This window comes from Zobellia russellii, from assembly GCF_044597075.1.
Classification (GTDB): Bacteria; Bacteroidota; Bacteroidia; order Flavobacteriales; family Flavobacteriaceae; genus Zobellia; species Zobellia russellii.
Map to the genome: position 1 here is coordinate 2,026,004 of NZ_CP139000.1, position 115,343 is coordinate 2,141,346.

99 protein-coding genes, 5 tRNA genes and 2 pseudogenes (2 of these 106 running past the window's edge) are annotated in these 115,343 nt (G+C 38.9%); 46 read left to right on the top strand and 60 right to left on the bottom strand.

The window, feature by feature from the left end; genetic code table 11:
- The 3 genes in view from SJY45_RS08160 to rpiA are tightly spaced (at most 45 nt apart) and all read right to left on the bottom strand, a layout consistent with a single transcriptional unit that may run on beyond the window.
- Positions 1-747, bottom strand: partial view of an aldo/keto reductase gene (locus tag SJY45_RS08160; RefSeq protein ID WP_400073999.1) — the 5' portion only. 219 nt of this gene lie to the left of the window's left edge; the window shows 747 of its 966 coding nt (coding positions 1-747); the start codon lies at positions 745-747; its stop codon lies beyond the left edge, outside the window.
- 10 nt (positions 748-757) lie between these two features.
- Positions 758-2,326, bottom strand: coding sequence for a YdiU family protein (locus SJY45_RS08165; RefSeq protein WP_400074001.1), 1,569 nt, complete (start codon positions 2,324-2,326; stop codon positions 758-760).
- Between the two features lie 45 nt (positions 2,327-2,371).
- Positions 2,372-3,046, bottom strand: coding sequence for a ribose-5-phosphate isomerase RpiA (gene rpiA / locus SJY45_RS08170; RefSeq protein WP_400074003.1), 675 nt, complete (start codon positions 3,044-3,046; stop codon positions 2,372-2,374).
- Between the two features lie 288 nt (positions 3,047-3,334).
- Between rpiA and SJY45_RS08175 the strand changes: the two genes are divergently transcribed.
- Entirely contained in the window at positions 3,335-4,036 is a 702-nt protein-coding gene (locus tag SJY45_RS08175; RefSeq protein WP_289040967.1) for a DUF4369 domain-containing protein, read from the top strand.
- A 43-nt stretch (positions 4,037-4,079) separates the two neighbouring features.
- Here the strand turns inward: SJY45_RS08175 and SJY45_RS08180 are convergent, their stop codons facing one another.
- From SJY45_RS08180 to SJY45_RS08210, 7 genes are all read right to left on the bottom strand, one after another.
- The gene (locus SJY45_RS08180; protein ID WP_400074005.1) at positions 4,080-4,349 is read right to left on the bottom strand and encodes a hypothetical protein; all 270 of its coding nucleotides are present in this window, start codon (positions 4,347-4,349) and stop codon (positions 4,080-4,082) included.
- 77 nt (positions 4,350-4,426) lie between these two features.
- A complete protein-coding gene (locus SJY45_RS08185) occupies positions 4,427-5,389 on the bottom strand; it encodes a type I phosphomannose isomerase catalytic subunit (RefSeq protein WP_400074007.1) in 963 nt (320 codons plus the stop codon).
- Between the two features lie 31 nt (positions 5,390-5,420).
- Positions 5,421-5,828 carry a 6-carboxytetrahydropterin synthase gene (locus SJY45_RS08190; RefSeq protein ID WP_215441056.1) on the bottom strand — a complete coding sequence of 136 codons (408 nt, stop codon included), beginning with the start codon at positions 5,826-5,828 and terminating at the stop codon, positions 5,421-5,423.
- Positions 5,812-6,357, bottom strand: a complete 546-nt coding sequence (gene idi, locus SJY45_RS08195; RefSeq protein WP_400074009.1) for an isopentenyl-diphosphate Delta-isomerase — start codon at positions 6,355-6,357, stop codon at positions 5,812-5,814. Before idi ends, SJY45_RS08190 begins: the two co-directional genes overlap by 17 nt.
- A 121-nt stretch (positions 6,358-6,478) precedes the next feature.
- The gene (locus SJY45_RS08200) at positions 6,479-7,429 is read right to left on the bottom strand and encodes a type IX secretion system membrane protein PorP/SprF (protein WP_400074317.1); all 951 of its coding nucleotides are present in this window, start codon (positions 7,427-7,429) and stop codon (positions 6,479-6,481) included.
- Positions 7,430-7,437: 8 nt separating this feature from the next.
- Positions 7,438-9,465: a gliding motility-associated C-terminal domain-containing protein gene (locus SJY45_RS08205; protein WP_400074011.1), complete on the bottom strand. Its 2,028-nt coding sequence runs from the start codon at positions 9,463-9,465 to the stop codon at positions 7,438-7,440.
- A gap of 21 nt (positions 9,466-9,486) precedes the next feature.
- Positions 9,487-17,745 (bottom strand): hypothetical protein, encoded by an 8,259-nt coding sequence (locus tag SJY45_RS08210; RefSeq protein ID WP_400074013.1) that lies wholly within the window; start codon positions 17,743-17,745, stop codon positions 9,487-9,489.
- On the opposite strand from SJY45_RS08210, the gene SJY45_RS08215 reads away from it, so the two are divergent.
- Positions 17,744-17,941 carry a hypothetical protein gene (locus SJY45_RS08215; RefSeq protein WP_400074015.1) on the top strand — a complete coding sequence of 66 codons (198 nt, stop codon included), beginning with the start codon at positions 17,744-17,746 and terminating at the stop codon, positions 17,939-17,941. The two genes, SJY45_RS08210 and SJY45_RS08215, sit on opposite strands and share 2 nt — an antisense overlap.
- A gap of 358 nt (positions 17,942-18,299) precedes the next feature.
- On the opposite strand, the gene SJY45_RS08220 is transcribed toward SJY45_RS08215, so the two are convergent.
- From SJY45_RS08220 to SJY45_RS08240, 5 genes are all read right to left on the bottom strand, one after another.
- A complete protein-coding gene (locus SJY45_RS08220) occupies positions 18,300-22,805 on the bottom strand; it encodes a Calx-beta domain-containing protein (protein ID WP_400074016.1) in 4,506 nt (1,501 codons plus the stop codon).
- Positions 22,806-23,082: 277 nt separating this feature from the next.
- Complete coding sequence (locus SJY45_RS08225; RefSeq protein ID WP_400074018.1) at positions 23,083-24,699, bottom strand: OmpA family protein; 1,617 nt, start codon at positions 24,697-24,699, stop codon at positions 23,083-23,085.
- The gene (locus SJY45_RS08230) at positions 24,647-25,021 is read right to left on the bottom strand and encodes a tol-pal system YbgF family protein (RefSeq protein WP_400074020.1); all 375 of its coding nucleotides are present in this window, start codon (positions 25,019-25,021) and stop codon (positions 24,647-24,649) included. Before SJY45_RS08230 ends, SJY45_RS08225 begins: the two co-directional genes overlap by 53 nt.
- Before the next feature lie 10 nt (positions 25,022-25,031).
- Positions 25,032-25,991, bottom strand: a complete 960-nt coding sequence (locus SJY45_RS08235) for a type IX secretion system membrane protein PorP/SprF (protein WP_400074022.1) — start codon at positions 25,989-25,991, stop codon at positions 25,032-25,034.
- Between the two features lie 14 nt (positions 25,992-26,005).
- Complete coding sequence (locus tag SJY45_RS08240) at positions 26,006-29,077, bottom strand: gliding motility-associated C-terminal domain-containing protein (RefSeq protein WP_400074023.1); 3,072 nt, start codon at positions 29,075-29,077, stop codon at positions 26,006-26,008.
- Between the two features lie 399 nt (positions 29,078-29,476).
- On the opposite strand from SJY45_RS08240, the gene SJY45_RS08245 reads away from it, so the two are divergent.
- Entirely contained in the window at positions 29,477-31,066 is a 1,590-nt protein-coding gene (locus SJY45_RS08245; RefSeq protein WP_400074025.1) for a peptide chain release factor 3, read from the top strand.
- A gap of 62 nt (positions 31,067-31,128) precedes the next feature.
- On the opposite strand, the gene SJY45_RS08250 is transcribed toward SJY45_RS08245, so the two are convergent.
- The 25 genes from SJY45_RS08250 to SJY45_RS08370 form a co-directional block, all read right to left on the bottom strand.
- Complete coding sequence (locus SJY45_RS08250) at positions 31,129-31,440, bottom strand: DUF3467 domain-containing protein (RefSeq protein WP_215441887.1); 312 nt, start codon at positions 31,438-31,440, stop codon at positions 31,129-31,131.
- A gap of 56 nt (positions 31,441-31,496) precedes the next feature.
- Positions 31,497-35,795, bottom strand: a complete 4,299-nt coding sequence (gene rpoC / locus SJY45_RS08255; protein ID WP_400074027.1) for a DNA-directed RNA polymerase subunit beta' — start codon at positions 35,793-35,795, stop codon at positions 31,497-31,499.
- A gap of 55 nt (positions 35,796-35,850) precedes the next feature.
- A complete protein-coding gene (rpoB, locus tag SJY45_RS08260; RefSeq protein WP_215441889.1) occupies positions 35,851-39,660 on the bottom strand; it encodes a DNA-directed RNA polymerase subunit beta in 3,810 nt (1,269 codons plus the stop codon).
- Positions 39,661-39,804: 144 nt separating this feature from the next.
- A complete protein-coding gene (rplL, locus tag SJY45_RS08265) occupies positions 39,805-40,182 on the bottom strand; it encodes a 50S ribosomal protein L7/L12 (RefSeq protein WP_215441890.1) in 378 nt (125 codons plus the stop codon).
- 53 nt (positions 40,183-40,235) lie between these two features.
- Positions 40,236-40,751: a 50S ribosomal protein L10 gene (gene rplJ / locus SJY45_RS08270; protein ID WP_215441891.1), complete on the bottom strand. Its 516-nt coding sequence runs from the start codon at positions 40,749-40,751 to the stop codon at positions 40,236-40,238.
- A gap of 28 nt (positions 40,752-40,779) precedes the next feature.
- Positions 40,780-41,469, bottom strand: coding sequence for a 50S ribosomal protein L1 (rplA, locus tag SJY45_RS08275; protein ID WP_215441892.1), 690 nt, complete (start codon positions 41,467-41,469; stop codon positions 40,780-40,782).
- 20 nt (positions 41,470-41,489) lie between these two features.
- A complete protein-coding gene (gene rplK, locus SJY45_RS08280; RefSeq protein WP_215441893.1) occupies positions 41,490-41,927 on the bottom strand; it encodes a 50S ribosomal protein L11 in 438 nt (145 codons plus the stop codon).
- A gap of 67 nt (positions 41,928-41,994) precedes the next feature.
- Positions 41,995-42,546, bottom strand: coding sequence for a transcription termination/antitermination protein NusG (gene nusG / locus SJY45_RS08285; protein WP_038234863.1), 552 nt, complete (start codon positions 42,544-42,546; stop codon positions 41,995-41,997).
- A 9-nt stretch (positions 42,547-42,555) separates the two neighbouring features.
- Entirely contained in the window at positions 42,556-42,744 is a 189-nt protein-coding gene (secE, locus tag SJY45_RS08290; RefSeq protein WP_194526328.1) for a preprotein translocase subunit SecE, read from the bottom strand.
- Positions 42,745-42,765: 21 nt separating this feature from the next.
- Positions 42,766-42,838 (bottom strand) — tRNA-Trp (locus SJY45_RS08295).
- A gap of 70 nt (positions 42,839-42,908) precedes the next feature.
- Complete coding sequence (gene tuf / locus SJY45_RS08300) at positions 42,909-44,096, bottom strand: elongation factor Tu (protein WP_215441894.1); 1,188 nt, start codon at positions 44,094-44,096, stop codon at positions 42,909-42,911.
- 55 nt (positions 44,097-44,151) lie between these two features.
- Positions 44,152-44,223 (bottom strand) — tRNA-Thr (locus tag SJY45_RS08305).
- 69 nt (positions 44,224-44,292) lie between these two features.
- A tRNA-Gly gene (locus SJY45_RS08310) sits at positions 44,293-44,365 on the bottom strand.
- A 53-nt stretch (positions 44,366-44,418) separates the two neighbouring features.
- Positions 44,419-44,500 (bottom strand) — tRNA-Tyr (locus SJY45_RS08315).
- A gap of 26 nt (positions 44,501-44,526) precedes the next feature.
- Positions 44,527-44,600, bottom strand: a tRNA-Thr gene (locus SJY45_RS08320).
- A gap of 101 nt (positions 44,601-44,701) precedes the next feature.
- The gene (hpf, locus tag SJY45_RS08325) at positions 44,702-45,004 is read right to left on the bottom strand and encodes a ribosome hibernation-promoting factor, HPF/YfiA family (RefSeq protein WP_215441895.1); all 303 of its coding nucleotides are present in this window, start codon (positions 45,002-45,004) and stop codon (positions 44,702-44,704) included.
- Positions 45,005-45,049: 45 nt separating this feature from the next.
- On the bottom strand, positions 45,050-45,940 hold the full coding sequence (locus SJY45_RS08330; protein ID WP_400074032.1) for a tyrosine-type recombinase/integrase: 891 nt from the start codon (positions 45,938-45,940) through the stop codon (positions 45,050-45,052).
- 136 nt (positions 45,941-46,076) lie between these two features.
- Positions 46,077-46,271 (bottom strand): 30S ribosomal protein S21, encoded by a 195-nt coding sequence (rpsU, locus tag SJY45_RS08335; protein ID WP_038234876.1) that lies wholly within the window; start codon positions 46,269-46,271, stop codon positions 46,077-46,079.
- A gap of 134 nt (positions 46,272-46,405) precedes the next feature.
- Positions 46,406-47,575 carry an acyl-CoA dehydrogenase family protein gene (locus tag SJY45_RS08340; protein ID WP_400074034.1) on the bottom strand — a complete coding sequence of 390 codons (1,170 nt, stop codon included), beginning with the start codon at positions 47,573-47,575 and terminating at the stop codon, positions 46,406-46,408.
- An 11-nt stretch (positions 47,576-47,586) separates the two neighbouring features.
- Positions 47,587-48,387 carry a ComEA family DNA-binding protein gene (locus SJY45_RS08345; protein ID WP_400074036.1) on the bottom strand — a complete coding sequence of 267 codons (801 nt, stop codon included), beginning with the start codon at positions 48,385-48,387 and terminating at the stop codon, positions 47,587-47,589.
- Between the two features lie 94 nt (positions 48,388-48,481).
- The gene (locus SJY45_RS08350) at positions 48,482-50,554 is read right to left on the bottom strand and encodes an amino acid carrier protein (RefSeq protein WP_400074037.1); all 2,073 of its coding nucleotides are present in this window, start codon (positions 50,552-50,554) and stop codon (positions 48,482-48,484) included.
- Between the two features lie 110 nt (positions 50,555-50,664).
- Positions 50,665-51,678 (bottom strand): potassium channel family protein, encoded by a 1,014-nt coding sequence (locus tag SJY45_RS08355; protein WP_400074039.1) that lies wholly within the window; start codon positions 51,676-51,678, stop codon positions 50,665-50,667.
- Positions 51,675-51,902 (bottom strand): PspC domain-containing protein, encoded by a 228-nt coding sequence (locus SJY45_RS08360; RefSeq protein WP_038234885.1) that lies wholly within the window; start codon positions 51,900-51,902, stop codon positions 51,675-51,677. Before SJY45_RS08360 ends, SJY45_RS08355 begins: the two co-directional genes overlap by 4 nt.
- A 73-nt stretch (positions 51,903-51,975) precedes the next feature.
- On the bottom strand, positions 51,976-53,250 hold the full coding sequence (locus tag SJY45_RS08365; protein ID WP_400074041.1) for a DUF2851 family protein: 1,275 nt from the start codon (positions 53,248-53,250) through the stop codon (positions 51,976-51,978).
- A gap of 146 nt (positions 53,251-53,396) precedes the next feature.
- On the bottom strand, positions 53,397-53,708 hold the full coding sequence (locus tag SJY45_RS08370) for a rhodanese-like domain-containing protein (protein WP_215441901.1): 312 nt from the start codon (positions 53,706-53,708) through the stop codon (positions 53,397-53,399).
- Positions 53,709-53,867: 159 nt separating this feature from the next.
- Here SJY45_RS08370 and SJY45_RS08375 point away from each other — a divergent pair, with 159 nt between their 5' ends.
- The 10 genes and pseudogenes from SJY45_RS08375 (at position 53,868) to SJY45_RS08420 (ending at position 62,005) form a co-directional block, all read left to right on the top strand.
- Complete coding sequence (locus tag SJY45_RS08375) at positions 53,868-54,317, top strand: MarR family winged helix-turn-helix transcriptional regulator (RefSeq protein ID WP_400074319.1); 450 nt, start codon at positions 53,868-53,870, stop codon at positions 54,315-54,317.
- Between the two features lie 34 nt (positions 54,318-54,351).
- Positions 54,352-54,928 (top strand): annotated as a pseudogene (locus tag SJY45_RS08380) (YceI family protein).
- Positions 54,929-55,169: 241 nt separating this feature from the next.
- Positions 55,170-56,567, top strand: a complete 1,398-nt coding sequence (locus SJY45_RS08385) for an anthranilate synthase component I family protein (protein WP_400074043.1) — start codon at positions 55,170-55,172, stop codon at positions 56,565-56,567.
- Positions 56,568-56,569: 2 nt separating this feature from the next.
- The gene (locus tag SJY45_RS08390) at positions 56,570-57,133 is read left to right on the top strand and encodes an aminodeoxychorismate/anthranilate synthase component II (RefSeq protein WP_215441904.1); all 564 of its coding nucleotides are present in this window, start codon (positions 56,570-56,572) and stop codon (positions 57,131-57,133) included.
- Between the two features lie 49 nt (positions 57,134-57,182).
- The gene (trpD, locus tag SJY45_RS08395) at positions 57,183-58,178 is read left to right on the top strand and encodes an anthranilate phosphoribosyltransferase (protein WP_289041007.1); all 996 of its coding nucleotides are present in this window, start codon (positions 57,183-57,185) and stop codon (positions 58,176-58,178) included.
- A gap of 27 nt (positions 58,179-58,205) precedes the next feature.
- On the top strand, positions 58,206-58,988 hold the full coding sequence (gene trpC / locus SJY45_RS08400; protein WP_400074045.1) for an indole-3-glycerol phosphate synthase TrpC: 783 nt from the start codon (positions 58,206-58,208) through the stop codon (positions 58,986-58,988).
- Positions 58,989-59,013: 25 nt separating this feature from the next.
- Complete coding sequence (locus SJY45_RS08405; RefSeq protein ID WP_400074321.1) at positions 59,014-59,697, top strand: phosphoribosylanthranilate isomerase; 684 nt, start codon at positions 59,014-59,016, stop codon at positions 59,695-59,697.
- Between the two features lie 37 nt (positions 59,698-59,734).
- Entirely contained in the window at positions 59,735-60,919 is a 1,185-nt protein-coding gene (trpB, locus tag SJY45_RS08410) for a tryptophan synthase subunit beta (protein ID WP_400074047.1), read from the top strand.
- A gap of 77 nt (positions 60,920-60,996) precedes the next feature.
- On the top strand, positions 60,997-61,761 hold the full coding sequence (gene trpA, locus SJY45_RS08415) for a tryptophan synthase subunit alpha (protein ID WP_400074049.1): 765 nt from the start codon (positions 60,997-60,999) through the stop codon (positions 61,759-61,761).
- 100 nt (positions 61,762-61,861) lie between these two features.
- Complete coding sequence (locus tag SJY45_RS08420) at positions 61,862-62,005, top strand: hypothetical protein (protein ID WP_215441909.1); 144 nt, start codon at positions 61,862-61,864, stop codon at positions 62,003-62,005.
- Positions 62,006-62,060: 55 nt separating this feature from the next.
- Here SJY45_RS08420 and SJY45_RS08425 read toward each other — a convergent pair whose 3' ends face one another.
- From SJY45_RS08425 to SJY45_RS08435, 3 genes are all read right to left on the bottom strand, one after another.
- Positions 62,061-64,607, bottom strand: a complete 2,547-nt coding sequence (locus SJY45_RS08425; RefSeq protein WP_215441910.1) for a phosphoenolpyruvate carboxylase — start codon at positions 64,605-64,607, stop codon at positions 62,061-62,063.
- A gap of 311 nt (positions 64,608-64,918) precedes the next feature.
- Positions 64,919-65,584: a uracil-DNA glycosylase family protein gene (locus tag SJY45_RS08430; RefSeq protein ID WP_400074051.1), complete on the bottom strand. Its 666-nt coding sequence runs from the start codon at positions 65,582-65,584 to the stop codon at positions 64,919-64,921.
- Between the two features lie 16 nt (positions 65,585-65,600).
- Complete coding sequence (locus tag SJY45_RS08435; protein WP_400074053.1) at positions 65,601-69,053, bottom strand: pyruvate carboxylase; 3,453 nt, start codon at positions 69,051-69,053, stop codon at positions 65,601-65,603.
- 196 nt (positions 69,054-69,249) lie between these two features.
- Between SJY45_RS08435 and SJY45_RS08440 the strand changes: the two genes are divergently transcribed.
- Positions 69,250-69,378 carry a 30S ribosomal protein THX gene (locus SJY45_RS08440; protein ID WP_215441913.1) on the top strand — a complete coding sequence of 43 codons (129 nt, stop codon included), beginning with the start codon at positions 69,250-69,252 and terminating at the stop codon, positions 69,376-69,378.
- 85 nt (positions 69,379-69,463) lie between these two features.
- Here SJY45_RS08440 and SJY45_RS08445 read toward each other — a convergent pair whose 3' ends face one another.
- The 6 genes from SJY45_RS08445 to SJY45_RS08470 all read right to left on the bottom strand — a co-directional run bounded on the left by SJY45_RS08445 (position 69,464) and on the right by SJY45_RS08470 (position 74,004).
- Positions 69,464-70,039 (bottom strand): hypothetical protein, encoded by a 576-nt coding sequence (locus tag SJY45_RS08445; protein ID WP_400074055.1) that lies wholly within the window; start codon positions 70,037-70,039, stop codon positions 69,464-69,466.
- Positions 70,023-70,820 carry an alpha/beta hydrolase gene (locus tag SJY45_RS08450; protein ID WP_400074056.1) on the bottom strand — a complete coding sequence of 266 codons (798 nt, stop codon included), beginning with the start codon at positions 70,818-70,820 and terminating at the stop codon, positions 70,023-70,025. The genes SJY45_RS08445 and SJY45_RS08450 overlap by 17 nt, the downstream gene beginning before the upstream one ends.
- Before the next feature lie 72 nt (positions 70,821-70,892).
- Positions 70,893-71,501, bottom strand: a complete 609-nt coding sequence (locus SJY45_RS08455; RefSeq protein ID WP_400074058.1) for a Crp/Fnr family transcriptional regulator — start codon at positions 71,499-71,501, stop codon at positions 70,893-70,895.
- Positions 71,502-71,517: 16 nt separating this feature from the next.
- Positions 71,518-72,279 carry a peroxide stress protein YaaA gene (gene yaaA / locus SJY45_RS08460; protein WP_400074060.1) on the bottom strand — a complete coding sequence of 254 codons (762 nt, stop codon included), beginning with the start codon at positions 72,277-72,279 and terminating at the stop codon, positions 71,518-71,520.
- Between the two features lie 107 nt (positions 72,280-72,386).
- Positions 72,387-73,412, bottom strand: coding sequence for an RluA family pseudouridine synthase (locus SJY45_RS08465; RefSeq protein ID WP_400074062.1), 1,026 nt, complete (start codon positions 73,410-73,412; stop codon positions 72,387-72,389).
- Between the two features lie 4 nt (positions 73,413-73,416).
- Positions 73,417-74,004, bottom strand: coding sequence for a PASTA domain-containing protein (locus SJY45_RS08470; RefSeq protein WP_215441919.1), 588 nt, complete (start codon positions 74,002-74,004; stop codon positions 73,417-73,419).
- Between the two features lie 94 nt (positions 74,005-74,098).
- Here SJY45_RS08470 and SJY45_RS08475 point away from each other — a divergent pair, with 94 nt between their 5' ends.
- From SJY45_RS08475 to SJY45_RS08495, 5 genes are all read left to right on the top strand, one after another.
- Complete coding sequence (locus SJY45_RS08475) at positions 74,099-75,082, top strand: D-alanine--D-alanine ligase (protein ID WP_400074064.1); 984 nt, start codon at positions 74,099-74,101, stop codon at positions 75,080-75,082.
- 37 nt (positions 75,083-75,119) lie between these two features.
- Complete coding sequence (gene coaD, locus SJY45_RS08480; RefSeq protein ID WP_215912537.1) at positions 75,120-75,575, top strand: pantetheine-phosphate adenylyltransferase; 456 nt, start codon at positions 75,120-75,122, stop codon at positions 75,573-75,575.
- A 202-nt stretch (positions 75,576-75,777) separates the two neighbouring features.
- Complete coding sequence (locus SJY45_RS08485; RefSeq protein ID WP_400074066.1) at positions 75,778-77,631, top strand: PAS domain S-box protein; 1,854 nt, start codon at positions 75,778-75,780, stop codon at positions 77,629-77,631.
- Entirely contained in the window at positions 77,618-78,022 is a 405-nt protein-coding gene (locus SJY45_RS08490; RefSeq protein ID WP_215441923.1) for a two-component system response regulator, read from the top strand. Before SJY45_RS08485 ends, SJY45_RS08490 begins: the two co-directional genes overlap by 14 nt.
- A 34-nt stretch (positions 78,023-78,056) precedes the next feature.
- On the top strand, positions 78,057-79,832 hold the full coding sequence (locus SJY45_RS08495; RefSeq protein WP_400074068.1) for a M14 family metallopeptidase: 1,776 nt from the start codon (positions 78,057-78,059) through the stop codon (positions 79,830-79,832).
- Position 79,833: 1 nt separating this feature from the next.
- On the opposite strand, the gene SJY45_RS08500 is transcribed toward SJY45_RS08495, so the two are convergent.
- A complete protein-coding gene (locus SJY45_RS08500) occupies positions 79,834-80,421 on the bottom strand; it encodes an NUDIX hydrolase (protein WP_400074070.1) in 588 nt (195 codons plus the stop codon).
- A 7-nt stretch (positions 80,422-80,428) separates the two neighbouring features.
- On the opposite strand from SJY45_RS08500, the gene pyrE reads away from it, so the two are divergent.
- Positions 80,429-81,070 (top strand): orotate phosphoribosyltransferase, encoded by a 642-nt coding sequence (gene pyrE / locus SJY45_RS08505; RefSeq protein ID WP_289041041.1) that lies wholly within the window; start codon positions 80,429-80,431, stop codon positions 81,068-81,070.
- Positions 81,071-81,077: 7 nt separating this feature from the next.
- Positions 81,078-81,470 carry an SRPBCC family protein gene (locus tag SJY45_RS08510; protein ID WP_400074072.1) on the top strand — a complete coding sequence of 131 codons (393 nt, stop codon included), beginning with the start codon at positions 81,078-81,080 and terminating at the stop codon, positions 81,468-81,470.
- Here the strand turns inward: SJY45_RS08510 and SJY45_RS08515 are convergent, their stop codons facing one another.
- Positions 81,471-82,202, bottom strand: a complete 732-nt coding sequence (locus tag SJY45_RS08515) for a biotin--[acetyl-CoA-carboxylase] ligase (RefSeq protein ID WP_400074074.1) — start codon at positions 82,200-82,202, stop codon at positions 81,471-81,473.
- 93 nt (positions 82,203-82,295) lie between these two features.
- Here SJY45_RS08515 and rsfS point away from each other — a divergent pair, with 93 nt between their 5' ends.
- Genes rsfS through SJY45_RS08545 form a run of 6 tightly spaced genes read left to right on the top strand, consistent with a single transcriptional unit; the run spans position 82,296 to position 87,085 of the window.
- Positions 82,296-82,679 (top strand): ribosome silencing factor, encoded by a 384-nt coding sequence (gene rsfS / locus SJY45_RS08520; RefSeq protein WP_215441929.1) that lies wholly within the window; start codon positions 82,296-82,298, stop codon positions 82,677-82,679.
- A gap of 9 nt (positions 82,680-82,688) precedes the next feature.
- The gene (gene ftsH / locus SJY45_RS08525; RefSeq protein WP_215441930.1) at positions 82,689-84,692 is read left to right on the top strand and encodes an ATP-dependent zinc metalloprotease FtsH; all 2,004 of its coding nucleotides are present in this window, start codon (positions 82,689-82,691) and stop codon (positions 84,690-84,692) included.
- Positions 84,693-84,749: 57 nt separating this feature from the next.
- A complete protein-coding gene (locus SJY45_RS08530) occupies positions 84,750-85,364 on the top strand; it encodes an LUD domain-containing protein (RefSeq protein ID WP_400074076.1) in 615 nt (204 codons plus the stop codon).
- A 3-nt stretch (positions 85,365-85,367) separates the two neighbouring features.
- Entirely contained in the window at positions 85,368-86,171 is an 804-nt protein-coding gene (locus tag SJY45_RS08535; RefSeq protein ID WP_400074078.1) for a phosphatidate cytidylyltransferase, read from the top strand.
- On the top strand, positions 86,161-86,844 hold the full coding sequence (locus tag SJY45_RS08540; RefSeq protein WP_215441933.1) for a phosphatidylserine decarboxylase family protein: 684 nt from the start codon (positions 86,161-86,163) through the stop codon (positions 86,842-86,844). Before SJY45_RS08535 ends, SJY45_RS08540 begins: the two co-directional genes overlap by 11 nt.
- Positions 86,819-87,085 carry an acyl-CoA-binding protein gene (locus SJY45_RS08545; protein WP_215441934.1) on the top strand — a complete coding sequence of 89 codons (267 nt, stop codon included), beginning with the start codon at positions 86,819-86,821 and terminating at the stop codon, positions 87,083-87,085. The genes SJY45_RS08540 and SJY45_RS08545 overlap by 26 nt, the downstream gene beginning before the upstream one ends.
- 37 nt (positions 87,086-87,122) lie before the next feature.
- On the opposite strand, the gene SJY45_RS08550 is transcribed toward SJY45_RS08545, so the two are convergent.
- The 4 genes from SJY45_RS08550 to SJY45_RS08565 all read right to left on the bottom strand — a co-directional run bounded on the left by SJY45_RS08550 (position 87,123) and on the right by SJY45_RS08565 (position 90,765).
- Entirely contained in the window at positions 87,123-87,884 is a 762-nt protein-coding gene (locus SJY45_RS08550; RefSeq protein WP_215441935.1) for a creatininase family protein, read from the bottom strand.
- Positions 87,885-87,963: 79 nt separating this feature from the next.
- On the bottom strand, positions 87,964-89,232 hold the full coding sequence (locus SJY45_RS08555) for a sterol desaturase family protein (RefSeq protein WP_400074080.1): 1,269 nt from the start codon (positions 89,230-89,232) through the stop codon (positions 87,964-87,966).
- A gap of 76 nt (positions 89,233-89,308) precedes the next feature.
- Positions 89,309-89,902: a hypothetical protein gene (locus tag SJY45_RS08560; protein WP_400074082.1), complete on the bottom strand. Its 594-nt coding sequence runs from the start codon at positions 89,900-89,902 to the stop codon at positions 89,309-89,311.
- A gap of 293 nt (positions 89,903-90,195) precedes the next feature.
- Positions 90,196-90,765 (bottom strand): TetR/AcrR family transcriptional regulator, encoded by a 570-nt coding sequence (locus SJY45_RS08565; RefSeq protein WP_400074084.1) that lies wholly within the window; start codon positions 90,763-90,765, stop codon positions 90,196-90,198.
- Positions 90,766-90,946: 181 nt separating this feature from the next.
- Here SJY45_RS08565 and SJY45_RS08570 point away from each other — a divergent pair, with 181 nt between their 5' ends.
- Complete coding sequence (locus tag SJY45_RS08570) at positions 90,947-91,786, top strand: hypothetical protein (protein WP_400074085.1); 840 nt, start codon at positions 90,947-90,949, stop codon at positions 91,784-91,786.
- A 27-nt stretch (positions 91,787-91,813) separates the two neighbouring features.
- Here the strand turns inward: SJY45_RS08570 and SJY45_RS08575 are convergent, their stop codons facing one another.
- Positions 91,814-94,444 (bottom strand): valine--tRNA ligase, encoded by a 2,631-nt coding sequence (locus tag SJY45_RS08575; RefSeq protein ID WP_215441940.1) that lies wholly within the window; start codon positions 94,442-94,444, stop codon positions 91,814-91,816.
- Between the two features lie 198 nt (positions 94,445-94,642).
- On the opposite strand from SJY45_RS08575, the gene SJY45_RS08580 reads away from it, so the two are divergent.
- Complete coding sequence (locus tag SJY45_RS08580; protein ID WP_215441941.1) at positions 94,643-95,029, top strand: DUF1573 domain-containing protein; 387 nt, start codon at positions 94,643-94,645, stop codon at positions 95,027-95,029.
- 46 nt (positions 95,030-95,075) lie between these two features.
- Here SJY45_RS08580 and SJY45_RS08585 read toward each other — a convergent pair whose 3' ends face one another.
- The gene (locus SJY45_RS08585; protein ID WP_400074088.1) at positions 95,076-96,404 is read right to left on the bottom strand and encodes a PDZ domain-containing protein; all 1,329 of its coding nucleotides are present in this window, start codon (positions 96,402-96,404) and stop codon (positions 95,076-95,078) included.
- Between the two features lie 140 nt (positions 96,405-96,544).
- On the opposite strand from SJY45_RS08585, the gene SJY45_RS08590 reads away from it, so the two are divergent.
- The 9 genes from SJY45_RS08590 to SJY45_RS08630 all read left to right on the top strand — a co-directional run bounded on the left by SJY45_RS08590 (position 96,545) and on the right by SJY45_RS08630 (position 105,548).
- A complete protein-coding gene (locus tag SJY45_RS08590; RefSeq protein WP_215441942.1) occupies positions 96,545-97,735 on the top strand; it encodes a pyridoxal phosphate-dependent aminotransferase in 1,191 nt (396 codons plus the stop codon).
- The gene (gene murB / locus SJY45_RS08595; protein ID WP_400074089.1) at positions 97,735-98,751 is read left to right on the top strand and encodes a UDP-N-acetylmuramate dehydrogenase; all 1,017 of its coding nucleotides are present in this window, start codon (positions 97,735-97,737) and stop codon (positions 98,749-98,751) included. The genes SJY45_RS08590 and murB overlap by 1 nt, the downstream gene beginning before the upstream one ends.
- Before the next feature lie 210 nt (positions 98,752-98,961).
- Positions 98,962-99,528, top strand: a complete 567-nt coding sequence (locus SJY45_RS08600; RefSeq protein WP_215441944.1) for an RNA polymerase sigma factor — start codon at positions 98,962-98,964, stop codon at positions 99,526-99,528.
- Positions 99,529-99,532: 4 nt separating this feature from the next.
- The gene (locus tag SJY45_RS08605; RefSeq protein WP_215912520.1) at positions 99,533-100,291 is read left to right on the top strand and encodes an anti-sigma factor; all 759 of its coding nucleotides are present in this window, start codon (positions 99,533-99,535) and stop codon (positions 100,289-100,291) included.
- An 84-nt stretch (positions 100,292-100,375) separates the two neighbouring features.
- A complete protein-coding gene (locus tag SJY45_RS08610) occupies positions 100,376-100,594 on the top strand; it encodes a membrane or secreted protein (protein WP_215441946.1) in 219 nt (72 codons plus the stop codon).
- Between the two features lie 26 nt (positions 100,595-100,620).
- On the top strand, positions 100,621-101,175 hold the full coding sequence (locus SJY45_RS08615; protein ID WP_400074092.1) for an RNA polymerase sigma factor: 555 nt from the start codon (positions 100,621-100,623) through the stop codon (positions 101,173-101,175).
- A 171-nt stretch (positions 101,176-101,346) separates the two neighbouring features.
- Positions 101,347-102,222, top strand: a complete 876-nt coding sequence (lipA, locus tag SJY45_RS08620; RefSeq protein ID WP_215912519.1) for a lipoyl synthase — start codon at positions 101,347-101,349, stop codon at positions 102,220-102,222.
- A gap of 90 nt (positions 102,223-102,312) precedes the next feature.
- Positions 102,313-103,323, top strand: coding sequence for a type I glyceraldehyde-3-phosphate dehydrogenase (gap, locus tag SJY45_RS08625; RefSeq protein WP_400074094.1), 1,011 nt, complete (start codon positions 102,313-102,315; stop codon positions 103,321-103,323).
- Entirely contained in the window at positions 103,320-105,548 is a 2,229-nt protein-coding gene (locus tag SJY45_RS08630) for an ATP-binding protein (RefSeq protein WP_400074096.1), read from the top strand. Before gap ends, SJY45_RS08630 begins: the two co-directional genes overlap by 4 nt.
- Here SJY45_RS08630 and lpxK read toward each other — a convergent pair.
- The gene (gene lpxK / locus SJY45_RS08635; protein ID WP_400074098.1) at positions 105,538-106,536 is read right to left on the bottom strand and encodes a tetraacyldisaccharide 4'-kinase; all 999 of its coding nucleotides are present in this window, start codon (positions 106,534-106,536) and stop codon (positions 105,538-105,540) included. The two genes, SJY45_RS08630 and lpxK, sit on opposite strands and share 11 nt — an antisense overlap.
- 46 nt (positions 106,537-106,582) lie before the next feature.
- On the opposite strand from lpxK, the gene SJY45_RS08640 reads away from it, so the two are divergent.
- The 3 genes and pseudogenes from SJY45_RS08640 (at position 106,583) to SJY45_RS08650 (ending at position 108,984) form a co-directional block, all read left to right on the top strand.
- Positions 106,583-107,677, top strand: a complete 1,095-nt coding sequence (locus tag SJY45_RS08640; RefSeq protein ID WP_400074100.1) for a Nif3-like dinuclear metal center hexameric protein — start codon at positions 106,583-106,585, stop codon at positions 107,675-107,677.
- Between the two features lie 5 nt (positions 107,678-107,682).
- Positions 107,683-108,463: pseudogene (locus tag SJY45_RS08645) on the top strand (zinc ribbon domain-containing protein).
- A gap of 89 nt (positions 108,464-108,552) precedes the next feature.
- Positions 108,553-108,984, top strand: coding sequence for a DUF4174 domain-containing protein (locus tag SJY45_RS08650; RefSeq protein ID WP_400074102.1), 432 nt, complete (start codon positions 108,553-108,555; stop codon positions 108,982-108,984).
- On the opposite strand, the gene SJY45_RS08655 is transcribed toward SJY45_RS08650, so the two are convergent.
- Positions 108,981-110,321 (bottom strand): FAD-dependent oxidoreductase, encoded by a 1,341-nt coding sequence (locus SJY45_RS08655; RefSeq protein WP_400074104.1) that lies wholly within the window; start codon positions 110,319-110,321, stop codon positions 108,981-108,983. The genes SJY45_RS08650 and SJY45_RS08655 overlap by 4 nt on opposite strands.
- A gap of 146 nt (positions 110,322-110,467) precedes the next feature.
- On the opposite strand from SJY45_RS08655, the gene SJY45_RS08660 reads away from it, so the two are divergent.
- The 4 genes from SJY45_RS08660 to SJY45_RS08675 are packed head-to-tail and all read left to right on the top strand — an operon-like array spanning position 110,468 to position 114,125.
- On the top strand, positions 110,468-111,112 hold the full coding sequence (locus SJY45_RS08660) for a flavin reductase family protein (RefSeq protein WP_215441956.1): 645 nt from the start codon (positions 110,468-110,470) through the stop codon (positions 111,110-111,112).
- Positions 111,102-111,239: a DUF2256 domain-containing protein gene (locus SJY45_RS08665; protein ID WP_303406488.1), complete on the top strand. Its 138-nt coding sequence runs from the start codon at positions 111,102-111,104 to the stop codon at positions 111,237-111,239. Before SJY45_RS08660 ends, SJY45_RS08665 begins: the two co-directional genes overlap by 11 nt.
- Before the next feature lie 31 nt (positions 111,240-111,270).
- Positions 111,271-112,566 (top strand): DASH family cryptochrome, encoded by a 1,296-nt coding sequence (locus tag SJY45_RS08670; RefSeq protein ID WP_400074107.1) that lies wholly within the window; start codon positions 111,271-111,273, stop codon positions 112,564-112,566.
- Positions 112,567-112,592: 26 nt separating this feature from the next.
- Positions 112,593-114,125 (top strand): cryptochrome/photolyase family protein, encoded by a 1,533-nt coding sequence (locus SJY45_RS08675; protein ID WP_400074109.1) that lies wholly within the window; start codon positions 112,593-112,595, stop codon positions 114,123-114,125.
- 154 nt (positions 114,126-114,279) lie between these two features.
- Here the strand turns inward: SJY45_RS08675 and SJY45_RS08680 are convergent, their stop codons facing one another.
- The gene (locus SJY45_RS08680) at positions 114,280-114,828 is read right to left on the bottom strand and encodes a ClpP family protease (RefSeq protein ID WP_400074111.1); all 549 of its coding nucleotides are present in this window, start codon (positions 114,826-114,828) and stop codon (positions 114,280-114,282) included.
- 391 nt (positions 114,829-115,219) lie between these two features.
- Between SJY45_RS08680 and SJY45_RS08685 the strand changes: the two genes are divergently transcribed.
- On the top strand, positions 115,220-115,343 hold the 5' portion of the coding sequence (locus SJY45_RS08685; protein ID WP_400074113.1) for a gliding motility-associated C-terminal domain-containing protein. The gene runs 2,309 nt beyond the window's last position; 124 of the gene's 2,433 nt are visible here — the first part of the coding sequence; the start codon lies at positions 115,220-115,222; the stop codon falls past the right edge of the window.

Sequence of the window (115,343 nt, forward strand, 5' to 3'; positions counted from 1 at the left end):
TTCAGCCAAAGTCTTCAATTTGGTATACAAAGATTGATACTGAGCATATTTTTCATTTTCAAATATGCGGCCATTGGCCAAGGCTTCTTTAACTATCAATTTTTTATCCTGTAATTTTATATCACGTAAAACTGGCAAAACGGCTTGTTCCAACATATTAAAAGTAACCTGAAAACTATCAAAAACCACCTCGCCATCAATTCGTATTTGGAGAGCATTTTCTATAACCTCCTTTTGATTAGGCCCACTTGTAGAAATCCCAATGGTAAGTCCGGTCGTTCTTTTTATCTCCAGCAGTTTTTCCAATACAGGTCTATTCTGTAGCACGCCGCTTTCAAATGTTGCAGAATGAATTTGGTAGTACTCCAAAAAAGGAAGAAGCCCATTAGAGAACTCCCATTGCTCCGTGAGCTTTTCAAGGGAGTGTTCTTTTACTTCATGCGGACCATCATAACCCAATTGCCAATTGGCCACATAGGTATAGCCCCATTTGGTACCCAGTACTACATCTGTATGTGCCCGATTATACTGCCAATCTTTTAGAAACTCCTCGCCTTTTCCATAAGACGGGGCGGTATCAAAATATCGCACCCCTTTCTCATAAGCGGCATCCAACACCTTAAAAGCATTGGCTCTGAAAGCAACTAAGGACTTATCCCTATTGCCTTCATCAATATTTATATATTCCGGACGACCCAGAGCGGCCATACCGAGTCCAATTTTTGTTTTAGACGGATTGTCTGTCATACATTTAGTTTTACGAACTGCAGGATAACATGGAACAACCTACTTTGTTACGTGCCCAATCCGGACGTTTGGCAAACCATTTTTCATACTCCGGTTGCTCATCGTACGGCTTCTTCAACAAAACAAACAGCTCATCAATTAAAGCATAATCTCCCTTATCCGCATCATCAATCGCCAATTGTGCCATATAATTGCGTAGCACATATTTGGGGTTTACCGCATTCATTTTTTCTTTCCTTTCGGCATCTGAAAAAGTTTCTTTTTTCAATCTATTTTGGTAAGCCGTAAACCAAAGTGTCCATTTTTCCAGAATTTCACCTTCTACCTCATCAGGCATATAAAAGGCTTCACCAATGGTTTTCAAGAAAGAATCTACATCACCCGCATCCTTTTTAATATCGGCTAAATTCCGAAAGAACAACGTCATATCGGTTTCCGTAAGCTGTAGATTTTTTTCTAAATCGTTCAGCAATTGTTGGTCCAAATCATCCTTTTCATAAAGTCCGATTTTAGACTTCATCATATCCAAATACTTCTCCTCGAACTTCGTTTTGAAACCTTCCAAAACATTCTCCAAAGGTTCCGCTTCTTCTACCAACGGAAAAATAGCATTGGCCAATTGGTATAAATTCCACAACCCAATATTAGGTTGATTCCCGTACCGGTATCTACTATGCTGGCGGTCTGTGGTATTTGGTGTCCAACCATGGTCGTAACCTTCCAACCAGCCATAAGGGCCATAATCTATGGTCAAACCAAGAATGGAAAGATTATCCGTATTCATAACGCCGTGAACAAAACCTACCCTTTGCCAATGTACCAACATATCTAAAGTAGCATCTGCCACAGCCTGAAAAAACTGTACATAAACCGCCTTGGAAGACGCTCCCAATTCCGGAAAAAAGTGTTTTATAGTATAGTCCACCAATGTTCTCATGGTAGCGATATCTTCACGTGCGGCAAAAATCTGATAGTTACCAAAACGAAGAAAAGAAGGGACAACACGGCAAACAATAGCACCTTTTTCATAGGCGGCATTACCATTGTAAAGCACATCCCGAAGCACTTGGTCTCCGGACAACGCCAAGGACAAAGCTCGTGTAGTAGGTACACCCAGATGGTACATGGCCTCACTGCACAAGTATTCACGAATGGACGAGCGCAAAACCGCCAGCCCGTCCGCCGTTCTGGAATAAGGGGTTTCACCCGCTCCTTTTAGCTGCAGTGCCCAATGCTTCCCGTTATGTTCTATTTCCGTAAGATTAATGGCCCTACCATCACCCAATTGCCCGGCCCAATTACCAAATTGGTGCCCGCCATAGCACATGGCATAGGGTGTAGTTCCTTCAAGGACTTTATTACCGGTAAAGATGTTCAAGAATTCTTCGGTTTGAGTGTCTTCTAAAGAAATACCGAGTTCGTTCGCCATTTCCGGTGAAACATGAATCAGGCTCGGGTTAGTCGTTTGCTTGGGAGTAGCATATGAAAAACAAGCTTTTTCTACCTGTCTTCTGCTATTCTCCATAATGGGATCAGCCGGTAATTCCTTATTGAACGTCTCTTGTATATTGAATTTCATCTGTTACATTTTTCCATTGCCCATAACTTCCGAGAGGGCAAAAAGCTATTTCTTTAAAGTGACCACCTTATTTCCCTGCCCCATAAGAACTATATCCGTAGAAGAAAGGAAAAGTCCCGTCTCCACTACCCCGGGAATTTGAATGAGCACATCGTTCAACGCTTTTAAATCATCCTTCTGAAAAATATCGATATCTAAAATGCAGTTATTTTCATCTGTTTTGTACACCTCATTATTTTTCATGCGTAACCGAGGGTTCAAATCCATTGTGCTCAATTCTGAAATGATAGTTTCCGTTGCAAAAGGAATGGTCTCTACGGGCAACTTAAATTTTCCTAAACGTTCAACTTGTTTGCCCGAATCCGCTATGATGATGTTGAATCTTGAATTATGGGCCAATATTTTTTCTCGGAGCAATGCACCTCCCCCACCTTTTATCAACTGAAATTTGGGATCAAACTCATCGGCACCATCTATGTTGATATCCATGGTACCCGCTTCATCCAAAGAAAGCAGTGATATGCCTGCCTGTTTGGCCAGTCTGGCCGTAGCATCGGATGACGGCACACCTTTCATAATAAGTCCGCCTGCAATCCGCTTCCCTAATTCCGCAATCATAAAAGCCGCCGTAGATCCAGACCCTAAGCCCACGATCATTCCGTTCTTTACATAATCCGCGGAAGCAATGGCCGCAATCCATTTTTCATTTTCAGCATTCATATATTCTTCCGTATTAAAAAATTAATGATTGAGAAGATATTGAATTATTTATAGAATCATGGCCCTTATTGGTCGTAATTTTAGCTATATTCTTTCTTCTAATCCAAACAAAAATACTGCACATTTATGAACTGCTCATCAAATTTAAAAATAGCTTCTTGAGTAAACCACCCAAAGGCTAAACCAGTAGACCTATTTAAAAGAACAACCCGTACCCGGAAGCATTTAAATACCGATTAATGAGTAAACCAAAAAAAATATAGATATTTGCGCCACCAAAAACTGAACATGAAAAACATATTTCTTTTAAGTGCAATTTCTTTACTGTTGCTATCATGTGGAGGCAGCACAAAAAACACCATGACCGTAACCGGGAACGTAAAGGGACTAAAAAAAGGTACGCTTTACTTACAACACGTACCGGATAGCGTTCTGACTACTATAGATTCTTTACAAATAGAAGGCGATGGTAATTTTACGTTTACAACTGAGCTAGAAAGTCCGGAGATTTTCTATCTCTATTTAAATAAAAAGGACGCCAATGAAGTAAACGACCGTATCACCTTTTTTGGAGAACCAGGTACAGTTACAATCAACACATCTTGGAACACTTTTGATACCAATGCTAAAATTACAGGTTCTGAAAGCCAGATAAAACTGGAAGAGTACAGAAAGACCATGTCTCGCTTTAACATGAAAACCTTAGAGATCATTCAATTGGCCAACGACCCTAAAAACGTTTTGGATTCATTGCAATTGGATTCCGTTCAGAAGCTTAGCGACCGTAATCTTCAGCGCGGTTATGCTTTTTCCTTAAACTACGCGCTTAACAACAAGAACTCTTACATAGCGCCTTATATAGCTTTGACCGAAGTTCCCGATGCCAACGTAAAATATCTTGATTCTATTTATAATGTACTAACGCCCGAAGTCTCGGAATCTAAATACGGTAAACAATTAAAAACGTATCTAGAAAAGATCAAAAAGTAAAAAAGCCCGCAATAGCGGGCTTTTTATTTAATTCTTGTTAGGTCTAACCTAGTTTGTTCACTTTTTCAACAAGGCCTGTTGCCTTTGTTTCCAATTCTTGGCGAACAGCATTTAGGTGCCTCTTTCTATTCTCAACACCTCTTTGGTTCACTTTCTGAATAAGGTCATCAAAAGTCTCAATAGCTTCATCAATAACCTTTGCTCCTTCTTTAGATTCTTGGTTAGCATTGGCAGCTTCTACAATGTATACCGCTTCTATGATGTCTCCCAAGACATTATTAATATCCTTCTTTAATTCTTTTACACTTGCCATTATCAATAAATTTTACGCAAAAATACGCTATTTATACTCAATTTGAACAAAATATATAGAGTGAAATATTTAAGAGGTTAAATGGTTACCTCTAAAAGTTTCGCTCCCTCTGTTGTTATTTTTATAGTGTTGGACGATGCCGGTAAAAGAGTAGTCTCTCCCTTTTGGATTTGTACACTGCCATTTTCATTGGCAATAGTAGCCGCACCTCCTACGCACATAAAAATGGTGAACGAATCACGATCAGAAACATCTTGTGTCATTCCAGCATTCAAATCCAAAAAATCCGTTTTGAAATATGGGCAATCTACCATCTCGTTTACCGTGTTCTTCTCATTTTTATAAGCTACCTTAAAATCATCTTTCTTCTTATAGTCAATGGCATCCAGCGCCTGCTCTGTGTGTAACTCCCTAAGATTTCCATTTTTATCCCTTCTATTGAAATCAAAAACACGGTATGTAACATCTGATGTTTGTTGGATTTCTGCTAAAAGAACTCCTGCGCCAATGGCATGAATCTTTCCTGTGTTAATAAAGAAAGTATCGCCTTCTTTTACCTTTTCATAGTTTAAAAGGTCTAGAAGCGTATCGTTTTTCATACTTTCTGCATACTCCTCTTTACTAACATCTTTGTTGAAACCAACAATTAAGCTAGCATCATCATCCGCATCCATAACATACCACATTTCAGTTTTCCCAAAAGAGTTGTGACGTTTCTTGGCCAACTCATCATTGGGATGCAACTGAATGGATAGATCTTGTTTGGCATCTATAAACTTGATCAATATTGGAAAATCAGTTCCAAAACGTTCATAAACACTTTTTCCCAATACACTTTCTGGATCTTTTTCTATTAGGTCTTGTAATGACGCACCCGCCAAATCTCCGTTGGAAACTACAGAAATATCTCCCGGAACCGTAGAAAGCTCCCAACTTTCGCCAGTGATATCGTTTTCAATTGGCTTGCCCAAAACGTCTTTAAGTTTAGTGCCGCCCCAAAGGCGCTCTTTTAAAATAGGATTGAATTTTAAGGGATGCATAGCGTTTTTTTTATAGTTATTAGTTTACGTTCTATCCTGAAAAGGTGACAAAATTTCGGGGGGTTTCATATAATACAACCTCAAGCTCGTGCCTTTCATTAATATGAGGTCTTAGTTTGTTCCAAATAACAATTGAAATATTTTCTGCAGTTGGATTAATGTCTTTAAATTCCGGAACTTCAACATTCAGATTTTTATGATCTAAAGCATCCTCTACTTTATCGCCAATTAAATCCTTTAAAACTTTCATATCCATGACAAAGCCCGTTTCGGGGTCTATTTCTCCCGTAACGCTAACAATCAATTCATAATTATGGCCGTGGTAATTGGGGTTGTTGCATTTGCCAAAGACCTGAGCATTCCTATCATCGCTCCAATCTTTACGATACAAACGATGGGCGGCATTAAAATGGGCCTTTCTACTAACCTTTACTTTCATCCTCAATTGAATTTTGGCTTATGTGGTCATAAAACTTCTCGAAAATAATTTTGAACCACGCCGTATACGTATCCGGATTTTGTACCATATCTTTTTTAATATCAAAAGGCTTCATCCATTTCCAATCCGCTACCTCGTCCGGGTTAATTTTTGGTTCTCCGGTATAACTACCCATCATAACATGATCAAACTCATGTTCCGTTAACCCGTTATCAAATGGCGCTTTATAGATGAAAGAAAACAGTTCTTTAAGTTCGGTAACAAAACCCATCTCTTCTTGTAATCTTCTCTTTCCCGCCTCTATATTGCTCTCGCCTTCACGTTGATGGCTACAACACGTATTGGTCCATAAATTGGGAGAGTGGTACTTGTGGGCAGCTCGTTGCTGCAACATAGTCTCACCTTTATCATTCATTACAAAAACAGAAAATGCGCGATGAAGCATAGCTTTTTCATGCGCCTCCATTTTAGGCATTGTTCCTATTTGGTTATTGTCTTGGTCTACCAAGATTACTTCTTCTTCTTTCAAATATCTCCTTTTTTATAAAGCACAAAAAAAGCGCCTCCGGACAAAAATAATACCTTTAAGTTAGTATCGTGTGAAGAGAAGATGATAAATTAAGGAAAGTGAGTCAATTTTATAAAAACTTCTAAAAGAAACGAGGTGATTTTAAGTTACCCTTTGTGCTTATGAAGTCATATCTTAAAATGGCTTCAAAAGAGCCCGAATTATAGACCGCTTTACCCAGCTCGGTAACTTCGCGATCATAAGCAAGACCAATCAAGAACTTCTTGGAAATATTGAACCCTAGCATACCACTGAATGCCGCATCCCAACGGTAGGCCGCTCCAAGGATAAATTTTTCGCTAAACATAAAGTTTGCCGAAATATCAACTTGCAATGGGGCTCCAGTAACCAGTTTGGTCAATAAAGCGGGTTTAAACTTTGTATTATCGTTTAAATCCCAAACATAGCCTGTTATAAAGTAAAAGTTCATTTGTTCTTTGGCCGTAGACGGTGCCGGACCATCTTTAAAATGAAGGGTCTGTAATATACGTGGAACAGAAAGACCTGCATAGAACCTCTCATTATGATAATAAATACCTGCACCAACATTAGGCGAAAACTTGTTGTCTATATCATTCTGTAAACTTGTATCTGTTGTAAATTGATTGAGTTCCGAAAAACGAACGTCCAGTAAATGGGCACTTCCCTTTAGCCCAAAACTTAATCTACCTTCCGAGGATGTGTATACCGTATATGAAAAGTCTATATCAATATAAGTCTCGGAAGTAGGGCCAATTTTATCATTAACTATTGAAGCACCTAGGCCCACACCTCTATACCCAATAGGGGAATGTATGTTGAAGGTCTGCGTTGTAGGAGCTCCATCCAACCCTACCCATTGGGAACGGTGCAAGAGTGCTGTACTAATATGACCTCGAGAACCCGCATAAGCAGGGTTGACGCTCACCGTATTATACATATATTGGGTATACTGAGAATCTTGTTGTGCAACGACATTCTGTATACCAACCGTAATAAGAACGGCGAGTAGCGCACCTAGTTTGTAAGCGGTTATTCTGAGATTTGGGATCATCATTACTGCTATCTGTTAATGTATATATATCCTGAAAGTGATTTTTGTTCACCTTGAGCATCTTTGTAATCTAAAATATAGAAATACGTACCAACCGGTAATTTTCTATCTGCATCAACAGTAACCCTTCCTTGAGAGGTTCCGTCAAACACGTTTCCTTCGGTGTTGTAAGCCTGTGTAGTATATACAAGAACACCCCATCTATTATAAATCCTAATTGAGTTATCCGGGTAGTTTTCCAGCCCAGTTATGGTCAGTACGTCATGGGCTCCGTCATTATTTGGCGTCACTACGTTAAATACCTCAATAGGTTCTTCCTCTGCGTTAGGCTCTAAATATTCCGGTATACCATTGCCATCCGTATCATCATTGGCATAATTCCCATCAATATTTATATCCTCGTCTTTACTCTGGATACCATCATTATCATCATCCGTATCCCTATAATCAGATTCTCCATCGCCATCCGTATTTGGTAAATCGTTATATGGATCGTTTATTTCATCATTAACATCAAGATCAATTGCCGTTTCGCCTTCGTACCCGTCATCAAGACCATCGCGATCTTTATCCGAACCAATTAAAGTAACGTCAGGAATACCGTCTCTATTATGATCATGCCCTTCTATTCTATCCGGAACATTGTCATTATCACTATCATCATCAACGTAATCCGGTAAATCGTCTCCGTCCGTATCTTCTGGGATAATTCCTAATCCACCATTATTTTCATAGGCATCATCCACTCCGTTTCCATTCAAATCCAATCCACTAGGCGGGATATAATCAATAGTGGTTTGAGCTTCTACGTTATCCGGGATACCATCATTGTCACTATCAATATCTAAATAATCCGGAATGCCATCATTGTCCGTATCCGTTGGATGTGTAGACGGATCATTATCGGCATCTAAATTCAAATCTTCAAAACTATTTAAGATTCCATCATCATCTGTATCCAAATCAATGGCATCCGTTACCAAAATAGTTACCGTAGCCGTATCACAATTACCTACCGTATCACAAAGCGTATAAGTAAATGAGTCGCTTCCATCAAAATTTTCATTAGGAGTGTATGTAACCCTATCATCGGATGGATCGTTGGGTGTACCATTGTTATCCAATACTAACGTTCCATTTGTTGGGTCCGTGGTCGTTAAAGTTCCTGTTGTTGGAATATCATTGTCATTACCAAGAATATCCAATTCTACCGGCGTATCTTCTGTAGTAGCTATGCTATCATCAAGAGTATCCAAAATGGGTAGCACATCTACTGTAACCGTAGCCGTACTACAGTCCCCAAAAATATTACAGACCGTATAATTGAACGTATCCTGACCATTGTAATCTGGATCCGGAATATAAGTCACAATATCATCTGTAGGATCGTTAGGTGTTCCGTTATTATCAATATTTACCGTTCCGTTTACCGGATTGGTTGCAGTAAGTGTACCTTGTGTAGGCAGCTCACTATCATTGTCAAAAATATCCACTACCACTGAATCATCTTCGTCTACAGTAACGAGATCATCGACCAGAATGGCCGACTCATCAATACAGACTACGGTAAAACTAGGTAGACTTTTTGCATTACCAGCCTTAGTAATAGTAGCTATATAGCGCTCCACCTTCTGTGTGGCAATAACCATAGGGGCACTCTGGTCTCCTGGCAAAGGAGGGTACCAACTCACTGTTGCTCCCGAAGAAAGGTTATCCGTATTATCACTAATATCAAGAGTGACCTCATTATATGGCGAATTACAATTGGTTACTATAAAATAACTGGTTGCATTCTTACCACATAAGGTACCATCGTACGTTGCAAAATAAATCCCTTGATCATTTACTTCCAAGAAGGAATCCGTACTTAAAACAGTACTGGTGTCCTGCGCTTCATACCAGCGAAAGTTGGTTCTGGTTTCTTCTGGGGTGTCATCTGGAGCGCGTAATAAATACTGAGCATTGGAGACGGCAAACCCCAGAATGGTAAAAACCAAACTGAGGACCAGTTTTTTATATGTAGTTATCGCTCTCAAATCGATTGGTTACCGTTTAAATTATTTTACTACAAAAACTACATTGATCAACGAGTTATAACTTGCTGGTTGTCCAATAACATCATAGGTCATTATTCCGGAAGCATTTACGGATACATTGTCAAAAACTGCCGTATCGTAAAAAGTAACATAGTAATACAACTCCGTATTGGCATATGTTGGAATAGCTGCTGGTGCCGAGGCACTAGCTACCATTGGCGAACCGAATTGTGCAACATATTGAGCGTGCAAGTCTATAGTTCTACCGGTTCCATTTGTTGAAGCGTCTACTTCTATAGAAGGTGGATAGAAAATCTTAGAAGCTTTTAAAGAGTTTACTTCAACAAGATCGCCATCTGCCTCAACACCTACTAACGTAGTAGCATTACCCGTTACGGCATTTGATCCATAATCAGAAAAACGTACTGTACCACCTTCTACATCTAATCTGGCATCTGGTGAACTGGTACCAATACCTACTTCATCGGAAGAAGCATCTGTAAATAGTAAAAATGTTTCAGTGTCTCCTTCAACTCTCATATCACTATTTGCTCCCCTTTCATTTACTACCAAACCGTCATACATTCTTACATTTCCATTAAAAAATGTTCCTAAGGCATAGTCGTTGCTCCAATTAATACGCAAATAATTATCGTCAGTTGCCCTCAAAGTATTCTTACCATTCATATATAGGTAATCGTTTATTTCAACATTACCTTCAACATCTAAAGCCCTATTAGCCGTAATAGAGGTTCTACCGATAGCAACATTTCCTTGAGTAAAAATATTATCGTTTATATTGTTCGGAGCATTTGATGTACCTACCTCGTACCAATCATGATCTGATAAACTGGATAAATCAACACTATTCCCTCCAGAGATTGCCAAATTACTTCCTGATAGGCTAAGGGTCTGATCGTCTGTGGCAGGATCACCTGCTGGGCCTTGAGGGCCGGTAGCTCCAGTTTGACCGTCTTGACCATCTTGACCTGGTTGTCCCTGAGGACCTTGAGGTCCCTGAGGTCCCTGAGGTCCCTGAGCCCCATCCTGACCGTCTTGTCCGTTTTGTCCGTTTTGACCTGGTTGCCCCTGTGGACCTTGTTGACCTTGGGCTCCTTGCGGACCGGCCGGGCCTTGAGGACCTGTTTCCCCTTGGATTCCCCGCGGACCACGAGCTCCTGTGGCTCCTGTATCTCCCTGAGGACCTTGTGGACCCGTTGCTCCTGTGGCACCGGTATCTCCTTGTGGACCCTGAGGACCAACTTCACCTTGCGGGCCTTGGGCTCCTGTAGCGCCTGTATCTCCTTGCGGACCTTGTGGGCCAACTTCACCTTGTGGACCCTGAGGACCTTGGGCTCCTGTAGCGCCTGTATCCCCTTGTGGACCCTGAGGACCAACTTCACCTTGTGGACCTTGGGCTCCTGTGGCACCGGTATCCCCTTGCGGGCCTTGTGGGCCTGTTGCTCCTGTATCTCCTTGTGGACCTTGAGGACCTGTTGCTCCCGTATCTCCTTGTGGACCCTGTGGACCGACTTCACCTTGCGGGCCTTGGGCTCCTGTAGCGCCAGTATCTCCTTGCGGACCTTGTGGGCCAACTTCACCTTGTGGACCTTGGGCTCCTGTAGCTCCTTGCGGGCCTTGAGGACCAACTTCTCCTTGTGGGCCTTGGGCTCCTGTAGCTCCCGTATCTCCTTGTGGACCTTGTGGACCTGTTGCTCCTGTGGCTCCCGTATCCCCTTGTGGACCCTGAGGACCAACTTCACCTTGTGGACCTTGGGCTCCTGTGGCTCCCGTATCTCCTTGTGGACCTTGAGGACCTGTTGCTCCCGTATCTCCTTGCGGGCCTTGTGGGCCTACTTCTCCCTGTGGACCTGTTGCTCCTGTGGCTCCCGTATCCCCTTGTGGACCCTGAGGACCAACTTCACCTTGCGGGCCTTGGGCTCCTGTAGCTCCTGTATCTCCTTGTGGACCAACTTCTCCTTGTGGACCTTGTGGACCTGTCGCTCCCGTATCTCCTTGCGGACCTTGAGGACCCGTTGCTCCTGTGGCTCCGGTATCTCCTTGTGGACCCTGAGGACCAACTTCTCCTTGTGGACCTTGTGGGCCAACTTCACCTTGCGGGCCTTGGGCTCCTGTGGCTCCCGTATCTCCTTGCGGACCTTGAGGACCCGTTGCTCCAGTGGCTCCGGTATCCCCTTGTGGACCCTGTGGACCGACTTCTCCTTGCGGGCCTTGGGCTCCTGTAGCTCCGGTATCTCCTTGTGGACCTTGAGGACCAACTTCTCCTTGCGGGCCTTGGGCTCCTGTAGCTCCTGTATCCCCTTGTGGACCTTGTGGACCAACTTCACCTTGTGGACCTGTCGCTCCTGTGGCTCCCGTATCCCCTTGTGGACCTTGAGGACCAACTTCTCCTTGCGGGCCTTGGGCTCCTGTAGCTCCTGTATCTCCTTGTGGACCCTGAGGACCAACTTCTCCTTGTGGACCTGTCGCTCCTGTGGCTCCCGTATCCCCTTGTGGACCTTGTGGGCCAACTTCACCTTGTGGACCCTGAGGACCAACTTCTCCTTGCAGGCCTTGGGCTCCTGTAGCGCCTGTATCTCCTTGTGGACCCTGAGGACCAACTTCTCCTTGAGGACCTGTTGCTCCTGTAGCTCCTTGTGGACCTTGAGGACCGACTTCACCCTGTGGGCCTTGGGCTCCTGTAGCTCCCGTATCCCCTTGTGGACCTTGAGGACCCGTTGCTCCTGTGGCACCGGTATCTCCTTGCGGACCTTGAGGACCCGTTGCTCCAGTGGCTCCGGTATCGCCTTGTGGACCTTGTGGACCGACTTCACCCTGTGGGCCTTGGGCTCCTGTAGCTCCCGTATCCCCTTGCGGACCTTGAGGACCTACTTCACCTTGCGGACCTTGTGGGCCTGTATCCGGATTAATCCATGAATAAGTTCCTGTACCGTCCGTAGAAAGTACTTGTCCATTATTCCCACCTGAAGGCAGTTCTATTTCGTTTGTTGGGTCCGAATCTTCATCCCTAATGTCTATTGTGGTATTGGTACCATCGTTAATTTGTATTTCAACGGATCGGTTTGGCACCACAACTGCACTACTAAGATTTTGATCATCTCTAAAATCTGTAAGATCAACGGTTGTATCCGGGCCTGTACCATTATCTAAAGTGATGATATTTCCTGTAAGACTTATCTGCTGATTATCAGTATTTGCTAAGCTTGATAAATCTACCGTTTCAGAACTACCATCTTCTATGCCTATTGTTAACGTATTTCCCGAAAGACCTGACCCTTGAATACTTTGATTATCCGCTAAATCGGCTAGACTCACAGTGTCAGAACTTCCTCCTTCAATTCCAACGGTTAAAGTAGTTCCCGAAAAAGTTAAATTCTGAATGTTTTGGTTGTCCGTACCCGAATCATCTAAATGTGATAAATCTACTGTTTGGCTATTCCCGTCTTCAATACCCACAGTAAGTACATTTGAACTTGTATTTATTGCTAAACTTTCGATATTTTGATTATCACTTCCAGCAGGGAAATTTACGGAAAGGTCATAATCATTACCTGTTTGATTTAAGGTTACAGAACCGTCTGTTGAGGTTAAGGTTTGTATTTCGTTTGAAGCGTCCGCATCGGCATCGTCTACATTTAAATTAATTGCATTTCCTTCGGATATACTAACATTTCCAGGATTACCATCCGTACTTAGCGTTTGGTCGTCACTGGCGTTGTTGGCCAAATCCTCTAAAGCCTCCTGGACCGTAGTTTCGTTTACCGTATCTCCATCAACATCAAAAGGAGTGTTCAAAGCTACCTCCGTAGCATCTTGAATCTCGTTTGTTGGGTCGGCATCCGCATCCTGAATATTTATCGTTGTAGAACCACCTCGCTGTAAGTCGATGTCCACGGTTTCGTTAGCGGTACCCACTGCACTTGTTATCTGTTGGTCGTCACTGGCATTGTTGGCCAAATCTTCTAAAGCCTCTTGAACCGTAGTTTCGTTTACCGTATCGCCATCAACATCAAAAGGAGTGTTCAAAGCTACCTCCGTAGCATCTTGAATCTCGTTTGTTGGGTCGGCATCCGCATCCTGAATATTTATCGTTGTAGAACCACCTCGCTCTAAATCGATGTCCACCGTTTCGTTAGCGGTACCCACTGCACTTGTTATCTGTTGGTCGTCACTGGCATTGTTGGCCAAATCTTCCAATGCTTCCTGAACCGTTGTTTCGTTTATCGTATCGCCATCCACGTCAAAAGGAGCATCCAAAGATACTTCCGAAGCATTTTGCTCGTCTAGATCTACACTACTGATTTGATATGGATTTCCTGCTGAACCATCTCCTGCTACAGAAACATTTGCATTTCCAGATTGTACGATAGTCTCCGTACCATCGGCAGCAGCTACAGAAAGATTATAATCGTTGCCTGAAGGCGTAACCGTTATAGAGCCGTCCGTAGAGGTAATGGTTTGAATCTCATTATTTGGGTCACCATCTAAATCTGGCGTAGCATTTCCACCTACAGCATTCCATGTGGTACCGTCATAAACATATAATTGTCCCGCAACCTCGTCTACATAAGTTACCCCGCTATTACTTGGTGTAACCGTTGGAGAACCATTACCCAATAACGTAAGTTCGTTTGTCGGGTCGGCATCGGCATCATCTAAAGAAGGAACATCTACCGTTAAATTAGGATATGTACCGCCTACCACAACATTTCCGCTTCCACCATCGGCAATTGTAACCGTTTGATCTGGAGCCGCATTCACGACTTCAAAATTCTGACCAGATTGGTTTACCGTAATACCGGTTCCTGCTGACACAGTTTGATTTTCATTGGTTGGATCGGCATCCGCATCCTGAATATTTATCGTTGTAGAACCACCTCGCTCTAAGTCGATATCCACGGTTTCGTTAGCCGTACCTACTGCACTTGTTATCTGTTGGTCGTCACTGGCATTGTTGGCCAAATCTTCTAAAGCTTCCTGAACCGTAGTTTCGTTTACCGTATCGCCATCAACATCAAAAGGAGTGTTCAAAGCTACCTCCGTAGCATCTTGAATCTCGTTTGTTGGGTCGGCATCCGCATCCTGAATGTTTATCGTAGTTGAACCACCTCGCTCTAAATCGATGTCCACCGTTTCGTTAGCGGTACCCACTGCACTTGTTATCTGTTGGTCGTCACTGGCATTGTTGGCCAAATCCTCTAAGGCCTCTTGAACCGTAGTTTCGTTTACCGTATCGCCATCCACGTCAAAAGGAGTGTTCAAATCTACCTCCGTAGCATCTTGAATCTCGTTTGTCGGGTCGGCATCCGCATCCTGAATGTTGATAGTAGTTGAACCACCTCGCTCTAAGTCGATGTCCACCGTTTCGTTAGCGGTACCCACTGCACTTGTTATCTGTTGGTCGTCACTGGCATTGTTGGCCAAATCCTCCAATGCTTCCTGGACCGTAGTTTCGTTTACCGTATCACCATCAACATCAAAAGGAGCATCCAACGGAACTTCCGAAGCATTTTGTTCGTCTAGATCTACACTACTGATTTGGTATGGGTTTCCTGCGGAACCATCTCCCGTTACGGTAACGTTCGCATTTCCAGATTGTACGATAGTCTCCGTACCATCGGCAGCAGCTACGGAAAGGTCATAATCATTACCTGTTTGGTTTAAAGTTACAGAACCGTCCGTAGAGGATATAGTTTGAATCTCATTGTTCGGGTCACCATCTAAATCAGGACTGGCATTGCCCCCCACTTGGTTCCAATTAGTACCGTCAAAAACATATAACTGCCCAGCAACCTCGTCTACATAAGTTACCCCAGCATTTGACGGTGTTATTGTTGGTGCCCCACTATCTATTAATGTAAGCTCATTGGTTTCGTCTTCATCTGAATCTGTTGAATTAACCGTGTAGTTTCCATTGCCGTCATCAGTTACCGAAATAGCTCCTGTACCAGCAATTACGGTTTCTACAAGAGATGATAAATCTACATTTGCAGAACTCCCTCTTTCTATATCTATTTGAAGTTGATTTGTTCCGCTTAAAGTAGCACCCGTTAAATTCTGGTTATCGCTAGCGTTGGCTGCCAAATCAATAATTGCTTCTTCAACCGTATTTTCATCCACACTGTCCCCATCAACATCTAATGGATTTGTTAAATTAACCTCCATTGCTTCTTGATCATCCGTACCATCAAAACTGGTTGAAGTATTATCTTCCGAAACATAAGTATAAGTTACATTATCTGCTGTAGACAATGTTGTAACCGTCTCGTCTATTTCCGTAATTGTTCCATCCGCTTCCGTTACCGTGGCAATCAGGTTACCCGCAATAACATTAGTAATATCGATTCCGTTCGTGTTGATATCCACATCCGTGCCATCGCCATTGGTAAAACGGTAAAGGCCGCCTCCCAAATCCGTAATGTCCGATTTGGAAACCGTTACACTTGTTCCGGCCTCATCAACCAAAGTGATGTTCCCGTCATTGTTATCCTCTATTCGTACGATGCTCTCCTGGATGGAAACCGTGGTCCCGTCCTCTTTACGGTATACACCGATTTCGTTTCCGGAGTTTGAAGTTCCGGTGATGTCCGTAACCGTCTCATCTATTTCCGTTACCGTACCGTCCGCTTCCGTTACCGTGGCAATAAGGTTACCCGCAATAACATTAGTAATATCGATTCCGTTCGTGTTGATATCCACGTCCGTTCCATCGCCATTGGTGAAACGGTAAAGACCGCCTCCCAAATCCGTAATGTCCGATTTGGAAACCGTTACACTTGTTCCGGCTTCATCAACCAAAGTGATGTTCCCGTCATTGTTATCCTCTATTCGTACGATGCTCTCCTGGATGGAAACCGTGGTCCCGTCCTCTTTACGGTATACACCGATTTCGTTTCCGGAGTTTGAAGTTCCGGTGATGTCCGTAACCGTCTCATCTATTTCCGTTACCGTACCGTCCGCTTCCGTTACCGTGGCAATAAGGTTACCCGCAATAACATTAGTAATATCGATTCCGTTCGTGTTGATATCCACGTCCGTTCCATCGCCATTGGTGAAACGGTAAAGGCCGCCACCTAAATCCGTAATATCCGATTTGGAAACCGTTACAGTATTTCCTTCTTCATCCACTAAAGTGATGTTCCCGTCATTGTTATCTTCTATACGTACGATGCTCTCCTGGATGGAAACCGTTGTCCCGTCTTCCTTTTGGTATACACCGATTTCGTTTCCGTTGGTCGAAGTTCCGGTGATGTCCGTAATTGTTTCGTTAATATCTGTTGTTGACCCATCTGCCTCGGTTACAGTTGCAATGCGATTTCCCGGAACGATATTGCCAATAGACATTCCGTTGGTGTCAATAGTAACATTTGTTCCGTCACCATTAGTGAACTCATAAAGACCGCCTCCCAAATCCGTAATGTCCGATTTGGAAACCGTTACAGTATTTCCTTCTTCATCCACTAAAGTGATGTTCCCGTCATTGTTATCCTCTATTCGTACGATGCTCTCCTGGATGGAAACCGTAGTCCCGTCTTCCTTTTGGTATACACCGATTTCGTTTCCGTTGGTCGAAGTTCCGGTGATGTCCGTAATTGTTTCGTTGATATCTGTTGTTGACCCATCTGCCTCGGTTACAGTTGCAATGCGATTTCCCGGAACGATATTGCCAATAGACATTCCGTTGGTGTCAATAGTAACATTTGTTCCGTCACCATTAGTGAACTCATAAAGACCGCCTCCTAAATCCGTGATATCCGATTTGGAAACCGTTACTTGGGCTCCTAATTCATTTGTAAATGTCACATTACCATCACCTTCATCACTTATATCCGTTATTGTTTCATTAATGGTAACTAAATCACCGTTCTCGTTTTCATAAACTCCAATAGCATTTCCTGTAGGCGCCGTTGCCGTTAAGGTAGTAATGGTCTCCACCGGTAAAATAACTGATGCTGTGCCCCCATTTTCAAGGGAAAGCGTAAGTTCTCCGCTTAAACCATCAAAAGTAAAGTTTTGAAGCTGCTGATCATCGGAAGAGGTCAACTCCCAAGAATCACCATCCCAAAAATAGATAGTCCCTGTATCCGTATTTACATAAATATCACCTATGTCAGCACCTGCAGGAGTAGTTAATCCTGGGGCTGTAACATCGGTACCGCTTAGCACCTCACAGTTACATTGGTCTTCTAAACTGACCGTAGTCTGTGCAAATGCTAATCCGGAGATTAGGAAAACTAAGATTATACTTATTTTTTTCATGACCATTACTTTACTTGAAACCGTATTGTTCAAAATCTTTATCCTTACCATGCGAACTAGCTTTAGACGCAGTGTACTTTTTATTCCAAAAAAATTATCTGAATTCCGCCCCCGGACATTGCACCTTAGAAGTGCCTTTTGGTATGGCGAAGAGGATGAAGAACACCCTAAATGCCACTTGGTTTATAAAGAATAAACCTATGTCAAACTTTGGTTAAGTTATTCAGTTTTTCGGGTTGTGTTGAACCAATCCTATTGAGAATGATCCAATTACACTTTACAAAATTAATCTTAGTACCTGCAATGGAAAATAATTGTTGTATAAGTGTGAATTCCTATTGTATACGTACTGAAAAATGAGGTCTTGGTTTATTTTTTTCCTGTGTTAATCGTCGATAAGTCCAATAATATCGCTATACTACAGAGGGTCATATGTTTACGAGAATAGTGTAATATGTAGAAAAGTAAAGGCTAAAAATGGTGTCTAAAACGAACGTAGAACTGTTTAAATTTGGACAAACTTACATTTCATATTTAACCATTAGATAACATTGTTAATTTGGCTTTACTCTGTAAGTTATTCGCCTATTCGTAATAACAGTATACGACTTAACAATACTTAAAGGAGAAAACTCAGAAGTAGAGTTTGCCAATGTAGCCGTAGTAGTTACCGTGTTACCTAAACCAATACCTGAAGGAAGTGGAATACTGAATTTAAACTTGTTGGTATTGTCCGTATTATTATCATCATCGCTATAAGCGGTAACCCTTGATTCCGAATCGGAAGCAGAACCTTCTACCATGGTGCCTAGGTACCGTTGTCCCTCTCCATAATCATAGGTCATGCCCAATCTATTATCTCCTGCAGTGGCAGTTCCTTCATTAATATCAGTTGCAAACAACTCTATAGTAGCTCCCGGTCTTGACCAACCCTCTACTACCAGATTTGACCCTGAAACATACGCCCCTGTAATTACAGGGAAGTTTAGGACACCGTTGGGACCACTATCCGAGTCTCCGGAGTCATTAATGGTTACCCCATCACCAAAACCATCAGATAAATCAATATCTATTCCTAGAGCAGGACTTGCCGTACCGTTTGCGTAAATTGAGTTCCTAGAGATTAAGTTTCCTGATGTATTCCCGCCACTTAGAACAATACCCGCCCCGCCACTGGAAGTTATAATGTTATTGGTTACAGACGAATTACTTCCATCCAAACGAATACCTACATTTGCATCATCTCCCGAACATTTACCTCCATCTTGACCCGAGTTGGAAATTGTATTCTCCGTAATGGTCAAAGAACCGCTTATTCCTTCTGCATCTACGCCTAGGGAAGCAGCTCTATCAATTAAGTTTTGCTGAATTATAATTCCAGACCCACCACTAATTTTTATATTATCAAAACAAGCGTTGTTTCCATTGTCCGTAATATGATTGTTTTGTATTAGGGTAGACGTTCCTCCGTTCACCAAAATACCTTCATCCGTATTTCTTGCTATATAATTGCTGTCTACAATAGATGTTCCTCCAATAATTTCCACGCCATAATCTATATTTCCCGATGCATTGCCACGAGCATTCACACCCAGTAAACTGTGCGACACAGATGCAGACCCACCCTGAATAATAATTCCTGCATTATTATTGGCACGAACAGCAATATTACGAGTTACCACATTTGTACCGTTTAATTGCAATACATCGCCTGAGGGACTATATAATTCAATTTCCGGTAGGTCAAAGTTTGGCAGATTCGTATTTGAAACTCCTACCCCTGTTCCTCCAGAACCAACAGTTCCTGTATTTGTGTTACCCGAATAAGCAGTTTGCGTACGCCCATCAATAACAGTATTGGAACCAGTTATTACCGGAAAATCGTTGGGATTGGACATGGCAATATTAAAGTATCCATTCGCAAAATTGGCATCGGCCGTTCGCCCTAATGGATCACTAATAGTTGGTATCATAAATATTGAAGTGTCCTCACCTGTCGCTGGATCAAATATACCGTTCGCTTCAATATCCAAACCAACTTCTCCTATTGCATTTGAATTCAATATAAACTGAGTAAGTGAACCTTGTCCGTTCTCGTTTGTATTTACTATGGTATTAAAATTAAATCCAAAATTAATACCTACAACACCGTTACCGGCCACCTCAACACTAGCTATGCTTTGAGCATTATTGAAAACACCCAATGATACATCCTGAGTTGCTGTTGGGTCAGTTCCCCCAACTTCATCTGTTACATCTACGATACTACCAGATATCATTTCGGTTTTATATGTCTGAACGGGGTAACATGCAGAACAGTTTGCTCCACTATCTCTAGTAGACCGGACCGTTGAGCTCACTACTTTTATAAAGTAGTCTCCATCTGCCATGCCTCCAAACGAATAATTTCCGTTCGCCTCTGTATTTTTTCTTTGGATAAAATTACCGGAAGAATCAAAAAGCTCTACAATTGCACCCGAAATTCCTACTCCTCCAGAGGCCAATTGATCACGGCCTGCGCCACCCGGATAATTGACATCTTCAAAAACACGACCTGCAATTAAGTTGGACGGTACTTTCAATACCACCGCTGCAGAAATCACAAAATCCTGACCTACATCAACATTTGCTGTGACCTCACTATCTGCCGGTTGAATAAATGATGAAATATCATAAGTATCTAAATCTACACCGTAAGTAGCAGCATTATTATAAACCGGAGGACCTACTGTATTGTCATAAATTGTAGAGTTATAGGAGTTATTACCTGTTTGACCTCCATCTCCCGTAAGAATAAAATTTTGATTTCTTTGATTGGTAATGGACAGTTCTTCAGGATTGGTAGAGCCAGAACTAGATCCATTCAAATCTGGATCACCTTCCCACGATAAAAATGAAGCTTTGGCGCCTGTTCCCGATATGGCATAAAAAGAATCTAGCGTAAACGAATTACCATCATTACTTAAACCATCAAAACCCTGGTATAAGTTTATATTTACTGCTGGCAAAGAACGGTCTTCATAAAAAACCATTAACGCCCAGCCACCAAGAACCGTACTTGTTGTACAATATTCTCCCGTATTATTAATGGTAAGACCACTAAAGTCAAAAACATTACTTGATAAATTGGATACGCCTTGAACTATAGTGGTTACATCACTTACATAACCAAAAAAGTTTCTATTGCCCAAAGATGTCTGATACAGAAAGTTAGCAGAAACACTTTGTCCTTCAAAAGTTACATCTGCATCACGAACCGTACTAGAATGAGACCAATACAGATAAGCCCTTTCAACAGAAGCTGTTGCCGGAACAGGAGATACCAAACTATTGGACGATGATGTAGTAACCGCACAAGGACTAGCCCCATTGGGACTTGTACGTAACGTACCTCCGGTAGTTGAGTAATCATAATACCCATCAAATTCTTGAAACAGTGTTAATGGGTCATTTGCTAAGATCTGAGAATTTATGGTACCCTTACCCGCATCGTTATAATTTACAACTGCATACTGGGCATTTGCTCCAGTAAAGACAATATCAAAATCTTCTGCAAATTCCGGAATACCATCATTGGCTATAGGTACAGAAATGGTCTGAACATTATTTAACTCTCCTGTAAAGGTTAGCGTTCCTGATGTGGCGGTATAGTCGCTTCCTGCCAAGGCCAATCCGTCTACGGTCTCAAAATCTACCGTAAATGGGGCTTCAACAAAACCAAACAAAAATATATTTCTTCCGTGCGCAGCTCTTGTAGACCTTACGGTAAACACGGCATTACCCACATCTTCATCAATTGTAATATCTTCAATTATAATAATGGGACCGTCAGGAAAACAATTAATTTCCGCCTCCCAACCAGCTCCGGTGTTACTTCCGTTAGAAACAAACCTAAACGTTAGACAGCCTGAAGCAGCCGAAGAATTTATTGAAGTGGGTACATTGGCACTATCATACTGACCTATTAAAGTAGCTCCCGTTGAATTACCATCATAAATATAGAGTATATCTCCAGAAACAATTTCGAAACTTGTAAAGTTGACATTCAAATATGTATCAGCTGTATCCGGACATATGGTATAGGTTACATCTTGATTATTAGAATAATTAGAGAGTCCGCCCGGATCAAAAAAGGTATCGCTACATGTAGTTGCACTACCGCCATTAGTCATTATTAAGGCGTCATCATCTATAATCGTTGCTGTAGCTGTATCACTAATGTCTACTTGAGGATCTGATGCTAGAGTGAATTCCAATATGAAATTTTCCGGATTCTCAATAGTACCGTCATCTAAAATGGGAACGGTAACAGTTTCCGTATCACCTGACGTACCATTGAAGTTTAAAATACCAGAAGCAGAAGTATAATCGTTACCATCAATTGCAGACCCATCTACCGTTCTGTAATTGACCGTAAAAGGAGCTGTAGCGTTCGTACCTGTATGCCGTACGGTAAAAGTAGCATTCCCCCCGTCTTCATCTACTGTTATATCATTTACCTCCAGAACAGGAATAGGTGCGGGAAAAGTTGCAGAAATCTGAAAATTATCTATAAAGGCGTAATCATTATTATTCCAGTTATTGCCCGATTTAGCTAATCTTACGGTTGTAGTTGCTGAAATAAAACCAGATATATCTTGACTAAAAATTCCTGTATTATTACCATTAATCGTACCCACTGTAGTATAAGACGCACCTCCATTATTAGAAACCTGGATACCTAACGCTCTACCGTTTGTAAGACTAATTGTTGTATAATTAAAACTTAACACAGCTGTTGCAGCCCCATTAAGATTAGTCGATCTGCGTACGGTCTCAGAATATATCCAATAAAATTCAAGTCTATTACTACTTATTCTTATATATTGACTGGCAGGACCATTATTTGTATCGCCAGTTTCTACCCAATTTGTAGAAAAGTTAGAACTGCCATTATTATTTGAGTAAGATACACTGCTAAAATTATCGCGATAGGTTTCTTGTGCGACCAACTGTAACGAACACAGCATCGCCAAAAAAACATAAAGAATTCTAGTATGGTTATACACTATTTTTAGCACTTTTTAAAGCTTTGAATAGATGCCGACCGAACGGACCGAGCACTTAACCCAGCAAATATATCCGTACTAGAACTACTTAAGAAAAATTTGTTGTGAAGACCCCAATAGTGAGCGTAACCGATAGTTTTTACAATGTTTAGGTATTCTAAAGCACGTTGAATTGCCTTTAAAATAGATACATTATCGATTAAATACTTATCTACTTTGCACAGTACCGTGAACAAAAAAAGCAGCTACTTTAAAGTAGCTGCCTTTGGTATTGTATTCCTTAGGTATACTATTCCAAAATAATAAATTCCGATCGTCTGTTCAGTTCATGGTCTTTATCCGAACATTTAACACCATTGGCACATTGGTTAATCAATTTAGTTTCACCAAAACCTTCGCTATCCAATCTTTCTTTGGCTATCCCTCTTTTTATCATATAATTCACTGTAGCTTCCGCACGTTTCTGAGAGAGCCATAAATTATAGGAATCCTTACCTCTACTATCCGTATGGGAGTTTACCTTAATCCTCAAACTTGGGTATTTTTCCATGGCAGCAATTACCTTCTCAACTTCTATTTCAGAATCTTTACGAATGTTGTATTTATTAAAATCAAAGTAAATGGTACTCAATTGTAATAGTTTGGCTAAATCATCGCCAAAGCCGGCACTAATAGAATTTCTCTCTAGATAAAAGTCTATGGTTTTAGGTTCCCCATCAGATTTTCCTAAATACTCTTCAGATGGAATATACCCCTCTGTCATAGCTCTTACAAAATTACCTTGGGTACAATCTACCAATAAGCTATACTTACCTTCAGCATCTGTAATGGCCGACATTATTTCGTCATTATTTTCATTGATGACCTTAACCGATGCCCCAATTAAAGGTTCATTGGATATTTTGTCCCGCACTACCCCGGAAATAGCCTGTTCACAGTCAATCACCAACGATTTGGTTTCCAAGAAAGCGTAAATATCATCTGCTCCCTGCCCTTCCGAGCGGTTAGAGGCAAAATACCCTTTTTTAGTTTCTTCGTTAAAGATAAACGTAAAATCATCCATTCTTCCGTTAACGGGTTCACCAACGTTCATAACGTTTCCATCCAACCTTCCATTGGCTACTTTAGTAGCAAAAATATCCAAGCCTCCAAGACCAGGATGGCCATCAGAAGAGAAATAAAGGACATCTTCGCTAGAAACAAAAGGAAAGGTTTCCCTAGCTTCCGTATTAATTACCGGACCTAGATTTTCAGGAGTACCGTAAGTTCCATCATCGTTTATTGAAACCCTAAAAATATCAGACTCCCCTAAAGAACCGGGCATATCCGATGCAAAATATAAGGTCTTTTCATCTGCACTTAATGTGGGATGGGCTACAGAGTAATCATTGCTATTAAAGGGTAGTTCCTCTATATTAGACCATACACCCTCTACCATTTTAGCCTTGAAAATTTTAAGACGTATTACTCCTTTTTCGTCTTTTACATATTTTCCGGACTTAAAATTATTTCTAGTGAAATACAAAACGTCCCCGGCCTTGTTTACTGTTGATGTTGATTCGTGTAATCTTGTATTTACATGGTCCCCAAACTTAATAACAGTACCTTGAGAAATGCTATCTGCGTTTACTTTATATAAATCCAAAAAATCCTTTGAATTCCAAGTATGACGATAGCGAGCAAAATTACCGGTGTCCCTATCCGAAGAAAAAATAAGACCCTCTTTATAGAAAGAAGGTGCAAACTCCGAGTACGGAGAATTATATTGAAAAGGCGATACGTTATATCTACCCGAATTTCTTTTAATATCGTTTAGATAGTCTTTCTCGTCTTTGTATGCAGTAGCCCTTGCATCATTCTGAAGTGGCCTCCAAAAATTTGCCCATAACTTCTTTGGAAGCATCATATTCCTCTAAAGTTTTTAAGGTCTGTGCATATCTAAAGTAATACTCCGGACCTATTTCTCCCGGATACTCGTCTACCAATCTTTTGTATGTTTTTGAAGCATCCTCGTAATCTGCATTGTAATAGTAAGAGTTTCCTAATTTTTTGAGAAGGTCTGCCGAAACGTATCCCCTATCCAGTACTTTTTTATAAATATCGATAGCCGGACTAAAAGAGTATTCGTCATATTTTTCATTGGCCTTGGTAATCAATTTTTCTTGGGCAAAACAACTCGTGCCCATCAAAAAGACCAAAACATAAAGAATGTGTATTTTTTTCATCATAAGGCAAGGTTTAGAAGAAACGCGGAGAAACCAGTTTTTCAAATGATTTCACTAATTCCCATCTTAGAAAAATTTCAAAAGATCCGCTGTTGAACTGTGTACTACCAAAGTCTGTTGTTTCTTTATCATATGCCAACCCTAACATAATTTGGTCAGATATCTGAAAACCAGCAAGAGCACTTACAGCGGCATCCCATTTGTAAGCTGCACCAAAAGAAAACTTCTCTGCAAACAGAAAATTAGCTGAGACATCTACCTGAAGCGGTGCACCACCTACGACCTTTGTCAATAGAGCAGGTTTAAATTTAAAGTTATCATTTAAATCAAAAACGTATCCTGTAATCAAGTAAAAGTTAACACGATCTTTAGCTAAAAAGTCAATTTGGTTAGCATCCGAGTTGGCCGAATCAAAATGTTCTACCTCTAACAAATTGGGAGCAGAAAGTCCCGCATAAAATTTATCGGTGTGATAGTACATTCCCAGTCCTACGTTAGGAGAGAATCGGTTTTCAATATTATCGGTACCTACAGCTTCTTCAAAACCTGGTCTCTGCCTTAATTGTTCAAAATCCAAATTGAGAATATTACCCCCCAACTTTAATCCAAAAGATAGTTTTCCTTTTAAGGAAACGTCAATTGAATATGAGATCAACCCATCTATATAAGTTTCTTGAACAGTGCCCTCTCCTATTTTGTCGTTTACTATAGACAACCCATAACCTACTTTACTGTTCCTTATGGGAGAGTGTAAATTGAGGGTAAAAGTCTCTGGAGATCCATCTAAACCTACCCATTGAGACCTGTATAGGCCCGCAATACTCAATTGCCCCCTAGAACCTGCATAGGCAGGGTTAACGCTCATTGTATTAAACATATACTGAGTGTACTGGGCATCTTGTTGGGCCGAAGCCGTTTGACAATAGACCAATACCAAGAATAGGCCTGCTAGTAGTTTATTTCTTATAATCATACCTACTTTATAGATTATTTGCTGATGTAAATATAACCACTATCAGTTATATTAGCTTTATTTACAGTGTTGTACTTAAAGATATAAAAATAAACCCCTGCCGGTAAATAATCCTGACCAGCTATTGTAGACCTTCCTTTTGATCTACCATCGAACACATTGTTCTGGTTATTATAATCATCTCCTTCGTATACAGCAACACCCCATCTATTGAAAATCTTAAGATTATTATCTAAAGCTTTATCAACATTTTCAATCCACAAGAATTCATTTTTACCATCTCCGTTCGGGGTTACCATTTGCATTACTACAATTTCAGTATCCTCTTCTGGATCTAGGTATGAAGGCGTACCATCACCATCCAAATCATCATCAGTTGGGTCTCCGTTGTTATTTCCGTCTTCGTCTGGCGTATCAATTCCATCACCATCATCATCCAAATCGCGATAGTTTACATCTTCGGTACCATCCGTGTCCGGTAAATCATTTGCCGGATCATCAATTTCATCGTTTACATCAAAACCATCATTAACATCGCTACCCTCGTAACCGTCATCAAGACCATCTCCATCCGTATCCGTGCCTGTAAAGGATTGATCAGGTGCTCCATCAAAATTAAAATCATTTCCTTCATTATGATCAAACACTAAATCATTATCACTATCCGAATCCAAGTAATCCTCTTCATCTGTACCATCTGTATTAACAGGCGTCAATCCATCAGGGTATGCGGAATTTAATCCATCATTGGCTTCATATGTTGCTTCATCGTCATCGTTTGGAGCAATATAGCCATCCGTAGTTTGTGCCTCAACATTATCCGGAATACCGTCATCATCTGAGTCAATATCTAAATGGTTAGGTATAGTATCTCCATCAGAATCCATAGGATTGGTCAATGGGTCATTATCACCATCTGTGTTAGGATCTTCAACCGTATCCAAAATACCATCGTTATCATCATCTAAATCTACTCTATCCGGAACACCGTCACCATCCGTATCCTTATCGTTAGGATTAGAATCTGGATCCAGGTAATCTGGTGTACCGTCTTCGTCCGTATCGTCATTGGTAGGGTCTCCATCTCCATCAATATCTTCATCCGGTGTATCAATGCCATCACCATCATCATCCAAATCGCGATAGTTCACATCTTCTGTACCATCTGTATCAGGCAAGTCATTGGCCGGGTCATCAATTTCATCGTTTACATCAAAACCATCATTAACATCGCTGCCCTCATAACCATCATCTAGACCGTCTCCATCCGTATCTATTCCGGTATAAGTCTGATCTGGCTTGCCATCAAAATTGAAGTCATTGCCTTCGTTATTATCAGGAACAGTGTCATTGTCACTATCCAAGTCAATATAATCTTCCGTGTCTTCTCCATCTGTATTCACCGGAGTAAGGCCATCTGGGTAAGCTGAGTTTAAACCATCGTTAGCGGCATATGTTGCTTCATCATCTTCATTAGGCGCTATATAACCATCCGTAGTTTGTGCCTCAACGTTATCCGGAATACCGTCATCATCAGAATCTATATCCAAATGATTAGGAATACCATCTTCATCCGTATCCAGTGGGTTAGTTAATGGATTATCATCTCCATCTGTGTTAGGATCTTCTACCGTATCTAAAATACCATCGTTATCATCATCCAAATCCGTTATATCCGGAACACCATCACCATCTGTATCTGTAGTAGTATCCTCATCAAAGTCAAGGTAATCTGGTGTACCGTCTTCATCTGAATCATCATCGGTAGGATCCCCATCTTCATCTACATCTTCATCCGGTGTGTTTATTCCATCACCATCATCATCCAAATCACGATAGTTTACATCTTCTGTACCATCCGTATCAGGCAAGTCGTTAGCAGGGTCATCAATTTCATCATTAACATCATAACCGTCATTAACATTACTACCTTCATAACCATCGTCTAGACCATCTCCATCTGTATCCATTCCGGTATAAGTCTGATCAGGAATACCGTCAAAATTAAAATCGTTTCCTTCGTTATTATCCGGAACATCATCATTATCACTATCTGCATCTAGATAATCCTCAACATCACTACTATCAGTATTAACGGGGGTCAACCCATCAGGATACGCAGAATTAAGTCCGTCATTAGAATCATAAGTAGCAGCATCGTCATCATTTGGTGCTATATAACCATCTGTAGTCTGAGCTTCTACATTATCAGGAATACCATCGTTATCCGAATCAATATCCAAATGATTTGGAATACCATCTTCATCTAAATCATAGGGGTCCGTTAGCGGATTATCATCACCGTCAATATTAGGATCTTCAACTGTATCCAAAATACCGTCATTATCATCATCCAAATCTACATTATCGTTAACACCATCACCATCCGTATCCGGACATATAACAGGTATAACTCTTAAACGAATACCGTTTACAGGAAAACTAGAAGTAGTATAGAACTGAATTTCATTTGCCAAACCTTGTGATAACCATACAAAACGGTCAGGACCATATATAGGAGCTGCCGTTGTGTTTTCTACAAAGTAATCATTGGTTTCATTACCAGAAATAATTCCTGCAGGCAAAGCTGTGGTCTGGACATACTCTACATTATCCAAAGAAAGAATACCATCTCTATGGTTAGAATCTACACGAGCCGAGTGCTCTGCTATAATTTGTACCGGCACGGTTCCCGAGAAAGTAAAAGTGGCCGGTAAATCTTTATTAACCTCAAAAAGCCCCAAAGAACTTTTTGTACTTGCTCCTTCTACACTTACCAAAATAGAACCTGCAGGAAGTCCCCACTTGGAACTCACATCTACATTATCCGCTGAAAGGCTACCATCCGTAACCCCATCAGGAAAACCAAAATCTCCCGGTCTAATCTCTTTATTGTCCAAACGGGTACAACCATCAGCATCAAACATGTAAGCTGGTTGCACTTCTTCATTAGTCTCTTTTTCCGAATTTAACGTATCGGAGAAATTTTCAAAGGAGCTATTTATCCCAAAAAGGACTACAGCAAGTACATAAGTAAATGCCTTGAACGTTTTGTTCTTAAAATTCAGTAGAGTAAAGTTTTCCATAAATGTTTAGCTTTTATTAAACTAATCACCATGGCGTGTAGGTCAAAAATGTGGTTGGCAAGAAGTTGGGAGACTTCAATTCTAGGTGCAAGATATATTTAATATTTCGTTAACCAAATTGTTTTGAAAGTATAAATTATGAATAATCCTCCAAAGACAAATATATTCGGTAAAGGGCTGAAAACAATACAATTTACATAGTTTTCATTTCCCTATTATCATGCACAAACCTAAACTATAACCAATGAAAATCGGGATTTTCTGCCGTTCATCGATATATATCAAACCCTATCACTTAACACAAAAAACCACCTAAATCTTAGCCTCAAGGCTTGGTTTTAACTCAACATAAATCAGGTCATAACTAGAATTTAATGTATTTTTGCACAAATTTTCTTCATGAGTTTTAAAGACGAGATCCAAAGGCGTAGAACCTTTGGAATAATTTCCCACCCAAATGCCGGTAAGACCACATTAACCGAAAAACTTCTGTTATTTGGTGGTGCCATTCAGGAGGCGGGTGCTGTAAAAAACAATAAAATCAAGAAAACGGCCACGAGTGACTTTATGGAAATAGAGCGCCAAAGAGGTATCTCCGTTGCTACATCCGTACTTGCCTTTATATATAAGGATAAGAAAATAAACATTCTTGATACCCCTGGGCATAAAGATTTTGCCGAAGATACCTTTAGAACACTTACAGCTGTAGATAGTGTTATAGTTGTGGTTGATGTTGCCAAAGGTGTGGAAGAGCAGACCGAAAAATTGGTACAGGTTTGTAGAATGCGAAACATTCCTATTATTGTTTTTATAAACAAATTGGATAGAGAGGGGCGCGATGCTTTTGACCTTCTTGACGATTTGGAGCAAAAACTTGGCCTATCCGTTACCCCTTTAAGTTTCCCAATTGGTATGGGTTATGATTTTAAAGGTATTTACAATATCTATGAAAAGAACATTAATCTTTTTAGCGGTGATAGTAAAAAAAATATTGAGGAAACTATAGCCTTTGACTCTATTGAAAGCCCTGAACTCGAGAAAATTATAGGAAACAATGCCGCCGAAGAACTTCGTGATAACTTAGAGTTGGTAAGAGGCGTATATCCTGATTTTGATAAAGAAAGCTATTTGCAAGGTGAGCAACAGCCCGTATTCTTTGGCTCTGCCCTTAATAATTTTGGTGTTCGGGAGCTATTGGATTGTTTTATAGAAATTGCCCCATCTCCTCGCCCTAAAAAAGCTGAAGAAAGAGTTGTTGAGGCAAATGAAAAGGAAATGTCCGGTTTTGTATTTAAGATACATGCCAATATGGACCCAAAACATCGTGACCGTTTAGCGTTTATTAAAATTGTGTCCGGAACGTTTGAACGAAACAAACCCTACCTTCATGTTAGAAATGGAAAAAAACTAAAATTCTCAAGTCCTAATGCGTTTTTTGCCGAGAAAAAAGAAATCGTGGATATATCCTATCCCGGAGATATTGTCGGACTTCATGATACAGGTAATTTTAAAATAGGCGACACCTTAACCGAAGGAGAGGAACTACACTACAAAGGAATCCCAAGCTTCTCTCCTGAACACTTTAGGTACATCAACAATGCAGACCCAATGAAGTCCAAACAGCTTTACAAGGGCATTGACCAGCTTATGGATGAAGGTGTAGCGCAGTTATTTACGCTGGAAATGAACGGCAGAAAGGTTATAGGAACTGTAGGAGCACTTCAGTTTGAGGTTATTCAATACCGTCTTGAACATGAATATGGTGCCAAATGTACCTATGAAAATTTTCCGGTTTTCAAAGCTTGTTGGGTAGAAGCATCAGACCCTAAAAACGAAGAATTTAAAGAATTCAAAAGAGTGAAACAGAAATTTTTAGCCAAGGACAAGCGAAATCAATTGGTATTCTTGGCCGATTCTCAATTCTCTTTACAAATGACCCAACAAAAATACCCTAGCGTAAAACTTCATTTTGTTTCTGAGTTCGATTAGAAACCGGAAAAACTTATAAAATAAAAAATGCCCTTTGTAGTAACAAAGGGCATTTTTTATTCTTAAGCTTCTCCTGTTGGCCCAAAATTAATTGGTATTGGAGGTTGCTCGTAGTCCTTAATAGTTCCGTGAGCAGCTTCAAACCTATTTACATTATCATTCAAAGCCTTTAAAAACTTTTTGGCATGCTGCGGAGTCAGAACAATTCTACTCTTTACCTTGGCTTTGGGAGCCCCTGGCATCATGCTTATAAAGTCAACTACAAATTCTGACACTGAATGATTGATGATCGCTAGATTGGAATAGATTCCTTCAGCTGTCTTTTCATCAAGTTCAATATTGATTTGGTTCTGTTTTTGTTCTTTTTCGCTCATATGTAAAAAAAAATAAACCCTCAATAGAAACTATTGAGGGTTTTAATTATTTGAGTTTAAAATTTCAAGGCCTCTTTGCGCGCCATGATTTCATCATACTCTTCTTTAGAGCCAACTATGATGTTCTCATAGTCTCTCATACCTGTACCTGCTGGAATCTTATGTCCAACAATAACATTCTCCTTCAAGCCTTCCAATGTATCTACTTTACCACTTACAGCAGCTTCGTTCAATACTTTAGTAGTTTCTTGGAAAGATGCTGCAGATATAAACGATTTAGTCTGTAGAGACGCACGTGTAATACCCTGTAGAATTGGCGTAGCCGTAGCCGCAACCGCATCGTTGGCCGTAACTAGATTCTTATCCGAACGTTTCAAGACAGAATTTTCATCTCTCAATTCACGAGCAGTAATAATCTGACCAGGTTTAAGGTTTTCTGAATCACCTGCATCTACAACAACCTTCTTACCAAAGATCTCATCGTTTTCCTGAATAAAGTCATCCTTATGAACCAATTGGTTTTCTAAGAAGATAGTGTCTCCCGGATCTTGAATACGAACTTTACGCATCATCTGTCTAACAACAACCTCAAAGTGCTTATCATTAATCTTCACACCCTGCAGACGGTATACTTCTTGAACTTCGTTCACTAAGTACTGTTGTACTGCTGATGGGCCTTTGATCTTAAGGATATCCTCTGGAGTTATAGAACCATCTGACAATGGCATACCGGCACGAACATAATCGTTCTCCTGTACCAAAATCTGATTGGAAAGCTTTACCAAGTATTTCTTGACCTCACCTAACTTAGATTCAATAATGATCTCACGGTTACCTCTTTTGATTTTCCCGAAAGAAACAACACCATCAATTTCTGAAACAACCGCTGGGTTAGAAGGGTTACGCGCTTCAAAAAGTTCGGTTACCCTTGGAAGACCACCGGTAATATCACCTGCCTTAGCAGATTTACGTGGTATCTTAACAAGTGTCTTACCTTCTTTAATCTTATCTCCATCATCTACCATAATGTGCGATCCAACCGGAAGGTTGTACGAACGTAATGTTTCACCTTTATTATCTTGGATCAACAGAGTTGGTATCAATTTCTTGTTACGAGATTCAGAGATTACTTTTTCCTGGAAACCAGTCTGTTCATCAATCTCTACTTGATAAGTAACACCTTGCTCAATATTCTCGTAAGCAATCTTACCTGGGAACTCAGAAACAATTACACCGTTATATGGATCCCAAGAACAAACAACATCGCCTTTAGTAATGGTTGCGCCATTCTCTATGAACAATTGCGAACCGTAAGGTATATTGTTAGTACTTAAAGTAATACCGGTTTTCTTATCTACAACTTTAATTTCAGAGGTTCTAGAAATAACAATAGTGGCAGGATTACCCTCATTGTCCGTTCCTATAACCGTTCTTAAATCTTCTATTTCCGCTACACCGCTAAATTTAGCGATCAACTTGTTATCTTCAGAAATGTTACCTGCAATACCACCCACGTGGAATGTACGTAACGTAAGCTGTGTACCTGGCTCACCAATGGATTGTGCTGCTACAACACCTACTGCCTCACCTCTTTGAACCATTTTATTGGTAGATAGGTTTCTACCGTAACATTGAGCACAAATTCCTTTAGGCGCTTCACATGTTAATGCAGAACGCACTTCTACTTTCTCAACAGGAGACTCTTCAATTCTCTTAGCATCGGCCTCCATTATTTCCTGACCAGCAACAAGTAATTGCTCCTCAGTTAACGGATCAAATACATCATGTAATGAAACCCTACCTAAGATACGAGCTCCAAGAGATTCCACAACTTCTTCATTCTTCTTAAGGGCAGAAACTTCAACCCCTCTTAAAGTCTCACAATCTGTAATGTTAATGATTACATCTTGAGAAACATCTACCAAACGACGTGTTAAGTAACCTGCATCCGCCGTTTTAAGGGCAGTATCCGCAAGACCTTTACGAGCACCGTGAGTAGAAATAAAGTATTCAAGGATGGAAAGACCTTCCTTAAAGTTAGAAAGAATTGGGTTTTCAATAATCTCACCACCTCCGGCAGTAGATTTTTTAGGCTTGGCCATCAAACCACGCATACCTGTTAACTGACGAATCTGCTCTTTAGAACCCCTTGCACCAGAATCAAGCATCATGTACACCGAATTGAATCCTTGCTGATCCTCACGAATACGCTTCATAGCAAGTTCCGTTAACATGGCATTGGTAGATGTCCAAACATCAATTACCTGATTGTAACGTTCATTGTTAGTAATAAGACCCATGTTATAGTTGGTCATAATACCTTCTACCTGAACATTGGCATCGGCAATCATTTCATGCTTCTCTTGAGGAATAATAATATCACCCAAGCTAAATGATAGTCCACCTTTAAAAGCGAACTCATATCCCATTGTCTTAATCTTATCCAAGAAATCGGCAGTGGTCGGAACATCAGTTACAGCCAAAATTCCACCAATAATATCTCTTAAAGACTTTTTGTTCAATACGTCGTTAATGTACCCTGCTGCCTCCGGAACTTCCATGTTGAACAAAACTCTACCTACCGTGGTTGGTATTATTTTGTAAACCAACTCTCCATCTTCATTAAAGTCCTTAGCTCTAACCTTGATACCTGCGTTCAAGTTTACTTTACCTTCATTAAAGGCAATTTCAACTTCTTCCGCTGAATAAAAAGTAAGACCTTCTCCCGCAATAGGAACTTCAGGTGTAGACTTTCTTTCTTTGGTCATATAGTACAGACCCAATACCATATCCTGAGAAGGTACGGTAATTGGTGATCCATTTGCAGGGTTCAAGATGTTATGCGATGCCAACATCAATAGCTGAGCCTCCAAAATAGCTTCGGGTCCTAATGGAAGGTGAACCGCCATCTGGTCACCATCAAAATCCGCGTTAAATGCCGTACAAACCAATGGGTGAAGACGTATTGCCTTACCTTCTATAAGTTTTGGCTGGAACGCTTGAATACCCAAACGGTGCAACGTAGGAGCACGGTTCAATAGTACGGGATGCCCTTTTAGTACGTTTTCAAGAATATCCCAAACAACTGGTTCTTTCTTGTCTATAATTTTCTTAGCGGACTTCACCGTTTTTACAATACCTCTTTCTATCAGTTTTCTGATAACAAAAGGCTTATAAAGTTCGGCAGCCATATCTTTAGGAAGACCACATTCAAACAATTTCATTTCCGGTCCAACAACAATTACCGAACGTGCAGAATAATCAACACGCTTACCAAGTAAGTTTTGACGGAAACGACCTTGCTTACCTTTTAATGAATCTGAAAGAGATTTTAACGGTCTGTTAGATTCCGTTTTTACAGCTGAAGCTTTTCTGGTATTATCAAAAAGAGAATCTACCGCTTCTTGAAGCATACGTTTCTCATTTCTAAGAATTACCTCAGGGGCTTTTATCTCTACCAACCTTTTTAAACGGTTGTTACGAATAATAACCCTTCTGTAAAGGTCGTTCAAATCCGAAGTAGCGAAACGACCACCATCTAGCGGCACCAATGGACGTAATTCTGGCGGAATTACCGGAATTACCTTCATAATCATCCACTCAGGTCTGTTTTCTCTATTTTCTTGAGATTCACGAAGCGCCTCAACTACTTGAAGTCTTTTTAACGCCTCTGTTTTTCTTTGTTTAGAAGTTTCAGTGTTCGCCTTATGACGTAACTGGTACGAAAGTTCTTTTAAGTCTATACGAGCTAAAAGATCTATAAGACATTCCGCACCCATTTTAGCAATAAACTTATTAGGGTCCGTATCTTCTAAATATTGATTTTCAACTGGAATAGATTCCAGAATAGTCAAGTACTCTTCTTCGGTCAAGAAATCCATCTTGTTGATTTCTTCACCTTCAGGTCCTTTGGCAATACCCGGTTGAATTACTACATAACGCTCGTAGTAAATGATCATATCCAATTTCTTGGAAGGTAATCCCAAAAGGTAACCTATTTTATTTGGCAACGAACGGAAGTACCAGATATGAGCTACAGGAACCACTAAGTTAATGTGCCCTACTCTATCTCTACGTACTTTCTTTTCCGTAACCTCAACACCACAACGGTCACAAACAATACCACGGTAACGAATTCTTTTGTATTTACCACAGGCACATTCATAATCCTTAACAGGACCAAAAATACGCTCGCAAAAAAGACCGTCACGCTCTGGCTTGTGCGTTCTATAGTTGATAGTTTCAGGCTTGAGAACTTCTCCTCTTGACTCCGCCAAAATTGCTTCTGGAGAGGCCAATCCGATAGAAATTTTATCAAACCTTTTTATTGGATTATTATCTTTTATTCTAGCCATAATCTAATGGTGATACTAATTAAAATGTGTGTTCTTCAATCGCTACAATCGGATTCTATTCTTCCAAACGGATATCTAAGCCCAAACCTTTAAGTTCGTGCATCAATACGTTAAAAGATTCCGGTAAACCGGGTTCTGGCATGGTCTCGCCCTTAACTATTGACTCATAGGTCTTGGCCCTACCGATAACATCATCCGACTTAACGGTCAATATTTCACGTAAAGTTGCCGAAGCACCATATGCCTCAAGAGCCCAAACTTCCATCTCTCCAAAACGCTGACCACCAAACTGAGCTTTACCACCCAATGGCTGTTGTGTAATTAAAGAGTAAGGTCCTATAGAACGTGCGTGCATTTTATCATCTACCATGTGACCAAGTTTTAGCATATAAATCACACCAACTGTAGCCGGCTGATCAAAACGCTTACCTGTTCCACCATCATGAAGGTAGGTATGGCCAAATCTTGGAATACCAGCTTCATCTGTGTATTCATTAATTTGATCTAATGTAGCACCATCAAAAATTGGTGTAGCATATTTTTTACCCAACTTAAGACCGGCCCAACCTAATACGGTTTCGTAAATCTGACCAATGTTCATACGAGAAGGTACACCTAATGGGTTCAATACAATATCAACCGGTGTTCCATCTGCCAAGAAAGGCATATCCTCTTGACGTACGATACGAGATACAATACCTTTGTTACCGTGACGTCCCGCCATTTTATCCCCAACTTTAAGCTTACGCTTTTTGGCAACATAAACTTTAGCCAGCTTCATAATTCCTGCAGGTAATTCATCACCAACAGAAATTGTAAACTTGTCTCTTCTTAGGTTTCCTTGAAGATCGTTAAGCTTTATCTTATAGTTGTGAAGCAAATCTGCAACAGACTCGTTGGTATCCTTGTCCATTGTCCAGCTACCACCTACCAAGTGAGCAAAATCGTCTACGGAGTTTAACATTTTAAGTGTATACTTCTTACCTTTTGGTAATACTTCTTCACCTAAATCATTCAATACACCTTGAGACGTCTTACCATTGATCAAAGTAAAAAGCTTCTCTATCAAGATGTCTTTCAACTCTTGAAACTTTACTTCGTACTCTAATTCTAACTTATTAAGCTCTTCTTTATCTTCGGAACGCTTACGCTTATCCTTTACAGAACGAGAGAATAACTTCTTATCAATAACAACACCTCTTAGAGATGGCGAAGCTTTTAAAGATGCATCTTTGACATCTCCCGCTTTATCTCCAAAAATTGCTCTCAATAATTTTTCTTCAGGAGTTGGATCAGACTCTCCTTTTGGAGTAATCTTACCAATTAGAATATCACCAGGCTTAACCTCCGCACCAATACGGATCATACCGTTTTCGTCTAAATCCTTAGTAGCTTCCTCAGAAACGTTAGGAATATCATGGGTTAACTCCTCTGCACCTAATTTTGTATCTCTAACTTCCAAAGAATACTCATCTACGTGAATAGATGTAAAGATATCTTCACGAACTACTTTTTCAGAAATTACGATTGCATCCTCAAAGTTATACCCTTTCCAAGGCATGAAAGCCACGGTAAGGTTACGACCTAGTGCCAATTCGCCTTTTTCTGTAGCATATCCTTCACACAGAACCTGACCTTTTTTAACTTTATCACCTCTTCTTACAATTGGCTTCAAGTTAATACTGGTTCCTTGGTTAGTTTTTCTGAACTTAACCAAGTTGTATGATTTAGAATCTTCTTCAAAACTTACCAAACGCTCAGCATCGGTGCGATCATATTTTACAGTAATCATCTTGGCATCTACATACTCTATAGTACCATCTCCTTCTGCATTGATCAATACCCTAGAATCAGAAGCAACCTGACGTTCAAGACCGGTACCTACAATTGGTGCCTGTGGTCTTAACAATGGTACGGCTTGGCGCATCATGTTAGATCCCATCAATGCACGGTTGGCATCATCATGTTCCAAGAAAGGAATAAGCGATGCGGAAATAGATGCAATCTGGTTAGGAGCAACATCCGTATAGTTGATTTCACTTGGATCAACAACAGGAAAATCTCCCTCTTCACGTGCAATAACCTTATCTGTATTTATCTGACCGTCTTCTTTTAAAGGAATGTTAGCCTGAGCTATTTTCATTCCTTCCTCTTCCTCAGCACTCAGGTATACAAACTCTTCTGTATTCACCTTAGCGTTATCTACCTTGCGGTAAGGAGTTTCCAAGAAGCCCATTGGGTTTACTTTAGAAAATACTGCAAGTGAAGATATCAAACCAATGTTTGGACCTTCAGGAGTTTCAATAGGACAAAGTCTACCGTAGTGCGTATAGTGAACATCACGAACCTCAAAACCTGCACGCTCTCTAGAAAGACCACCTGGCCCTAGTGCCGACAATCTACGTTTGTGCGTAATCTCTGCCAACGGATTGGTTTGATCCATAAACTGAGATAACTGGTTAGTTCCAAAGAATGAATTAATCACAGAAGACAAGGTCTTTGCATTAATCAAATCTATGGGAGTAAACACCTCGTTATCACGTACGTTCATACGCTCACGAATAGTTCTTGCCATACGGGCAAGACCAACACCAAACTGAGACGACAACTGCTCACCAACCGTACGAACACGACGGTTAGAAAGGTGATCAATATCATCAATCTCTGCTTTAGAGTTAATAAGCTCGATCAAGTATTTAATAATAGTTATGATATCTTCTTTAGTCAAGACCTGCTTGTCCATTCCAATATCCAACTGTAATTTCTTGTTCATTCTATAACGACCAACTTCACCTAAGTTGTAACGTTGATCAGAGAAAAATAATTTATCTATAATACCACGAGCAGTCTCCTCATCGGGCGGCTCCGCATTACGTAATTGACGATAAATGTGCTCAACAGCTTCTTTTTCTGAGTTTGTTGGATCCTTCTGTAATGTATTGTGGATTATAGAATAATCTGACTGTGCATTACTCTCCTTGTGAAGAAGGATAGTTTTTACGTCAGCTTCCAAAATCTCCGCAATATGGTCCTTTTCCAAAACCGTATCACGATCAATAACAATTTCGTTTCTTTCTATAGAAACAACTTCGCCGGTATCCTCATCAACAAAATCTTCGTGCCAAGTGTTCAATACCCTAGCAGCCAATTTGCGACCTAATACTTTCTTTAGACCGGCGTTTGAAACTTTAACCTCTTCAGAAAGGTCAAAAATCTCAAGAATATCTTTATCTCTCTCAAAACCAATAGCTCTGAAAAGAGTAGTTACTGGCAACTTCTTCTTACGATCAATGTACGCATACATTACACCGTTAATATCTGTTGCAAATTCTATCCACGAACCTTTAAACGGTATAACCCTGGCAGAATATAATTTGGTACCGTTTGCATGAAATGACTGACCAAAGAAAACACCTGGAGAACGGTGCAACTGAGAAACTACAACCCTTTCCGCTCCATTGATAACAAATGTACCACTAGGTGTCATATAAGGTATAGTACCCAAATACACATCTTGCACGATAGTTTCAAAATCTTCGTGCTCAGGATCGGTACAGTATAATTTTAATCGTGCTTTTAACGGAACACTATATGTAAGACCACGCTCTATACATTCTTGGATAGAATATCTTGGCGGATCTATGAAGTAATCTAAAAATTCAAGTACGAACTGGTTTCTGGTGTCCGTAATAGGGAAGTTTTCCATGAAGGTATTGTACAAGCCTTCATTGCCTCTTTCATCAGATTTTGTTTCTAACTGAAAAAAGTCTTGAAACGATTTTATCTGGATGTCCAAGAAATCCGGATACTCCGGCGTGTTCTTAGCGGATGCAAAATTTATTCTCTCAGTCTGTTGTGTGAACATCTATGGACAGTATTTTGAACGTGAATACTAAAAAGGGGTCGTATACTTCTTCATATACGTGGGTCTTACTTGTATAAAAAGGCTTAGGTCTAGCTCCGCCATAAGCGAAGAAAGACCTAAACCAAATTGTTATGGTTGCTGATACTATTTAAGCTCAACTTCTGCTCCTGCTTCTTCCAAAGATTTTTTGATTCCTTCAGCTTCGTCTTTAGAAACACCTTCTTTTACAGCTTTAGGTGCGCTATCTACGATGTCTTTAGCATCTTTCAATCCAAGACCAGTTAATTCTTTAACCAATTTAACTACAGCTAGTTTAGAACCACCTGCTGCTTTCAAGATTACGTCAAATTCTGACTTTTCTTCAGCGGCTTCAGCGGCTTCACCACCACCACCAGCGGCAACAGCTACAGCTGCAGCTGCAGGCTCAATACCGTACTCTTCTTTCAATATATCAGCCAACTCGTTTACCTCTTTTACGGTCAAGTTAACCAACTGTTCTGCGAAATCTTTTAAATCTGCCATTTTTACTATCGTTTAATAAATTTTTAAAATATACTTAGTTTACTAGTGCGTTCTTATCTTTCTGATAATGTTTTAAGGATACCTGCCAGTTTACCACCGCCAGATTTAAGTCCAGAAATAACGTTTTTGGCTGGGGATTGTAACAATCCAATAACCTCACCGATCATTTCTTCTTTAGACTTGATGCTTACAAGCGCATCCAAATTCTCATCACCAATATATACTGATTCCTCAACATAGGCTCCTTTCAACAAAGGCTTGTTTGACTTCTTTCTAAAAGTCTTTATAAGTTTTGCTGGAACGTTACCTACTTCGGAGAACATTAACGAAGTATTGCCCTTAAGCACTCCGGGAAGTTCACCAAATTCTCTTTCGGAAGCTTCCATTGCTTTTGCAAGCAATGTATTTTTGACTACTGCCAATTTTACGTCAGCTTTGAAACAAGCTCTTCTCAAATCTGAAGTTTGCGTTGCGTTCAAACCTGATATATCAGCTAAATAAATAGTTGAATTTTCGGCCAACTGTGAAGTCAAATCCTGTATTACGTTTGCTTTTTCTTCTCTTGTCATACTGTAAATTTTGAACTACCCAGTTCGATTAAACGGTCTTTGGATCTAACTGAACACTTGGGCTCATGGTACTTGACATGAAAATACTTTTCATGTAAACACCTTTAGCAGCTGCAGGTTTCATCTTTACTAGAGTATCTAACAACTCTCTAGCGTTTTCTTCCAATTTATCCGCAGAGAAAGAAGCTTTCCCTACAGCAGCATGAACGATACCTGTTTTATCAACTTTAAAGTCAATTTTACCAGCCTTTACATCAGATACAGCTTTCGCAACATCCATAGTAACTGTTCCCGTCTTTGGATTAGGCATAAGACCTCTTGGACCTAAAACTCTACCTAAAGGACCTAATTTACCCATAACGCTTGGCATAGTGATGATAACATCAACATCTGTCCAACCGCCTTTAATTTTATCCAAATACTCATCTAATCCCACAAAGTCAGCACCGGCCTCAGTAGCCTCCGCTTCTTTATCTGGTGTTACCAAAGCCAAAACTTTAACATCTTTACCAGTACCATGAGGAAGTGTTACAACCCCACGTACCATTTGGTTCGCTTTTCTTGGATCTACACCCAAACGCACAGCCAAATCTACAGACGCATCAAATTTTGTATTGGTAATCTCTTTTATTAAAGCTGCACCTTCACCTACAGAATAAAGTTTATCTTTATCTATCTTGGCGTGGGCCTCTTTTTGTTTCTTAGTTAATTTTGCCATTTCAAATTGCTTTTAAGATTTTAGAAAGGTCGCTTACCTGCAACTTTAAGACCCATAGACCTTGCAGTACCGGCTATCATGCTCATTGCAGATTCTACCGTAAACGCATTAAGGTCTACCATTTTGTCCTCGGCAATTGCTTTAACTTGATCCCAAGTAACATTACCAGATTTTACACGATTAGGCTCACCTGATCCTTTTTTAATCTTAGCCGCTTCCAATAGCTGAACTGCCGCTGGTGGTGTTTTAACGACGAAGTCAAAAGACTTGTCCTTATATACGGTGATAACAACAGGTAATACCTTACCCTGTTTGTCCTGCGTACGAGCATTGAACTGCTTACAGAACTCCATGATGTTAACACCGGCAGCACCTAAGGCGGGTCCAACCGGTGGCGACGGATTCGCTGCACCTCCCCTAACTTGTAGTTTAACTACTTTACCTATTTCTTTTGCCATTGTTTAAAATTAAATTTAAGCTGTATCAAATTGGAAGCAACACAACTTTAAATATGTAACACTTAACTTATACTTTCTCTACTTGCATATAACTTAATTCCAATGGTGTTTTTCTTCCGAAAATCTTAACCATTACCTCAAGCTTACGCTTCTCTTCGTTGATTTTTTCAACTGTACCGTTAAATCCGTTAAACGGACCATCAATAACCTTAACCGTTTCACCATGCGTGAAAGGTATAGCTACCGTATCTGTATTAACAGCCAACTCATCTACCTTACCTAACATTCTGTTCACTTCGGTCTTTCTTAACGGAACAGGATCACCTCCTTTTGTTTCCCCTAAGAAACCGATTACGTTCGTAATAGAACGTATAATGTGAATCATTTCACCACCTAAATTGGCCTTAATCATTATATATCCCGGAAAATAAACCCTTTCTTTATTGATTTTTTTTCCATTTCTAATCTGAATCACTTTTTCCGTAGGAACAAGCACATCTTCTAAATAATCAGAAAAACCATGGCGCTCTACCTCACTTTCAATATAGCCTTTGATTTTATTCTCTTGCCCACTGACAGCTCTCACTACGTACCATTTCTTTTCCAATACTTCTGACATAGCGATCGACTAGTTTAAGATGTTATCGAAATACAAACGAACCAATTTGCTGAATGCACTATCTACCCCCCAAGTTGCCAAGGCGAACAAAATAGAAAATACCGCAACCACAACCATAAGATTGGATGATTCGGCTCTTGAAGGCAAAGTAACATTGTTACGAAGCTCCTCTATAGATTCTTTTATATACGTTAACATAATGATTCTTACTTAAATTCGCACGGGAGGAGAGACTCGAACTCCCGACACCTGGTTTTGGAGACCAGTGCTCTACCAACTGAGCTACACCCGTTTATAATTGCATTTAAAGGTGTCCCACTAAAGCAGAACACCCTTAAAATACATTATCCTATAATACTAAATTAGTCTATAATCTTAGTAACCTGACCGGCACCTACTGTTCTACCACCCTCACGGATAGCGAAACGTAGACCTACACTAAGAGCAATAGGCTGAATAAGCTCTACTGTAATAGTAAGGTTATCACCAGGCATAACCATCTCAACACCTGAAGGCAAAGAAATGTTACCAGTTACATCAGTAGTTCTTACGTAGAACTGTGGACGGTAGTTATTGTGGAATGGTGTGTGACGACCACCTTCTTCTTTCTTAAGAACATAAACCTCAGCCTCAAACTTAGCGTGTGGTTTAACAGAACCTGGCTTACAAATAACCATACCTCTGCTAATCTGAGCTTTTTCAATACCTCTTAACAAGATACCTACGTTATCTCCAGCTTCACCTCTATCCAATATCTTACGGAACATCTCAACACCAGTGATAGTAGAAGTCAATTTCTCAGCTCCCATACCAATAATCTCAACTGGATCACCAGTATTAGCTACACCAGTCTCAATACGACCAGTAGCAACAGTACCACGACCAGTAATCGTAAATACATCTTCAACAGGCATCAAGAAATCTTTATCAACATCTCTAGCAGGCAATTCGATCCAGCTATCAACAGCTTCCATCAATTCCATTACAGTATCAACCCATTTTTGCTCACCGTTAAGTGCACCTAAGGCAGAACCAGAAATTACAGGACCGTTATCACCATCATACTCGTAGAAAGAAAGCAATTCTCTTACTTCCATCTCAACAAGCTCTAAAAGCTCCTCATCATCAACCATGTCAACTTTGTTCAAGAAAACAACGATTCTTGGAATACCAACCTGACGTCCTAAAAGGATGTGCTCACGTGTTTGTGGCATAGGACCATCAGTAGCAGCAACAACAAGAATAGCACCGTCCATTTGAGCAGCACCAGTAACCATGTTCTTTACGTAATCGGCGTGACCAGGACAGTCAACGTGAGCGTAGTGACGGTTAGCTGTTTGATACTCAACGTGAGAAGTGTTAATAGTAATACCTCTCTCTTTTTCCTCAGGAGCGTTGTCAATAGAGTCAAAGCTTCTAAGCTCAGACAAACCTGCATTTGCCAATACTGTAGTAATAGCAGCAGTCAATGTTGTTTTACCGTGATCTACGTGTCCAATAGTACCTATATTCAAGTGCGGTTTGGAACGATCAAAAGTTTCCTTTGCCATTTTTAATGAATTTTAATCTTAGTTATATATTAGTGTACAAATAATGCCTTTATTGAGCCAACGACGGGAATTGAACCCGTGACCTCTTCCTTACCAAGGAAACGCTCTACCCCTGAGCTACGTCGGCTTATTAGGTTCAAGGTTCAAGGTTCAACGCTGTAGATTTTGAAACCACAAACATTACCTTGGCTATTAGAGCGGGAGACCGGGTTCGAACCGGCGACATTCAGCTTGGAAGGCTGACGCTCTACCAACTGAGCTACTCCCGCAATTATAATAATCCAATATTTCAATACCCGAAAAACGGGTTTTCTAAAAAAAGTGGGGAGAGCAGGATTCGAACCTGCGAAGACGTAGTCAGCAGATTTACAGTCTGCCCTCGTTGGCCGCTTGAGTATCTCCCCAAACCAATTTTTTAAAGAACTTTTAGAGCCGATGGAGGGACTCGAACCCACGACCTGCTGATTACAAATCAGCTGCTCTAGCCAGCTGAGCTACATCGGCCTTTCTATGCTATTTTCGGCATAAAAAAGTCCGCTATTTCTAACGGACTGCAAATGTATACGTTTTTTTGTTTATTCAAAACAAAATTCGAAAAAATTTTATCATGCTTGAACACGAGATTTTTCTTTGTGTTTTATCAGCTTCCTTTCCAAGGAGTTACAAGCGGAGTCAACTGCCTCCTCAAATTTCTTACATTGCTTTTTTATCATGAATTTATCTCCGGGGATGTTCAATTTAATCTCCACTATTTTATTTTCCTTTGAACTCGTGTTTTCGACTTTCAAGTACACGTCTGCGCTAATTACCTTATCATAAAAGGTCTCAAGCTTATCCAATCTGTTTTGTAAAAAGTCTATAAGCGTTCTATCCGCATTAAAATTGACTGATTGCGCATTTACTTTCATAGGTTATAATTTTTAAGTTAAACAATGTAATGTAAAATAGTGCTGCTACCCCTTACTTCTTGGATGGGCATTTGCGTGTACCTTTTTTAATTCAGCAATGCTATTGTGTGTATACACTTGGGTAGATGCTAAACTTGCATGCCCCAACAGCTCTTTTACCGAATTCATATCTGCCCCTTTATTAAGCAGATGGGTAGCGAAAGTGTGCCTTAAGATATGGGGACTCTTTTTAACCTTAGAGGACACCTCACTAAAATACTTATTTATTAATCGATAAACAAGATTTTCATATAGTTTATTGCCCGACTTCAACAAAAAAACATAGGCTTTATCGGTTATTTCACCAAGTGTTTCCCTTTCAATTAAATACCTTTCCAAAAGCGTTACCACAGAAGGCAACAGGGGCACCATACGCTCCTTGTTTCTTTTACCCAAAACTTTTAAAAGCCTTTGAGAAAAATCAATATCCACAAGCTTTAAGTTGATAAGCTCCGCCCTACGCATTCCGGTAGTATAGAACAACTCAATAATCAAACGATTCCTAACTCCTTCAAAATCATCCGGGAAATCAATCTGGGAAAGGATTTTATCCATTTCAGTTTCAGAAAAAGGAACTTCTATTTTTTTTGATGTTTTTAAAGCTTTGTGCCTAGCTAACGGATTCACATCCAACTCCCCTATATTCTGTAAGAATTTATAGTATGCCTTTAGGGAGGCTATTTTTCGGTTCACAGACCTATTGGTAATACCCGAATCTACCAGAACCACAATCCAGCTTCTTATGATTCCGTAAGCTATATCATCAATATTTTTATTTTGATAATGCTCATCACAAAAAGCACTAAACGCTTCCAAATCTCTTTTATACGCCGTTACCGTATGAGCAGAATAGTTCTTTTCTAACGCTAAATATGATATAAAGGATTCCTGAGACATATTACGAAGTTAACAATAGTAAGACTAACAACGCTACGGCAAAAAGGAGATTGCGCAGACAGACAAAATTATTGAAACAAAAAAAAGCCCATCATAAATGATGGGCTTCTTCTATTTGTACACTAAACAAAGTCTCTTAGATTTCTTCTTTATCTCTTAAACCTTGAATGTATTCTGCTTTCTGTATCTGCGCTCTGCGCTCAACGGAAGGTTTTGTGAATTGTTGACGCTTACGCAATCTGCGCATCGTACCCGTTTTATCGAATTTACGCTTGAAACGTTTCAAAGCCCGATCGATGTTTTCTCCTTCTTTTACTGGTATAATTAACATTGGCTACAACCTCCTTTCTTTATGATTAAGGCGGCAAATATATAAACTAATTTACAATTGAGCACTACGTATTTGCAAATATACCAAGAAACAATTCCCTGAAAAATACGAAAACCCTTCTACTTAAGGGCTTCTTACCCTTTTGGAGCTCTGTATTCTTTTTTATCTATAACGATTTTGGCAATTATCTCCTTGAGTATTTCAGACGTTCCACCACCAATTGGCCCAAGACGACTGTCCCTGAACATACGTGCCATAGGATAATCTTCTATATAGCCATAACCGCCCAAAAACTGCAGACAGTCATAAGCCACCTTATCGGCCATTTCAGTAGATTTTAATTTAGATATAGTAGCCTCCCTAACCACATATTCACCCTTATCCATTTTATAAACAACCCCATAGTTGTATTGTTTACACAATTCCATATCGGCATGAAGGTCTACAAACCTGTGGCGCAATGCTTGATATTGATTAATTGATTTTCCAAATGTTTCCCTTTCAGACATATATTGCAGGGCATACTCCAAAGCATACTCAGCCCTAGCATGAGCATTTACCCCCATCACCAAACGCTCTAGAGCAAAAGCCTCCATTATAAAAGTAAAGCCTTTTCCCTCCTCACCCATAAGATTCTCTGCTGGCACCTTTACATTATCAAAAGCCAGTTCGGCGGTATCGGACGCCCTCCAACCAAGCTTATTCAGTTTATTGGCGGAAACACCCTCACTCTTTAAATCAACAATAAAAATACTTATTCCCTTATTACCTGCAGCAGGGTCTGTTTTGGCCGCAAGAATACAGTAATCACCATATACGCCATTGGTAATAAATGTTTTGGACCCATTAATGATATAAGTATCACCCTCTTTTACGGCAGTTGTTCGCATACCGGCCACATCACTACCTCCAAAAGGCTCGGTAACACCAAGGCATCCTATTTTCTCCCCATTTACACTGGGTGTCAAATATCTTTTCTTTTGGTCGTCATTTGCATTTTTATTCAAATGGGTCATTGCCAAATATGCATGCGCCCACATGGCAGCGGCAAAACCGCCAGAATTCACCCTTTGTAGTTCTTCCAAGAAAATAACGGTATAAAACAGATCTAAGCCCATTCCTCCGTAAGCTTCGGCCGTTGCAAGACCAAAATAGCCCATCTCACCAAACTTTTTCCAGATAAAAGGCTCTATGGTTCCCGATGCCTCCCACTTATCAATATGAGGTACTACTTCTTTCTTTAAAAAATCTCGGAGACTCTCTCTGAATAATTGATGCTCTTCCGTAAAGTACATGCTTTGCATTGACATAAAATTTATAGGGCCAAATATAACTTAATTCTATCAATCTTCTCTATTGGAAAATCTTCTATTTTTGATAATTCATCAAAAGAAAGTATAGTTCCGTTGACATTTCTGTAATTTACTATACTCTCAGCGACGTGTTTTTGAAGATATACTAATTTTGATAGTGATTTTACCGAAGCAGTATTTATATTTATTTTCTCAATAACCGGTTTTTTAATCACCTGAAACCGCTCTAAAGTACGCTCCACAACTTCTGGTTCTAGCCCATAAACATCGTACAACTGCTCATTTACCAAAAAACCGCCTAACCTATCTCTAAATTTTACGATTCTAGCGGATAGTTTCTCTCCGATCCCATTGATTTTCTTAAGCTCTTCCGTTGTTGCTGAATTTAAATCGGAAATTTGCAGGGTAGATTCCTTCCTAATATCTTTAGTTGTATAGGACGAAGCAGGTTTATTTTTATTTTTCGTCCATTCCGGAAATTTGAAATAAGGGGAAATTAGATTCAGTACCGAATCCGAAACTTTAGTCACCTTTTGAAAATCTTCCACAGAGTTCACAAACTTTCCCCCTTTCCTGAAAAGGAGCAACCTATCTATTTCCTCTACGGACAATCCCAAAACGTAGCCCTTGTAATCTGTTATATAATTAGGGTTGAAAGGAAAGATCTTAACGGAATCCTTTAATTGTTCCTGAGCCTTTAAACTATCAATCTGATCTTGGATCTGTTCATTTTCCTCAAAAGCATTATTGCTAACGGTAGGCTCTATAGAACGAAGCACAAAATAAGCCACCTGAAGTGCCACAATAATAAAAAGTAAATAAAAAATCCCACTCCGTTCTTGTTTATTGAACCTGAAGTGGGACTTAAAATTTTTCATCCGCGAAACAAAAAAGCTATTATTCCTTAGCGGCCATTTGTTTCTTAAAAAGCTCGTTGGTCTTCAATTTTTTCCAGTAGGCATTCAAATCGCCCTTAACTTCACCGGACATAATATAAAGACCAATAATATTAGGAAAGGACATTGCCAAAATCATCATATCCGAAAAATCAAGTACAGCACCTAAACTTACCGAAGCACCAATAACCACAAATACCAAGAAAAGCATTTTATAAATCATCTCTGACTTTTTACTCTTCCCAAAAAGATAAGTCCACGCACGCATACCGTAATAGGACCATGAAATCATGGTAGAAAAAGCGAAAAGGAATACCGCCAACGCCAGAACATATGGAAACCAAGATATTTGGCTACCAAAAGCGTCCGAGGTCAATTGCGCACCTGCCATTCCTTCCACCTCATGCATACCTGTAAAAATAAGTACCAAAGCGGTAAGCGTACAAACCACTACCGTATCTATAAACGGCTCAAGAAGTGCCACGAAACCTTCGGATGGAGGATGATTGGTCTTAGCTGTACTATGCGCGATTGCAGCAGATCCAACGCCTGCCTCATTTGAGAAAGCCGCTCTTTGGAAACCTATGACCAGAACCCCTACAATACCACCTTTTAAGGCAGACGGACTAAACGCTCCTTCAAATATGGCCGAAAATGCAGGACCAATATTCTGTATGTTCATTATTATAACCGCAAGCGCGGCTAGGATATATATAGAAGCCATTATAGGCACTACCCTACCGGTAACTTTTGCAATACTATTTATACCACCAATAATCACCACTCCAACAAGAATGGCCGTTAATACACCAAACCAAAAACCATGGCCTACCAAAGCAGGGAATTGACCTGCTAATTGCTCAAAGGATTGGTTGGCCTGAAACATGTTTCCACCACCAAAAGAAGCGCCAATGGCCAAAACCGCAAAGAAACCGGCTAAAATCTTACCAAACCCTTTCATATTACGTTTCTCCAGCCCGTATCTCAAATAGTTCATTGGACCACCAAAAACCCTTCCATCAGGTAATATATCTCTATATTTCACGCCTAAAGTACACTCCACAAATTTGGAGGACATTCCTAGCAAACCACATACGATCATCCAAAAGGTAGCTCCCGCACCACCAAGTGAAACCGCTACGGCTACACCGGCAATATTACCTAGACCTACCGTACCCGAAACCGCTGTTGCCAAAGCCTGAAAATGTGTTACCTGACCCGGAGCATCTGGATCATCATATTTTCCCTTGGCCAAGTCAATAGAATGTCTAAAGCCTTTAATATTGATAAAGCCCATTCTAAGGGTAAAGAATGTAGCTCCCAATACCAACCAAATTACAATGAACGGTATACCGTTAGAGATAGGATCACCGTTTGGATGAACCATAGTTAATGGCTCATCATATTTTATTTCCGCCAAATAATGCGCACCTTGCTCAATAACATGCTTTGCATTTTCTGAATTATATATCACTTTACCCTCCTGCACCAAATATTTCAACTCGCCATTAGCCGAAGCCGTAACGATTTCATCCTGGGCATCATCACTGGAAACAACAGCAATTTCATCACCCTTTTTAACTTTAGACCCTTCGGCCTTTAGCCATTTTTTGAGAACAAACTTATTTTGAATATTATTTGTCCATCCTGGCGTACCTACCAATTTAACATCTGCATAAACAACCGGGTCGTAAATACCAATTGCAGCAAAAGGGTCCCAAAAAAGAACGGAACCTAACGCGCTTACAGCGGGAGTCATGGTTCCGTTAAAAACTTCAGCTATTGCATTGGTCTCAACTTGAAATTCTTTGGTAATGGAAGTACCGGCGGCATCCGTAACCGTAACTGTATACGGAATACCTTCTACCAATCCACTGGCTCTCTTAGAGGACAATGCCGTAGATTGATTGCTCCACTTGTAGATATATGGAGGCGTTCCTCCTGTTGCATTTACCTCTATAACACCGTCATTTATTTGGTGTGACGGATTGTAAACTTTTCCTTGTACAACTAGTTCCTGAGAAAAGGCTACTACACCTAGTAGTAGGAAAAACAATAAGGTAAATTTCTTCATATTTATTTTTGTGGGTTCAGTTCTTTATCTAGTTTTTAACACAATTGCGGCAATATCTTAAAAAATACTAACACAATCAAATAATAATGTTCAATTAACGTAGAGCTATCCTAACCAATTTGGAACATTTCATTTAATTTTCGTATCTGCTCAGGTCTCCCTAGAACTATAACTTTGCTCTTAGGTTGTAACTGCAAATCTGCCTCCGGGTTAATGATATAATTTCCATTAGGCTCTATATAACCTATTATAGTACAGCCCGTTCGTTTTCTAAGATCCAAATCCCGCAAGGAATTACACTCTACCTGACCTTTAAAATCCTCAATGGCTACTTCTTCCAAATTAGTGGTATGCTCACCTTCTACCCCTAACTTATCCATAAAAGTTATCAAATCTGGCATTACAATCAATGAAGCCATATGGTCTCCCCCTATTTTATCCGGCATGATTACCTTATCGGCACCCGCCAAGAGCAATTTTTTCTGTGAGGTTACCAATGATGCTCGTGTAACTATAAAAAGGGATTTATTCAATTGTCGTGCGGAAAGCACCACAAAAAGGTTGGCCGCATCATCCGGAAGCGCCGTAATTAAATAACGGGCACGGTCAATACCGGCAAGTTGCAAAATCTCGTCTTCATTGGCATCGCCTTCTATAAACAAGAGGTCCTCATCATACTTTTCAATAACCTCTCTATCTCTTTCGATAACCACAAATGGTTTCTTATACGCCGTTAAACGCTCTACGGCCTGCATTCCGTTTCTACCAAAACCACAAACAATAACGTGGTCAGAAAGACTATCTATCTTATTCTTCACTTTTTTCTTTTTTAATTCCTGTAACGAATTCCTGCTCAAAATATATTCGGTAATGACCGAAATGGCAAATGCAAAAATGAAAATGCTAAGTATAATAAGTACTACCGTAAATAATTTTTCCGGGGTATCCATTGGGCCAACCTCGGAAAAACCCACTGTAGTAACCGTAATTATGGTCATGTAAAGCGCATCTACCCAAGTAAGATCAGACAGAAAACGATAGCCCAAAACACCTACTATGAGCACACTTGACATTAACGTCAAGGCAATATTCATTCTGGACTGGAAGAATTGTGTCAGTTTCATAAATCAAAAACGGAAGTACGCTTGGTATATACCAAATCTTTAATGCGCAACCAAAATGCCAGAAACAAATAAAGAGCAAAGCCAAAACCTAAGGTTACGAACGTTAGGTAAATGAACGATGTACGAACTACCCTGGCCCGTATTCCCAACCTTTCGGCTATTCTACGGCATACCTCAAAACCACGCTTTTGAAAGTAATAAAGTAATTTATAGAAGATGTTCATATTGATGTTTGAAACTTATAGTATGGCTGGTCAAAGCATATTTTCAAAACCTTCAGGTTCAAATTTAACCATTTCAGCGCAATAAATGAGTACCTACGGCACATTGTAGACATTTGTTCTGAGTGCAATAGGTATTGTACAGTTGAAGCAAAGCCTGACTTTCCTGTGCATTGGTAGAAACAAGCCCATGTAAACTGTAATTTTGAACTACGGTATTCTCTTCCTGTTTAATTTTTGATATAATATTGATAATGCGCTCATGAACCTCCTTGCCTTGGTATTTGGCATAACAAAATTGAAGCGGCAAAATAGCATTCACCACTAATAAATCTATAAACTTAGGTGTAAGCTTTTTAGTCTTCTTTTTTGATTCTTTTCCAAAAGTATAATGACTGTTCCAATACGTACTGGCCGAAACTTCGAACAACCCATACATCTCGTCTAAACTTGATGCCGAGACTACCTTTTGGAACAATGAGGAATGTGCCCCGTACAAATTGGCCAATTGCGATAAACGAATGGTAGGGAAGTTAGGCGGCCTTAGTTTAAAGAATTCCGGCTTTAGAACGCTTTCATCCTTTAAATTATACTTTTTCTTTTGATAGATATATTCCTTTTTCAGTTGAATGTAATGTTCATCCAAAATCTTGGAATCCTCAAGTAAATGCATCATACCAAACAACAAACTTTCCATCTGAAATACACTCTGTTGTTGTTTTCTAAAAATAGAAAACTCTAGCGCGGAGCCCAGACTCAAAAATGAAGCTCCGTTTATTTTAAGCCCAAAGGTTTTTAAAAGCAGCGTAAACAGCACTTGCTCCCAGTCGTTATTGTATTTCTTTAGCAAGTCAAACACAAATTCAGCCTTAACCTCTAGGCGCTCAAAATAAAGTCGCTCCAACCAATTTTTCAGCAAGAAGTCATCAACATCGCCAATATCTTTCTCGCAATTAATAAAACGGACTTCATTTTTATCAAATAACTTTTGATACGATTGTAAAAGTTGTAACGGAATGTATTTACGGAGTTCCAAGGTAGGGATAAGGCTATTGTCTTTTCTAAATACCTCCGCATCATCTTCCCATACTACGTGCAGTATTACATTATTATAGTTATCATCTTCCTCATGACCATGGGCGTACCAATCAGATGATTTTAAATGCATCTCAACATTGCCCGCCCAAACCTGACCATCAATACGTATTTTGGCATTAAAGAAATCAGGCCCTGCCAATAGGTTATGCGCACCAAAATTCAAAATGGTCAAAGACTCCCCTTGGGCGGTAACCAATTGATCAGGCTGTACTTTTTTGTGCTTCCAGATAAAATGAAGAAGATCTTCGCGCATGGCAAAAAGTTTGGCTTTACTACGCACAATGTAAAGACAAAAAATGTAAAATCTAAATTACGGGAAACAAGAAGTCCCCAAAGACACCCATACCGGACATCTATTGAGGACTCTATTTTATTGAAACTTTATGAGGATAAAAAAAATTATTCCCCTTCTACAGCTCCGTCCCAGTTCATAAAGCCACCTTCCAAATTATAGGCATTTTCTATACCTACACTGTTCATAATGGCACAAGCCTGACCGCTACGATTACCACTACGGCAATACACGTAGTAATTTTTGCTTTTGTCCAGCTTTTCTATCTCGTTCAAAAAATCCTGTCCAAGATAAAAATCTATATTGGTTGAGTTGGGTATATACCCTTCTTCTACTTCCTCAGGGGTTCTAACATCAAGGACAAATGCGTTATCATCCTTTTCTAGTTGCTCTTCCCATTCTTCTTGTGATAAATTCATAACGTTTTTTTTATCGCTACCGCGGATATCAATTAAAATTCAAAATTACGGATTTTGATGCAAAGGCATTCCCAAAATATTTAACAAAAAATTACCGATTTAATATAACAGCAAATGAAATACAAAACATACATTTGTATATACAATAGTTGTAATAACATGAATGTTGAAAATATTATAAAGACCCAGAAAGAGATTCCTTTAAAAAGTAGAACGGTGATTCACCTTTTCTTGGTCAATACTATGATAACCGAAGCCTTAAGTACGGCATTGAAACCTTACGGTGTATCACTTCAACAATTTAATGTATTACGGATACTAAGAGGTCAAAATGGCAAACCCGCTAGTTTGGCTACACTTAATGAACGTATGGTAACCAAGATGAGCAACACCACACGTTTGGTGGACAAACTACTACTAAAAGGATATGTAGATAGAAAGGTTTGCCCGTCCAACCGAAGAAAGGTAGAAATACGTATAACAGATGAGGGACATGAGGTTTTAAAACAAATGGACGCCTCAATGTCCAGAGCGGAAGACAAAGTGCTTCAAAATATTTCGGATAAAGAAATGGAACAACTAAACGCATTGCTTAATAAATTTGAATAGGAACACTAATTATTAATTAAATTTTAAATCAATTATGAAAAAAGGAGTATTTAGTTTGGCGCTTGCCTTGGTCTTTGGGGTAGCAACAGCAACAGAACCTGTAGCTGAAGAAAAAAAAGAAGTAAAAACAGAATGCCAGTACCATTACCTGGAAAGCTTATAAGGTAACCGGGTCTCACTATGGTACCGTTAACCTTAAATCAGGAACTTTGATTTTTGATGGCGACAAACTTACCGGTGGTGAATTTGAAGCGGATATGACCACACTTGTGGCTACTGATCTTGAAGGGGAATCCAAAGGTAAATTGGAAGGACATCTAAAATCCGCAGATTTCTTTGCTACGGAGAAACACACAGCTGCAAAATTGGTTTTCACCAATGTAAAGGCTACTGGCAAAAATGCTTATGAAGTTACTGGTGACTTGACCATTAAAGGTATCACCAAGCCCGTAACTTTTGACGTTTCCGTTTACGGTAGCAAAGCAACTGCATCTGTAAAAGTAGACAGAACAGCTTATGACATTAAATATGGTTCTGGAAGTTTCTTTGAAAACTTAGGGGACAAAACTATTTATGACGAGTTTGATCTTGTGGTAGATTTGGAATTCTAAATTACTTTAAAAGCTTAAATACATGCCCTGCATTTTCACACGATTGCAGGGTTTTGTTTTTTTCAAACAATAGGTTTGTGGTTTTAAAAATGATTTCTATATTTGAGCCAATGAACAGAAATAACACAAATACTTGGTGGTGGAACAACTCTCGACAGATATCGTGAGCTAGCACCATTGTAGTAAAACTATATAAAGGCTTGTCATCACGACAAGCCTTTTGCATTTGAATACTATCAACATGAAGTACAAATTAAAATCTTATCACAAAAAAATTCTGGCAGATACCATCACGCCGGTAAGCGTCTATCTTAAAATTAGAGACCGCTTTCCCAATAGTATTTTGCTAGAAAGTAGCGACTATCATGCGACGGACAATAGTTTTTCGTATATCTGCTGCAACCCTATTGCCTCTATAAAAATAGAGAACGAAACTATTGTTGAACGTTTTCCCGATCAGACTTCCAACGAAACGGAAATAAATCCGGATACGGATGTTGTAAAGGTACTTCATGATTTCAGCAAAAAATTTGAGGCCGAAGAAAGTGATTTCAAATTCATAAACAACGGTATTTTTGGCTACATGGCCTATGATGCGGTACGTTATTATGAGGATGTTAAAATTAATAAGAAAGACAACTCCGTAACCATCCCGGATATCTATTATGCGGTCTACCAAAACATCATTGCTATAGACCATCATAAGAACGAGGCCTATATTTTTGCACATTGCTACAACTCCGAGGAAAATACGGCCGAAATTGCACACATTTTAAACGTACGTACGTTTGCCTCCTATGATTTTTCCTTGGATGGAGAAGCCACTTCTAATCTAGAGGATGAAGAATACAGGGAACATGTGCGGTTGGCCAAGAAACATTGCCAACGGGGCGATGTTTTTCAATTGGTATTGTCTCGCCGTTTCTCCCAAGGTTTTAAAGGAGATGAATTTAATGTATACCGTGCACTTCGTAGTGTAAACCCTTCTCCCTATTTATTCTACTTTGATTATGGCGATTTTAAAATTTTTGGAAGCTCACCGGAGGCACAGCTTATTGTAAAGGATGGTAATGCTGAAATCCACCCTATTGCGGGAACTTTTAAACGCACCGGTAATGATGAACAAGATGCTATCCTGGCCAAAGAGCTTACCGAAGACGATAAGGAAAATAGTGAACACGTAATGCTTGTAGATTTGGCCCGTAATGATTTAAGCCGAAACGGAAGCATGGTAAAAGTGGCCAATTATAGAGAAGTTCAGTTCTTTTCCCACGTAATCCATTTGGTATCCAAAGTAGTGGGACAAAAGAAAAAAGACATTCCTACCATGAAAGTGGTTGCAGATACATTTCCTGCCGGTACGCTTAGCGGTGCACCAAAACACATGGCCATGCAACTCATTGAAAAATATGAAAAAACAAGTAGGGGCTACTATGGCGGTGCCATTGGTTTTATGGATTTTGACGGCAATTTTAACCATGCCATTATGATCCGTACTTTCTTAAGCAAAAATCACCAATTGCATTACCAGGCGGGTGCAGGTCTTGTGGCCGCATCAGATCCGGAAGACGAACTTCAAGAAACATACAACAAATTAGGTGCATTGACCAAGGCATTGAAAATTGCTGAAACCATATAACCATGAAGAAGATTTTAGTAATAGACAACTACGATAGTTTTACGTATAATTTGGTTCATTATTTAGAGGACCTAGATTGTCAGGTTATTGTAAAACGTAACGACCAACTGACTTTGGAGGAGGTTGAAGCTTTTGATAAAATTGTGCTTTCACCAGGCCCTGGTATTCCAGATGAGGCAGGGCTTTTAAAAGAGATAATTGCCAAGTACGCTCCTACAAAGAGTATTTTTGGTGTGTGTCTGGGGCAACAGGCCATATGCGAAGTTTTTGGCGGATCTCTTATTAATTTAGATGAAGTGTATCACGGTATTGCTACGGAAATTACATTGACCAAAGACGATCCTAATTTTAAGGGACTTCCTAAAAAATTATTGGTGGGCCGCTACCATTCATGGGTAGTAGACCCTAATTTACCGGAAAGCCTAGAAGCCACTTCTATTGATGGAAACGGTCAGGTTATGTCCTTACGTCATAAAGTTTATGACGTTTCCGCAGTGCAGTTTCATCCAGAATCGGTTTTAACCCCAGAAGGCAAAACAATCCTGTCTAATTGGGTCAAGAATTAAATAAAACCGTTTCCCTGAGAACTTATTAAACAGTAGTTAGAACAGTATCATGAAAGAAACATTAAATAAACTTATCAATCACGATATTCTTCCCAAGGAAGAAGCAAAACAAGTATTGGTAAACATTGCTAAAGGAGATTACAATACAAGTCAGATTGCCGCATTCCTAACGGTATACATGATGCGTAGTATTACGGTAGATGAGCTGGAAGGGTTTCGTGACGCACTTCTGGAACTGTGTATGGCAATAGACCTTTCTGAATACGACCCTATTGACCTTTGCGGAACCGGTGGAGACGGAAAAGATACCTTTAACATTTCCACCCTTGCCTCCTTTGTAACGGCAGGAGCTGGAGTTCATGTAACCAAACATGGCAACTACGGGGTTTCATCAAAATGTGGAAGTAGCAATGTGATGGAATTTCTTGGTATAAAATTCAGTAATGAGGCAGATTTCTTGAAAAAATCCATAGAAGAAGCAGGTATCTGTGTTTTACACGCCCCTCTTTTTCACCCTGCCATGAAAAATGTTGGCCCTATCCGAAGGGAATTAGCAGTAAAAACGTTTTTTAACATGTTAGGGCCAATGGTTAATCCTGCATTCCCAAAAAATCAGATGGTAGGTGTTTTTAATTTAGAACTGGCCCGTATGTACGGCTACCTTTATCAAAACACTAATAAGAAATTTACCGTGCTCCACGCCTTGGATGGGTATGACGAAATATCATTGACCGGAAATACAAAAACCATTTCCAACAACAGTGAAAGCATGTTAAAGCCAGAAGATTTTGGTGTGCAAAAAATACAGCAGTCCCAGATTGTGGGCGGCGACTCCATTGAAGATTCTGCTCAGATATTTATGAACGTACTACAAGGCCGTGGTACGGAAGCACAGAACAATGTGGTGTGTGCCAATGCTGGAATTGCCATTGCAACGGTAAAGAACCTAACTCCAAAAGAAGGTTTTGAAAAAGCCAAAGAATCACTTTTAGCCGGGAAAGGCCTAAATGCCTTAAGGAAGTTGCAAGAGTTGAGTAAAAATTAAAACAGTATTCAAGAGCTAATCATAAGCATGAACATTCTAGATAAAATAGTAGCCGACAAACGTAAGGAAGTATACCTTAAAAGCGCACTTATTCCGGTTTCACAATTAGAAAAATCGGTTTTGTTCTCGCGCAGTACGGTGTCTTTGAGCAATGCACTGCGGAACAGCAATATCGGTATCATTGCGGAACATAAGCGTCGCTCTCCGTCAAAATCGGAAATCAACCAAGGGTTGAACGTTCAAGATGTAGCTACAGGATACGAAAATGCCGGAGTTTGTGGCATGTCCGTTTTAACAGATGGAAAATATTTTGGCGGTTCTTTAGATGATTTATTATTGGCCCGTGCAGCAGTTCAAATGCCTTTATTGCGAAAAGAGTTCATAATTAACGAATATCAAATTTTAGAAGCCAAAGCCCACGGAGCGGATGTCATTCTTCTTATAGCGGCCATCTTGTCCAAAGATGAAATAAAAACGTTTTCAGAATTGGCAAAAAGTCTGGATCTAGATGTGTTATTGGAAGTACACAACGAAGCCGAATTGCACAAAAGTATTATGCCCAGCCTGGATATGCTTGGCGTCAACAACCGAAACCTAAAAACCTTTGAAGTAAGCTTGGAGACCAGCAAATCACTATCGCAACTAATTCCGGATGATTTTGTAAAGGTTTCCGAAAGCGGCATCAGTTCCATTGAGGCCATTAAGGATTTAAAACCTTACGGTTACCAAGGATTTTTAATCGGTGAAAACTTTATGAAAACGGACAACCCTGGTGAGCACGCCAAGAAATTTATAAAACAATTGTCGTAATTGCGACCCAATAGCAATGACTAAAATGGACTATCATTACACGACCAAAAAAGACGGGCCTTCTACCATAGAGAATGCCCCGATTAAACTGAAGGTGTGTGGTATGAAGAAAAATACATCTGAAATTGCCAACCTAAAACCGGACTATCTTGGTTTTATTTTTTGGGACAGATCCAAAAGGCATTTTTCGGGCCCAATGAAACCTATACCCCATACCGTTAAAAAGGTAGGTGTATTTGTAGACGCCAGTATTGAAACTGTAGTTGCCCGTATTGAAGATTATGAACTTTTACTGGTACAACTACACGGTTCCGAGAGTCCGGAGTACTGTGCGCAACTTAGGGCTAAAGCCAAGCAGGTACAAATTATAAAAGTGTTCTCGATCAAGAATAACTTTGATTTTGACATCTTGAAGCCGTACGAATCTGTGTGCGATTTCTACCTTTTTGATACCAAGGGAGAATTACCGGGTGGCAACGGTTTTGCTTTTGATTGGGGAGTACTTAAGGAATATCCCTCAACCAAACCTTATTTCCTAAGTGGTGGCATAGGACCAAACGAGATAGATTCCCTAAAGGAATTTATGAAAAGGCCCGAAGCAAAATACTGCCACGCTATTGACGTGAACAGTAAGTTTGAGATAGAACCGGGACTTAAAGATGTTGAGAAAGTAAAAGAATTTAAAAAAGAACTTGGCCTAAAACAGTAGTACATCTGTTGATGCCATTTACCTAATACGAATGAATATGAAAACGTATCAAGCGGACGAAAAAGGATATTATGGGGAGTTTGGAGGTGCTTTTATTCCAGAAATGCTTTACCCTAATACCGAAGAACTACGGCAGAACTATATTCGCATTATGCAGGAACCTTCCTTTAAGGAGGAGTTTGATAAGTTGTTGAAAGATTATGTAGGCCGCCCTACTCCGCTTTATTTTGCGGATAGACTTTCAAAGAAATACAACACAAAAATATACCTTAAGAGAGAAGACCTTTGCCATACCGGAGCACACAAAGTCAACAATACTATTGGTCAGATTCTTATGGCCAAGAAATTGGGCAAAAACAGAATTATAGCCGAAACTGGTGCCGGACAACATGGTGTGGCAACCGCAACGGTCTGTGCGCTTATGGGCATTGAATGCATCGTATACATGGGCGAAATTGATATTGCCAGACAAGCCCCCAACGTAGCCCGTATGAAAATGCTAGGAGCAGAAGTTAGGCCGGCACTCTCCGGAAGCAGAACTTTAAAAGACGCCACCAATGAAGCCATTCGGGATTGGATCAACAACCCGGTAGATACGCATTACATTATTGGTAGTGTTGTGGGACCACATCCTTACCCGGATATGGTAGCCCGGTTTCAATCCGTTATTTCGGAAGAAATCAAATGGCAATTAAAAGAAAAAGAAGGTCGTGAAAATCCAGATTACGTTGTGGCCTGTGTTGGTGGAGGAAGTAATGCCGCCGGTGCATATTACCACTATCTGGATGTTCCCGAAGTGGGTATCATAGCTGTAGAAGCGGCTGGCAAAGGAATAGATACTGGTGAAAGTGCCGCCACATCGGCATTAGGAAAAGTGGGCATAATTCACGGAAGCAAAACCTTATTGATGCAGACCGATGATGGCCAGATTACGGAACCTTATTCCATTTCTGCAGGATTGGATTACCCTGGTGTTGGACCAATGCACGCCAATTTGTTTGCATCGGGCCGTGGAGAATTTATATCGATTACAGATGAGGATGCTATGAATGCAGGATTACTGTTGTGTAAGACCGAAGGCATTATCCCGGCCATAGAATCTTCACATGCATTGGCTGTTCTTGAACACCGAAAATTCAAGCCCGAAGATGTGGTGGTAATCAATCTGTCCGGTCGTGGTGACAAGGACCTCAACAATTACATTGAATTTTTTAATCTATAAAATATCTGGACTAGGTTATCCAAAGTAATTCGGGTTAAACTTGTCCATCCTTACAAAAGGAAATAGCATTTTAAACTATGGCTAATAGAATAAAAGAAAAACTAAACGAAGACGGAAAACTACTTTCTATCTATTTTACCGCAGGCTACCCTAAATTAGGTGATACTGTAAAAATTATTCAACAGTTGAAAAAAAACGGTGTGGATATGATTGAAATAGGACTTCCTTTCAGCGATCCACTGGCAGATGGCCCCACTATTCAACAAAGTTCCACTGCAGCGCTTAAAAACGGTATGACCACCGAGATTCTTTTTGATCAATTAAAGGATATTCGTGAATCTGTTTCCATTCCATTAATTATCATGGGATATTTTAATCCTATGCTACAATATGGAGTTGAGGCCTTCTGTAAAAAGTGTCAGGAAATTGGGATAGACGGACTTATTATACCCGATTTACCAGTTGATGTGTATCATGACGAGTACAAAGCGACTTTTGAAAAATACGGCCTTATAAATGTTTTCTTGATTACGCCACAAACTTCGGATGAACGTATTCGATTTATTGATTCGGTTTCGAACGGTTTTATCTATATGGTAAGTTCCGCTAGTGTTACAGGAGCACAATCCGGCTTTGGCGATGAACAGCAAGCTTACTTCCAACGCATTGCGGATATGAAATTGAACAACCCTCAAATTGTTGGTTTTGGAATAAGTAACTCCGAAACTTTTGAGCAAGCTACGAAATCCTCAAAAGGGGCAATTATCGGTTCGGCTTTTATCAAGCATTTGAACGGCCATGGTGTTGACGGAATTTCAACTTTTACTAAAACTATTAGATAATTCCCAGACTTTAACACTCCCTAACAAAGGTTTAAAAAGCCTTTAACCCTGATTGCCAATTACATTTCTTAGTTTAAGACTGAAGTAAAAATGTAACAACATGGGAATGATTGATGATAAGAGAAAATTTAAAAGAAAAGTAGAACAAAGTAATCCTACAAACCCAAACGGGAATACGGGTATTGACACTAATACCTTTGATATTGAAAAGGATACTATTAAAGATCAACAAAACAAGCAATAGTGCACAGCACTGTTAAAATAAAAAAGCCCTTACTCACGTAAGGGCTTTTCGTTTATTATGCCGAGTTTCTACTGGCGTTTATATTACCATAGAGCGAACGGGTGACGATTTTCTCATACTCATCCTTAAAGCTCGTTTCCTTTCCTATTTTTTGCAATGCAAATTGCTGAATAACCAACAACGGAAGAACAATATTCTCTCGTATTTTAATGGATTCCCGAGAAACTGCTTCGTTTTCCATCAAAATTTTACTGCCTGATATCTGCAATAACATTTTCTTTGATAACTGATACTCTTCATGCAGTATATTCCAGAATGCACCGTATTCCTCATCTTGCTTCATGTATGAGGTCAACTCAAAATAACACTTGGAAAGTGACATCATGCTATTGCTCATCAAAGCCTTAAAGAAAGGTACTTCTTTGTACAGTTTTTTAAGCTCAGACATTCTGCCTTCGTTCTTTATAGTTTGGATTGCCGTACCCAAACCAAAGTAGCCTGGTACATTTTGCTTCAATTGGCTCCATGAACCTACAAAAGAAATAGCCCTTAAATCTGTAAGTTCCAGTTTCTTCTTGTTTCCTCTTTTACCCGGTCTACTACCAATGTTAGCTTTTTGATAGTATTTTAAAGTACTTCTGTTCTCTAGGTAAGAAATAAACTTATCATGTTGCTTAAGCGCATCGTACTTCTCAAAACTAAGTTCAGAAAGTTGTTCTATTAATTTTCTATGTTCTTTGGAAATTACATTTTCCTTACCAAAAAGGTTATTGGAAAGACCTGCGGTTAACAATTGTTCACTGTTGTGAATAAATTGTTCTTTGGTACCGTAGGTACTTGTAATGGTCTGTCCTTGTATAGTTAATTGAATTTCATGATTGGCAATACTCTTGGTCTGTGCCGCATAGAAACGGTGCGTCTTTCCTCCTCCACGGGCCGGTGGACCTCCACGACCATCAAAGAAAATAGCGTTAAATCCATTTTTATCACAAACTTTGGAGAGGGTTTCTTTGGTCTTAAAAATCGCCCAGTTGGCCTTCAAATACCCACCATCTTTTGTTCCATCGGAAAAACCGAGCATTATGGTCTGGTTGTTATTTCTTCTCTCTAAATGTGCTTTGTATTCAGGAAGGTTAAAAAGCGTTTGCATGGTGTTTTCTGCACCATCCATACCGTTCATAGTTTCAAACAAAGGCACGATATCAAAACTAATATCCTCTTTCTTCCAACCACACCATCTGAATAACCCAAAAACAAACAATACTGAAAAAATATCCTCCGAATTACTAATAATGTAACGGTTACAGCCATCCTCACCATTAGTGTCTTGAATACTCTTTAATTGTTTTATATTGGTAATGGTATCTTTTACGATATCTTCTGAGTAATCGCTTGCATTAACCGTCAAATCTTTATTGATCAAAAGGTCTACCAAGGCATCTTGCGAAAGCTCACTGATATCTTCTTTAATCAAATTATTCTGCTTCAATATGCTTTCTATGGCCAAGACATGTTTACTATGGTCTTGTCTTACATCCAAGGTTGCAAAGTGCGTTTTGAAAATTTTCACCTTATCAATAAAGTTCTCCAACTCCTTTAAGTAAAGGCTGTGGTATTTACTGATCAATAGCTCTTTTATTTCAAGAAGTGGCTCTAGAATATCTGCATACCCTACTGTTTTCTTGGAATCGAACATAGCAGTATATAAGTTGCTACGAAGCTTTTGAATAGGCTCTTGAACATCTTTGAAGGTCAATTTTTTCTGAATGATCTTCAAATCATTATAATAGCACTTCATTAGGTTAAGACGTAGTTCATCTGCCACATCTTTAGTAATATCTGCAGTTACGAACGGATTTCCATCACGGTCGCCCCCAGGCCAAAAACCTAACTTCATTATGTTATGGTTCTCAAAATCGGCTTTGTTGATGTTCTCTTTGATATAGGCATATAAATCACCTACCGCGTTATAATACACGTGGCGCAAGAAGTAAATAATGTTCTTGGCCTCATCTAAAGGAGTAGGTTTTTTAGAGTTGATCAACGAGGTTAAACCTAACTGCTGCAAGGCTACATCTATATCATCTATTTTATCTTCAAGAATAAGAGAACGCAATTTTTCAATAATATCCAAAACTGCAGGTGTGTAGAACTGCGTTGGGTGCGCCGTTAAAACCAAGCGAGCACTAAAAGATGATAATTTCTTGGACACCTTATCCCAGCTTTTGTTCTTATCAACCAATTCAAAATAATCCTTAATGGATAATGAACGGGTGTGTTCCTGTAGTTTAGGAAAAGCGGCATCTTCAACACTATCATACAACACTACCTGTCTTTCTACGTACTGTATGATTTTGAACATAAAATCGATTTGGTCTTTCTCAGAATCGATATCTGCATAATTCTTAAAAAAACCTTCTAGAATTTCCTCGGGATTAAGACCTGAACCCAATCCTTTTTGGCACTGATCCAACAATAATGGAATAAGCATACCAACGTTCTCAATATTGCGATAAGGCAAATTTAAGAACAGGCTGTTGTAAACGTTAAACTTATTGTTGACCGATTTTTTAAACTCAACCAATCTTTCTGAATGCGGCATATGTTATTTTAAAATTTAAAGACAATTATATATCGATTTCGATTGGTAAATATCGGCAATAATCCATGACTATTACCACTCCAATACATCATATAACAAAAATACCACACTACACCACAAAAACAACAGCCTTGACAACAATAATTACCCGGCAACCTCATATCTAGGTACATTTACCATGTAATTAATACGGATTTAAATTTTTTCATTTTCATATAGTGTTCTCGTAAAAGAGTCTTGTCTTAACTGACAGGACTCTTTTTAGTTTACGGCTATATGAATTCTATTTTAATCTGGCTGAAGAGACCTTCTTAAGAGGTAAAAAACTCACGATACTGCATCACCCTAAAATCCAGTGTGTTAAAGCTGGCATCTGCAGCTTTCATTCTTTTATACGCATCTAAACTGCCTACTGCCCTATTTGCTGCTCCTGATGGTGCCGTTAAAGAAACCGTACGAACCGTACGTTTGGATTTGGGCAACTGCAATTCGTAGACTCGTGGTACGTGTTCGGAAATTGTTTTTAATTTATGCCCTAAAGGTTTTAGAAGTCTCCTAAAAAAATATTCGGGTCCGTTTTTGCTATTACCCCCCATAAAGAGCACGGTTTTAAGGTTAGGGGACTGATCCAAATAGAAAAGCAGGTCTCTTAAGCGCACATTTTGCATTCCTAAATCAGACGCATCTACTTTATCACGCTCAGCACTTTCTACAATATCACAAACTCCAATTTTATTTTTAAGTAAAAAATTCTTGCGTTGCTCAATAGCAAAATGGGTGTTTTCATATACCAACCCCAACTCAAAGATACGATCAAGTATAGGCCAAAGCATACCATTTCTACTTCCATAACAAAAATCTACATCATCAGGCTTTAACTCTCCCGTAGTAAACCTAGGTGGTGGAAGCGTACCAACGATTAACTTTTCCGTTTCTTCAAAAATAAAAGGCTCGTAAGGGTGTGCATGTAAAAACATAAGTGCAAAAATACACCTATTTAAGCGTCAGCACCAAATCTTCCGAATTAACCAAAGAACCACCCTTTAATTGAATCTTGGCCACCACACCTTCTTCCGTAGCTGTTACCGTAGTTTCCATTTTCATGGCTTCAATAACGAACAATGGTTGGTTGCGTTTTACTTCCTGCCCCGGTTTTACCAGTACATTGGATAGTAAACCTTGCAATGGTGCTCCTATCTGTTTTGGATCACTCGTATCCGCTTTTAAGTTTTCCTGTTTTTCTACCTTTACAGAGGTATCCTTTATCAGCACATTTCTCAACTGCCCATTGATTTTAAAGAAAATACTAACGTTGCCAGCCTCATCAGGCTCACCCTTGAGCATTAAAGAAATAAGTACGTTTTTACCACCTTCCAATTCTACCATTATCTCCTCGCCCACATCCATACCGTAAAAGAAGTTCTTGGTAGGTATGTTCACTACATTACCATACTTTACATGATTGTTATGGGCATCCGTGAAAACTTTTGGATATAATTTAAAGGATAAAAAATCCGTCATTTCAAGTTCCCTACCCATACCCTTTTTAAACTTTCTTTTAAAAGCCTTGAACTCCTTGTCAAAATCTATAGGTTCCAAATGGGCATTTGGCCTATTGGAATACGGTTTTTCGTCTTTTAAAACAATCTTTTGCAATTTTTTAGGAAATCCACCAACGGGCTGGCCCAAATCTCCGCGGAAAAAACTTTTCACAGATTCCGGAAAAGAAATATCCTGTCCTTTTTCCATTACATCCGTTACCGTGAGGTTATTGCTTACCATATACTGCGCCATATCTCCCACTACCTTAGAGCTAGGGGTAACCTTTACAATATCTCCAAACATTTGATTAACCTCAGCATACATTTTAGTAACCTCGGTAAATTTGGTCTCAAGACCTAAAGCTATGGCTTGGCCTTTTAAATTGGAATATTGTCCTCCGGGTATTTCATGCTGATATACATCTCCCGTTCCCGATTTTAACCCGGACTCAAAAGTGTAATAGTAATTACGAACAGCTTCCCAATAATCTGAATATTCGCTTAATTTTTCCGTATTCAATTTATGCTCCCGTTCGTTAAAGCGAAGCATTTCTACCACCGAATTAAAATTAGGCTGGGAAGTAAGTCCGGAAAGCCCCCCCAAAGCTACATCTACAACATCTACACCGGCCTCAATGGCCTTTAAATAAGTAGCTGTCTGTACCGACGATGTATCATGGGTATGTAGATGGATGGGGATATTTATTTCGGATTTTAGTGCCTGTATCAACTCAAAAGCCGCATTAGGTTTCAAAAGTCCGGCCATATCCTTTACCCCAAGAATATGCGCTCCGGCGTTTTCTATATCCTTGGCCAACTGTACATAATACTTAAGGTCATATTTTGTTTTAGACGGATTTAAAATATCGCCTGTATAGCAGATGGATCCTTCCGCTAGACCGCCTGTTCGTTTTCGGACGTGTTCAATACAGGGCGCAAGGGACTTCATCCAGTTTAAAGAATCAAAAATCCTAAAAACATCCACACCCGTGTTCCAAGACTCCTCTACAAATTTCTCGATCAAGTTATCAGGATAAGCAGTATAACCAACTCCATTGGAACCACGGATTAGCATTTGCAACAACACATTTGGCATTGCCTTTCTCAAAAGAGCCAAACGCTCCCATGGATTTTCATGTAAAAACCTTAAACAAACATCAAAAGTTGCACCGCCCCAAACCTCCATGGAAAAAATTTCAGGGTGATTCTTGGCATAGCCTTCGGCTACTTTCATCATATCTACCGTACGCATACGTGTGGCCAACAAACTTTGATGGGCATCACGCATAGTAGTGTCCGTAAAATGCACTTTTTTCTCCGCTTTCAACCATTGTGCGAATTTTTCAGGCCCCATTTCCGTTAACAGGTCTTTTGTACCCTTGGGATAGGTATCCGCTTTTGAAAAAGACGGCACTTTTGGCTTCGTAAATTTACGGTTAGGGTCGTAATTCTTAACGTCCGGGTTTCCGTTTACAATAGTTTCCCCTAAAAATGTAATTAGTTTATTGGCCCTGTTCCTTGGCTCTACAAACTCAAAAAGTTTAGGCTCGTTCTTTATAAAGTTCACCGTTACTTTACCCTCACGGAAAGTATCATGTTTCAATATATTATCCAGAAAAGCCATATTGGTGTTCACACCACGAATACGGAACTCCGCCAAGGCTCTCCTCATTTTTCTGCAACACCCATCTAGCGTACGACTGCGTGCAGAAACCTTTACCAACATAGAATCAAAGAAAGGCGAAATAACCACACCTTGATAAATACTACCCGCATCTAAACGGATACCAAAACCAGAAGCACTTCTATAGGTCGTAACTACACCATAATCTGGCTTAAAGTCATTGGAAGGATCTTCTGTTGTAATTCTACACTGCAAGGCAATTCCCGTAACTTGAACGGACTCCTGATCGGGTATTTTAATTTGCGTGTCCGATAGTTTATAACCTCCAGCGATAAAAAGCTGCGCCTTTATCAAATCAATATTGGTAATCATTTCCGTAACCGTATGCTCTACCTGAACGCGTGGGTTTACTTCAATAAAATAGATACTACCATCATCATCTACCAAAAACTCTACCGTACCAATATTATTATAATCTACCGCCTTACATATAGCAATGGCGTATTTATAAAGACTATCCTTCGTTTCCTGGGGAAGCCCGATGGACGGAGCAAATTCTATTACTTTTTGATACCGTCTTTGCACGGAACAATCCCGCTCATAAAGGTGAACCATATTACCATGGGTATCCGCTACAATCTGAATTTCAATATGCTTGGGATTCTCCACAAACTTTTCCAAGAAAACGGTGTCATCACCAAAAGCATTCAACGATTCCCTTTTTGCTTCCGGAAATCCCTTTTTTAATTCCTCTTCAGTTCTTATAACCCGCATACCACGACCTCCACCACCAGAAGCCGCCTTTAGCATAAGCGGATAACCTATTCGCTTAGCTTCGGCAAGAGCAATTTTTATATCTTTTAAATCCTTATCACTACTTTGTATAATAGGAATGTTATTGGCAACTGCCACTTCTTTGGCCGTAATTTTATCGCCCAACGCCCTTAACACGGAAACTTTAGGCCCTACGAATACAATACCGTTATCTGCACATTTCTGGGCAAATTTGGAATTTTCAGAAAGAAAGCCATACCCGGGATGAATGGCATCTACGTTATTTTCCTTGGCCACTTTAATAATGGCATCAATATCCAAATAGGGTTTTAAAGGTTCATTATCTTCACCTATCTGATACGATTCATCGGCTTTATAACGGTGCAAGGAATACCGGTCTTCATAGGTATATATTCCAACGGTACGAACACCAATTTCAACACAGGCCCTAAAAATACGTATAGCTATCTCTCCTCTGTTCGCTACTAAAACCTTTTCTATTTTCATGTGTTGCGTTGTTTAAATTCGTACCTAAAAAACCGATTCAAACAAACTTAACTTTTTTGCTTTAGGATAACAATATGATATTCTTATAAATTATAGGAATTTTGTGAAGTTTCTTCTGACAAACATAGTGACTTTAAGACCCTTCATTTGACATTCCCGACTTAATATTGTATGTTAAAGAAAAGAACTACATATTATGGGAAGAGGAGACAAAAAATCAAGAAGAGGTAAAATAGCTAATAGGTCTTATGGAGCAAGGCGACCAAGAAAAATCAAGAGACGCCCCACCGTAGAAGAAAAAATTGATATTAAGAAAAAGAAGTAATAATTTCTAGATGTAAAGCGATTGGTTTTTACATTGATTTTAAAGGGTTATAGATAGCAGATAAAACTAGAATTGTTTTTTTTATCTATTTATGTCCAAAAGTTATTGTCCAGCCAATCCCGATTTGATATCCTGATTGTGCTTTATCACTAACTAAGGGCAAAAAACTGTAAAGCCCAAGACTACTGGTGCTACTAAGTTTATATTTTGGAGAAAAAGACAAGCCGTAGTTAAAAAAAGTTTCATTATTAGAAAAGTCCTTTTCAAAGCCTATTCGTTCATTGACCAAGGTTCCTTTTGTACTTGCAAAACTTACACCAATAGGTACTTCAGCACTTAACTGTATTTTATTAAAATTTAAAGTGTATCCAAAATTTGCCGTTGGTATTAAACGCATATCTACATCGTTTTTTAAATATGCATCAGGCTCGGATTCTCCTTTAAAATCAAAATATGCAACCATTGAAAACCCCAAAGTAAAGTGATGTTTATTTTGGGAAAGTGGTACAGTATATTTACCGTAAGCACCGTAATACAGAGCTTCATCACCAGCCGCGAGCACTCCTATCTCTATTGAATTACCATTTGTTTTCTGCGCGCATAAAGCTGACCCAAAAAAGAGAAATAAAATAATCACTATTGCTTTAATCGATAAATACATAGTCCAACCCTTTTTTAAATATTTCACTAGCAGAACCACTGTGTCCACTTTTTTCTATTAATTCACTCCTATGCTTAAAATTTGGATAGTTTCTAGAATTGAGCCTTTCATTCATTTCCGCAAAGGATGCCAACATCACCCCGCCTTCTAAGGTGCCCATACCATTGTAAAATTTCACGTCCAAATCGTTATGAGAATTAGCATAAGACTCCTCAAACTCAAATATAACCCCAGCATCATACCAATATGATGTACCGCTTGATATGAATTTATTGAAAGGGTTTGAAGCTCTTTCTTGAGCCATTGCATATTGTGTAAATAGTCCACCAAAGGAATGGCCAAGTAGTGTTTTGTTATTGGATGGATCTATACTGTACCTAGATTCTAATTCCGGTATTAATTCATTTTTAATAAATTGATAGAATTTTTCAGCACCACCAGAACCGTGGGCATAAGCAGTAGGGGTATAATCTCTATTTCTCTGATTGTTGTTACCAATAGCAACCAAAATACAAGAAGGTATACTTTCGCTTTGTACTTTATCCGATATAATACCGGTAATTGTATTAAACCTTGTGTCTCCGTCCAAAGCAATAATCAATTGATGTTTTGAATTGACATTATAATTTTCCGGAAGAAATACATAAACAGGGTAATTCTCACTTATTATTGAAGACGCTACAACAAATTGTTCTTTTTTACCATTGACTTCAAAACTATCATCATCATTAGAGCAGCTAAATAATAATATGGAGAGTATAAGAATTGTTACAAGTTTCATAGCCTTAGACTTTGCTTCAAAAGTCCAAAATCTTTAAAACTTAAAACTTATTCCAAATCAAGAAATTACCTTCTAAACGTTTTTTAGGTATGTTTTTTTCACCCTACTATAGGTTTCTGCGGTCATACCTAAATAATTAGCAATTAACTTTTGAGGTACCTCCTCTAAAAACCTTTTAGATTTAGAAATTGTATTCAAAAAAAGCTCATATTTTTTGTAGGCATTCTTATGCTGTAGTATTAAAGACCTCTTTTCCCGCTCTAAGTGAACTTGTTCAAATAACTTCGTGTAAATAATAGAAAACGGGTGGCTTTGTAATAGAAGTTTATCTATATCTTCTTTTTCAAAATAGATAATTTCAGAATCAGTTAATGCTTCCTGTACTTGATCTGAAGGTGAGTTCTCCATATAACTTGTAAAGTTATTGAAACTCATACCTGCCAAAGAAAAATCGATTGTAAACAGATTATCTTCAATAATAGTATATTGATGGATAAACCCTTTTAAAACTAAACTGGTTTTTGTTTCCACTTGCCCTATATTCAAGAGAAACTCTCCTTTTTTGATTTCTTTCTTTCTTATAACCTTAGCCAAAGGCTCAAAATCCTTTTCAGTAAGAGGATATACCTGGTTGAAAAAATTAAACAGGATGTTTTCTTCAACAGAAAAGTGCTCTTTCATAAGGTCATTTTACTAACTACCTGATAAAAACGGGTTCGTTCTCCTTTACTGTATGGGCCTCACTGTATTCATACTCATCATAATTAAAGCCTTTAAGCTCCTCTAAAGTGTTCACATCTTTATCTATGATGTAACGCACCATAGAACCACGGGCTTTTTTCGCATAAAAACTGATGATTTTGAGCTTATCATTCTTCCAATCCTTAAAGAGCGGAGTAATGATCGGTGCCTTCAACGTTTTTTTATCAATTGCACTAAAGTATTCATTACTTGCTAGATTAATGAAAAGTTCATCATCCTGCAGCTCTTCGTTTAATTTATCGGTCAGTGTCTTTTTCCAGAATTCATAAAGGTTCTTTTTTCGTCCCACCTTTAATTGCGTACCCATTTCCAAACGATACGGCTGCATTAAATCTAACGGACGAAGAATACCGTAAAGACCCGAAAGAATGCGTAGTCTTTCTTGTAGTTTTTCCATTTTATGCGAAGGCATGGTATAAGCATCCAATCCTTGATACACATCACCATTAAAAGCATATATGGCAGGTCTCGCATTTTTTAAGGTAAAAGGCACCTCAAAATTCTGGTTCCTTTCATAATTTAATTGCGCCAAATTATTCGAAATGCCCATAAGCTCAGATAAGGCTTTGGGGTTTTTCTTTGCCAAAACTTTGTTCAGTTTTAAAGCTTCTTCCAAAAATTGAGGCTGTGTTTCCTTAAATCTAGGGTATTCTTTGTCAAAATCCAGTGACTTTGCGGGTGAGATAACAATCTTCATACTCATGTCTATTTTCAAAAACGTAAGACAAAAATACTGATGATTATCAATATAACCTATGGCTCCAGAAAAGAGTTCTTGATACGATTATCAATGTTATCTATGGATTAACTGCTGTGCTGTGCGTAATGCCTCCACTTTTCTATACAATCTACCATATCCTCAGGAATTTCAGAATCAAAACGCATCATCTTACCAGTTACAGGATGCACAAATCCTAAGGTTTTTGCGTGCAGCGCCTGACGCGGTAAAATCTTAAACGCATTGTCTACAAATTGCTTGTATTTGGTAAATGTAGTGCCCTTTAATATCTTATCCCCACCGTAGCGCTCATCATTAAAAAGGGTATGGCCAATGTACTTCATATGCACCCTAATTTGATGGGTACGGCCCGTTTCCAACTTACAGGATACCAGTGTTACGTACCCCAATCTTTCCGTAACGGAATAGTGGGTTACGGCTTCTTTGCCTTCTTCCCCATCAGGAAAGACCTGCATTTGCAAACGGTTCTTTGGGTTTCTTGCGATATTACCTTCTATGGTACCCTCATCATCCTGAACATTGCCCCAAACCAGAGCAACATATTCCCTTTCGGAAGTCTTGTCAAAAAATTGCTTTGCCAAATGAGTCATGGCTGCTTCCGTTTTGGCAACCACTAAAAGCCCTGAAGTATCCTTATCTATACGATGCACCAACCCTGGGCGCTCATTACTGTTATTGGGCAAATCCTTTGTATGATGCAAAAGGGCATTAATAAGAGTCCCGGAATAATTTCCATGGCCGGGATGCACGACCATACCTGCAGGTTTGTTCACTACAAGAAGAACATCATCTTCGTAAACAACATCAATAGGAATATCTTCTGGAACCAACAGAAACTCATGGGGCGGGTGCTCAAACAAAACCTTGACTTCATCGTTGGGCTTTACCTTGTAATTTTGCTTTACAATAGTACCGTTTACCCAAATATGTCCATTTTTAGCGGATTGCTGTATTTTATTTCTGGTAGCATACTCTATAAAGTTCATTAAGAATTTATCTACCCTTAATGGCACTTGACCTTTTGAGGCTACTACCCGATGGTGCTCAAAAAGCTCATCATCGTTCAATTCTTGATTTTCCGGTGTCTGCATCTAATTATTCTGAATCTGCTTGAACCCTCGCCTCCTCGGTTATGGAACCATTGCCACAAACCAACTCAATTTTAGAAGTCTTGGGTAATTTATCGCCCGGCTTGATCTGCTTTCCTTTATACTTTATATAATAGACCATGTCCTTACCCAATTGATCTATGTAGGTAACACGTTGCACATCTAGACCAACGGCACGTAACATAGATTCTGCATTACGCTGAGTAACCTGTATAATATTAGGAACAGAAACTTTTTTATAACCAGAAGGGTTTACCGTAAAATAAATTTTTCTGTTTTCCTTAACCTTATTACCCGCAGGTGGGTTTTGTTCTATAATGGAAAATCTAGGGTAATCCGGATTAAAATTTGCGGAATCCAAAACCTCATATCTCAATTTGGCCTCTTCAACAGATTTGCGCATTTCCGGCACGGACATTTTGGAAAAGTCGGGCACTTCTACAAATTCCCCATGATTAGTGGTTGAATTTAACCAACGTAGCATAAAAAAAACAAATAAGATCAAGACCAACAGGGCCAAACCTATCTGAATAAAAAATACTTTACTTTTTAAAAAATTGAAGAAATTACGCATTGGGTTCCTTTTAACGCAACAAATATAGTGAACTCGTGTTGCTTTTTTTGTTTAATTTCGGTTTCGTTTTATCGAGTAAAATTTAAACGGTCGTATGAAGAAGAATATTGCCATTATTATGGGTGGCTATAGTAGCGAATATAAAATTTCGCTCAAGAGTGGAAATGTGGCACATAACTACATCAACAAACATAAGTTTAACACCTATCGTATTCACATTTTCAAAGAAAAATGGGTTTATGTAGATGATAATGAAAACGAACATCCTATAAACAAAAACGACTTTACCGTTAGTTTGGAAACGGGAACGTTACGTTTTGACTGTGTATTTAACGCAATACATGGTACACCAGGTGAAGACGGACTAATGCAGGCTTATTTTGAACTACTGGATATTCCGCAGACCTCATGTGATTATTACCAATCTGCACTTACCTTTAATAAACGCGACCTTTTAAGCGTGCTAAAACCTTACGGAATAAACGCCGCCCCATCCTATTATTTAAACTTGGGCGACGAAATAGATGAGGAAGCTATTATAAATAAGGTGGGATTGCCCTGTTTTGTAAAGGCGAACAAAGCCGGAAGTAGCTTTGGTATATCTAAAGTACATGAACAAAAGAATTTAAAGAGCGCTATAGAAAAAGCTTATAAAGAAGATGATGAAATTATTATAGAAGCTTTTTTAGACGGCACCGAAGTTTCCGTTGGCGTTATTACCTATAAGGGAGAAACCAAAGTATTACCTATTACCGAAATCGTATCTGAAAACGACTTCTTTGATTATGAAGCCAAGTACGAAGGAAAATCTCAAGAAATTACCCCTGCCCGTATTTCAAAAGTACAACAAGCTAAAGTTGAAGAATTGGCAAAGCGCGCTTATGAGGTTTTAAAAATGAAAGGGTACTCTAGAAGCGAATTCATTTTTATTCGAGACGAGCCGTTCATGTTAGAGATGAACACAACACCTGGTCTTACTACCGAAAGCATCCTACCCCAGCAAGCGGAAAAAGCCGGGATTTCACTAGAAGAATTATTCACTAGTGCCGTGGAAGAAGCTTTAAATAAAAAAGGCTAACTTTATAAGAGAACAACTCCAACTAGAACATTCATACATGAGACGCGCTATATTCCCTGGTTCTTTTGACCCCCTTACTTTGGGGCATTCAGATATTATCCAAAGAGGCATTACCCTTTTTGATGAAATCATTATCGCTATTGGTGTAAATGCCGAAAAAAAATATATGTTTTCCTTAGAAGAGCGAATGAAGTTTATAGCCGAAGCCTTTAAAGATGAACCAAAAATAAAAGTCCTCACCTATGAAGGGCTCACTGTAGATTTTTGTAAGAAAGTAAATGCCGACTTCATCTTAAGGGGTTTACGAAACCCTGGAGATTTTGAATTTGAAAAGGCTATAGCGCATACAAACAGAAAATTGTCAGAAATAGAAACCGTGTTTTTATTAACATCTTCAGGAAAATCTTACATCAGTTCTTCAATAGTACGAGATGTAATTAGAAATGGTGGTGACTATACCAGTCTTGTACCCGATACTGTACGTATCTCATAATCATTTACTCTTCTTTCTATTATCTATTTTAAAATAAGGATTTATTAAATTAAATTTGTATTTTGTAGGTAAATACAACACATTGCAGTTTTTTGTTTGACCAAACAACCTTTTTTTTGAACAACACAACGAGTTTGATACTATTCACAACAAAGGTTTAGATATAAGGTCAAATGCATCTATTTTAGTCAGAAATTACACCATGACCTTGAACGGAACGAAAATTAGACTAAATAACCCCCTAGTAAAACAGCTGCCCACGGCCACTGTTTTCACGAACAAAAAGTTCGAGGTTATTTACGCGTCCGATAAGTTCCTTTCCAATTTTGAATTTGATTCAGAAACTACATTTGGCAAACCCATTAATGAACTTTTCACCACTCTAAGTGATAATTGGGAAAACACACTTTACCAATGTCTTTCAGACAAATCTAATGACACCAGTGTAAGCTATAATTTAAACAGTGCTACTGGCTTAAAATGGTACAAGTGGGCCTGCACGGCATGGCAAAACGAGACCCATGAAATTGTTGGTCTCATCATTCATTTTGAAGACATCACAGAAAAAAAGCTTCAAGAGGAGCAAGTAAACACACTTCAATCGCTTCTTGACGCCATGTGCGAAATAAGCAAAATAGGTGTTTGGGATTATGATATAATAAATGACAAACTTATTTGTTGTGATGTCATACGCCAAATTCATGATGTCCCGGAAGATTATGAATTTTCCTTTGACTCCGCCTTATCCGCATATAAAGACGGGTACAGCAGAAACACGGTATCTATGCTGGTTCATGAAACCATGACGAAAGGCACTAGTTGGAACGAAAAATTACAGTTTAAAACTTCTAAAGGAAAAGAAATCTGGGTTCAGGTAGCTGGTATGCCAACCTACTCAGACGGCAAAATTGTAGGAATAAAAGGAACTTTACAAAACATAGAAAAACAAGTTCAATCAGAAACAAAGACCAAAGAAAACGAACTCTTATTACGCACGTTAATAGATAATTTGCCACTGAACGTATTTATAAAGGATACGGAATCTAGAAAAATTCTAGTGAACAAATCGGAATGTGACTATATGGGCGTACAGAGCGCCGAAGAACTATTGGGTAAAAATGATTTTGAGCTTTTTAGTAAAGAGGTAGCCTTAATTTCCAGAGCAGAGGATTTACAAGTTATGGAAACCCTAACTCCAATGTTGGGCAGAGAGACCATTAATGAAACCAAAGACGGTAGGGTCTCAACTTTCCTTACGTCCAAAATACCGTTAAAAGGTAACAATGGTAAGGCCCAAGGACTCGTAGGTATTAGCATGGATATCTCTGACCTTAAACAAAAGGAACAAGAGCTTCGAGACCTAATCAACGTAACCTCGCAACAGAACAAAAAATTGGTGAATTTTGCTCATATCGTTTCGCATAATTTACGCTCGCACACCGCCAATTTCTCCATGCTATTGGATTTTCTTGCCAGCGAAAAGAACGAAGAAGAAAAGTCCAATATCATAAAAATGCTTACCCAAGCTTCGGACAATTTACTTGAGACTTTAGAAAACCTAAATGAAGTAGTAGCAATAAATACAAATATTAATCTTGAGAAAAAGCCAGTTCGGTTAAACCAGCGTATTGTTTCCGTAAAACGGAACTTAAAGGCATTTTTAATAAATCACGATGCCAAAATAGTAAACGCCATATCCGAGCATACCACTATTAAAGTCATTCCCGCATATATTGATAGTATCTTAATGAACTTCATTACAAATGCCGTTAAATATAGACATCCGGACAGACCACCTTTAATTACATTAAGCGCAATAAGCGAAAATGGGTACATAGTGCTTTCTATTGAAGATAACGGGTTAGGTATTGACCTTAAAAAATACGGAAGCAAGTTATTTGGAATGTACAAGACCTTCCATGACCATAGTGATTCCAGAGGAATTGGTCTATACATAACCAAAAACCAAATAGAAGCAATGAACGGCAAAGTAACGGTTGCCAGTAAGGTAGGTGCAGGAACTACCTTCAAAATATATTTTAATGAACAAAATTGAGAGTATTTGTATTATTGATGATGACCCAATTACGGTATTTGGCATTCAAAAGATGCTGAGTCTTGTAGTTGATTGCAATGATATTACAGTATACCGTAATGGAAAGTTGGCGATTGAAGGTATTAAAAATAGGCTTCAGCAAAACAAAAAGGTACCACAAGTAATTTTCTTGGATATAAATATGCCAATTATGGACGGTTGGCAGTTCTTGGATGAATTTATAACTTTACCTCTTACAGAAAAAGTTAGGGTAAATATCATTACATCCTCAATAGACACCTTTGATTTGGACAACTGGGAAGATTTCAAAAAGAAAACCTGCCACACCATTACCTTTAACAACAAACCTATCCGTAAAGAACACGTTGCCGAGATTACCAAAATTGCATAGTAAAAGCTTACTCGTTTTTGCTTATTTTTGATACATGCAACGGAAAATTACAACTACTTATTTTCTTCTACCTGCCACCCTTTTGGTATTGGGATTACTTTGTCTTTCTTGCGAAACAGAACAACAGGACAAAACAGCCGACTATAAAACACATTTTGAACTCAGTCACGGTTCCGAAACGGCTACCTATTTAGAAACTATAGACTTCTACATTAGATTAGCCAAAGAGTTTCCTGAAATAAATATGCAAACCATTGGTGATACGGATAGTGGTTATCCGCTACATATTATCACCTATAACCCAGACGGCGATTTTAATTTTCAGAAAATAAGCAATAACAAAACCTTACTTTTCATCAATAACGGTATACACCCCGGAGAAAGTGATGGAATAGACGCTACCATGTTACTATACAGAGATTTGGCCACCGGTAAACTTCCGGCCCCAAAGAACATGGTATTGGTAACTATTCCCATTTACAATATTGGAGGAGCCTTAAACAGAAACAGCACCACACGTGCCAACCAAAACGGACCAAAATCCTATGGTTTTCGCGGAAATACGTTAAACTATGACCTAAACAGGGATTTTATTAAAGGTGACACCAAAAATGCCCGAACTTTTTTTGAAATCTTCCACATGGTCAATCCGGATATATTTATCGACAACCATGTTAGCAATGGCGCTGATTATCAATATACTTTAACCCACTTATTTACACAACATAACAAATTAGGCGGTGAATTAGGCAACTATATCCATAATAAAATGATGCCTTCCTTGGAAAAATCCCTTAGAGATTCAGAATGGGACATTACGCCTTATGTTAATGTTTTTAATCAAGTTCCGGAAAAAGGTTTTTCCCAATTCATGGACTACCCAAGATACTCTACAGGTTACACTACATTATGGAACACTTTTGGAATGATGGTAGAAACCCATATGCTAAAACCCTACAAACAAAGAGTTGAAGGCACCTACCAGCTCATGACGCAAATGATAAATCTTGCAGAGAACGATTACAAAGAAATAAAACAACTAAGGGGAGAAGCTAAGCACAGACATAAAGATTGGACGCACTACCCTACCCAATGGCAAATAGACACTACTAAGACTACAACCCTAGATTTTAAGGGTTATGAAGGGGACACCCTTACCAGTAAAGTTACCGGACTCACACGATTAAAATACAACAGAGAAAAGCCTTTTACCAAAAAAGTTGAGTACCAAAACTTTTATACCCCTATTGATTCCGTGGAAATTCCAGAGGCCTATATTCTAAAAAAAGGGTGGCGTAAAGTCCTTTCACTTTTAGAATTGAACAAAATTCATTACAACACCATACAAAAAGACACCGTGCTTGACGTGGAGTCCTATAAAATAGACAATTATAAAACGCTGAACTACCCCTATGAAGGTCACTACCCTCATTATGACACTAAGGTTTCAAGCTCAACAAGCAAAGTAAAGTTTCAACAGGGCGATATTTTAATTCCTACGGACCAAGAAGGTATTAGATACATCATTGAAACCTTGGAACCTGAAACAAAGGATTCTTTTTTTAATTGGAATTTTTTCGATTCTATTTTGCAGCAAAAAGAAGGCTTTTCACCCTATGTTTTTGAAGATGAAGCCATAAAGTTATTAGAGGAAAATCAAGTTTTAAAAGATAGTTTCATGTCCAAAAAAGCAACCGATTCTGTTTTCAACACTAATTGGTATGCGCAACTAGACTACCTCTTTAAACACTCTGACCATTACGAAGCGGCCCATTTACAATACCCCGTGTATAGAGTTTTGAAGAAATAAATTATGCTCCAAAAAGAATTTTAATGTTATTATAAGAATTTTGTAGTGCCTCCTGAATCTTTTTGGGCCCCTTCCATTTTACCTTAACAATACCCTCTTTCTTTTCTGGCTTAAGCTTACCTGTATAACTGGTTCTCATAGCGTACCAATGCACCTCTTTTAGAGTGTACACGCCATTATTACTGAATATATGATAGGTAGTTCTCAAAAAGTTCTCAATTCTAAGATCTTTTACCCCGGTCTCTTCCATAACCTCTCTTAGCGCACAAGCTTCTATAGATTCACCCTTGTCCAGTTTGCCTTTTGGCAGATCCCATTTGTCGTTTCTATAGATAAACAATACCTCACCTATATCATTTGTAACAACACCACCAGCAGCAACTACCAACGGAATTCTATGCGTAAATTTCTTTAGAATATCCTCATGGTTAGGATGATAGATGTAAGCTTCGGTCAATTTTTTCTTCCTCAATGCCTTTATGGCTTCTTGGATAGAATCTTCGTTTAGCAAAAAATATTCGCCACCGCCAGTTTCTGAGAGCTTATTTGTTAAGATCAAAGGCAATTCGTTCACAAAAACTTTATACATTTGCGTCATGGTTTTAGACAAAAATACCGCCAAAAAAACGGCCGAACTTCTATTGCAAATTAATGCAATTAAGTTGAAACCGGAAAATCCTTTCTCATGGGCTTCCGGTTGGAAATCTCCAATATATTGTGACAACAGAATAATCCTCTCCTACCCTGTCATCCGAAATTTTGTTAGGGAAGAAATGGCAAAGCAGGTAGAGGCGCTTTATGGCAAGCCGGACATTATTGCCGGAGTAGCCACAGGAGCTATAGGAATAGGCGCCTTAGTAGCTGATTTTCTTGGCCTTCCGTTCATTTACGTAAGACCTGAACCCAAATCACACGGTAGAAAAAACCAGATTGAAGGGCAATTGGAAGCCAACCAGACGGTAGTGGTAATCGAGGATTTGATCAGTACAGGAAAAAGTAGCTTAAATGCTGTAGACGCTTTAACTGAATCCGGTGCTAACGTTAAAGGAATGTTAGCTATCTTTACCTATGGTTTTGATGTAGCCCAGACCAACTTTGAAGAAAAGAATATTTCTTTGAACACCCTTAGCGATTACGACCACCTGATAGAGCAAGCCTCAGAGACCCATTTCATTAAAGAAGAGCAATTAAATACCTTATTAGAGTGGAGAAAAAATCCATCTAAATGGCAACAATAATATTGATATGCACATAGAAACCCCTCAAAAAGATATAGCAAAAGGAGATAAAGAAGTTTTTGAATTCTTAACAGACCTCAAGAACTTTGAAAAATTAATGCCCGAAAACATTGATAAGTTTGAGGTTATTAACGAGAATCGTTTCCTTTTTGCCCTTAAAGGCATGCCGCAGATTGTTCTACAACGCCAATCTCAAAACCCTAACAGCCAAATTGTATTGGGAGCGGCAAGTGACAAGTTACCTTTTACACTAACGGCAGATATTGTTTCTGTGAGTGATAACGAAAGTAAAGTAGCTTTAAGTTTTGAAGGCCAGTTTAACGCAATGATGGCTATGATGATCAAGCACCCCATTACCAACTTTATGGGAACATTGTCCGATAACTTAACCAAGATTTAATCAGTAGCGTAGTTTTACTTCTTTAATATCAAATTCTTTTAGCACATTGTCCTCTAGGGCTATTTGCAGTTTCCCCTTGGGCGAAACTCCGCGAATAAAACCCATAAATAACTCATTTTCTTTATTCTCGAACGTAGAAGGCTTGTCTTTTCTAAACAGGACCGCCTCATACGTTTTCCAAAGGCTCGTTGCGCTATCCGTTCTTGAGCTTAAAAAAATAGCTTTAAGGTTCTTGATTACCTCTAAGAGCAATTCATCCAAATCAAAATTCCGTCCTAAGATAAGTTTCAATGAGGATGCATTCTCCAGCTCACCAAAAAAGGTTTGGTTCACATTTAGGCCTATTCCTATAATTGCAGTATTTATCTCTTTTCCCGAAAGAATATTTTCAATGAGAATTCCGCAAATTTTTGAAGTACCTGACAGAATGTCGTTGGGCCATTTTATGGCCAAATCAGGTACACGATAAGCCTTTAACGTGTCATAAACAGCCAATGACACACAAATGTTCAAAAGAAAATAATCATTGGGATGGAGTGCCAAATCCGTTCTTAACACACTAAAGGTAAGGTTTTTACCAGAATCAGATTCCCACTTAGCACCCATCTGCCCCTTTCCGTTCTGCTGTTTTTTGGCACTAACAACTGTAAAATCGGCTGGTTTACTATCAGACAACAAACGCTTTAAATATGCGTTTGTAGAGTCCGTGGCATCAAGTTTGATTATATTCATGCTAGGCTCATTTTGAATATATTGTATCTATTATAAAAAACTAGGTCTAAAAGAACAAAAAAATAATAACTTTGTAGAAACTAAAATTTTTGAATGCAAAAAAGCAAAGCCAGTGCAGATGAACTAATTGCATTGATATTACAGGGGATAGAAGAGGTTAAGGGACAAGATATAAATCTCCTTGATCTTAGAGATATAGAAAACACCGTTTGCGACTACTTTATAATATGTAATGGTACTTCAAATACGCACGTAAACGCTATAGTAGGTTCAATTCGTAAAATCGTTAGTAAAACCATTCAGGACAAACCTTGGCATGTAGAAGGCGAAGACAATGCCGAATGGGTATTAATGGACTACGTTAACGTTGTTGTGCACGTTTTTCAAAGACAAGTTAGAGAATATTATGATATTGAAGGGCTTTGGGGAGATGCCAAAGTAACCAAAATAGAAAGTAGTAGCAGTTTGAATCAGTAAAAAATAATAATGGCTAAAGATAATAATACAAATAACAAGAAACCGAAGTTCAGCTCGTGGTGGATCTATGGATTGATAGCAATTCTTTTAATAGGTTTTCAATTTATAGGTAGTGGCAATTTGGCCAACACCAGAAAAACTACAACTTCGGAATTACAGGAGTACCTTAGAAACGGTGATGTCAAAGAAATAATGATCATTACCAATACACGCCAAGCAAAAGTTTTCCTTACGGAAGAAGCTATGGCCAAGGATGTCCACAAAGATGTAGCTGAAAAACCTTTCCTTCCTTCTACAGGTGCTGTGCCTCAATACGTATTAGATTACGGTGATTTGCAGAATTTTGAGAACGAAATTAAGAACATCAAAAAAGAAAACAATTTAGATACTATTGTCGATTATGATACAGACAATAACTATCTAATGGACCTTCTTTTGGGCATATTACCATTTGTTCTAATTATTGGAATATGGATATATTTAATGCGCAGAATGTCAGGCGGTGGCGGTGGCGGTGCCGGAGGTCAGATATTTAATATTGGCAAATCAAAAGCTAAACTTTTTGATGAGAAAACGGACACCAGAACTTCGTTTAAAGATGTTGCTGGTCTTGAAGGGGCTAAAGAGGAAGTTGAAGAAATTGTAGAATTCCTTAGAAACCCGGACAAATACACCTCATTGGGTGGTAAAATACCTAAAGGAGCCTTGCTAGTAGGCCCTCCGGGAACAGGTAAGACCCTTTTGGCAAAAGCCGTAGCAGGAGAAGCCAAAGTACCGTTCTTCTCGCTATCCGGTTCTGATTTTGTTGAAATGTTCGTTGGTGTAGGTGCATCTAGAGTACGTGACCTATTCAAACAAGCCAAAGATAAATCGCCTGCCATTATATTTATTGATGAGATCGATGCTATTGGTCGTGCACGTGGTAAAAACAATTTCACAGGCTCTAACGATGAGCGCGAAAACACACTTAACCAATTACTGACCGAAATGGACGGTTTTGGAACCAACACCAATGTTATTGTCTTAGCGGCCACAAACCGTGCGGATGTGTTGGATAAAGCTTTAATGCGTGCAGGTCGTTTTGACAGACAGATATATGTAGACCTACCGGACATCAGGGAAAGAAAAGAAATTTTTGAGGTACACTTAAGACCTATAAAAACTTCCGAGGCCTTAGACCTTGAATTTTTAGCCAGACAAACACCCGGTTTCTCAGGTGCGGACATTGCCAATGTTTGTAACGAAGCGGCGTTAATTGCAGCTAGAAAAGAGAAAAAGGCAGTTTCAAAACAAGATTTCTTAGATGCTGTTGATAGAATTGTTGGCGGATTAGAGAAAAAGAACAAGATCATAACTCCAGGAGAAAAAGAAACTATTGCTTATCATGAAGCAGGACACGCTACTACAAGCTGGATGCTTGAGCATGCCGCTCCATTAGTGAAAGTTACTATTGTGCCAAGAGGACAATCCTTAGGTGCCGCCTGGTATCTACCGGAAGAACGTCTAATTGTTCGGCCAGAACAAATGTTAGATGAAATGTGTGCTACTATGGGTGGTAGAGCTGCTGAAAAAGTTATCTTCAACAAAATATCTACCGGAGCTTTGAGCGATTTGGAAAAAGTAACCAAACAAGCCAGAGCCATGGTAACCATCTACGGTCTTAATGATGAAATAGGTAATATCACCTATTATGATTCTTCAGGACAGGATTCGTACGGTTTTTCTAAACCTTATAGTGAAGACACTGCGAAAAAGATTGATGAAGAAATTTCTAAAATCATAGAAGAGCAATACCAGAGAGCTATTCAGGTATTGACGGATAATAAGGATAAGCTTACCATTCTTGCTGAAAGATTATTAGAAAAAGAAGTTATTTTTAAAGAAGATTTAGAGAAAATTTTTGGCAAAAGATCCTTTGGGGAAGAGTTTGATGAAAAAGGGCAAGAAAAGATTTCTAACGACCTATTATCTTCCGAAGGTACAGTAGCTGAAGAAGGAGAAGAAAATAAATAAGAATATTTAACGTTTTCTTTTATCAGAGAGAACGCGTATTGAGTTTTACAAGAGCAAATGGGGCTATTTGACAAATTATTCGGTGGCGGCAAGCAAAAGAAGGTTTCCAAAGAAACAGCGGAAACCAGAGGTGCACACATGCCCGATCTGAACATTCCTGTGGACGAGAAATTTACCATACATTTTAAACAAAACGGTGGTAAATTTCTTTACTGCGATTCGTTTTCCGAGATTTCTCAAGCGGTAAAAAATATCGTTAACGAGAATAGTTGGCAGGACCACCCCTTCTTTGTGATTAATGAAACGCTCAAAAAGAAATTCTCCAAAGATAATATTGGCTTTACGGACCAAAGTAAGGATAGCGAAGTTTTCTTTACTACCTGTGAGCACTTAATAGCCCAAAACGGTTCTATTTTGGTGTGTTCCAACCAACTTATGGACAAAAAGCTTAATGAATTACCATACAATGTTATTGTTTTTGCCACTACCAGCCAACTAGTTGAATCTATTGGGGAAGGCTTAAAGACCATAAAAAAGAAGTATGGCCATAACATTCCTGCAAACATTACCACATTAAAACATTTTCAGGCCAACGAAGGAAATTCAGATGATTTTCTAACTTACGGAAGCAGCTCTAAAAACCTGTATCTTTTACTTTTGGAAGACCTATAAAACATGAAGGAAGTTCTAAGACGGTCGCTTACAGGAGCTGTTTACATCTTTTTATTGTTGTCCGCTGTCTTTTTGAGTTCAGATGCCTTTGATTTTTTATTCATGATTTTTGGGCTCGCCTGCCTCAACGAATACAAAAAACTTGTAGATTTAAAAGGCTTGCACATTTATGCCGCATACTTAATCCTATGGTGGTTGTTTATCTATTTTGTTAGTGACATGATACTCGTGTACGTGCTTTTAGGGTGTACTCTGGCAGTAAACTTTATGTTACTGTTTTATCTCTTCTCAAAAAGAACGAAACTCTTTAATACCGCCCAAAAGTTTTTAATAGGGCTTTTTTATGTTGGAGGCGGATGCATTTTCCTAACAATGATTCCTTATACCAATAATGACTTTGCCAAGTTTCTAATTATAGGTATTTTTATCTTAATTTGGGTAAACGATTCGTTTGCTTACATAGTTGGTCGTAGCTTTGGACGTACTAAATTGTTTTCTGCGGTTTCCCCCAAGAAAACTGTTGAAGGTGCTCTTGGCGGTTTGATTTTTGCCGTAGGAACGGCTTATTTTATGGCTAAGTATGAGCCTATATTAAATCCGACACAATGGGTTATTCTAGCCGTTGTAATAGTTGTAGCGGGCAATTTAGGTGATTTAATAGAGTCAAAATTTAAGAGAACGGCGGGCGTAAAAGATAGTGGTGCTATTTTACCCGGCCATGGCGGAATGCTAGATCGCCTAGATAGTTTAATATTTGCAGCACCGTTTGCGTTCTTAACCTTAAAAATATTCGCCCATGTTTCATAGAGAGGGTCAAAAAATTATTCTGACCACCTTTTTTATAGTTGCCGTAGTTATACTAGGTTCTCAATACGCCATTGAAATACCTTGGCTACGTATGGGAATTCAGTTGATTGCTGTTATATTTTTAATTTTGATACTACAGTTTTTTAGAAACCCGACTCGTAGGGCCGCAAAAAACTTTGATGAAATATTAGCTCCCGTAGATGGGAAAGTAGTGGTTATTGAAGAAGTTGAAGAAACCGAATTCTTTAAGGAAAAACGCATGCAAGTTTCTATTTTCATGTCCCCTACCAATGTACACGTAACCCGTTACCCCGCTAGTGGAACCGTAAAATATTCAAAATATCACCCAGGTAAATATTTAGTAGCCTGGCACCCTAAATCCAGTACGGAGAACGAAAGAACCACAGTGGTTATCCGTACCCCTAAATTCGGGGATATTCTCTATAGACAGATTGCAGGCGCTCTAGCCAGACGTATTGTAAATTATGCGGAAGAAGGAGACAATGTTCAGCAAGGCGAAGATGCTGGTTTTATTAAATTTGGATCAAGGGTTGATTTATTCCTACCTTTGGATTGTGCTATTACCGTTAAATTAAACCAGAAAGTTATTGGCGCTGAAACTTGTGTTGCGGCTGTTCTAAAGAAGAATGAAGAAGGAGAAATTACATACTGATTTCGATAAGGCGGTAGAGTTTATGAACAACTATACCGATCCGTTGCCTGCCGACCTGCTGCTAAAGCTCTACGCCTATTACAAAATAGCTAACAAGAACTATAGTAATCCCGGAAGCAGTACGCCACTGATCAATGCATTTAAAGCAAATGCCCTTATTCAAGCCAAAAACATCAAACGAGATGATGCTATGAAAGCATACATAAAACTCGTTAAGGCAGAGGTACGGAAAAAAAAGTAATCATCCGCCCCTATTCCTTTTCATAGGGATTATTATTCTACTTGTACAAATCATTAATATCAGCTTTACAAAGCTCATAGATAAAACCACCTATTTTCTGGGTTACATCCTTAAAAAAACGCTCGCCTTTTTCCTTAGTAGCGCTATGCGGGTTACCCACCCCGGTATCCTCACTAATTTTAGACCATTTTCTCTCTGCCCAAGCCCAACCTTCGGAGAAAGATTTAATCTTATATTGTTTGGATGAGCCATCTCCCCATTTATCCTTAGACGAAACCAAATCGGGTCTTAAATAAAGCATAAGACTAGTTTCCATTTCATCGGCATGGTCACCTTTTTCATCAAAATATAAATCCTTGTTCAACGCTTGTGGAAAGAAGCAAAAGCTAATGAACATTTCAGGAAACTTGTACCCCAGTTCTCTAACCAAGGGCTTAAAGTTGTTTCCGCCGTGACCATTAAAAATCAATAATTTATGTACACCTTGCCTGTTGAGCACTTCTACAATATCCGTTAAAATAGCAAGCTGCGTACTGGGGTTTAAGTTTATATCCAAATAAATATCGGACTGCCCCGTATTTACCCCGAACGGAAGTGTAGGCAATACAATAGGCTTTACCCCTTGCTCCCATGCAATACGGGCAGCTTCCGCCGTCATGTGGTCTGCCTGAATGTTATCAGTAGCATACGGTAAATGATAATTGTGGGCTTCTGTAGCGCCCCAAGGTAATATGGCCAAATCAAACTTTTCGCCCTTCAGGGCTTCCCAATTCGTTTCTGCTAATATATAAGGTCTCATAATGTAATTCTTGATTAACAAACTTAGCAAGATTCACTTTATAACCCTTCCTTTTAACATGTCTTCCTCTCAAAAAAATTTAAGCGATTGTGTTTTGTTCAGAAACCACGGATTCAAAGTAAGTAAAATAAAATCCAGAAATAATGGTAACAACAAAATAGAGGGCCACCAGCCAGCTTCCAAAATTCAAATAACCGTTCAACCCAAACCAATCCTTCGTGAATAGAATGAACAACAACCCAAATACCCCTCTAAACAATTCTATATAAACCGCATACTTTTTACGGTCCATTAATGTCGTATATCCATAAATACCCGTAAACACTATAAATCCAAACAGCAAGAGACCACTTACCCCTATCTCAGAAAAATTATAAAACATAAACCATAAAAATAAGGTAGTAGCAATCAATTGAAATACGGCATACAGTTTTAACCCTGTAGATGCCGGTGTTTCATAACGTGTAAACCCGTAAACATCCACAATACCCTCTATGGGAAATTTCTTTTTGACATCCTCAGGTCTCCAACCCGTTGGCATAAACCAAATGCGGACTTTATCATAATAACTTTGGGTATGCCAAGCATCTTGTATCAATCGCCATAGATGCTGAAAATTAATAGGTATGGGGTTCCATGTCCCGGCCGGTTTCAACACTCCAAACTGAGGGGGAACATCATCTAATTCTTCCTGGAAAGTACCAAACCAACGATCCCAAACACAAAGTATTTGTCCTAAGTTTTTATCAATGTACTCCGGATTAATCGCATGGTGCACCCTATGCTGAGAGGGAGTTACAATAATGTATTCGGCCCACCCCATTTTACCAATATGTTGCGTATGATACCAAAACTGCGCAAAGAGGTGAACGGGTGCAAGAATTGCTATAACCTCATTGGGAACACCTGTAATAGCCGCAGGAATCAAAAGCAAAGGAAAATAACCTATTAAATTAGAAATGGATTGACGCAGAGCGCATGCCAAATTAAACTCTTCACTACTATGATGAATAACGTGCTGATTCCAGAAAAAATTTATTTTATGATTAAGCCGATGGTTCCAATACCCCGCAAAGTCAATAACTATAAAAGCCACCAACCATACAATCCAAGTACTTTCCATTTTGAACAGGGCCAAATGTTCCAACAAAAAAGGGTAGGTGACCAGAATAAACCCTAGTCCTAAAGTATCTTTAATGATATTGGTAAAACCTGAGCTAATACTAGAAACGGAATCCATTACTTTATGCTTCTGATCTTTTACAAAATGACCATAAGCTATTTCAACTACCAAAAGCACCACAAAAAAGGGAATAGCGTACAAAAGTGCCTGGGCATACGTTTCCACCTATTTAGTATTTAAGTTTCATAAGTTGTACAATCGCAAATAAAATGAATCCCTTTACGGTTTCATCCCTATGTTGTTAATTGAACGGCCCTACCATGATATGGGCTCTAAAAGTACCTGGATCCATAAGCCATGGCATACCTTTTTCATGAGGTTTTGAAGGTAACCCCGTAGATTCTGTTGTAGCAAATGGAGTATAGATTACATATCTATACTGCCCATCACCCAATTCTCCAGTTTGCTTGTCATAGGCCTCATCACTGCCATAATAAATATAGAGCATACTTGGCACTATGGGCATTTGCCATTTACCCGCTGCAACTTCAGCGCCTTGAATTTCCCTTTTTTCTTTTGTATTTTTTCCTTCCGCCGTTAATTCCCGCCCTCTCTTCATGAACGGTTCCAACGTCTTGGAATAACAGGCTACACTAACACCCTCTTTTGTGGGGTCATCTCCTATACATACTAAATTATTAGTGCCTTCCCTCAAAACCACCAAATTTCCAGATGGGTCGTACCCGTAGACCATGGCTGCCTCCTTATCTGTCTTAGGAGCAGGTAGAACTGCTGTTTTAATTTGAATTTCAGGCGATAAAATTTCAGTCTTAGTTTCTTGCGAAGTCACATAGGAAATAGACAAAAGAGCTGTTACAAATGCTAGTTTTTTCATGTGATGTTGGTTTTACCTAAATATAAACATGAAAACTGAATTTTTAACGGACAAGCGCTAAAAATTATCAACTGTAAAAGAAGGACCCCGAAGCCATAAAGTGGGGGAACAAAAAAGAATCATGACCAGTGGGGCCTCCAATGACTTAAGCAGATTAGACAATCTCAAATAATAAGTATCCAAGTAAGACTATGGAGCTATTATAATCTAATTTTTGATGTCAATTACACTGTTAAGACATTACAATATACGTTTTATAAATGAATATTAGTTCACTTATAAATGTTAAAAATTTAAGATTTAATAGCGTCCCAACACACCTGAAACGATTGTTCTATTTTCTCTTGGGTTAATTCCGTCCTATCTAACACCAATTGCCTTGCTAGAGTATTGGCATAGCCATACAACAGCGGAACCAGCAAACCATTATCTATATCTTTAATAATCAATTCTTGTTTTCCTCTATCGAGCAACCCCCTGATAAAGTTTAAAAATTGCTCGTCCAGCTTGCTCGTTTCCTCTGAAACAAATGACGAATATCTAAACTGATGCATAAAAACAACCTCAGAACTATTGGAAACACGGAACTGAAGAACATTTGACCAAATTACAGAGAACTGTTTTTTTAAAGGAAAATGCTGAATAGACGGAAGCATAGAAAATGTCCCACTTAACAGTAAGTGCTTGTAAAGCGCGTTCAATAGTTGCTCTTTACTATCAAAATAGATGTAGAGTGTTCCGCATGCCATCTTTGCCCTTTTAGCTATGGATGACATGGTGAGATTACCCAACCCCAATTCGGAAGTCAACTGCGTAGTTGCCTCAAAAATCGTATTGACCTTGGTATCATCTTTAACTCTCACATTACTAATATAGCAATTAAAATGAATATATGTTCATTTTAAAAAATATAGACCTATGCCTGAAAAGGGGTTATAAATCACTGAATACAGGGAGAATAAACTACAATTTACCTCATAACTTTGTCGTTAATTGATAACCACAGGTTATTACAACCACACGCTACACCTTTAAAACAAACCTATGATTTTCTTTTTCGGAACACGCTCCAGTAAAATAAAAGAACGCCATTTAAAAAGAACTACTTGTTCTTATTGCCAATCCCAAGATTCTTTTACCGTTAGCACTTACGGCACGTACTTTCATGTATTCTGGATCCCACTCTTCCCCCTATTCAAAAAACATATTGCCGAATGTAGCCATTGCAAAAAGAGCTTTTCATTTGCAGAATTTACACCGCAAATGCTAAAAAGTTATGAAGTAGAAAACAGCACGAATCCCGTAAAAAGACCACTATGGCATGGCTGCGGGTGCTTGGTTATAACCGTACTTTTCGTAATTGTATTTTCCATATCACTTTATGGGGTCTATAGTCGTTCTGGAGAATCCGCAAAAGTGACACCAGTAGACCCTAGGAAAGAATTATTGGATGCCGATATAAAAAAGATGTCCCAATTAGTTCACAAAGAAAGAGACTCCATCTCCGCTTCTTTAAAAGCCTGTGTAGATTATGATATTGTAAGTGGAATAGACACCGAGAACATTGCCTATTTTACCAAACAAAACCAAAGTAAACTCTTAATACTTTTAAAAATAAGGGATATAAAAAAAGTGAAAGCCGAATTTAGGAAAGACATCTTAGATATTGTTGAAGACTGTATTTTTCAAATCGATAAAAGCCAGCAATTTAGCGAGCTTTACATTGGGGTTGAAGGTAAATGGAATACCGTATTGGTTCGTACTCCCAACCAAGAAGACATTGGAGGACGTTTTGCGGACAAGTACAAACTACTTTCCTTCTATGGCAATGACAGCCTTAGCCCAGCTAAAGCAAAACAGCCGGATACCCTACTTCTAGAATAACCGGCTGCAATTATGATACTACATAGCTTAACCCAGACTGGCCAAACTTTTCTCTAAAGTTTCAATCTTTGCTTCGGCATCTGCCTGCTTTTGCCGTTCTATAGCAATAACCTTTTCTGGTGCGTTGCTCACAAAACGTTCGTTGGAAAGCTTCTTTTCTACAGATTTTAAGAACCCTTTGGTGTATTTAAGTTCTTCCTCAATCTTTTTGATTTCGGCCTCAACATCAATTGCACCGCTCATGGGAACAAAATATTCGTTACTTTTTACCCGGAAAGACAAAGCTCCATCTACCGTAGCATCTACATAAGAAACCTCAGCTACGTTAGTCAGTTTTTCAATGACCACATCCCAAGTTTTCGCTAAATTTCCTTCGTTTAGAACCATTAATTCCAAACTCTCTTTCATTGGAATGTTCTTTTCCTTCCTAATGTTCCTAACGCCGGATACCACTTCCGCAGCTATATCAAAACTTTCTATTAACGCCTCATCTACTGTTTGCATTTTTGGCCATTGCGCCACTACCAATGCATTCTCAGGTGTACGTTCCGTAATGTGCTGCCAAACCTCTTCTGTTAGGAAAGGCATAAAGGGGTGCAACAACTTAAGGTTTTGTTCAAAAATATCTATTACCGCCTCATAGGTAATCCTATCTATTGGCTTTTGATAATCCGGTTTAATGATTTCTAACAACCAAGAACTATAATCGTCCCAAACCAACTTATAAATGGCCATTAAAGCATCGGAAATACGGTATTTGCTAAAGTGGTCTTCAATCTCCGCTAAAGTTTTATTGAACTTGGCCTTGTACCATTCAATACCCAATTTTGATGCTTCAGGTTGTGGCAAGTCTGCAATTTCCCAGCCTTTCAACAATCGGAAACCGTTCCATATTTTGTTGGCAAAATTCTTTCCTTGCTGGCATAAATCTTCATCAAACATCAAATCATTACCCGCAGCGGAACTCAACAGAAGTCCTACACGAACACCATCCGCCCCGTAATCTTCTATTAACTTAAGCGCATCGGGTGAATTTCCAAGCGACTTAGACATTTTTCTACGCTGCTTATCACGTACCAACCCTGTAAAATATACATTTTGGAAGGGTCGCTCATCACGATATTCATATCCGGAGATAATCATTCTGGCTACCCAAAAGAAAATAATATCCGGACCTGTCACCAAATCATTGGTTGGATAATAATAATTGACTTCTTTATTATCAGGCTCCAGTATACCGTTAAAAACACTTATTGGCCATAACCAAGAAGAAAACCATGTATCTAGGGCATCTTCATCCTGTCTTAGGTCTGCTTCTGTCAAATTGGCATTTCCAGACTTTTCTTGTGCCAATTTAAGAGCATCCGTTCTAGTCTCCGCAACAACGAAATCTTCTTGTCCGTCACCAAAGTAAAACGCGGGTATTTGTTGCCCCCACCACAATTGACGCGAAATATTCCAGTCGCGAATATTCTCCATCCAATGACGGTATGTATTCTCAAACTTCTTTGGAAAAAACTTCACTTCCTCCGTTTTAAGCACGGAATCAATAGCGGGTTTAACCAATTCTTCCATCTTCAAGAACCACTGATCGCTAAGACGTGGTTCAATTACAGCCTTGGTACGCTCAGAAGTACCTACTTTGTTTACATAGTTCTCCTTTTTTACTAAAAACCCTTTTTCTTCCAGCTCTTTGGTAATTTCTTTACGAACCACAAAACGGTCTTTACCTTCGTAATGCAGTCCAAAAGAATTTAAGGTGGCATTGGCATTGAAGATATCTATGGTTTCAAGATTGTGCTTTTCACCTAAGGCTTTATCATTAATATCGTGGGCCGGAGTAATTTTTAAACATCCGGTACCAAATTCAATATCTACATACTCATCCTCTATAATAGGTATTACCCTACCAGAAATAGGCACAACCACTTTTTTTCCTTTTAAATGACGATAGCGCTCATCATTTGGGTTTATACAGATTGCGGTATCTCCTAAAATAGTCTCTGGCCTAGTAGTAGCAATGGTTACCCTTTCTTCGGAACCTTCAATCGGGTACGAAAGATAATAAAGTAACCCTTGTTTTTCCTCATAGATTACTTCCTCATCAGAAAGGGTTGTTTGCGCCTCCGGGTCCCAGTTCACCATACGGTGCCCCCTGTAAATCAACCCTTTATTGAACAAATCAACAAACACTTTAATGACAGATTTATACATGTCATCATCCATAGTAAACTTGGTACGGTTCCAATCACAGGAAGCACCTAGTTTTTTGAGCTGTTCAAGAATGACCCCACCATATTCATCTGTCCACTCCCAGGCGTGCTTCAAGAACTCTTCTCGGCTTAAATCTGCCTTGTCTATACCTTCTGCTTTTAACTTGGCCACCACCTTAGCCTCGGTAGCGATAGATGCATGGTCCATTCCTGGTACCCAGCATGCATTTTTACCCATTAAGCGCGCTCTCCTAATCAATACATCTTGTATGGTATTATTGAGCATGTGCCCCATATGCAACACCCCGGTTACGTTTGGCGGAGGAATTACAATAGTATATGGCTCTCTTTCATCTGGCGTAGATGAAAAGTAGTCGTGCTCCATCCAGTAGTCATACCAGTGGCTTTCAGCTTTTAAGGCTTCATATTTAGAAGGGATATCCATATTTTGGAACGGTTTTTGTCTAAGGAATGACGGTCATAACAATAAAGACCGAAATAAGAAGTTACGTTATATATAGTTTATGGCAATTTTGCCTAGTTTTAAATACGAAACAAAAATAAGTAACGTTAACAGATAACAAAAGAATTTTGGAGGTTCATCTGAAAAGATTTATTTTTGAGATTCCCTAAATTTAACAAAATGAAAAAAATAGTACTCGTATTATTTGTAGGCCTAATGGGATTATCCCTAACCGCACAGGACAAAGCGGCAAAAATTGAGTTTAAATCCGAGACCGTTGATTACGGTGAAATTCAAAAAGGATCCGATGGTGTTCGTGTTTTTGAATTTACAAATACCGGCCAGGCGCCTTTGATCATAAGCAAAGTAAGCTCTAGCTGCGGTTGCACCATTCCTAAAAAACCTGAAGAGCCTATTTTACCAGGCAAAACGGGCGAAATTTCCGTAAAATATGATACTAACCGAGTAGGTCCTATTAGAAAGGCCATTACGGTTATTTCCAATGCGGACACACCTACAAAGGTTCTAAAAATTAAAGGTGAAGTAAAGGCCTCCGAAGGCAAATAAACTTCCTAGAAAATTAACTAAAAGACCCGGCTATGACCGGGTCTTTTTATTTTAGCATGTTTTTAAGCACAAAGGTGAAAAGCAAATCGGAATTATAGCGCTCTATCAATAACTTAATACGTTTACCCTCCTTTTCGTTGATCATCTCCAAGATATCCTGAAGCTTGTAACGGTGAATTCTTTTGCCGTTTACCGCCAAAATAACATCACCTTCCTTTAAACCGGCTTCATATGCCGGGCTGCCCGCCCTAATGGCACTCACTATTATTTCCGGTGCAACACTAAGTCTGGTCTGGTTTTCAAAAAGCAATTGCACATTGCCAAATTCAGCTTTATCACTATAAACCACACCACGGTCATCTGCTATACTTTCGGCAATATAACGTATACCATTATGCTGTAAATCTAGGCCGGATAAGTTGTATTTAAACGGCTTATCAAAATTAGAGTTCTTTCGTAGAATTATTCGATTGCGGCGATAATCAAAAACTACATGAAACCTTTTTAAAACCGAACCTCCCAAACTACCGTTGCGCTCCACCAAGTTTGTGAGTTCTCTAAAAGAATTTTTATCGGGAAAAGCTGCCTTGGCATCATTCAACAAAAAACGGCCTATCCTTAACCCATTAACCTTGGTTCGTTTTCCATAAATATTACCGTTAAGTCCTTTTCCTAAAAAATCGTCATAATGTTTGTCAGGTACGTTTATAGAATCGCTTTCAAAAAGCCATAGGGCATCACTACTACCGGTATCCAAAAGGAGCCTTACAGAAAGTTCATCTTCCTCCCCTAAATAAAGTTCGGAATTCAAATAGGCCTTTTTAGCCCTAATGGACAGTGGTAAGACTTCAGTATTTTTCTTTTCCCGGTACACATAAGTATCCGGGTTACTGAAACGGATATGCTTTTTAATATAATTGACGTCTACAACAAAATCCCTAAAAAGGTCATAACCTATAATACCATGAACAGGAATCCCCAAGGAAGTAGAAAAATTTATGCTCTTATCCATTACCACAAAGAGTTTCTGATTCTCGTTGGATATATTTTTTAAGCGAAATTGATTTTTTTCGGACACCAGCGCTTTAATGGGAACATTATCACCAAAACCTTTAATCGTAATTTCAGAAACATGGTTTATTTGCACAGAATCCGTTTCGGAGATATTGAACAGTATGGGTGAACTTACACCGGAATCCAGCAAAAAAGAAAGTTCCGTTCCGTTAACTTCAATAGGCACTACAATAAGATTGTTGATGAGTTGAAACTTAATCTTTTCGGACTTTTGACCTTCAGGCAAACTGAAGCCCTGTGCCACTACCGAAGAAGAAAGCAACATGAGAAAGAATATGATATGTAGACGCAGCTTGTTCAACTTTTTTCATATTTCCTTCTATAATTTACGATTTTTTCAGATACACCTCCCCTTTTTTAACAAAAGACAAATAAACGTTTTCCCAACGCGCATGGTTTTCTCGTTTGGTTTCCTCATTTTTGCAGCAAAATTGCTTATATATGCCAGTAGTATCACAAAAAGGGCTTTCCATGCCCGAATCGCCTATTAGAAAGTTGGTTCCTTATGCGGAAGAAGCTAAGAAGAAGGGCGTTAATGTAATTCACCTTAACATAGGTCAACCCGATATAAAAACACCTCAGGTAGCTTTAGATGCCGTAAAAAACAACACCTTAGATGTTATTGCATACAGCCGTACCGAAGGGTCTGAGGAATATCGTGAAAAGCTTGCCGCCTATTACGCCAAAAACGATATTCATGTAGGGGCAAATGATATTATTGTAACTACAGGTGGCTCAGAAGCTTTGGCCTTTACAATGGGCAGTATTGCCGATAATGGGGATGAGATTATTATTCCCGAACCTTTTTATGCCAATTACAACGGGTTTGCTACCGCTACAGGGGTTAAAGTGGTTCCTGTTATATCTCATATCGATTCTAATTTTGCCCTTCCGGCCATTGAAGAATTCGAGAAATTAATTACCCCCAAGACCAAAGCTATCCTTATCTGCAACCCTGGCAATCCTACCGGATATTTATACACAAGGGAAGAAATTAAAAAATTGGCGGCAATAGTTAAAAAGCACGACCTTTTCTTAATTGCCGACGAAGTCTATAGAGAGTTCACCTATGACGGAGCAGAACATTACTCCATTTTACAGGAAGAAGGACTGGAAGAGCATGCTATAATAGTCGATTCCGTAAGTAAAAGATATAGTATGTGCGGCGCACGTATAGGTTGCTTGGTTACCAAAAACAAGAACGTTATTAAGACAGCCATAAAATTTGCCCAAGCAAGATTATCGCCCCCTACCTACGCTCAAATTGCCAGTGAAGCCGCATTGGAAACTCCGCAAAGCTATTTTGACGATGTAAAAAAAGAATATGTAGGCCGTAGAAACTTGCTTATTGAAGAACTTGAAAAAATTGAAGGTATAAAAGTAGGCAAACCTCAAGGGGCTTTCTATTGCATTGCGGAATTACCCATTACAGATGCAGATGATTTTGCCCAATGGTTATTAGAAGATTTTAGACTGAACAATGAAACGGTAATGGTTGCACCTGCCGCAGGGTTTTATGCATCCGAAGGTTATGGCAAAAACCAGATAAGAATTGCCTATGTTCTGGACAAAGACAACTTAAAGAGAGCGGTTAACATACTAAAGGAGGCGCTAAAAAGTTATATAGCGTAATGGAGGTTAAAAAAGATATATCCCTTAAGCCCTACAATACCTTTGGAATAGATGCCAAGGCGCGGTTCTTTGTTGAAATCAATAGTTTAGAAGACCTAAAAGAAGCGCTCCAACTTGATGAATACCCAAATAAATTTGTTCTTAGCGGCGGAAGTAATATGTTAATCACCAATGATATTGATGCATTGGTATTACATATAAATCTAAAAGGCAAAGAGATTCTAAAAGAAAAGGACGATTATGTTCTTCTTAAAGTAATGGCGGGCGAAAACTGGCACCAGATGGTGTTATGGACGTTAGCCAATGGCTATGGTGGATTAGAAAACATGTCTCTTATCCCCGGTAACACGGGTACTGCACCTATTCAGAATATTGGTGCCTACGGCGTTGAACTAAAAGACTGTTTTGTTTCCTGCGAAGCCATGCATATTGAAACTCAAACCTTAAAGACTTTTTCAAAAGAAGACTGTAAATTTGGTTACCGCGACTCTTTTTTCAAAAATGAAGGAAAGGGAAAATATATTATCACCTCGGTTACGTTTCAATTGAGCAAAACCAACCACAAGAAGAACACCTCTTATGGCGCCATTGAATCCGAACTTGAAAAAATGGGTATTTCAACCCCAACAATAAAAGACATCTCAAATGCTGTTATAGCTATTAGGCAAAGTAAATTGCCCGATCCGGCAGTTTTGGGCAACAGCGGCAGCTTTTTCAAAAATCCGGTGATTAATTTAGAAGAATACACCCAATTTATTGCTGCCAATCCAGAGGCTCCATCCTATAAAGTAACGGATAACAGTTACAAGATACCAGCCGGTTGGCTTATTGAACAGTGTGGTTTTAAAGGAAAAAGGTTTGGTGATGCCGGGGTACACAAAAACCAAGCATTGGTACTAGTTAATCATGAAAAAGCTACAGGTCAGGAAATTTTGGATTTAGCCTTCAGAATAATTGATGAAGTAAAGAAAAAATTCGGTATTGAAATAGCGCCGGAAGTAAATATCATAAAATAAATAACCCCCAAAGAAAATCTTGGGGGCTATACCAAACCAAACTAACCAAAAATTAAATGTGCAGTTACCAAGTGCACATTTATATTATTAATATTTTTGAATACGCCTATATAAAAATCAATTTTATAAATTAGCGTTTAAACATATACGGTACTACCAACTAAATTGGATGCCCAAACATTCATTTTTTTTCGTGACCGGAAATAAAACATGAGTACACTACTTGAAAAGCACATTGTAGAACTACTTCAGGAAAGAGATGAAAAAGCTATTTCACTGTTGTACGAACATTACGGCGATACGCTTTTGGGGGTAGCCAATAAGGTAGTTCGCGATGAGGAATTGGCACAGGATGTCCTACAGGAAAGTTTCATAAAAATTTGGAAAAAATCAGACTCTTACGATTCCTCTAAAGCCAAACTATTTACGTGGTTATTTCGTATAACACGTAATACGGCTATAGATAAATTAAGAAGTGTCAATACAAAAAGTGATAAGGAAATCCAAATTGATGTTTCTGACGTATATAATTTAGGCGTCAACAGTACAAGACCAGAGTTTATGGACGTCCGTGAGAATCTGGATAAGATAGAAACCAAATACCAAATTGTGTTAGACGCCCTGTTTTTTGAGGGTATGACACAACAGGAAGCGAGCGATGAGCTTAATATTCCGCTGGGAACTATCAAATCTAGACTTAAAATCGGGCTCAGGGAACTCAAAAAAATATATGGCCCTACGTTACTGTTGGTGTTATCATTAAACCTGATATCCTAATACCATGAAAGAAAAGATAAAATCATTTTTAGATTCCGATTTATTGGAAAGCTATCTTTTAGGCACTACTACAACCGAAGAAACATTGCAGGTAGAACGCTACTTGTCTATGTACCCAGAAGTTCGGGAAACCTACGAAGAGTTGCAAGACAACCTGGAAACGTATGCAAAACTGTATGCCGTTAAAGCTCCAGAAGACCTTAAGAAGAGAATTCTTAAGAGCATTAACAAAGAATCCAATTTCAAAAGAAACTTTTACCGTATGGCGGTTGCCGCTAGTTTTGCAGTATTGGTTTCTGCGGGCGCATCCTATTTCTTCTGGGACAAAAATCAAAGCCTAGAAGAAGAGAACTCTATCGTTAATAATAAAATTGACGATTTAGAAGAAACAATGCGTGCGCAACTGGAAGATGTAAGAAACCAATTTATTGTTCTTCAGAACCCAGAAACGAAAAAGGTGAATGTTAAGGGCAATAAAAAAGCTAAAGAATTAAAGGCCGTTGCGTATATAAACCCTGTAAAGAGACTTTCTTATATTAATGTAAGTAAGCTGCCTCATTTGCCAAAAGACCAGTGCTACCAAATGTGGGCTGAGGTTAACGGCGAAATGGTAAACCTTGGTATTATAAAGGAAGCTAATAGTCAAGAAAAACTATTGGCATTACCCTATGCAGAGGATGCCATTAGTTATATTACCATTGAACCTCAAGGAGGGAACCAAAGCCCTACCGTTGAAAATATTGTAGCGAATATTGCATACTAAGCAATTGCTCATTTAAGATATCATTAAGCCTCGAAACTTCCATTTCGGGGCTTATTTTTATATCTTTGTCCCAAAATAATCTTTATGAAACTCATTTTATTGACCATCGGGTTATTAGCTTTGGGATTTGCAGGAATAGCCATTAAAATCTGGGCTAAAAAAGATGGGAAATTTGCAGGCACTTGTGCAAGTCAAAGTCCTTATTTAAATCAAGACGGCCAAGCATGCGGCATGTGCGGCAAATTGCCTAGCGAACAAGATTGTAGAAACGAAGACAATACAAACCTTCAATCCTCAATTTAAAACTTTCATTCTCAAATTATCTTCTTTTGGCCAAAGCCGATTACAACGTACAAGTAACAATAAAAAAAGCTCTTTCGGGCAGCCAAATAGCTTACAGTACATTGTTGGACACCTATTGGAACAGTGTATACGGCTTTCAGCTCAAACGCACAGAAAACGAGAATGACGCAGAAGATATTACCGTACAAACTTTTTCTAAAGCTTTTGACAAACTCAACACGTATAAAAGCGAGTATGAGTTCAAAACTTGGCTTATCACCATTTCAAAAAATATACACGTAGACCTTATTCGAAAGCGCAAGAAAAGCTTGGAAACGGATGGCAATCAGGATGCGGTCAAGAAAGTATTGGATGACACCCCATCTGGCGAGGACCAGTTAATACGGGAACAAAATCTGGCCAGCCTTCTTTTGCATATAAAAAAACTTAAACCGCACTACCAAGAGGTTATTAACCTTAGGTATTTTAAAGAGTTAAGTTATGCGGATATTGCACAAGAACTTAACGAACCTGTAAACAATGTTAAGGTTAAGCTTCTACGGGCCAAAAAGCTGTTGGCCGAGATTATCCAAAAAAAATAATCTCCTCACCCCTATCCTAATCTATTTTAATCCCAAAAGCTGTATTCTTTCAACTAAGGAAGATATTGTATTAATTACCAAATAATTAGAATTTACACCAAAGCAAAAACAGCCCATTAACATGGGTGCTGCACGGCTAAATCGTATATTTGTATAAAATTGCATCAAATTATGAGCACAGATACCATAAATAACGTTATCCCACCTAAAGGAAAACCGAAATGGCTAAGAGTTAAGCTTCCCACGGGTAAAAAGTATACTCAACTTAGAGGACTAGTGGATAAGTATGACCTTCACACTATCTGTACGTCCGGCAGCTGCCCTAATATGGGGGAATGCTGGGGAGAAGGAACGGCTACATTTATGATTCTTGGTAATGTTTGTACCAGGTCATGCGGCTTTTGCGGGGTTCAGACCGGCAGACCTGATACGGTTGATTGGGCAGAACCTGAAAAAGTAGCTCGTTCTATTAAAATAATGGGAATAAAACATGCGGTCATCACTTCTGTAGATAGAGATGACCTAAAAGATATGGGATCTATAATTTGGGCCGAGACGGTAAAGGCCATTAGAAGAATGAACCCAAATACGACTTTAGAAACCTTAATTCCCGATTTTCAAGGCATAGAAAGACATTTAGACCGTATAATTGAAGTGGGACCAGAAGTGGTATCCCATAACATGGAAACCGTTAAAAGACTTACCCGAGAGGTACGGATACAGGCCAAATATGAACGTAGTCTTGAAGCACTTCGTTATTTACGTGCCAACGGTGTAAACCGCACCAAATCCGGTATTATGCTGGGCTTGGGGGAACTTGAAGAAGAAGTAATTGAAACTATGAGAGATTTGCGTGATGCCAACGTAGACGTAGTTACTATTGGACAATACTTACAACCCTCTAAAAAACACCTGCCCGTAAAAGAGTTCATCCTTCCGGAACAATTTAAAAAATATGAGGAAATTGGTCTGGAAATGGGTTTTAGACATGTTGAAAGTGGTGCCTTGGTAAGGTCGTCCTACAAGGCTCATAAACATATTCATTAAGCGTTTATCCAAGTATAAGTTACTAATACAACTACCTATAAACAATAAAAACAGCTATAGTTAGTCGTATTCTTTAGCCCTAATTTTCTTATGAAAAAGACCACTATTGGCATTAACGGATTTGGCCGAATAGGTCGAACACTTTTTAGGCTTTTAGACGCCCACCCTAGCCTAAATGTAGTTGCCATCAATGATTTGGCAGATGCAAGAACGCTTTCTCATTTACTAAAATATGATAGTATTCATGGTGTTTTTAACCATGATATCACTTATAAAGAAAACACTATAATTGTAGACGGAGAGTCTGTGGCCTTAACCAACCACAAAACTCCAAATGACATTATTTGGTCCGATTATAATGTGGATATTGTAGTGGAGTGTTCCGGTAAATTCAAGACCAAAGAGAGTCTTCAACCTCATTTGGCCAACGGCGCAAAAAAGGTGATTTTATCTGCACCTCCCGCAGATGAGGATATAAAGATGATTGTTATGGGAATTAACGAGGTTTCCCTAAATGCCGATGATGATATAATTTCCAATGCCTCATGTACCACGAACAATGCCGCCCCCATGATTAAGGTTATTGATGAACTGTGCGGTATAGAGCAGGCATATATTACCACAATACATTCATATACTTCAGACCAAAGTCTACATGACCAACCACATCATGACTTAAGAAGAGCTCGCGCAGCTTCTCAGTCTATTGTTCCCACTACAACAGGAGCGGCAAAAGCCCTTACCAAAATTTTCCCGCACTTGGCAGATGTAATCGGTGGATGCGGAATAAGGGTTCCTGTTCCAAATGGATCATTAACAGATATTACCTTTAATGTTAAAAAAGAAACTTCAATAGACCAAATCAACACTGTTTTTAAGAAAAAATCCGATAAAGAGCTCAAAAACATACTTTTATACACAGAAGACCCAATAGTATCTATTGATATAAACAATAGTTATTATTCTTGTACGTTTGACTCTATGATGACTTCGGTTATTGGAAAAATGGTTAAAATAATTGGATGGTACGATAACGAAACCGGTTATAGTAGCAGACTTATAGATTTAATTTTACTATTGACAAGAAATAAATACTTTTGAAGCTTGATTTTCTACATATCGGCATAAAAAAACTACTTTCGATTTTCGTATTGATTTGGGTTGCTCAAAACTTAGAGGCCCAAGATAGCCTTGCCCTTGAAAATAACGATGTTCGTATCTATTTTGAAGAAGCCCGGGCATACCGTAATAGAGATCAAACCGATTTAGCCCTAGAGGCTCTGGAAAAAGCCGCAAAAGTAGCCGAGGAAAAAGCTGATGTAAAAGCGCTCATAGACTGCTATCATAAATTTGCGTTGGTCTACCTAAAACTTAAAAAAGAAGAAACTACTTATTTCTACTGGGATAGGGCAAAAGCTTTGCTTAAGGACATAGAGTACCCTTACGGTAGTGCTATGCAAAAGTATATTGAAGCCATTTTACTTTTTCACGACGATAAAAATTTTCAGGCCATTTTCATGCTGAACGAAGCCAAGCAGCTGAATAACGACCGTAATTTTTTCAACAATATTTTACTGGCGGAAGGTAATATTTTCCTCAAACTACAAAAATATGATAGTGCCGCTAAGAACTTTAACTCGCTTATCATCAATACCGATATATATGAAAGCGACTATCTAGCCACCAAAGCTTATTTAGGCTTAGCTCAACTGGATTTTGAGACCGAAAAACTTGAAGAAAGTGCAGAAAACGGAGAACAAGCACTTAAGCTTGCCAAAAAAAATAAGTTTTTTAAAGAAATATGGGAAGCTAATGAAATGCTGACCACGGTTTATGAAACTCTTGGTCGCTACAATCTATCTTTATCAAGCAATAAAAACCTATTGCACATACGCGACTCGCTATTTAACATTGCCAAAATGAAGACCGAGGCCAAAACTGCCGAGAAAATTCAGTTTGATTTCATGAGCGACGAAATAAAGCGTCAAGAACAAAAAATTGAAGAACTGAACGAGTCCAAAAACAAATCCGATATTACGGCAATCCTTACCTCTGCCCTATTAACGATCATTACACTTTTGGCCGTATCCTTATTCAGGAACAACCAGATTAAGCTTAAAACCAACGATTTATTACAGACCAAAAACAATGAATTAAAAGCTGCTAGGGATGCGGCCGTTACGGCGATGGAAGCCAAGACCAATTTCTTGTCTACGGTTAGCCATGAGCTTAGAACACCACTTTATGCCGTAACAGGGCTAACGCATTTGTTGCTAGAGGAAAACCCAAGCAAAGGTCAAAAAGAACATCTAAAAGCATTAAAATTTTCAGGAGATTACCTGTTGAACTTTATAAACGATATTCTTCAAATCAATAAAATTGATGCTGACAAATTAGAGCCTCTTAACGTTGAGTTCAACCTTAAAAAAGTGCTACAGGAAGTTATTGATTCGCTTCAACAAAGTGCCCAGAGCAACAAGACCAAATTAACTTTAGATTACGACCGCAACATACCCTACCACTTAATGAGCGACCCGTTAAAACTGTCTCAGATTTTCCTGAACCTAGTGGGCAATGCTTTAAAATTCACTAAAGGCGGAGAGGTTAAAGTAACCGCAAAACTCATAAAGAAAGAAGATGAAGACGTTAAACTTTACTTTGAGGTTAAAGATAACGGAATAGGTATAGCCAAAGAACAACAGCAAAATATCTTTGATGGTTTTGAACAAGGCTCTATACAAATTAACAGGGAATATGGGGGCACAGGACTTGGCCTTACTATTGTAAAAAGCCTATTGGGACTTTTTGAAAGTAGAATAGAACTAGAGAGTGAACTGGGGGTTGGGAGTACATTTTTCTTTGAGCTAGACGTAAAAGGTAAAGACAGTCTGGTTGATGACATTCCTTTTGAAGTAACTCCGGAAGACTTTGATTTTAAAGGCCTGAATATCCTAATTGTTGAGGACAACAAAATTAACCAGGTTATCACCAAGAAAATGCTCACTAAAAAAGAAATCACCAGTGACATTGCCAATAATGGCGGCGAAGCAATAGATATGGCCCGAGAAAATTTTTACGATGCCATTCTAATGGATATACATATGCCGGGCATTGGCGGTGAAGAGGCTACTATTGAAATTCGGAAATTTGATATCGTCACACCAATTATAGCGCTTACCGCAATTTCGTTAGACGACAGTTTAGAGAGCTTCTATGCCGCGGGCTGTAATGATGTAATTACAAAACCGTTTAAACCAGAAGTCTTCTACCAGAAAATAGGTGAGAACATTTTCAATAAAAAAGAGCTTAAAAATACTACTTCATAAATTGTTGTAATCGTTCTCTTAAGGCATCTCCTCCCATTCCAAAAAACTTATGTTTTACAGGAATGTAATAAAGGTTATCTACTTTACCCTTCAGTCTTACAAAATCTTTTTCAGTGGTTAAAATACATTGTTTTTGCCTCAAAGCATTCAACTCAGACTCACTAAAATCGTGGTGGTCCTTAAATTTCAAATGTTCAAAGTCTAGCTCTTTTCTTTTTAAATAATCCACTAAAGGTGCTGGGTTGGCTATTCCTGTTACAAGGGTTACCTCCTTTTTTTTCAAAGTATCAAAGGAAACGGTTGTATCTATAGTTTTGAATTCATTATCATAAGTTAGATAAGTAAACCAAACCTCTTGATGTGGTTTTGGTTTTAACTTCGCTACTATTTTTTTCTGGGCTTCAGTACTCAAATCGTTAGGACATTTGGTTACGATTATCACCTGTGCCCTACCCGCTTCTTTTTTACTATCCCTTAAATTTCCGGTTGGCAAATACCACTCATCAACATAAAGATGACCATAAGAGGTTAAAAGAATAGAAAACGCGCAATTCACTTTTCGGTGTTGATATGCATCATCCAGTAAGATTACTTCTGGTTGTATTTTTTCTTCAAGAGTTCTTATTCCATTCCTCCTATCTGTATCTACGGCCAGAGCTATATCGGGAAACTTAGAAAATATCTGATAAGGTTCATCACCCAATAGGTCTACTGATGCATTTTCACGGGCAAGTACAAACCCTTTTGATTTCCTGCGATACCCTCTACTTAACACCGCCACTTTATAGCTATCTTTTAGCATAGCTACCAAAAGTTCTACCATAGGAGTTTTCCCGGTTCCGCCCGCACTTAAATTTCCAATACAAATAGTGGGTGTTGTAAAACTTTGGGAACTAAAAATTCCTTTATCATAGAAATAATTCCGGAGGTAAACTACCAACGCATAAATCAGCGATACGGGAAATAATATTTTTCTGAGTACTTGCACAAGGCGAAATTATAATATTTTATCTTTAGACCTCATAAAAATAGCTATGACCGTAAAAGAAGTCACCCAAATACTTGAAGATTTAGCACCTCTAGCCTATGCCGAAGGTTTTGACAACGTTGGCCTTCTGGTCGGAAATAGCAAAGCAAAGGTTTCCGGCATACTTGTAACCTTGGACACGTTGGAAAACGTGGTAGATGAGGCTATTTCACAAAACTGTAATCTAATAGTAAGTTTTCACCCCATAATTTTTGGGGGACTGAAAAAGTTGACAGGAAAATCATATGTAGAGCGGGTGGTTATCAAAGCCATTAAAAATGACATTGCCATTTACAGTATGCATACGGCTCTGGATAATGTTCCAGAAGGTGTAAATGCCAAAATATGTGAGGTTCTTGGCATAAAAAAACCACAAATTTTAATCCCCCAGAAGGAGACCATTAAAAAACTGACCACCTACGTACCAATTAAAGATGCCAACACCCTTAGAGATGCCCTTTTTAGTGCAGGAGCAGGAAATATTGGCAATTACAGCAATTGTAGTTTTAGCACCAACGGCCAAGGAAGTTACAAAGCCGGTGAACAGGCCAACCCTACCCTTGGCGAAATAGGAAAAACCCATTACGAAGAAGAGACCCAACTAAGCGTTACTTTTTCCAAGGTAAACCAAGCAAAAATAATGAAGGCTTTGTTCACTACCCACCCCTATGAAGAAGTGGCGTATGAAGTGATGACTTTGGAAAATAAGGATCAAAACATAGGTATGGGCATGATAGGTGAACTTGAAGAACCTATGGAAGACTTCTCTTTTTTAAAGAAAGTAAAGGAAAAAATGAATGCAGGCGGTATTCGCCATTCGAAGTTGCTAGGAAGAAAAATCAAAAAAATAGCTGTTCTGGGCGGCAGTGGTGCTTTTGCCATTTCGCCTGCAATGGCAGCAGGTGCGGATGTTTTGATTACAGCGGACATAAAATACCATGAATTTTACAAAGCGGAAGGTAAAATGATTATTGCAGATATAGGACACTATGAAAGCGAGCAGTTTACAAAAAACCTTTTAGTTGAGTATCTTACAAAAAAAATCCCTAATTTTGCAATCCGTTTATCGGAAAGTAAAACCAATCCCATCAAGTATTTATAAAATATATGGCAAAAAAATCAGAAGCAACGGTAGAGGAAAAGTTAAGGGCATTGTACGACTTGCAATTGATTGATTCAAGAGTAGATGAAATACGTAATGTACGAGGCGAACTTCCTTTAGAAGTAGAAGATTTAGAAGATGACGTTCTTGGTCTTAAAACAAGATTGGACAAGTTGAAAACAGAATGTTGAGACCATCAATTTTGAGATTGGCGCAAAAAAGAACCTTATAGATGAGTCTAAAGCACTTATAAAAAAATATACGGAACAACAGAAGAACGTTCGTAACAGTAGAGAATTTAACTCTATTAGCAAAGAACTTGAATTTCAAGAACTTGAAATTCAATTAGCGGAAAAGAACATTAAAGAGTTCAAAGCACAGATAGAGCAGAAAAAAGCAGTTATTTCCGAAACGAAAGAACGTTTATCTGAGCGCGAGTCTCACTTAAAGCATAAGAAAAGCGAGCTTGATGCTATTTTGGCCGAGACCGAAAAAGAAGAAAAAGCACTTCTTGCCCAGTCTGAAAAATACCAAAGCGAAATAGAAGAACGTCTTGTTAAGGCTTACACACGTATCCGTAACAACGTTAAGAACGGTTTAGCTGTTGTGCCAATCGAAAGAGGCGCCTCAGGAGGTTCTTTCTTTACTATTCCGCCACAGGTACAGGTAGAAATTGCTTCCCGTAAAAAAATAATTACGGATGAGCACAGTGGTAGAATATTGGTTGATCCAGTTCTAGCTGAAGAGGAGCAAGAAAAAATGGGAAAAATGTTTACTAAAATGTAATTCTACATTTCCCTAATAAAACCAAAGCCATCTACTTTTCAAGTGGATGGCTTTTTTTTGGTATCTTAACAACTATAGAAAAGCTAATTATGCAAATTCTTAAACCTTTGTTTCCAATCCTATTCTTTATGACTTGGTGCTACTCATGGAGTCAAAACCTTGATGATTACAAATGGGAGAACCGTTTATTATTTTTCATAGCTGATAATGAATCTCTTACTCTTGAAAAAAATGTAAAGCTATTTACAGAGAATAAAAATGAATTAAAGGACCGTAATCTTATTATTCTAATAATGAACCGTAAAAATATTTTTAATACGGATGGCAGTAAATTGGATGTAAAAGCTGAACACGTCTATGAACAATTCCAATTATTGACCGATTATGATGGTATTTTACTCATAGGTAAGGACGGCGGTGCCAAATTAAAAAAACCGCTGCCGGTTAATCCAGAAACTATATACAACACAATAGATGCTATGCCCATGCGCCAATCCGAGTTACGGAATAGAAAAAATTAAATCAAGCTCAATATCTTCTGCTCTACTTCTTCACTATCCCACTTATCCTCAATATTGGGCATTTCCAATACTTTTTGCATAATAGCTTCCTGAGCATCACCCATTTCTAGGGCTTCTGAATAGGGTCTGTTAGAAAATGTAACCCTAGAGTAGGCCGGAATCCATTTATCCGGGTGAAGGGCTGCAAAACGCTTCTCTATTTTTTTCTGTAACAGAAATTTAGGGTCGGCCGTCTTACTGCTCATTTCAACAAAATTGCGGTAACTGAGTTCCGCTATGGCATCTGCATTTGGTTTTCGTTCTTCTTGATACTCCTTAAAAATAGCTTCCCAATCATCTCCGTACTTCTCTATTTTCTGCTTTAGAATAAAAATATCTTCAAAACCTGCATTCATACCTTGACCGTAAAAAGGAACGATTGCATGGGCAGAATCTCCCACTAAAGCCACTTTGTCCCAATAGGTCCAAGGATAACATTTCATAGTTACCATGGCACTTGTAGGGTTCTTGAAAAAGTCTTGTGTTAGGTTTTCTATCTCTTTTCTAACATTAGGAAAGTAGGTTTTGAAAAAATCTTTTGCTTGTTCTTTTGTTTCAACACTTTCAAAGGATACTTCTCCCTCAAAAGGCATAAATAAGGTACAGGTAAAACTACCATCAATATTAGGCATGGCAATCAGCATAAATTTACCTCTAGGCCAAATGTGAAACGAATTTTTATCCAGCTTGTGAGTGCCGTCCTCGTTGGCCGGTATAGAAAGTTCCTTGTAGCCTACGTCAATAAAATCCTGTGAATAATCAAACCTGCTTCGCCGTTGCATTTTATGCCGTACACGAGAAAATGCGCCATCGCAACCAAAAATTATATCATAGTTGTATTCTTTCCACTCGCCTTTTTCGGTCTCTCCTGTATATAATGTAGCTTCTGGTAAGTCTACATTCCAGACCTTCTCATCAAAACGAAACTCCACACCGGCATCTTCCGCCAAGTCTATCATCTTTTTATTCAGCACACCTCTAGAAATAGACCAAATAGCCTCTCCTTCTTTCCCATACTTTTGAAAATAGATGGGCTTATCTATTACATGCATGGCTCGCTTATCCAATGGGATAGCTATCTTTTTTATTTCATCCTCTATACCTACCTCGGCCAAAGATTGCCAGCCTCTATTGCTCATGGCCAAATTAATGGAGCGTCCTGAAAATTTAATATTTCTAATATCCGGCCTCCTGTCAAAAACGGTAATGGTATGGCCCATTTTTTTGAGATATATGGCCAGTAAAGAGCCAACAAGGCCAGAGCCTATTATGGCTATATTCTTAGAAGATTGTATCATATATTTAAGCTGAGAGGCTAATAAAGGACTAAAATAAGACATCAAAATTAAATGTACCCCTATAGTCCTAAAAATTGACGCAATTACACATAGAGAAGATATATTGTTTTAATATTTCATAATTTTATTAAACAAAACGCCAAACAATGTTGCACTATCAAGACGAAGATTTAAGTAAACTAACTTCTCGTTACCGCGCCAATCTCATAAATAGCTGTACTGGTTATAAATCACTAAACCTTATAGCTTCAATAGCTGGTCCTCAATTTACAAACTTGGCCTTATTTAATTCTGTAGTACATATTGGGAGTAATCCCGCAATGTTAGGCTTTATTTCTCGTCCATTAACTGTTCGCCGAGACACTTACAACAACATCAAAAAGAATCGTTTTTTCACGGTAAATCAAGTTAACGAGGCCATATACAAAGATGCACATCATACCTCTGCAAAATATGATGCGCTTACATCTGAATTTGAAAAAACGGGTTTGACCGAAGAATTCTTGGATAATTTCAAGGTTCCTTATGTAGCTGAGAGTTCTATTAAAATAGGTTGTGAATTTGTAAACGAATATACTATAGAGGAAAACGGATGTCTCCTAATTATTGGCGCCATCAAGCATATATACATCAATGAAGAAATCGTATCAAAAGATGGTTGGATACAATTGGACAAAGCAAATACAATTTCCTCTGTAGGTTTGGACGGCTATGCTTTACCAAAAGTTATTGACAGGTTGGCCTATGCCAAACCTCATGAGAAGACAAATTCTCTCTGGCATGAGTCATAAAAAAATACATCTACCAACTAAAGTTTGTGTGGTCTGCCTCAGACCTTTTGTGTGGCGAAAGAAATGGGAACGCGATTGGGAAAATGTAAAATATTGTAGTAAAAAATGTAGACAAATGGCAAATTGAATTTTAATCTTTTATTAATTAAATATATCCTATGAATTTAGTCTGGTTTAGAAACGATTTAAGAATCGCCGATAATCCGTCTTTATCGCAAGCCTGCAATACTAAAGACAATGTTATTGCGGTATATTGTTTTGACCCAAGGCATTATGAAAAAGATATTTTTGGTTTTCAAAAGACTTCAAATTATCGCGCTCAATTTTTAATAGAATCCGTATACGAATTAGAAAGAAACCTTAGTGAACTTAATATTTCTTTGATAATAGTTTACGATAAACCGGAACATACGATTCCACACCTAATTGAGAAGTATAGTATTGAAGCGGTTTACTTTCAAGAAGAATGGACTACAGAGGAAAGGAGTGTTTCAGAATCCGTAATTCTAGCATCTCCCGATTATATAAAATTTAAATGTTCATACGGTCAGTTTTTAATTCACCCGGACGCAATTCCATTTCAAGACTACCAAAATATACCTGAGGTCTTTACAGTTTTTAGAAAAACATGCGAAGCTAAAACTAAAGTCAACCCAGTTATTCCTGTACCTCTACCCCAGCCGAAAAACAACTTAATTAAACAGCGTCATAAAAGTTTAGAACTTTCGGATTTAGGTCTTTTGAGTTTTGAAGAAGACTTCAGAACTGCTTTTCCTTTTAAAGGCGGAGAAAACCAAGCAATCAAAAGAATTGAAGAATATATCTGGAAAAAACAGAAATTATCGGTTTATAAAAAAACTCGTAACGGACTAATTGGTTCGGATTATAGTTCTAAACTTTCCGCATGGTTAGCAAATGGTGGTATATCTCCACGAACCATTTACTGGCATGTAAAAGATTTTGAAAAAGAAATTATCAAAAATGAGAGTACGTACTGGCTCATCTTTGAACTGTTATGGCGAGACTATTTCAAATACATTTCTTTAAAACATCAAAATAAAATATTCTGCTTAAAAGGTATTTCCGGAAGACCATATAATTGGCATAGCTCTGAAACATTATTAATACAATGGATTGAAGGCCGTACCAAATCTCCTTTCATAAATGCCAATATGAAAGAATTGTCTTCAACAGGGTGGATGAGTAATCGCGGGCGCCAAAACGTAGCAAGTTTTTGGTCCAAAGAGCTAGAACAAGACTGGCGTATTGGCGCCGCTTATTTTGAAAGTATGCTCATAGATTACGATGTGCATAGCAATTGGTGCAATTGGATGTATACAAGTGGTGTAGGAAACGACCCTAGGAATAGAAAATTCAACATAGAACGCCAAGCAAGTATTTATGACCCTCAAGGAAAATTTCAAAATCTGTGGTTACAAGAAACCCTCTTCTAAATAACTACACCATATAAATTATATTCATGAAGACATTACGACTCATCTTAGGAGATCAACTGAACGAAAACCATTCTTGGTTTAAAGCTGTAGATAAAAATGTTATTTACTTAATGGCCGAAATGCGCCAAGAAACGGACTATGTTAAACATCATATCCAAAAAGTAGTGGCATTCTTTTTAGCTATGCGTAATTTCTCCGAAACTATAAAGTCCAAAGGCCATCAGTGTATTTATTTGAAAATTTCCGATAATAACAACCCTCAAAATTTGGAAGAAATAATAAAACATTACATTGAGGAGACCACCGCAACAAATTTTGAATACCAATTACCGGATGAATATCGTTTGGACCAACAATTACAATCTATTTGCCAAAATCTGGATTGCAACTATAAAGCCGTAGAAACCGAGCATTTTTATACCACTAGATTTGAGCTCAAAAACTTTTTCTCAGGCAAAAAACAACTTATTATGGAAAGTTTTTACCGCATGATGCGTAAAAAACACCATATTCTAACCACCGGAAACCAACCAGAAGGTGGCAAATGGAATTACGACCATAGCAATCGTAAAAAATGGAAAGGTCAACCTACGATACCAACATCTAAGGACTTTCATAATAATGTGCAGCATCTTATTTCCGAAATTAATGAAAGTGGAGCACAAACATTTGGGCGCATAGACCCTACTAATTTTAATTGGCCTTGTTCAAGAAAAGAAGCATTGGCCGTCTTGGATTACTTCTGCGAGAACCTGCTGGAACATTTTGGTGATTTTCAAGATGCCCTTCACACAAATGAAAAGTTTTTGTTTCATTCAAGGTTATCGTTTGCTATGAACAGTAAGATGATTTCACCCAAAGAAGTCATTGATTCGGTCATAGCATACTACCATGATCATACAGATACCATTCACATTTCTCAAGTAGAGGGCTTTGTTCGTCAAATTCTAGGTTGGCGAGAATATATGCGCGGTATTTATTGGAAAGAGATGCCTACCTATTCCAAGGTCAACGAACTAAATAACACCAACTCTCTACCCGATTTCTTCTGGACCGGTAAAACTAAAATGAATTGTTTGCATCATGCCATTGAACAAAGTCTTGACGAGGCCTATGCACACCATATACAACGCTTGATGATTACTGGCAATTTTGCACTTTTAAACATGACGGATCCCGACCAAGTAGATGCTTGGTACCTCGGCATCTATATTGATGCCATTGAATGGGTAGAAATAACCAACACAAGGGGTATGAGCCAATTTGCAGATGGTGGTATTGTAACCACCAAACCTTATGTTAGTAGCGCCAACTATATAAACAAAATGAGCAATTATTGTAGTAGCTGCCATTATTCCCACACTAAAAAAATAGGAGACAATGCGTGTCCGTTCAATGCTCTGTACTGGAACTTTCTAGACGAAAAGCGTGAACATTTTAAGGATAATAACCGAATGGCTATGATGATGAGCCTGTTGAACAAAAAATCTGCAGAAGAACTAGAAGCCTTAAAAAAAAGAGCCAATGCTATTATTGAAAAGCCCGATTTATATTAAAGTTATATAGTTTTTGGGGAAAAGGAACATCCTACGCAAAAATTTGCTTTGTAAATACAATAATGGTTTCGCGAGAGCGTCTATATATCCCAAAAAAAGTCCTTCATAATTTAATTACGAAGGACTTTTTCTTTTTTTTTGGAGATTAAAATTACTATTCTAAAATACCATCTACAATGCCATAGCCAATAGATTCTTCGGCATTCATCCAATAATCCCTATCAAAATCTCTCAATACCTTTTCATAGTCCTGACCACAATTGTCCGCTAAAATACGCGCACTCAATTCTTTGGTCTTGATGATTTCTTTGGCCTGAATTTCAATATTTGAAGCTTGGCCTCTTGCACCACCACTAGGCTGGTGAATCATAACCTGCGCATGGGGCTGAATAAACCTTCTACCTTTTTTTCCAACAGAAAGCAATATAGAACCCATAGAGGCCGCAAGACCTGTACAGATTGTAGAAACAGGGCTTTTTAAAGATTTTATGATGTCATACATAGCAAAACCAGAAGTAACGTAACCACCCGGACTATTTATATATAACTGTATTTCTTCATTATTCTGCATATCTAAATACAATAAACGATCTATAACGTGCTTGGCGGAATCATCATCTACCATGCCCCATAAGAAGACCTTTCTTTCTTCTAACAATTTTTCGTCTATCGCTTCTTGAACTTTTCCTTTTTTAGAACTCATTTGCTATTATTTATACATCTCAAAATTAAACAATTTATCTGTACCAAAATAGTGTTACATGATTATCAATGTAATTACCCTTCATCGCTTTTTCTTACAACCCGTCCCAGACCGTTCATTTATTCTCATCGATAGAAATAAACCGCTCATCTATAGATATATGCCGCTAACGAATAAAACCTACGTTCATCGTATAGTCTACTAATTAACAAGGGTATAGGTGACCTTTGTACGGAACAAATAAAACATATGCTATAAAATTACGGCACTTTTTTATCCCAAATAACCTAGTTGCTACAGATTGAACTTGACCTTAATTACACCATTGCACACCCTTTACAGGTAAAGACTTAATGTAGCTTCTAATTATATGTTTACAAAACTTATAATTATGAAGAAAAAATTACACCAAAAAAAAATTACACGAGCTCTTGGGTTCGTTTTTCTCATATTCGCTTTTAACTCCGTCAGTGCGCAACTTCAAAGAGGGTTCTCTCCTCGGTATTCGGAAACCA

What these genes read in the sequence shown, in the direction of transcription:
- SJY45_RS08165 (WP_400074001.1), bottom strand. Translation starts at nt 2,326, where the DNA reads ATGAAATTCAATATACAAGAGACGTTCAATAAGGAATTACCGGCTGAT.
- rpiA (WP_400074003.1), bottom strand. Translation starts at nt 3,046, where the DNA reads ATGAATGCTGAAAATGAAAAATGGATTGCGGCCATTGCTTCCGCGGAT.
- SJY45_RS08175 (WP_289040967.1), top strand. Translation starts at nt 3,335, where the DNA reads ATGAAAAACATATTTCTTTTAAGTGCAATTTCTTTACTGTTGCTATCA.
- SJY45_RS08180 (WP_400074005.1), bottom strand. Translation starts at nt 4,349, where the DNA reads ATGGCAAGTGTAAAAGAATTAAAGAAGGATATTAATAATGTCTTGGGA.
- SJY45_RS08185 (WP_400074007.1), bottom strand. Translation starts at nt 5,389, where the DNA reads ATGCATCCCTTAAAATTCAATCCTATTTTAAAAGAGCGCCTTTGGGGC.
- SJY45_RS08190 (WP_215441056.1), bottom strand. Translation starts at nt 5,828, where the DNA reads ATGAAAGTAAAGGTTAGTAGAAAGGCCCATTTTAATGCCGCCCATCGT.
- SJY45_RS08200 (WP_400074317.1), bottom strand. Translation starts at nt 7,429, where the DNA reads ATGATCCCAAATCTCAGAATAACCGCTTACAAACTAGGTGCGCTACTC.
- SJY45_RS08215 (WP_400074015.1), top strand. Translation starts at nt 17,744, where the DNA reads ATGACCATTACTTTACTTGAAACCGTATTGTTCAAAATCTTTATCCTT.
- SJY45_RS08210 (WP_400074013.1), bottom strand. Translation starts at nt 17,745, where the DNA reads ATGAAAAAAATAAGTATAATCTTAGTTTTCCTAATCTCCGGATTAGCA.
- SJY45_RS08225 (WP_400074018.1), bottom strand. Translation starts at nt 24,699, where the DNA reads ATGATGCTTCCAAAGAAGTTATGGGCAAATTTTTGGAGGCCACTTCAG.
- SJY45_RS08230 (WP_400074020.1), bottom strand. Translation starts at nt 25,021, where the DNA reads ATGATGAAAAAAATACACATTCTTTATGTTTTGGTCTTTTTGATGGGC.
- SJY45_RS08235 (WP_400074022.1), bottom strand. Translation starts at nt 25,991, where the DNA reads ATGATTATAAGAAATAAACTACTAGCAGGCCTATTCTTGGTATTGGTC.
- SJY45_RS08240 (WP_400074023.1), bottom strand. Translation starts at nt 29,077, where the DNA reads ATGGAAAACTTTACTCTACTGAATTTTAAGAACAAAACGTTCAAGGCA.
- SJY45_RS08245 (WP_400074025.1), top strand. Translation starts at nt 29,477, where the DNA reads ATGAGTTTTAAAGACGAGATCCAAAGGCGTAGAACCTTTGGAATAATT.
- SJY45_RS08250 (WP_215441887.1), bottom strand. Translation starts at nt 31,440, where the DNA reads ATGAGCGAAAAAGAACAAAAACAGAACCAAATCAATATTGAACTTGAT.
- rpoC (WP_400074027.1), bottom strand. Translation starts at nt 35,795, where the DNA reads ATGGCTAGAATAAAAGATAATAATCCAATAAAAAGGTTTGATAAAATT.
- rpoB (WP_215441889.1), bottom strand. Translation starts at nt 39,660, where the DNA reads ATGTTCACACAACAGACTGAGAGAATAAATTTTGCATCCGCTAAGAAC.
- rplL (WP_215441890.1), bottom strand. Translation starts at nt 40,182, where the DNA reads ATGGCAGATTTAAAAGATTTCGCAGAACAGTTGGTTAACTTGACCGTA.
- rplJ (WP_215441891.1), bottom strand. Translation starts at nt 40,751, where the DNA reads ATGACAAGAGAAGAAAAAGCAAACGTAATACAGGATTTGACTTCACAG.
- rplA (WP_215441892.1), bottom strand. Translation starts at nt 41,469, where the DNA reads ATGGCAAAATTAACTAAGAAACAAAAAGAGGCCCACGCCAAGATAGAT.
- rplK (WP_215441893.1), bottom strand. Translation starts at nt 41,927, where the DNA reads ATGGCAAAAGAAATAGGTAAAGTAGTTAAACTACAAGTTAGGGGAGGT.
- nusG (WP_038234863.1), bottom strand. Translation starts at nt 42,546, where the DNA reads ATGTCAGAAGTATTGGAAAAGAAATGGTACGTAGTGAGAGCTGTCAGT.
- secE (WP_194526328.1), bottom strand. Translation starts at nt 42,744, where the DNA reads ATGTTAACGTATATAAAAGAATCTATAGAGGAGCTTCGTAACAATGTT.
- tuf (WP_215441894.1), bottom strand. Translation starts at nt 44,096, where the DNA reads ATGGCAAAGGAAACTTTTGATCGTTCCAAACCGCACTTGAATATAGGT.
- hpf (WP_215441895.1), bottom strand. Translation starts at nt 45,004, where the DNA reads ATGAAAGTAAATGCGCAATCAGTCAATTTTAATGCGGATAGAACGCTT.
- SJY45_RS08330 (WP_400074032.1), bottom strand. Translation starts at nt 45,940, where the DNA reads ATGTCTCAGGAATCCTTTATATCATATTTAGCGTTAGAAAAGAACTAT.
- rpsU (WP_038234876.1), bottom strand. Translation starts at nt 46,271, where the DNA reads ATGTTAATTATACCAGTAAAAGAAGGAGAAAACATCGATCGGGCTTTG.
- SJY45_RS08340 (WP_400074034.1), bottom strand. Translation starts at nt 47,575, where the DNA reads ATGCAAAGCATGTACTTTACGGAAGAGCATCAATTATTCAGAGAGAGT.
- SJY45_RS08350 (WP_400074037.1), bottom strand. Translation starts at nt 50,554, where the DNA reads ATGAAGAAATTTACCTTATTGTTTTTCCTACTACTAGGTGTAGTAGCC.
- SJY45_RS08355 (WP_400074039.1), bottom strand. Translation starts at nt 51,678, where the DNA reads ATGAAACTGACACAATTCTTCCAGTCCAGAATGAATATTGCCTTGACG.
- SJY45_RS08360 (WP_038234885.1), bottom strand. Translation starts at nt 51,902, where the DNA reads ATGAACATCTTCTATAAATTACTTTATTACTTTCAAAAGCGTGGTTTT.
- SJY45_RS08365 (WP_400074041.1), bottom strand. Translation starts at nt 53,250, where the DNA reads ATGCGCGAAGATCTTCTTCATTTTATCTGGAAGCACAAAAAAGTACAG.
- SJY45_RS08370 (WP_215441901.1), bottom strand. Translation starts at nt 53,708, where the DNA reads ATGAATTTATCACAAGAAGAATGGGAAGAGCAACTAGAAAAGGATGAT.
- SJY45_RS08375 (WP_400074319.1), top strand. Translation starts at nt 53,868, where the DNA reads ATGAATGTTGAAAATATTATAAAGACCCAGAAAGAGATTCCTTTAAAA.
- SJY45_RS08385 (WP_400074043.1), top strand. Translation starts at nt 55,170, where the DNA reads ATGAAGTACAAATTAAAATCTTATCACAAAAAAATTCTGGCAGATACC.
- SJY45_RS08390 (WP_215441904.1), top strand. Translation starts at nt 56,570, where the DNA reads ATGAAGAAGATTTTAGTAATAGACAACTACGATAGTTTTACGTATAAT.
- trpD (WP_289041007.1), top strand. Translation starts at nt 57,183, where the DNA reads ATGAAAGAAACATTAAATAAACTTATCAATCACGATATTCTTCCCAAG.
- trpC (WP_400074045.1), top strand. Translation starts at nt 58,206, where the DNA reads ATGAACATTCTAGATAAAATAGTAGCCGACAAACGTAAGGAAGTATAC.
- SJY45_RS08405 (WP_400074321.1), top strand. Translation starts at nt 59,014, where the DNA reads ATGGACTATCATTACACGACCAAAAAAGACGGGCCTTCTACCATAGAG.
- trpB (WP_400074047.1), top strand. Translation starts at nt 59,735, where the DNA reads ATGAAAACGTATCAAGCGGACGAAAAAGGATATTATGGGGAGTTTGGA.
- trpA (WP_400074049.1), top strand. Translation starts at nt 60,997, where the DNA reads ATGGCTAATAGAATAAAAGAAAAACTAAACGAAGACGGAAAACTACTT.
- SJY45_RS08420 (WP_215441909.1), top strand. Translation starts at nt 61,862, where the DNA reads ATGGGAATGATTGATGATAAGAGAAAATTTAAAAGAAAAGTAGAACAA.
- SJY45_RS08425 (WP_215441910.1), bottom strand. Translation starts at nt 64,607, where the DNA reads ATGCCGCATTCAGAAAGATTGGTTGAGTTTAAAAAATCGGTCAACAAT.
- SJY45_RS08430 (WP_400074051.1), bottom strand. Translation starts at nt 65,584, where the DNA reads ATGTTTTTACATGCACACCCTTACGAGCCTTTTATTTTTGAAGAAACG.
- SJY45_RS08435 (WP_400074053.1), bottom strand. Translation starts at nt 69,053, where the DNA reads ATGAAAATAGAAAAGGTTTTAGTAGCGAACAGAGGAGAGATAGCTATA.
- SJY45_RS08440 (WP_215441913.1), top strand. Translation starts at nt 69,250, where the DNA reads ATGGGAAGAGGAGACAAAAAATCAAGAAGAGGTAAAATAGCTAATAGG.
- SJY45_RS08445 (WP_400074055.1), bottom strand. Translation starts at nt 70,039, where the DNA reads ATGTATTTATCGATTAAAGCAATAGTGATTATTTTATTTCTCTTTTTT.
- SJY45_RS08450 (WP_400074056.1), bottom strand. Translation starts at nt 70,820, where the DNA reads ATGAAACTTGTAACAATTCTTATACTCTCCATATTATTATTTAGCTGC.
- SJY45_RS08455 (WP_400074058.1), bottom strand. Translation starts at nt 71,501, where the DNA reads ATGAAAGAGCACTTTTCTGTTGAAGAAAACATCCTGTTTAATTTTTTC.
- yaaA (WP_400074060.1), bottom strand. Translation starts at nt 72,279, where the DNA reads ATGAAGATTGTTATCTCACCCGCAAAGTCACTGGATTTTGACAAAGAA.
- SJY45_RS08465 (WP_400074062.1), bottom strand. Translation starts at nt 73,412, where the DNA reads ATGCAGACACCGGAAAATCAAGAATTGAACGATGATGAGCTTTTTGAG.
- SJY45_RS08470 (WP_215441919.1), bottom strand. Translation starts at nt 74,004, where the DNA reads ATGCGTAATTTCTTCAATTTTTTAAAAAGTAAAGTATTTTTTATTCAG.
- SJY45_RS08475 (WP_400074064.1), top strand. Translation starts at nt 74,099, where the DNA reads ATGAAGAAGAATATTGCCATTATTATGGGTGGCTATAGTAGCGAATAT.
- coaD (WP_215912537.1), top strand. Translation starts at nt 75,120, where the DNA reads ATGAGACGCGCTATATTCCCTGGTTCTTTTGACCCCCTTACTTTGGGG.
- SJY45_RS08485 (WP_400074066.1), top strand. Translation starts at nt 75,778, where the DNA reads ATGACCTTGAACGGAACGAAAATTAGACTAAATAACCCCCTAGTAAAA.
- SJY45_RS08490 (WP_215441923.1), top strand. Translation starts at nt 77,618, where the DNA reads ATGAACAAAATTGAGAGTATTTGTATTATTGATGATGACCCAATTACG.
- SJY45_RS08495 (WP_400074068.1), top strand. Translation starts at nt 78,057, where the DNA reads ATGCAACGGAAAATTACAACTACTTATTTTCTTCTACCTGCCACCCTT.
- SJY45_RS08500 (WP_400074070.1), bottom strand. Translation starts at nt 80,421, where the DNA reads ATGTATAAAGTTTTTGTGAACGAATTGCCTTTGATCTTAACAAATAAG.
- pyrE (WP_289041041.1), top strand. Translation starts at nt 80,429, where the DNA reads ATGGTTTTAGACAAAAATACCGCCAAAAAAACGGCCGAACTTCTATTG.
- SJY45_RS08510 (WP_400074072.1), top strand. Translation starts at nt 81,078, where the DNA reads ATGCACATAGAAACCCCTCAAAAAGATATAGCAAAAGGAGATAAAGAA.
- SJY45_RS08515 (WP_400074074.1), bottom strand. Translation starts at nt 82,202, where the DNA reads ATGAATATAATCAAACTTGATGCCACGGACTCTACAAACGCATATTTA.
- rsfS (WP_215441929.1), top strand. Translation starts at nt 82,296, where the DNA reads ATGCAAAAAAGCAAAGCCAGTGCAGATGAACTAATTGCATTGATATTA.
- ftsH (WP_215441930.1), top strand. Translation starts at nt 82,689, where the DNA reads ATGGCTAAAGATAATAATACAAATAACAAGAAACCGAAGTTCAGCTCG.
- SJY45_RS08530 (WP_400074076.1), top strand. Translation starts at nt 84,750, where the DNA reads ATGGGGCTATTTGACAAATTATTCGGTGGCGGCAAGCAAAAGAAGGTT.
- SJY45_RS08535 (WP_400074078.1), top strand. Translation starts at nt 85,368, where the DNA reads ATGAAGGAAGTTCTAAGACGGTCGCTTACAGGAGCTGTTTACATCTTT.
- SJY45_RS08540 (WP_215441933.1), top strand. Translation starts at nt 86,161, where the DNA reads ATGTTTCATAGAGAGGGTCAAAAAATTATTCTGACCACCTTTTTTATA.
- SJY45_RS08545 (WP_215441934.1), top strand. Translation starts at nt 86,819, where the DNA reads ATGAAGAAGGAGAAATTACATACTGATTTCGATAAGGCGGTAGAGTTT.
- SJY45_RS08550 (WP_215441935.1), bottom strand. Translation starts at nt 87,884, where the DNA reads ATGAGACCTTATATATTAGCAGAAACGAATTGGGAAGCCCTGAAGGGC.
- SJY45_RS08560 (WP_400074082.1), bottom strand. Translation starts at nt 89,902, where the DNA reads ATGAAAAAACTAGCATTTGTAACAGCTCTTTTGTCTATTTCCTATGTG.
- SJY45_RS08570 (WP_400074085.1), top strand. Translation starts at nt 90,947, where the DNA reads ATGATTTTCTTTTTCGGAACACGCTCCAGTAAAATAAAAGAACGCCAT.
- SJY45_RS08575 (WP_215441940.1), bottom strand. Translation starts at nt 94,444, where the DNA reads ATGGATATCCCTTCTAAATATGAAGCCTTAAAAGCTGAAAGCCACTGG.
- SJY45_RS08580 (WP_215441941.1), top strand. Translation starts at nt 94,643, where the DNA reads ATGAAAAAAATAGTACTCGTATTATTTGTAGGCCTAATGGGATTATCC.
- SJY45_RS08590 (WP_215441942.1), top strand. Translation starts at nt 96,545, where the DNA reads ATGCCAGTAGTATCACAAAAAGGGCTTTCCATGCCCGAATCGCCTATT.
- murB (WP_400074089.1), top strand. Translation starts at nt 97,735, where the DNA reads ATGGAGGTTAAAAAAGATATATCCCTTAAGCCCTACAATACCTTTGGA.
- SJY45_RS08600 (WP_215441944.1), top strand. Translation starts at nt 98,962, where the DNA reads ATGAGTACACTACTTGAAAAGCACATTGTAGAACTACTTCAGGAAAGA.
- SJY45_RS08605 (WP_215912520.1), top strand. Translation starts at nt 99,533, where the DNA reads ATGAAAGAAAAGATAAAATCATTTTTAGATTCCGATTTATTGGAAAGC.
- SJY45_RS08610 (WP_215441946.1), top strand. Translation starts at nt 100,376, where the DNA reads ATGAAACTCATTTTATTGACCATCGGGTTATTAGCTTTGGGATTTGCA.
- lipA (WP_215912519.1), top strand. Translation starts at nt 101,347, where the DNA reads ATGAGCACAGATACCATAAATAACGTTATCCCACCTAAAGGAAAACCG.
- gap (WP_400074094.1), top strand. Translation starts at nt 102,313, where the DNA reads ATGAAAAAGACCACTATTGGCATTAACGGATTTGGCCGAATAGGTCGA.
- SJY45_RS08640 (WP_400074100.1), top strand. Translation starts at nt 106,583, where the DNA reads ATGACCGTAAAAGAAGTCACCCAAATACTTGAAGATTTAGCACCTCTA.
- SJY45_RS08650 (WP_400074102.1), top strand. Translation starts at nt 108,553, where the DNA reads ATGCAAATTCTTAAACCTTTGTTTCCAATCCTATTCTTTATGACTTGG.
- SJY45_RS08655 (WP_400074104.1), bottom strand. Translation starts at nt 110,321, where the DNA reads ATGATACAATCTTCTAAGAATATAGCCATAATAGGCTCTGGCCTTGTT.
- SJY45_RS08660 (WP_215441956.1), top strand. Translation starts at nt 110,468, where the DNA reads ATGTTGCACTATCAAGACGAAGATTTAAGTAAACTAACTTCTCGTTAC.
- SJY45_RS08665 (WP_303406488.1), top strand. Translation starts at nt 111,102, where the DNA reads ATGAGTCATAAAAAAATACATCTACCAACTAAAGTTTGTGTGGTCTGC.
- SJY45_RS08670 (WP_400074107.1), top strand. Translation starts at nt 111,271, where the DNA reads ATGAATTTAGTCTGGTTTAGAAACGATTTAAGAATCGCCGATAATCCG.
- SJY45_RS08675 (WP_400074109.1), top strand. Translation starts at nt 112,593, where the DNA reads ATGAAGACATTACGACTCATCTTAGGAGATCAACTGAACGAAAACCAT.
- SJY45_RS08680 (WP_400074111.1), bottom strand. Translation starts at nt 114,828, where the DNA reads ATGAGTTCTAAAAAAGGAAAAGTTCAAGAAGCGATAGACGAAAAATTG.